The organism is Dysgonomonas sp. Marseille-P4361 (assembly GCF_900343125.1).
Classification (GTDB): domain Bacteria; phylum Bacteroidota; class Bacteroidia; order Bacteroidales; family Dysgonomonadaceae; genus Dysgonomonas.
In genome coordinates this window covers 1-115,343 of sequence record NZ_OPYL01000007.1, presented here as the reverse complement: position 1 = coordinate 115,343, position 115,343 = coordinate 1, and the positions used below count along the sequence as shown (strand labels likewise).

93 protein-coding genes (1 of these 93 running past the window's edge) are annotated in these 115,343 nt (G+C 35.5%); 51 read left to right on the top strand and 42 right to left on the bottom strand.

The window, feature by feature from the left end:
• The 14 genes from DHU68_RS12460 to DHU68_RS12395 all read left to right on the top strand — a co-directional run.
• On the top strand, positions 1-122 hold the final stretch of the coding sequence (locus tag DHU68_RS12460; RefSeq protein WP_185117515.1) for a DUF349 domain-containing protein. The gene continues 1,828 nt to the left of window position 1, outside the view; only the last 122 of its 1,950 coding nucleotides appear in the window; its start codon lies off the left edge, out of view; it ends in the stop codon at positions 120-122.
• A 129-nt stretch (positions 123-251) separates the two neighbouring features.
• Positions 252-1,046, top strand: a complete 795-nt coding sequence (kdsA, locus tag DHU68_RS12455) for a 3-deoxy-8-phosphooctulonate synthase (protein WP_108823330.1) — start codon at positions 252-254, stop codon at positions 1,044-1,046.
• Positions 1,047-1,049: 3 nt separating this feature from the next.
• The gene (locus DHU68_RS12450) at positions 1,050-1,763 is read left to right on the top strand and encodes a 2-phosphosulfolactate phosphatase (protein ID WP_108823329.1); all 714 of its coding nucleotides are present in this window, start codon (positions 1,050-1,052) and stop codon (positions 1,761-1,763) included.
• Positions 1,764-1,771: 8 nt separating this feature from the next.
• Complete coding sequence (locus DHU68_RS12445) at positions 1,772-2,137, top strand: YraN family protein (RefSeq protein ID WP_108823328.1); 366 nt, start codon at positions 1,772-1,774, stop codon at positions 2,135-2,137.
• 95 nt (positions 2,138-2,232) lie between these two features.
• Positions 2,233-2,601 (top strand): MmcQ/YjbR family DNA-binding protein, encoded by a 369-nt coding sequence (locus tag DHU68_RS12440; RefSeq protein WP_108823327.1) that lies wholly within the window; start codon positions 2,233-2,235, stop codon positions 2,599-2,601.
• A complete protein-coding gene (locus DHU68_RS12435) occupies positions 2,591-3,349 on the top strand; it encodes a biotin--[acetyl-CoA-carboxylase] ligase (protein ID WP_108823326.1) in 759 nt (252 codons plus the stop codon). The genes DHU68_RS12440 and DHU68_RS12435 overlap by 11 nt, the downstream gene beginning before the upstream one ends.
• Positions 3,350-3,463: 114 nt before the next feature.
• A complete protein-coding gene (gene argR / locus DHU68_RS12430) occupies positions 3,464-3,922 on the top strand; it encodes an arginine repressor (RefSeq protein ID WP_185117514.1) in 459 nt (152 codons plus the stop codon).
• Positions 3,923-3,933: 11 nt separating this feature from the next.
• Positions 3,934-4,572 (top strand): GNAT family N-acetyltransferase, encoded by a 639-nt coding sequence (locus DHU68_RS12425; protein ID WP_108823348.1) that lies wholly within the window; start codon positions 3,934-3,936, stop codon positions 4,570-4,572.
• Complete coding sequence (locus DHU68_RS12420) at positions 4,569-5,768, top strand: argininosuccinate synthase (protein WP_108823324.1); 1,200 nt, start codon at positions 4,569-4,571, stop codon at positions 5,766-5,768. The genes DHU68_RS12425 and DHU68_RS12420 overlap by 4 nt, the downstream gene beginning before the upstream one ends.
• 213 nt (positions 5,769-5,981) lie before the next feature.
• Positions 5,982-7,580 (top strand): CotH kinase family protein, encoded by a 1,599-nt coding sequence (locus DHU68_RS12415; protein WP_108823323.1) that lies wholly within the window; start codon positions 5,982-5,984, stop codon positions 7,578-7,580.
• 126 nt (positions 7,581-7,706) lie between these two features.
• Entirely contained in the window at positions 7,707-8,675 is a 969-nt protein-coding gene (gene argC, locus DHU68_RS12410) for an N-acetyl-gamma-glutamyl-phosphate reductase (protein WP_108823322.1), read from the top strand.
• Positions 8,676-8,686: 11 nt separating this feature from the next.
• On the top strand, positions 8,687-9,247 hold the full coding sequence (locus tag DHU68_RS12405; RefSeq protein ID WP_108823321.1) for a hypothetical protein: 561 nt from the start codon (positions 8,687-8,689) through the stop codon (positions 9,245-9,247).
• 65 nt (positions 9,248-9,312) lie between these two features.
• Entirely contained in the window at positions 9,313-10,662 is a 1,350-nt protein-coding gene (locus DHU68_RS12400; RefSeq protein WP_108823320.1) for a hypothetical protein, read from the top strand.
• 7 nt (positions 10,663-10,669) lie between these two features.
• The gene (locus DHU68_RS12395; RefSeq protein WP_108823319.1) at positions 10,670-11,791 is read left to right on the top strand and encodes an aspartate aminotransferase family protein; all 1,122 of its coding nucleotides are present in this window, start codon (positions 10,670-10,672) and stop codon (positions 11,789-11,791) included.
• A gap of 5 nt (positions 11,792-11,796) precedes the next feature.
• Here the strand turns inward: DHU68_RS12395 and DHU68_RS12390 are convergent, their stop codons facing one another.
• The 3 genes from DHU68_RS12390 to DHU68_RS12380 form a co-directional block, all read right to left on the bottom strand.
• Positions 11,797-12,132: a hypothetical protein gene (locus DHU68_RS12390; RefSeq protein ID WP_160111130.1), complete on the bottom strand. Its 336-nt coding sequence runs from the start codon at positions 12,130-12,132 to the stop codon at positions 11,797-11,799.
• Positions 12,133-12,196: 64 nt separating this feature from the next.
• Complete coding sequence (locus tag DHU68_RS12385; protein ID WP_108823317.1) at positions 12,197-12,604, bottom strand: DUF2752 domain-containing protein; 408 nt, start codon at positions 12,602-12,604, stop codon at positions 12,197-12,199.
• A 62-nt stretch (positions 12,605-12,666) separates the two neighbouring features.
• A complete protein-coding gene (locus tag DHU68_RS12380) occupies positions 12,667-13,044 on the bottom strand; it encodes a CD225/dispanin family protein (RefSeq protein ID WP_108823316.1) in 378 nt (125 codons plus the stop codon).
• Between the two features lie 113 nt (positions 13,045-13,157).
• Here DHU68_RS12380 and DHU68_RS12375 point away from each other — a divergent pair, with 113 nt between their 5' ends.
• The gene (locus DHU68_RS12375; RefSeq protein ID WP_108823315.1) at positions 13,158-13,895 is read left to right on the top strand and encodes a GH25 family lysozyme; all 738 of its coding nucleotides are present in this window, start codon (positions 13,158-13,160) and stop codon (positions 13,893-13,895) included.
• A 142-nt stretch (positions 13,896-14,037) separates the two neighbouring features.
• Here DHU68_RS12375 and DHU68_RS12370 read toward each other — a convergent pair whose 3' ends face one another.
• Together DHU68_RS12370 and DHU68_RS12365 are read right to left on the bottom strand one after the other, a co-directional pair.
• Entirely contained in the window at positions 14,038-15,135 is a 1,098-nt protein-coding gene (locus tag DHU68_RS12370) for a DUF6688 family protein (RefSeq protein WP_369831343.1), read from the bottom strand.
• A 12-nt stretch (positions 15,136-15,147) separates the two neighbouring features.
• Positions 15,148-16,551, bottom strand: a complete 1,404-nt coding sequence (locus DHU68_RS12365; RefSeq protein WP_108823313.1) for a radical SAM protein — start codon at positions 16,549-16,551, stop codon at positions 15,148-15,150.
• 379 nt (positions 16,552-16,930) lie between these two features.
• On the opposite strand from DHU68_RS12365, the gene DHU68_RS12360 reads away from it, so the two are divergent.
• Genes DHU68_RS12360 through DHU68_RS12340 form a run of 5 tightly spaced genes read left to right on the top strand, consistent with a single transcriptional unit; the run spans position 16,931 to position 21,493 of the window.
• The gene (locus DHU68_RS12360; protein WP_108823312.1) at positions 16,931-17,773 is read left to right on the top strand and encodes a prephenate dehydratase; all 843 of its coding nucleotides are present in this window, start codon (positions 16,931-16,933) and stop codon (positions 17,771-17,773) included.
• Positions 17,774-17,792: 19 nt separating this feature from the next.
• Positions 17,793-18,956: a pyridoxal phosphate-dependent aminotransferase gene (locus DHU68_RS12355; RefSeq protein WP_108823311.1), complete on the top strand. Its 1,164-nt coding sequence runs from the start codon at positions 17,793-17,795 to the stop codon at positions 18,954-18,956.
• 10 nt (positions 18,957-18,966) lie between these two features.
• Entirely contained in the window at positions 18,967-19,635 is a 669-nt protein-coding gene (locus DHU68_RS12350) for a DUF6882 domain-containing protein (protein ID WP_108823310.1), read from the top strand.
• Between the two features lie 11 nt (positions 19,636-19,646).
• Positions 19,647-20,708, top strand: coding sequence for a bifunctional 3-deoxy-7-phosphoheptulonate synthase/chorismate mutase type II (locus DHU68_RS12345; RefSeq protein WP_108823309.1), 1,062 nt, complete (start codon positions 19,647-19,649; stop codon positions 20,706-20,708).
• A 5-nt stretch (positions 20,709-20,713) separates the two neighbouring features.
• Positions 20,714-21,493, top strand: a complete 780-nt coding sequence (locus DHU68_RS12340) for a prephenate dehydrogenase/arogenate dehydrogenase family protein (protein WP_108823308.1) — start codon at positions 20,714-20,716, stop codon at positions 21,491-21,493.
• 40 nt (positions 21,494-21,533) lie between these two features.
• Here DHU68_RS12340 and DHU68_RS12335 read toward each other — a convergent pair whose 3' ends face one another.
• Complete coding sequence (locus tag DHU68_RS12335) at positions 21,534-22,874, bottom strand: glycosyltransferase family 39 protein (protein ID WP_255412499.1); 1,341 nt, start codon at positions 22,872-22,874, stop codon at positions 21,534-21,536.
• 131 nt (positions 22,875-23,005) lie between these two features.
• Here DHU68_RS12335 and DHU68_RS12330 point away from each other — a divergent pair, with 131 nt between their 5' ends.
• The 4 genes from DHU68_RS12330 to DHU68_RS12315 all read left to right on the top strand — a co-directional run bounded on the left by DHU68_RS12330 (position 23,006) and on the right by DHU68_RS12315 (position 30,456).
• Positions 23,006-24,529, top strand: a complete 1,524-nt coding sequence (locus DHU68_RS12330) for a helicase HerA-like domain-containing protein (protein ID WP_108823306.1) — start codon at positions 23,006-23,008, stop codon at positions 24,527-24,529.
• Positions 24,530-24,612: 83 nt separating this feature from the next.
• Positions 24,613-25,716 carry an acyltransferase family protein gene (locus tag DHU68_RS12325; RefSeq protein ID WP_108823305.1) on the top strand — a complete coding sequence of 368 codons (1,104 nt, stop codon included), beginning with the start codon at positions 24,613-24,615 and terminating at the stop codon, positions 25,714-25,716.
• A 125-nt stretch (positions 25,717-25,841) separates the two neighbouring features.
• Positions 25,842-28,517, top strand: a complete 2,676-nt coding sequence (locus DHU68_RS12320; protein ID WP_108823304.1) for an AsmA-like C-terminal region-containing protein — start codon at positions 25,842-25,844, stop codon at positions 28,515-28,517.
• A gap of 151 nt (positions 28,518-28,668) precedes the next feature.
• A complete protein-coding gene (locus DHU68_RS12315) occupies positions 28,669-30,456 on the top strand; it encodes a VWA domain-containing protein (protein WP_108823303.1) in 1,788 nt (595 codons plus the stop codon).
• A 92-nt stretch (positions 30,457-30,548) separates the two neighbouring features.
• Here DHU68_RS12315 and DHU68_RS12310 read toward each other — a convergent pair whose 3' ends face one another.
• Complete coding sequence (locus DHU68_RS12310) at positions 30,549-32,597, bottom strand: M13 family metallopeptidase (RefSeq protein WP_108823302.1); 2,049 nt, start codon at positions 32,595-32,597, stop codon at positions 30,549-30,551.
• 43 nt (positions 32,598-32,640) lie between these two features.
• A complete protein-coding gene (locus DHU68_RS12305) occupies positions 32,641-34,593 on the bottom strand; it encodes an ABC-F family ATP-binding cassette domain-containing protein (protein WP_108823301.1) in 1,953 nt (650 codons plus the stop codon).
• Positions 34,594-34,757: 164 nt separating this feature from the next.
• Between DHU68_RS12305 and DHU68_RS12300 the strand changes: the two genes are divergently transcribed.
• From DHU68_RS12300 to DHU68_RS12290, 3 genes are all read left to right on the top strand, one after another.
• Positions 34,758-35,048, top strand: coding sequence for a hypothetical protein (locus DHU68_RS12300; RefSeq protein ID WP_160111129.1), 291 nt, complete (start codon positions 34,758-34,760; stop codon positions 35,046-35,048).
• Positions 35,030-35,677 carry an ATP-binding cassette domain-containing protein gene (locus DHU68_RS12295; RefSeq protein WP_108823299.1) on the top strand — a complete coding sequence of 216 codons (648 nt, stop codon included), beginning with the start codon at positions 35,030-35,032 and terminating at the stop codon, positions 35,675-35,677. Before DHU68_RS12300 ends, DHU68_RS12295 begins: the two co-directional genes overlap by 19 nt.
• A gap of 84 nt (positions 35,678-35,761) precedes the next feature.
• Complete coding sequence (locus tag DHU68_RS12290) at positions 35,762-36,610, top strand: endonuclease/exonuclease/phosphatase family protein (RefSeq protein WP_108823298.1); 849 nt, start codon at positions 35,762-35,764, stop codon at positions 36,608-36,610.
• A 58-nt stretch (positions 36,611-36,668) separates the two neighbouring features.
• Here DHU68_RS12290 and DHU68_RS12285 read toward each other — a convergent pair whose 3' ends face one another.
• The 5 genes from DHU68_RS12285 to DHU68_RS12265 form a co-directional block, all read right to left on the bottom strand.
• Positions 36,669-37,850 (bottom strand): TolC family protein, encoded by a 1,182-nt coding sequence (locus tag DHU68_RS12285; RefSeq protein WP_108823297.1) that lies wholly within the window; start codon positions 37,848-37,850, stop codon positions 36,669-36,671.
• A gap of 22 nt (positions 37,851-37,872) precedes the next feature.
• Positions 37,873-40,971 (bottom strand): efflux RND transporter permease subunit, encoded by a 3,099-nt coding sequence (locus tag DHU68_RS12280; RefSeq protein ID WP_108823296.1) that lies wholly within the window; start codon positions 40,969-40,971, stop codon positions 37,873-37,875.
• 19 nt (positions 40,972-40,990) lie between these two features.
• A complete protein-coding gene (locus DHU68_RS12275) occupies positions 40,991-42,196 on the bottom strand; it encodes an efflux RND transporter periplasmic adaptor subunit (protein ID WP_108823295.1) in 1,206 nt (401 codons plus the stop codon).
• Positions 42,197-42,292: 96 nt separating this feature from the next.
• Positions 42,293-42,748: a DUF6769 family protein gene (locus DHU68_RS12270; RefSeq protein ID WP_108823294.1), complete on the bottom strand. Its 456-nt coding sequence runs from the start codon at positions 42,746-42,748 to the stop codon at positions 42,293-42,295.
• 77 nt (positions 42,749-42,825) lie between these two features.
• Positions 42,826-44,076 (bottom strand): PLP-dependent transferase, encoded by a 1,251-nt coding sequence (locus tag DHU68_RS12265; protein ID WP_108823293.1) that lies wholly within the window; start codon positions 44,074-44,076, stop codon positions 42,826-42,828.
• Between the two features lie 228 nt (positions 44,077-44,304).
• Here DHU68_RS12265 and clpB point away from each other — a divergent pair, with 228 nt between their 5' ends.
• Positions 44,305-46,893: an ATP-dependent chaperone ClpB gene (clpB, locus tag DHU68_RS12260; protein ID WP_108823292.1), complete on the top strand. Its 2,589-nt coding sequence runs from the start codon at positions 44,305-44,307 to the stop codon at positions 46,891-46,893.
• Positions 46,894-46,964: 71 nt separating this feature from the next.
• On the opposite strand, the gene DHU68_RS12255 is transcribed toward clpB, so the two are convergent.
• A complete protein-coding gene (locus tag DHU68_RS12255; protein ID WP_108823291.1) occupies positions 46,965-49,124 on the bottom strand; it encodes a translation factor GTPase family protein in 2,160 nt (719 codons plus the stop codon).
• A gap of 371 nt (positions 49,125-49,495) precedes the next feature.
• Here DHU68_RS12255 and DHU68_RS12250 point away from each other — a divergent pair, with 371 nt between their 5' ends.
• From DHU68_RS12250 to DHU68_RS12230, 5 genes are all read left to right on the top strand, one after another.
• The gene (locus DHU68_RS12250) at positions 49,496-53,002 is read left to right on the top strand and encodes a bifunctional proline dehydrogenase/L-glutamate gamma-semialdehyde dehydrogenase (RefSeq protein ID WP_108823290.1); all 3,507 of its coding nucleotides are present in this window, start codon (positions 49,496-49,498) and stop codon (positions 53,000-53,002) included.
• Between the two features lie 122 nt (positions 53,003-53,124).
• Positions 53,125-53,634 carry an RNA polymerase sigma factor gene (locus tag DHU68_RS12245; protein ID WP_108823289.1) on the top strand — a complete coding sequence of 170 codons (510 nt, stop codon included), beginning with the start codon at positions 53,125-53,127 and terminating at the stop codon, positions 53,632-53,634.
• Between the two features lie 5 nt (positions 53,635-53,639).
• The gene (locus tag DHU68_RS12240) at positions 53,640-54,086 is read left to right on the top strand and encodes a hypothetical protein (RefSeq protein ID WP_108823288.1); all 447 of its coding nucleotides are present in this window, start codon (positions 53,640-53,642) and stop codon (positions 54,084-54,086) included.
• A gap of 10 nt (positions 54,087-54,096) precedes the next feature.
• Complete coding sequence (locus tag DHU68_RS12235; RefSeq protein WP_108823287.1) at positions 54,097-54,582, top strand: hypothetical protein; 486 nt, start codon at positions 54,097-54,099, stop codon at positions 54,580-54,582.
• Positions 54,583-54,586: 4 nt separating this feature from the next.
• Positions 54,587-55,438 carry an outer membrane beta-barrel protein gene (locus tag DHU68_RS12230; protein ID WP_108823286.1) on the top strand — a complete coding sequence of 284 codons (852 nt, stop codon included), beginning with the start codon at positions 54,587-54,589 and terminating at the stop codon, positions 55,436-55,438.
• A gap of 86 nt (positions 55,439-55,524) precedes the next feature.
• Here the strand turns inward: DHU68_RS12230 and DHU68_RS12225 are convergent, their stop codons facing one another.
• The 6 genes from DHU68_RS12225 to DHU68_RS12200 form a co-directional block, all read right to left on the bottom strand.
• A complete protein-coding gene (locus DHU68_RS12225) occupies positions 55,525-56,865 on the bottom strand; it encodes a TolC family protein (protein ID WP_108823285.1) in 1,341 nt (446 codons plus the stop codon).
• Between the two features lie 11 nt (positions 56,866-56,876).
• Positions 56,877-58,013, bottom strand: coding sequence for an efflux RND transporter periplasmic adaptor subunit (locus DHU68_RS12220; RefSeq protein WP_108823284.1), 1,137 nt, complete (start codon positions 58,011-58,013; stop codon positions 56,877-56,879).
• A gap of 127 nt (positions 58,014-58,140) precedes the next feature.
• Positions 58,141-59,400, bottom strand: coding sequence for an ABC transporter permease (locus tag DHU68_RS12215; protein ID WP_108823283.1), 1,260 nt, complete (start codon positions 59,398-59,400; stop codon positions 58,141-58,143).
• Positions 59,401-59,412: 12 nt separating this feature from the next.
• The gene (locus DHU68_RS12210) at positions 59,413-60,675 is read right to left on the bottom strand and encodes an ABC transporter permease (RefSeq protein ID WP_108823282.1); all 1,263 of its coding nucleotides are present in this window, start codon (positions 60,673-60,675) and stop codon (positions 59,413-59,415) included.
• A gap of 13 nt (positions 60,676-60,688) precedes the next feature.
• Entirely contained in the window at positions 60,689-61,384 is a 696-nt protein-coding gene (locus DHU68_RS12205; RefSeq protein WP_108823281.1) for an ABC transporter ATP-binding protein, read from the bottom strand.
• A 253-nt stretch (positions 61,385-61,637) separates the two neighbouring features.
• Complete coding sequence (locus DHU68_RS12200; protein WP_108823280.1) at positions 61,638-62,186, bottom strand: glutathione peroxidase; 549 nt, start codon at positions 62,184-62,186, stop codon at positions 61,638-61,640.
• Between the two features lie 152 nt (positions 62,187-62,338).
• Here DHU68_RS12200 and DHU68_RS12195 point away from each other — a divergent pair, with 152 nt between their 5' ends.
• Genes DHU68_RS12195 through DHU68_RS12180 form a run of 4 tightly spaced genes read left to right on the top strand, consistent with a single transcriptional unit; the run spans position 62,339 to position 65,649 of the window.
• Positions 62,339-63,187: a sulfite exporter TauE/SafE family protein gene (locus tag DHU68_RS12195; RefSeq protein WP_108823279.1), complete on the top strand. Its 849-nt coding sequence runs from the start codon at positions 62,339-62,341 to the stop codon at positions 63,185-63,187.
• A gap of 4 nt (positions 63,188-63,191) precedes the next feature.
• Positions 63,192-63,605, top strand: a complete 414-nt coding sequence (locus tag DHU68_RS12190) for a DUF1634 domain-containing protein (protein ID WP_108823278.1) — start codon at positions 63,192-63,194, stop codon at positions 63,603-63,605.
• Positions 63,606-63,622: 17 nt separating this feature from the next.
• The gene (locus tag DHU68_RS12185) at positions 63,623-64,621 is read left to right on the top strand and encodes a M20/M25/M40 family metallo-hydrolase (RefSeq protein ID WP_108823277.1); all 999 of its coding nucleotides are present in this window, start codon (positions 63,623-63,625) and stop codon (positions 64,619-64,621) included.
• Positions 64,622-64,674: 53 nt separating this feature from the next.
• On the top strand, positions 64,675-65,649 hold the full coding sequence (locus tag DHU68_RS12180) for a M28 family metallopeptidase (protein ID WP_108823276.1): 975 nt from the start codon (positions 64,675-64,677) through the stop codon (positions 65,647-65,649).
• A 45-nt stretch (positions 65,650-65,694) separates the two neighbouring features.
• On the opposite strand, the gene DHU68_RS12175 is transcribed toward DHU68_RS12180, so the two are convergent.
• The 3 genes from DHU68_RS12175 to DHU68_RS12165 all read right to left on the bottom strand — a co-directional run bounded on the left by DHU68_RS12175 (position 65,695) and on the right by DHU68_RS12165 (position 68,768).
• A complete protein-coding gene (locus DHU68_RS12175) occupies positions 65,695-66,153 on the bottom strand; it encodes a DUF3592 domain-containing protein (protein ID WP_108823275.1) in 459 nt (152 codons plus the stop codon).
• Between the two features lie 188 nt (positions 66,154-66,341).
• Complete coding sequence (gene metG / locus DHU68_RS12170; RefSeq protein ID WP_108823274.1) at positions 66,342-68,384, bottom strand: methionine--tRNA ligase; 2,043 nt, start codon at positions 68,382-68,384, stop codon at positions 66,342-66,344.
• 171 nt (positions 68,385-68,555) lie between these two features.
• Positions 68,556-68,768 (bottom strand): hypothetical protein, encoded by a 213-nt coding sequence (locus DHU68_RS12165; RefSeq protein ID WP_108823273.1) that lies wholly within the window; start codon positions 68,766-68,768, stop codon positions 68,556-68,558.
• A gap of 363 nt (positions 68,769-69,131) precedes the next feature.
• On the opposite strand from DHU68_RS12165, the gene eco reads away from it, so the two are divergent.
• From eco to DHU68_RS12150, 3 genes are all read left to right on the top strand, one after another.
• A complete protein-coding gene (eco, locus tag DHU68_RS12160) occupies positions 69,132-69,629 on the top strand; it encodes a serine protease inhibitor ecotin (protein ID WP_108823272.1) in 498 nt (165 codons plus the stop codon).
• Between the two features lie 162 nt (positions 69,630-69,791).
• Positions 69,792-71,063 (top strand): serine--tRNA ligase, encoded by a 1,272-nt coding sequence (gene serS / locus DHU68_RS12155; protein ID WP_108823271.1) that lies wholly within the window; start codon positions 69,792-69,794, stop codon positions 71,061-71,063.
• Positions 71,064-71,161: 98 nt separating this feature from the next.
• A complete protein-coding gene (locus DHU68_RS12150) occupies positions 71,162-71,686 on the top strand; it encodes an SPOR domain-containing protein (protein ID WP_108823270.1) in 525 nt (174 codons plus the stop codon).
• Between the two features lie 108 nt (positions 71,687-71,794).
• Here DHU68_RS12150 and DHU68_RS12145 read toward each other — a convergent pair whose 3' ends face one another.
• Positions 71,795-73,081 (bottom strand): O-acetylhomoserine aminocarboxypropyltransferase/cysteine synthase family protein, encoded by a 1,287-nt coding sequence (locus tag DHU68_RS12145; protein ID WP_108823269.1) that lies wholly within the window; start codon positions 73,079-73,081, stop codon positions 71,795-71,797.
• 166 nt (positions 73,082-73,247) lie between these two features.
• Here DHU68_RS12145 and DHU68_RS12140 point away from each other — a divergent pair, with 166 nt between their 5' ends.
• Positions 73,248-73,709, top strand: a complete 462-nt coding sequence (locus DHU68_RS12140) for an Lrp/AsnC family transcriptional regulator (protein ID WP_108823268.1) — start codon at positions 73,248-73,250, stop codon at positions 73,707-73,709.
• 61 nt (positions 73,710-73,770) lie between these two features.
• Here the strand turns inward: DHU68_RS12140 and DHU68_RS12135 are convergent, their stop codons facing one another.
• The 3 genes from DHU68_RS12135 to DHU68_RS12125 all read right to left on the bottom strand — a co-directional run bounded on the left by DHU68_RS12135 (position 73,771) and on the right by DHU68_RS12125 (position 76,392).
• Positions 73,771-74,511 carry an alpha/beta hydrolase gene (locus tag DHU68_RS12135; protein ID WP_108823267.1) on the bottom strand — a complete coding sequence of 247 codons (741 nt, stop codon included), beginning with the start codon at positions 74,509-74,511 and terminating at the stop codon, positions 73,771-73,773.
• Between the two features lie 3 nt (positions 74,512-74,514).
• Positions 74,515-75,513 carry a malate dehydrogenase gene (locus tag DHU68_RS12130; RefSeq protein ID WP_108823266.1) on the bottom strand — a complete coding sequence of 333 codons (999 nt, stop codon included), beginning with the start codon at positions 75,511-75,513 and terminating at the stop codon, positions 74,515-74,517.
• A gap of 111 nt (positions 75,514-75,624) precedes the next feature.
• Positions 75,625-76,392 (bottom strand): GNAT family N-acetyltransferase, encoded by a 768-nt coding sequence (locus tag DHU68_RS12125; protein WP_108823347.1) that lies wholly within the window; start codon positions 76,390-76,392, stop codon positions 75,625-75,627.
• A 107-nt stretch (positions 76,393-76,499) separates the two neighbouring features.
• On the opposite strand from DHU68_RS12125, the gene trxA reads away from it, so the two are divergent.
• Positions 76,500-76,802, top strand: a complete 303-nt coding sequence (gene trxA / locus DHU68_RS12120) for a thioredoxin (protein ID WP_108823265.1) — start codon at positions 76,500-76,502, stop codon at positions 76,800-76,802.
• A gap of 130 nt (positions 76,803-76,932) precedes the next feature.
• A complete protein-coding gene (locus DHU68_RS12115) occupies positions 76,933-80,181 on the top strand; it encodes a S41 family peptidase (protein ID WP_108823264.1) in 3,249 nt (1,082 codons plus the stop codon).
• A gap of 89 nt (positions 80,182-80,270) precedes the next feature.
• Here the strand turns inward: DHU68_RS12115 and DHU68_RS12110 are convergent, their stop codons facing one another.
• The 5 genes from DHU68_RS12110 to DHU68_RS12090 form a co-directional block, all read right to left on the bottom strand.
• Positions 80,271-81,395 carry a glycoside hydrolase family 76 protein gene (locus DHU68_RS12110; protein ID WP_108823346.1) on the bottom strand — a complete coding sequence of 375 codons (1,125 nt, stop codon included), beginning with the start codon at positions 81,393-81,395 and terminating at the stop codon, positions 80,271-80,273.
• 58 nt (positions 81,396-81,453) lie between these two features.
• Positions 81,454-82,605 carry a SusE domain-containing protein gene (locus tag DHU68_RS12105; RefSeq protein WP_108823263.1) on the bottom strand — a complete coding sequence of 384 codons (1,152 nt, stop codon included), beginning with the start codon at positions 82,603-82,605 and terminating at the stop codon, positions 81,454-81,456.
• 35 nt (positions 82,606-82,640) lie between these two features.
• Positions 82,641-84,263, bottom strand: coding sequence for a RagB/SusD family nutrient uptake outer membrane protein (locus DHU68_RS12100; protein ID WP_108823262.1), 1,623 nt, complete (start codon positions 84,261-84,263; stop codon positions 82,641-82,643).
• 15 nt (positions 84,264-84,278) lie between these two features.
• Positions 84,279-87,410 (bottom strand): TonB-dependent receptor, encoded by a 3,132-nt coding sequence (locus DHU68_RS12095; RefSeq protein WP_108823261.1) that lies wholly within the window; start codon positions 87,408-87,410, stop codon positions 84,279-84,281.
• A gap of 110 nt (positions 87,411-87,520) precedes the next feature.
• Positions 87,521-89,686, bottom strand: a complete 2,166-nt coding sequence (locus DHU68_RS12090) for a GH92 family glycosyl hydrolase (RefSeq protein WP_108823260.1) — start codon at positions 89,684-89,686, stop codon at positions 87,521-87,523.
• Positions 89,687-90,051: 365 nt separating this feature from the next.
• Between DHU68_RS12090 and DHU68_RS12085 the strand changes: the two genes are divergently transcribed.
• Both DHU68_RS12085 and DHU68_RS12080 read left to right on the top strand, forming a co-directional pair.
• Entirely contained in the window at positions 90,052-94,098 is a 4,047-nt protein-coding gene (locus tag DHU68_RS12085) for a two-component regulator propeller domain-containing protein (RefSeq protein ID WP_108823259.1), read from the top strand.
• Positions 94,099-94,180: 82 nt separating this feature from the next.
• On the top strand, positions 94,181-94,915 hold the full coding sequence (locus DHU68_RS12080) for a 1-acyl-sn-glycerol-3-phosphate acyltransferase (protein WP_108823258.1): 735 nt from the start codon (positions 94,181-94,183) through the stop codon (positions 94,913-94,915).
• Positions 94,916-94,962: 47 nt separating this feature from the next.
• Here DHU68_RS12080 and DHU68_RS14190 read toward each other — a convergent pair whose 3' ends face one another.
• From DHU68_RS14190 to DHU68_RS14385, 5 genes are all read right to left on the bottom strand, one after another.
• Positions 94,963-95,139, bottom strand: a complete 177-nt coding sequence (locus DHU68_RS14190; protein ID WP_160111128.1) for a hypothetical protein — start codon at positions 95,137-95,139, stop codon at positions 94,963-94,965.
• 114 nt (positions 95,140-95,253) lie between these two features.
• Positions 95,254-96,153: an NADP-dependent oxidoreductase gene (locus tag DHU68_RS12075; protein ID WP_108823257.1), complete on the bottom strand. Its 900-nt coding sequence runs from the start codon at positions 96,151-96,153 to the stop codon at positions 95,254-95,256.
• Positions 96,154-96,457: 304 nt separating this feature from the next.
• Entirely contained in the window at positions 96,458-97,915 is a 1,458-nt protein-coding gene (locus DHU68_RS12070) for a RagB/SusD family nutrient uptake outer membrane protein (RefSeq protein ID WP_108823256.1), read from the bottom strand.
• Between the two features lie 21 nt (positions 97,916-97,936).
• On the bottom strand, positions 97,937-101,059 hold the full coding sequence (locus DHU68_RS12065) for a TonB-dependent receptor (protein ID WP_108823255.1): 3,123 nt from the start codon (positions 101,057-101,059) through the stop codon (positions 97,937-97,939).
• Positions 101,060-101,196: 137 nt separating this feature from the next.
• Entirely contained in the window at positions 101,197-101,331 is a 135-nt protein-coding gene (locus DHU68_RS14385; RefSeq protein WP_255412498.1) for a hypothetical protein, read from the bottom strand.
• Positions 101,332-101,684: 353 nt separating this feature from the next.
• On the opposite strand from DHU68_RS14385, the gene DHU68_RS12060 reads away from it, so the two are divergent.
• Genes DHU68_RS12060 through DHU68_RS12045 form a run of 4 tightly spaced genes read left to right on the top strand, consistent with a single transcriptional unit; the run spans position 101,685 to position 107,637 of the window.
• Positions 101,685-104,102, top strand: a complete 2,418-nt coding sequence (locus tag DHU68_RS12060; protein WP_108823254.1) for a TonB-dependent receptor — start codon at positions 101,685-101,687, stop codon at positions 104,100-104,102.
• A 47-nt stretch (positions 104,103-104,149) separates the two neighbouring features.
• Positions 104,150-105,559: a DUF4374 domain-containing protein gene (locus DHU68_RS12055; RefSeq protein ID WP_108823253.1), complete on the top strand. Its 1,410-nt coding sequence runs from the start codon at positions 104,150-104,152 to the stop codon at positions 105,557-105,559.
• 27 nt (positions 105,560-105,586) lie between these two features.
• A complete protein-coding gene (locus tag DHU68_RS12050; RefSeq protein ID WP_108823252.1) occupies positions 105,587-106,417 on the top strand; it encodes an alpha/beta hydrolase in 831 nt (276 codons plus the stop codon).
• On the top strand, positions 106,414-107,637 hold the full coding sequence (locus DHU68_RS12045; RefSeq protein WP_108823251.1) for a PepSY domain-containing protein: 1,224 nt from the start codon (positions 106,414-106,416) through the stop codon (positions 107,635-107,637). Before DHU68_RS12050 ends, DHU68_RS12045 begins: the two co-directional genes overlap by 4 nt.
• A 122-nt stretch (positions 107,638-107,759) precedes the next feature.
• Here the strand turns inward: DHU68_RS12045 and DHU68_RS12040 are convergent, their stop codons facing one another.
• From DHU68_RS12040 to DHU68_RS12020, 5 genes are read right to left on the bottom strand one after another with little or no spacing between them, the layout of a single operon-like run.
• The gene (locus DHU68_RS12040; protein ID WP_108823250.1) at positions 107,760-108,461 is read right to left on the bottom strand and encodes an NUDIX domain-containing protein; all 702 of its coding nucleotides are present in this window, start codon (positions 108,459-108,461) and stop codon (positions 107,760-107,762) included.
• Positions 108,462-108,467: 6 nt separating this feature from the next.
• Positions 108,468-109,382, bottom strand: a complete 915-nt coding sequence (locus tag DHU68_RS12035) for a hypothetical protein (protein WP_108823249.1) — start codon at positions 109,380-109,382, stop codon at positions 108,468-108,470.
• A gap of 22 nt (positions 109,383-109,404) precedes the next feature.
• Positions 109,405-110,187: an NAD(+) synthase gene (gene nadE / locus DHU68_RS12030; protein ID WP_108823248.1), complete on the bottom strand. Its 783-nt coding sequence runs from the start codon at positions 110,185-110,187 to the stop codon at positions 109,405-109,407.
• Positions 110,177-111,685 (bottom strand): nicotinate phosphoribosyltransferase, encoded by a 1,509-nt coding sequence (locus DHU68_RS12025; RefSeq protein WP_108823247.1) that lies wholly within the window; start codon positions 111,683-111,685, stop codon positions 110,177-110,179. The genes nadE and DHU68_RS12025 overlap by 11 nt, the downstream gene beginning before the upstream one ends.
• Entirely contained in the window at positions 111,678-112,487 is an 810-nt protein-coding gene (locus tag DHU68_RS12020; protein ID WP_108823246.1) for a ribose-phosphate pyrophosphokinase, read from the bottom strand. Before DHU68_RS12020 ends, DHU68_RS12025 begins: the two co-directional genes overlap by 8 nt.
• Before the next feature lie 166 nt (positions 112,488-112,653).
• On the opposite strand from DHU68_RS12020, the gene DHU68_RS12015 reads away from it, so the two are divergent.
• Together DHU68_RS12015 and DHU68_RS14295 are read left to right on the top strand one after the other, a co-directional pair.
• The gene (locus DHU68_RS12015; RefSeq protein ID WP_108823245.1) at positions 112,654-114,804 is read left to right on the top strand and encodes a class I SAM-dependent methyltransferase; all 2,151 of its coding nucleotides are present in this window, start codon (positions 112,654-112,656) and stop codon (positions 114,802-114,804) included.
• Between the two features lie 331 nt (positions 114,805-115,135).
• Positions 115,136-115,343: hypothetical protein (locus DHU68_RS14295; protein ID WP_221405562.1), on the top strand; the 208-nt coding region annotated here is incomplete at its 3' end.

Here is a 115,343-nt window from a genome sequence, read left to right as displayed (position 1 = left end):
CCAAAGGTGGCGGTGGTTTATTAAAAGACATTAATCACAAAATTGAATCGTTGAAAGAGGAATTAGATTTAATCGTTAAGAAAATTGAAACAATAGATGAAAATCTGAATGAGATAGAATAACTATTTTTTCTTATTCTAATATAGTATAAAAGAGATATGTAATAAAACATATCTCTTTTTTATTTATTGAGTCGGATATCATTAATGGCATTATCTTTGTACCTTTGATAAAAATAAAATACGAATAAAATGAATATAACGAATCTTAAAAACGATAATTTCTTCCTTCTTGCAGGTCCTTGCGTTATTGAAGGAGAAGATATGGCATTACGTATAGCCGATACAATAGTCAATATTACATCAAAACTAAATATACCTTATGTTTTCAAAGGATCATATCGCAAGGCCAATCGTTCCCGAGTAGATTCTTTCACTGGTATAGGTGACGAGAAAGCCTTAAAAATACTACGTAAAGTAAATGAAACATTTGGCATACCAACCGTAACAGACATACATGAAACGCATGAAGCTGCTATGGCTGCTGAATATGTTGATGTATTACAGATCCCTGCTTTCTTGTGTCGCCAGACAGAACTTCTGATAGCTGCTGCCGAAACAGGAAAAATAGTGAATATCAAAAAAGGGCAGTTCCTTGCTCCAGGCGCTATGCAGTTCGCTGCTCAGAAAGTGGTGGATTCGGGAAATAACAATGTTATTCTTACAGATAGGGGAAGTTCTTTCGGATACTCAGACCTTGTTGTTGACTTCCGTGGTATTCCGGAGATGAAAGAATTTGGTTTTCCTGTGGTTCTTGATGCCACACACTGCCTGCAAAAGCCTAACCAAGCTTCAGGAGTAACGGGAGGACAACCCAAATTGATAGAAACGATGTGCAAAGCTGGTATTGCAACTGGTGTTGACGGTTTATTTATCGAAACTCATTTCGATCCTGCTAATGCAAAATCTGATGGAGCAAATATGCTTCCACTCGATCAACTAGAAGGATTATTAACCAGACTTACTAGACTAAAAGCCGCATTATAAAATATGAAAGTTGAAGTTTGTTTTTCCCCCGCACTCTATCCTTTTTATTCTGAAACGAATGGCAAGATAGTTGTTGTTACAGACATATTCAGAGCAACAACCACTATATGTGCTGCTCTTAACAACGGAGCTAAAGCTATTATCCCTATTGCATCTATTGATGAAGCTCGAGAATATAAAACAAAGGGCTTTCTTGTTGGCGCTGAAAGAAATGTAAAGCGTTGCGACTTTGCTGATTTCGGTAATTCTCCTTTTGATTATACAAGAGAAAAAGTTCAAGATCAAGAGGTCGTTTTTACTACAACCAATGGAACACAAGCAATAGAGATGGCTTGCGAATCTGACATCTTAACTATTGGAGCTTTCTCTAATATTAATGTATTGGCTGAATTTTGCTATAAACAACAAAAGGATGTATTAGTTTTGTGTGCAGGTTGGAATAACAAATTCAATATAGAAGATACTCTATTTGGCGGCGCCTTAGCTCAAAAATTATTAGATAAAGGTTACTCTTCTTCATCTGATGCGATTGAAATAGCTATTTCTATGTGGAAAGAAGCTCAACCTGACATAAAACACTATATAGACAGAACCGAACATATCAAAAGATTAATAGCAAACAATCTGCAAGATTCCGTAGAATATTGTTTAACAGAAGACACTGTAACTATAGTGCCAATATATAACAAAGACACAAAAAGGATTACAGTCCTTTAACTACTGTCATGGCTAGCCATAACGAACTAGGAAAAAAGGGTGAAGATGCTGCTGTCTATTTTCTTCAACAAAAGGGCTACAAAATTATAGAACGTAATTGGCAATATCAAAAATATGAGATTGATATTATAGCTGAGAGTGCTGAATTTATTGTTTTTGTAGAAGTAAAAACGCGCAGTTCAAACAGATGGGGAAATCCCGAAGAGGCTGTATCGCAAGCAAAGATCAAAAGAATAGTTGAAGCTGCTGATTTTTATTTAAGAGATAAAGACATTTCACTTCCAGCTCGTTTTGATATTATTGCCGCTATATGGACCGGAAAAGGTTTTGACATAGATCATATTGATGATGCTTTTCTTCCTCCCGTAAATTAATTTATCTATATACTAAGAGGGCTAACCTATTGAAAATATAACTTTAGCTACACTTTCAAATCTGTTACTTTTGTCACTTTTTAGTTAAAATAGAAATGAATATAGAAGATTTTAGAGATTATTGCCTGTCTATAAGAGGTGCAACAGAATCCTTCCCTTTCGGAGAAGATGTTCTTGTCTTCAAAGTGATGAACAAAATGTTTGCATATGGTTCCTTAGCTCCTAAAAATGGCGAATTCCGTTTTAGTATGAAATGCGATCCTGAAAGAAGTGTAGAGCTAAGAGAACGATATTCAGGTGTTATCAGAGGTGAACATACCGCCTCTAATCTGTGGAATGCTGTTTATCTTGCCAGTGACGTTCCTGATAATCTTATAAAAGAACTTGTACAACACTCCGTTGATGAAGTTATCAAAAAACTACCTAAAATAAAACAGGCTGAATACAATAAAGATGCAAAATGACAAGATCATACATATTTCAACGATAGATTCTACAAATATTGGCCTAGCTCAACTAAACATAAAAAAAGTAGTTAAAGAAGGCATAGGATTACTTGAAGGCACTATATTATGGGCCGACTTTCAGTCTTCGGGTAGAGGGCAAAGAGGGAACAGCTGGGAATCGGAGAAAAGCAAAAATCTAACATTCAGTATTATTTTTCATCCTTCAACAATAAAGCCAAACCAACAATTTCTTATTTCGCAAGTAGTAGCTTTGGGTGTAGCTAAGTTTCTCAGTAAATACACAGATGATATTTCGATAAAATGGCCTAACGATATTTATTGGAGAGAGAAGAAAATCTGTGGTATCCTGATCGAAAATCAATTGGGCGATGATACAATCATTCACTCCATTGCCGGTATAGGAATCAACATTAATCAAACCGAATTTACCAGTGATGCACCTAACCCTGTTTCCTTAAAATCAATTACCGGAAATGATTATTCGCTTACCACATTGATAGAAGAAGTGCAACTATCTATTTTAAGCTATTACAAAAAATTACAAGATGGCGAAATCGATTTTATACGCAATAACTACAAAAATAATTTATTCAGAAAAGAAGGGTTTCATCCATACAATGATGGCATAACGAATTTTTATGCAGAAATTCAAGACATTTTAGATTCCGGAATACTTATCTTAAAAGATAAAAATGGCTTAGAGAGAAGCTTTGCTTTTAAAGAGGTAAAACACATCTTAGAATAAGCTCCATCAACATTTTAGCATCATCATGTACTTTTATTCATTTTTATGTATAAATATTTTTTTTATACATAAATAGTGTATATTTTTGCACAAACATTGTATATTTATACTGGTATGACAAAAAAATATCGTCACAAAATAATAAAAGACATCTTACGGACTAATGAGATAAACAGTCAAGAGATGCTTCTTAATTTACTTACTGAAAAGGGGTTTGAATTGACACAAGCAACGCTTTCCAGAGATATAAAAGAACTAAAAATAATAAAAGTCCCCACTTCCAAAGGAAGTTACGTTTATCAGTTTTCTGATGTAATATCCGGAAAGCAAGAAGACTCTCCACCTTTAGCATCCTTCGGTTATATCAGCCTTGAGTTCTCAGGTCAGTTAGCTGTAATGAAAACTCGCCCTGGATATGCAATGGCTATTGCCGGAGAAATAGATTACAAAGCATCACAGTACATTCTAGGAACTGTAGCAGGAGATGATACAATCCTTCTTATTCCTAGAGAAAACTATACCAGAGAAGAAATAATTAATTCACTTTCGGAGCTAATCCCAAATATTGGATAATGATTATTACAATGAATAATATAAACGAACTTGCTGTAGAAGAAAAAATAAGCCAAGAGCAAGAAATAACAATCGAAATAGCGAATGAGGGGCACCTACCCTATGTTCAAACTATACTTGAAACAATAGAAGCCGCCGCTAAGGTGCGTGGCACTGGTATTGCTAAGCGTAGCCCTGAGTACTTAGAACTAAAAATAAAAGAGGGCAAATCTATCATCGCTCTTTGTAACAATGAATTTGCAGGATTCTGTTATATTGAATCATGGGGTAACAAACAATTTGTAGCCAACTCGGGGTTGATTGTTGTTGACAAATTTAGACAACACGGACTTGCGAAGAAAATCAAGCGACATGCTTTTTCTTTAGCTAGAGTAATGTTCCCCGAAGCAAAAGTATTTGGTCTAACATCAGGTGCAGCTGTCATGAAAATTAATACAGAACTTGGATATGTTCCAGTCTCATTTGCTCAGTTAACTGACGATGAAGCTTTTTGGAGAGGATGCCAAGGTTGTGTCAATTACGATGTCTTACAACGTACGGAACAAAAATACTGTATTTGTACGGCAATGCTATTCGATCCTGAAAAACATAAAGACAACAAAGAAGTAAAAGCGGTAATTAAAGAAATAAAAAAGAAAATAAAGAAATGAAAAAGAAAGTCGTTTTAGCATTCAGCGGAGGTCTAGACACATCTTTTTGTGCAATGTATCTTTCAAAAGATCTAGGCTATGAAGTATATACAGCAATAGCCAATACTGGAGGTTTTACCCCTGAGGAACTAAAAATTATTGAAGAGAAAGCGTACAAATTAGGTGCTGCTAAACATATTAGTTTAGACATTACACAAGAATATTACGAAAAGAGTATCAAATATATGATTTTCGGTAATGTGCTGCGTAATGGGACTTATCCTATTTCTGTAAGCTCTGAACGAATTTTTCAAGCAATAGCAATTATTAATTACGCAAAAGAGATTGGGGCTGATGCCGTCGCGCATGGTAGCACCGGAGCAGGGAACGATCAGGTTCGTTTCGACTTAACGTTTGACGTACTTGCCCCTGGTATAGAAATTATCACACCTACCCGCGATATGATCCTTACCCGCGACTACGAAATTAACTATCTTAAAGAACATGGCTATGAAGCCGATTTCACCAAGATGGAATATTCTATTAATAAAGGCTTGTGGGGAACTAGTATCGGAGGAAAAGAAACACTAAAATCTGAGCAAACCTTACCTGAGGAAGCTTATCCTTCGCAACTAAAAAAACAAGGGTCGGAAACATTGACTATCGATTTCGAACAAGGAGAAATTGCCGCTATCAATGGTGAAAAATATACAGACAAAGTAAAAGCTATTCAAAAAATAGAAGAAATTACTTCCGCCTACGCTATCGGTCGTGATATGCACATTGGCGATACAATTATAGGAATTAAAGGACGTGTTGGCTTTGAAGCTGCAGCTCCACTTGTCATCATCAATGCTCACAAGATGCTAGAAAAGCATACACTTACCAAATGGCAACAATATTGGAAAGATCAAGTTGCTAATTGGTATGGAATGTTCTTGCACGAAGCACAATACCTAGAACCAGTAATGAGAGATATAGAAGCGATGCTCACGAGTTCTCAACAAAACGTTACAGGAAAGGTTATTATCGAATTAAATCCTTATCGCTATACTTTGGTTGGTGTAGAAAGTGATTTCGACCTGATGAAAGCCGACTTTGGTGAATACGGTGAAATAAATAAAGCTTGGAGTGCAGATGATGCTAAAGGATTTACCAAAATATATGGAATCCCTACTAAGATATTCCATAACGTACAAGAAAAGAATGGTAAATAATCAATAGAGCTTGTTAAACAAAAACTATAAGACAAACCCATAATTCAATAAAATAAGCTACCTTGGAGAATTATTATGTTTTAGGGGGCATAAAGAGAAAACTTACCCAATCATAATAATTCACCAAGAGCGATTCTGAATATTTACCCCAATAATAAAGAGGATATGCTTCATTTGGTTTGTATAAAATACAAATAATTAAACATTCAAAACATGAAAAAAAATTTCTTCTATCCTCTGTTATTATTTACATTTTCAATAAGTTTACTACTTCCAATAGCATCATCTTGTTCTGACGACAAAGAGGATGCTTTTACAAGTCCCAAACTAAAAACACTTACTTTCGAACCTGAACATAATAAAGAATTAGAAGAGAGAGTTATAGCTGTATTTAGCGGTAAAAACGCAGAAATTACAATCCCTTATCATATATCCACCGAAGCCTTAATTGCGACATTCACTTACCAAGGAGAATTAGTCAAAATTGGAGAAATAGAACAAATTAGCGGTGAGACAAGAAACAACTTTACTGATCCATTGACCTATAAAGTTTTTTCAGGCAAAGAAGTAGTAGAGTATACTGTTACTGTTAAGCGAAAAGCCCCTAGAATTCCAATTATTCGTATAAAAACAGAGAATCAGGCTGCTATAGAAGGCAAAGAGAAGTATGTGAATGCTACAATCCAAATTGATGATCCTGACAAATTATATACAGATGGAAGCACGTTCTCTTCAGCTACGGGAATAAAAGGCAGAGGTAATTCTACTTGGGGAATGCCTAAAAAGCCATATCGTCTAAAATTAGACCAAAAAGCTTCTTTATTAGGTATGAGCACCGATAAAGACTGGGCTTTACTAGCCAATTATTCTGACAAAACATTATTAAGAAACCTTACGGCTTTTGAAATATCTCGCATAGTAGGCATGCAATGGACTCCCTCTTCTCTAAGTGTAGAATTATACCTTAACAATGAATATAAAGGGGTGTATGCTCTGACCGAACATGTAAAAGTTTCGGAAGAAAGGGTTGATCTGGATCTTGTAACTCCATCCAGCAATTCGGGAGAAGCTCTTACTGGAGATTACTTCCTTGAGCTTGATTTCCATGCAGATGAAGAGAATCTTTTCAAAACGAGTATCAAAGAGCTCCCTATAATGTTCAAAGACCCTGAAAATCCTACCACAGAACAATTTAAGTATGTAGAAGACTTTTTCAACACTGCTGAAAGCAGTTTATATTCAACCAATTTTGCCGATCCATTACTAGGTTACAGCAAATATATAGATATCGAATCCTTTATTAATTACTATATTATCCAAGAGCTTACAAAAAATGTGGATGGTAATATGAGAGGGAGTTGTTATCTAACTCTTCGTCGTAACGGAAAAATAGAACAACCTCTAGTCTGGGATTTTGACATAGCCTTTGGCAATGCCAATCATATAGTGACAGAGCAGGGAGCATCCTCCGTTGGATGGGATGGATGGTATATCAAAACATGTTCTCCATGGTTCGATCAATTGTTTAAAGATCCTGTTTTTGTTCAAAGACTAAAAGAAAGATGGAATGAAGTGAAACCTCAGTTAGATCAAATTCCGAACTATATAAGAGAACATGCAGAAGGTCTAAAAGATGCTCAGCAAAGAAATTTCAGTAATAAAATGATCGGTGGTGCAGGTTGGGATATACATGAAAAAATATGGCCTAATTTCGTAGACAGAGGATCTTATAGTGAAGAAATTATCTATTTAACCACATTTGTAAAAAAGAGGTTAGAATGGTTAGATACAAACATTAATAATTTACAATAACAGAATAAAATTGAGATTGCAGAAATTATATGCCCTTAAATACGATATTTCATATTTCAAATGTGATGAAGAAAAAAACTTATGACATTAAAGATTTAGAAGAATTAAAACTAGAGAAAAAAGAAAATGATTAGAGTAGGTATTATAGGCGGTGCAGGATATACAGCAGGAGAACTTATCAGAATATTGCTAAATCACCCGAAAGTAGAACTGACCTTTGTAAATAGTACAAGTAACGCTGGCAATAAATTAACAGATGTGCATGGTGGATTGCTAGGTGAAACAGAAATGAGATTTACCAACCAACTACCATACGAAAAGATAGACGTACTCTTCTTTTGTACTGCACATGGCGATACTAAGAAGTTTTTAGAAGCAAACCAAGTTCCTTCACACTTGAAGATTATTGACCTGTCGACAGACTACCGCCACAAAGCAGAAGGAAATGATTTCACTTACGGATTACCCGAATTAAATAAGAATGAGATAAAAAAAGCAAATCATATAGCCAATCCCGGATGTTTTGCGACAGCAATACAATTAGGATTGCTTCCTCTTGCTGCAAAAGGATTATTAAATTCAGAAATTCACATTAATGCGATAACCGGATCAACCGGAGCCGGAGTGAAGCCTTCTGCTACATCGCATTTTAGCTGGAGAGAAAATAATATCTCGGTATATAAAGCTTTCGAGCATCAACATTTGACAGAAATCAAACAATCTTTGGTACAATTGCAAGATAATTTCGATAAAGAGATTAACTTTATACCTGTACGGGGAAATTTTACTAGGGGGATCTTTGTTTCCACATATCTCAACTACAGTGGAACAATAGAAGATGCAGAGAAGATCTACCAAGAGTATTACAAAGACAGCCCTTTTGTTATTCTTTCGGACAAAAACATTGATTTAAAACAAGTTGTCAACACGAATAAATGTGCCTTACATCTTGAAAAACATGGCAATAAGCTTTTAATACTTTCTTGTATAGACAATCTTATAAAAGGGGCTTCGGGACAAGCTGTTCATAATATGAATCTTCTTTTGGGGTTAGAAGAAACCGAGGGATTAAAATTAAAAGCAAGTGCCTTCTAAAAGAACAGAAAATGGAACTCGATCTTTACGATAAAATATTTATTGACTCAAAACAAAACAAAAGGCTACTTCATATAGAGAAGTATAGCGGAAATATAGCTTTCTGTGGATACGTTCTAAGCTATAATTCTAAAGCAGTACAAATTCAACATTTTACCAGATACGGGAAAGATGATGGAGTAGTTACAATACAATATTCAGATATTAAGTACATAATAGTAGAAAATGAGTATCTGCAATCGATGAAATACTTAATTGATAATAACAGCTTTGCAGACAACAATAATAACTCAGTATTACCTCTGGAGAATTCCGGAGACTGGATCATACAAGTCTTAACTGAATATAAAGGAGACAGATCTGTAGTCCTTGGGATAATGATAGATGGAGATTGGTATTTAGGTTTTGTCAACGACCTTGATGAATCGTTTTTCTCTTTCTCTGAATTGGACAGAAATGGGACATTAATAGATACATGCATTTATAAAATAAATGATATATCCTCTATCCATATAAATGAGCTAGAAGGTAAAAAAAGACTAATGCTATACAATTGGAGAAAAAAATCATAAGGTTTGTGGAAACATGAGATATTTTACATCTAATGAATATATAAACCTTATAAAAACGATACCCTATGAAATTTGAAGTTGATAAACAAACACTAAAAGACCTTGAAATTTTTGATGTAGTAAGAGAGAGAAAATCGATCTTCGGTCTATTCAACTTTACAAGAAGCATGGGAGGCAGACGCCAGTTGTATAACTATCTCATATCTCCGCTTGCAGACTTAGACGAAATTATAGAAAGAAGAGATGCAATAGCTTTTTTCCAAAAATATATTCCACAGGGGATGAATGTTGACAAAAATGCCCTTGATTTTTCTGAATATTATCTAAAACATGGCAATTATGCGACAAGACCACCATCTAAGTTCGCCGCTATAGAGAGAAAAATCATGAGTTACCTGAATCAAAGTAATGAATATTACCTTGTGGAAAAAGGAGTTAGTTCGACTGTTGATTTACTAAAAGAGATATATAAGTTTTCTCTTTCCCTTATGGAGAAACTAAGCTTGAATGAGGATGACACATCCACTCTTTTAGCTAGAAATACAAAAGAAGCCTTAAGGATATTCGACCAACCAGAGTATAACGAAATACTCAATATAAAGAGAATTAAAGCCTATGATACAGAAAGATTTGATCATATATTTCGCTATACCCACCGAAAAGACATCAAATTCTTTCACAGTATGGTGTATGAATATGATGCCTATTATGCGATAACAAAAGGTGCTATAGAACATCAGCTGTCCTATACTGAAATGCTACCGCAGGAAGAGAATTGTCTTGACATAGATGGATTATTTCATCCTTTTGTAGAAAATGCTATTTCTAATGATGTCTCTTTTAAGAAGGATTCGAATCTATTGTTCATATCGGGACCTAATATGGCAGGAAAGTCGACATTCTTAAAAGCTCTTGGAGTCGCTGTATATTTAGCGCATGTAGGTTTTCCTGTACCTGCTACAAGAATGAGACTTAGTGTTTTATCTGGACTGTGTACAACGATCAATATATCTGATAATCTGAGTTCTGGGTACAGCCATTTTTATGCCGAGGTTATGCGAATTAAAAATGTTGCGGAAAACCTGAAATCAAACAAGAGTATGCTTGTTCTCTTTGACGAGCTTTTTAGAGGAACAAATGTGAAAGATGCTTATGACGGCACATTGGCTATTGTTTCTGCATTTTCTCATATACAAAGTTCTTTTTTTGTTATTTCAACTCACATCGTAGAAGTAGCTGAAGAATTACAAGACAATAAAAACATCCAATTTGCTTACTTCGAAGTTCAAAATAAAGATGGGCATCCGGCTTATACATACAAATTGCACGAAGGTGTCTCCGATGTCAGACTCGGAATGTACATTATAAACAAAGAACGAATTATTGAATTAATAAACGATATAAATAAAAATTAAGATATAAATGAAACTATTTGATGTATTCCCTTTATTCGATATAAATATAGTAAAAGGAGAAGGATGTTACGTTTATGATGACAAAGGCAATAAGTACCTTGATCTATATGGAGGACATGCTGTAATATCTGTAGGACATTGCCACCCATATTATGTAGCGAAAGTGACTGATCAACTGAATAAGCTTGGATTCTATTCCAATTCTGTAATAAACACACTACAACAAGAGCTTGCTCAAAAGCTTGGAGAGCAATGTGGCTACGATGACTATTTCTTATTCTTGGTAAATTCAGGTGCCGAAGCTAATGAAAATGCTATAAAATTGGCATCTTTCCACAATGGACGAAAAAAGGTTCTTGCATTCCGAAAAGCCTTTCACGGTCGTACATCTGCCACTGTAGCAGCGACTGACAGTCCTAACTATCTTGCTCCTGTAAATGAAAACCCGAATTTTGTTTTTGCTCCTTTTAATGATATCAATTTTGTGAAAGAAGCTCTATCAACAAAAGAGTTTTCTTCTGTAATAATTGAAGGGATACAAGGTGTAGCAGGAATACAAATACCAGATGATAAGTTTTTGAAAGAACTCCGTGACATATGTACAGAAACAGGAACAATATTGATTCTTGACGAAATACAATCAGGATACGGACGTAGCGGAAAATTCTTTGCACATCAGTATGCCGATGTAAAAGCAGACTTGATTACTGTAGCAAAAGGAATAGCTAACGGTTTTCCTATGTCTGCCGTATTAATCAATTCTATGTTTAAGGCTGTTTATGGTCAATTAGGCACGACCTTCGGAGGAAATCACTTGGCTTGTGCTGCAGCGATTGCTGTACTCGATATTATGAAAAATGAAAAATTGGTAGAAAATGCATACAACATTGGGAATTATCTGATCGAAGAATTAAAGAAGCTTCCTAACATTAAAGATATCAGAGGACGAGGCTTGATGATAGGAATAGAATTTGATCAACCCATCAAAGAAAAACGGACAAAGCTTCTTTTCGAAGAAAAAGTATTTACGGGTGCAACCGGAACAAATGTATTCCGACTACTACCACCACTTTGCTTAACCAAAGAGCAAGCTGATATCTTTTTAGAAAGATTTAAGAAAGTTCTATAGCGAATCTAATATACTTTGTATGTCAATTCTAGAGCATTAGGTAATTCTCCTATTAGAGAATAATCTTTCTGAAGTCTGCCATGAGCTTCTATTGATACCTTATCGTGTATATATTCAATAGAAGTTTCAGGCATTCCCGAATTATATCTGACATATATTTCGACTTTCACTTCTTCTTCATTATTGTTTGTAATAAGAACAGTTAAGTTTCTATCGTTGTAGGTATGATTTACTGTAACATTCTCACGCTTCTCTTCATCTTCTTTTTCATCATCACATGCAATAAAAAGAAATGATGATAGTAGCATGAGGTTAAATAGGAGTAGTTTAGTTCTTATCATTTTGTGTCTTTTTTAATTTTATCATTGAGTAAAACAGTTTGATCTCTTTTTTGTTCACACTATATTATGCTGGCGGGGCTAAATAAAGAAAAGGAGAAACAGGAATATTCCTTAAAATAAAGAAGAGAACCACCACGATTAAAAGACCAAAACCAAACCAAGAAGTAAAAACAAAGCTTTTTAGATATTTTTCTTGCTTCAAAACATAAACCAAAATAAACATCACATAAAAATAAGCAAGAAAGGGCAATGCTATTACAAAGAATGCATTATATCGCAAGGCTTCTAAAACTTCACCATGCAATAAAAAATGTACACTGCGTTGTCCTCCACATCCGGGACATTCCAAACCTGTAAGAGCTTTGAAAGAACATAATGCATTATCTCCTTGCATATCGTATATAGCGTAATACACGAAAGCGACAGCAATAGGAAATAAGATTGCCAATATAAGAAGTAAGTATTTCTTCATAAAGAATGAGAGGTAATCTTTAAATTACCTCTCTATACTAAATTAGATATTTATATTATATATTAAGCTCCGTATTGATCCATCATATCTTGATAACGCTCCATAAATCCAGAGATACCTCCCTGCATAACAATGGATACAATAATCATAATGATAGACAATACGATAGTACCTATAGCTATCAATGAAAGTATTTTTGCATTTTTAGCAGCTCTTTCTGCACCATCATAGTCTCCCGCAAAATACTTCGAATCTACTTGAGTAGAGAAAACAATAGCAATAATCCCCAAAATAACTCCAATACAGCTCACCCAGCCGCAGCAAGTAATTAAACTTACTACTGTAGCTACAATAGATAGTGCCAGATTATTGTTAGGTCTAATGGGTTGTTCAACATTCTGAGTCTGCCCAGAAAACCCCTGATTATTCATTTCATTCATAATTGTTAGTTTTGATTTTAGTATTTATTAATCCTTTTCCAAATATATACAAAAAAAGACTATCTCAAAAAGAAAAATAATTTTAACTTCGCCATTCCTTGAAAGAAATATTCATGAGAAAAAAAATAATCATTTTCTTACTAGTAGGCATCTCTATTTTAATAGCCGCTGTATCGGTTTGTTTATACTACGCATATAATCAAGGCTATATTCGTATGAACTACCCAACCCTTAAGGATTACCCTGTACAAGGGATAGATGTTTCTCACCATCAGAGCAAAATTAACTGGCACGAGATAGACAAAAATGTTGTTCAATTTGCCTTTATCAAAGCGACAGAAGGAGGAAATCATAAGGACTCTACATTTCAAGAAAATTGGCGAGAAGCAATAGCTAATGATATTCCAGTGGCAGCATATCATTTCTTCACTTTTTGTAAAGGAGGAGAGGAACAAGCGCGCAACTACATCCACTATGTTCCAAAAGACAGCATAGATTTACCTCCTATTATTGATTTAGAGTATGGTGGCAATTGCCAACGTTCAAACTGGAATAATGACATCATTGCAGAGATAACAAAGTATCTGGAAATCATAGAAAATCACTATCAAAAGAAAGTAATTATATATACTACGAATGAATTTTATAAGAATTTTCTGAAGGATCAATTTCCCGATAATCCAATATGGATAAGAGATATACTTTCTTCGCCAAAGCTTCCTGATGGCAGAGATTGGTTATTTTGGCAATATACAAACAGAGGAAGCGTGAAAGGCATAAATACTTTAGTCGATTTAAATGCTTTTAATGGAAGTAGGGACGATTTTGAAAAATTATTGATAAAAGAGTAATTATTCCATTTTTTCGAAATAATCAAACTTACTGTATTTTAAATAAAGTCAAATTTCTTACGATCGATCCATAACATTATCGTTCTAATGGTCGAAAAAACATATTAAGATCATCTCCCTTATTCCAAAACTTTGAGTCTTTTCATTTGAATCCCATTTTCTCAATAACATATCTATCTTCTCTCTTTAGGTATTGCTTTGCTATCCTATTCTCGGGATTACATTCAAAAGTATAGAGCGTAATCCAAAAGACTAATTCTAAAGGTTTCATCAGTATATAAATAAAGTCAGCCACAAATTTACCATCAAACACATAATAATATTTATGTACTATATCTCCCACTCTATTATATCTGGTTCTTATGTCGTTATGTACTTTGGGAGACTTTCTCCACAATAGCTCTTCAAAAGCATTCGCTACTAATAATTGCCTATTACAAATAATAATACCACCCAAGCGTTCCCCATAACGTACAGGCTTCACCACGTCTTTATGCCCGTTCGCAGCAACTGAGCAAAGAAAATGTCCTCCACACTCAACATTATCACACTCATAATCTAACTGAGAGAATGTATGCTTATAAGTATCAGTAAATACTCTGATAACAGAATCTGGCTTCTGCCCAAATAGGATGAGAATAATAATTATCAAGAAAAGAATAGGAAAACAAAGGATAAATAGATACAAGAATTTATTATCAGAGTTCAATACTCGCCATGCGAATTGTTCGTATTTATTATTGGGTTGAAAATCAGTTTCTTCTACATATTCCAGCAAAATTTTATGATTCGTCCTCAATGCCATAAGGAACAAGCATGTTATAGGGAATGTAAAAACAACAGACAATACGAACAATGCTTCCCAAGTATGAATAGCTATTAGTATACTCAGTATGAATCCTATAATTAATAAGGAATTTAGAATGACCTCTGGTATCGGAGGAAAAATTATTTTCCGATAAGATGATACGAAATAAGCAATTACACTTAACCCAATCAAAGCATATATAGTCAATTTATGTTCAGGAGAAAAGCCCGCCGAATCGGAACAACAATTATTTATCGGCTGATCAACAGCTAACAAATAGAATAGAGGAAAAATCACGATAAAGATAATTCGATACAGAAAGCTAAAGACTTCTTTAAATGTATTTTGAGTAATATTATCTGCAGTAGTATAGCTGTAATAAAAAAACGACATAACCACCACTATTAATAAAAAGATAAACAAATGAAACATAAATATCCTCTTTTAATTTATTACACTTCCTAAAACATCAACTCTCACATCTTCTTTCTTATCCACCTTGGTCAATATTGTTTCTAGCAAAGGCAACATATTATTCAATCCTCCTGCTTTGATAATAAAGTTCCACAATGGCTCAAACTTTTTCCATCCCCCAGTATAAAACAAATGCTTCAACTTATGTTTTGCCGAATCGTGCCTTAAGGAAGCATCAATAACATTAGACCAACTGTAAAACTCCTTATATGCCCAGTTGTAGCCTTCTTCCAATTCTTCCGGCGACAAGCTTTGCGTTTTATAAACAACATGACGTGTATCATACAGTTCCCAATCGCGAGATACAATACGCCCATCAGCCTCCATATTCTGATATAAGCGTGTTCCCGGATATGGCGTTAAAATATGATACGTTGATGTTGTTATGGCATTCTTCACGCCCCATTCTACCGTTCTGCTAAAGACATCCTTATCGTCACTATCCAGTCCAAACACAAAACTTCCATTTATCATAATACCTAGAGAATGAAGACGTTTCACTGCTTCTTCGTAACTTCTCGCCATATTCTGCTTTTTGTTACTCTGTCTCAGATTTTCGGGCGAGAAGGTTTCAAAACCAACAAATACACTCCGTAGTCCAGCTTCTGCTGCTTTTTCTATCAAGTCGCCATTCAAGATAGAATCGATTGTAGCTGCTCCCTGAAAAAGCCGCCCCATGCCTTTCATTCCTTCAAACAATTCGCTTGCAAATCGTGGGCTGCCAAGTAAATGATCGTCTAAGAAATACAAATGCTTCCCAGGCAGACGATCAATTTCAGCTAAAGCATCATCAACCATTTGCGTATAAAATGATTTCCCTCCTAAGAAAAAAGCATCCTTATAACAAAAGTCACAATGATATGGACAGCCTCGTGTAACTACTAAAGAGTTAGGCACAAGGTATTTATTCCTCTTTATCAGATCTCTTCTTGCAGGAGGTAGATTCTGCAATGTACGTACAAAAGAGCGATAGACTTTCTGAGGTCTCTTATTCTTAAAGTCTTCAAGAAAACGAGGAAAAGATTCCTCTGTCGGTCCTAGAAAAATAGTATCGGCATGTACAGCAGCCTCCTCAGGCAAGGATGTTACATGCAATCCACCTAATAATACATAGGCTCCTTTACTTTTGTAGTGATCTGCAATTTTATAAGCTCGATAAGCATTTGTTATATAAACCTGAATAATTACCAGATCTGGTTCATCATCCAGATTCAATTTCTCTACATGCTGATCCTGTAGGTCTATTTCATCATCAGGAGACAAATAAGCAGCTAATGTTGCTAAACCCAATGGAGGAAATAACGAATATTTAATAGGACGCCAAAAAGGGCTTTCGGCTTCAGCTAAAGCTGGAAGAATCATTTTTACTTTCATAATTCAATAAATTAAAAGAACTTTGAATTGCAAAGTTATATTTTTTTATTAAAAACAAAATTATTTAAGGATAAAAATGACATTTCTTTTTAGACAACCTTGGTTAGCTTTTTAATCACATGAAAAATATTTTTTCACCCCCTCACAAATAAATTAGGCAAAATGCTTGTTTATATCAAAAAAGTATTACTTTTGTATCCATAAGATTTTAAGAACACAAGATGAAGAATTTCTCTTTTACATACTTTTTCTATTTTTATTTTTACTTTAAAGGTAAGACAGGATTTTGTATGTAAATAGTTGAGTAGATAATTAAACGAAAAAATATATAGAATCCTGTCAGAAATGACGGGATTTTTTTTTGACATAACACGTATATATGAAAAAAGTAGCTATACAAGGTGGATTAGGTGCATATCATGGAATTGCAGCAGAAAATTTCTTCGGGGAAGAAGTCGAAATTGTGCCATGCACTACTTTCAGAGATATTTTCACTACAATAAAGAAAGAGCCAAATACGATTGGTATCATGGCTATAGAAAACACTATTGCAGGCAGTTTATTAGCGAACTACAATCTACTGAAAGAAAGTAAATTGCCTATAGCTGGTGAATACAAGCAACGAATTTCACATTGCCTAGCTGCACTTCCCGGAAAAACTATCCACGATATCAAGGATATTGAGTCGCACCCGATTGCATTAATGCAATGTGGAGACTTTCTTGATACACTACCCGGAGTACGTGTTATTGAGCATGAAGATACAGCGCTTGCGGCAAGAGATATTGCTGAAAAATGTTTAGAATCAACGGCTGCTATATGTAGTGTTAGAGCTGCTGAAATATACGGGCTGAATATATTAGCGAGAGGGATTGAGACAAATAAGCACAATTTTACTCGCTTTCTTATTTTTGGAAACCAATGGATTGTTGACGAAATTCAAAAAAACGACGTAATCAATAAATCATCCATTGTATTTACTGTACCTCATAGCGAAGGAAGTCTTTCTCATGTATTATCTGTATTCTCGTTTTACAGCATAAACTTAACGAAAATACAATCGCTACCTATTATTGGACGTGAATGGGAATATCAGTTTTATGTAGATCTAAAATTTACGAATGTAGAACGATATAGACAATCTTTAGATGCAATACGTCCTTTGATTAGCGAGCTAAAAGTATTAGGGGAATATCCAGAGGGAAGACAAAGCGAAATTTAATACGAACAATATATCAGATATGAAAACAATTATACCGGCAGACCGACTCAACACTGTAGAAGAGTACTACTTCTCTAGAAAATTGAAAGAAGTAGCTGAAATGAATGCTACAGGGAAAAACGTGATTAGCTTAGGAATAGGCAGTCCTGATCTACCTCCTTCTGAAGAAACTATTCTAGCGTTGAATGAATCGGCAAAAGAAAGTAATGCTCATGGATATCAAACACATGTAGGAATTCCTAACCTTAGAAACACTTTTGCTGACTGGTATAAAAGATGGTATAATGTAACATTAGATCCGAACAAAGAAATTCAGCCACTCATTGGTTCAAAAGAAGGAATCTTACATATATCACTCGCATTTCTTAATCCGGGAGATGGCGTATTGGTTCCTAACCCAGGCTACCCAACCTATACATCTGTCAGTAAAATGATAGGAGCCAATATTCATTCATACAATCTGGATGAGAATAATAATTGGCAACCAGACTTTGATGCTTTAGAGAAAATGGATTTATCTAAAGTAAAACTAATGTGGGTTAACTATCCCAATATGCCTACCGGAGCAAATGGTAGTTTAGATTTATTCCAAAAGCTTGTTGATTTTGGTAAAAAGCATGGAATAGTCATTGCTCACGATAACCCATATAGCCTAATATTGAATGAGAAACCCCTCAGCATCTTACAAATTGAAGGAGCAAAAGATATTTGCATAGAATTGAATTCGATGAGTAAATCTCATAATATGCCGGGCTGGCGTGTTGGCTTTGTTTCCTCCAATGCTCAGTTTATTCAATGGGTATTGAAAGTATTAAGCAACATCGAAAGTGGAATATTCAAATCGATGCAGCTAGCTACTGTTGCGGCATTAAAGAACAGCGACGAATGGCATAGAAAAAATAACATCGAACTATACGCTAGTCGCCGTCAATATGCAGAAGCTATTATGGAGGAACTAGGCTGTACGTATGATAAAAATCAAGTAGGAATGTTTCTCTGGGGTAAAATACCAACCAATTACTCTGGTAGCGAAGAGCTAGCAGACAAAGTTCTATACAATGCAAATGTATTTATCACTCCTGGATTTATTTTTGGAGATAAAGGAAACAGATACATCCGACTCTCTCTTTGTTGCAATGAAGAAATGCTGAAAGAAGCTTTGGAAAGAATAAAAAGAATATAATCGGTCTATTATGGAGATCATTAATTACGACACACTATTAGAGAAATATGCAGGCATTGCTTTTGAAAAGCAATATAATCTGGCAGAAATAGTGGGCGACATGAATTGGATGGTAGATATGAACAAAAAGACACTTTCTTTTGGTGAAGATCTCCATTTTCCTATGCAGGTCTTAGGTTCTTATGCCTTCGATTCGGGAACATGGCTATGGGGTTGGGCAAATGAGGTCTCAAATATCCCTGCCAACCTGCTAGAAGAAGTCAATGCTCTGAAACAATTCGGGGAAGAGCACAACATTGAATTCCTCACTATGGCTGAATACAAAATAGAACCAACTGATGTACATGCTTTAGGCTTAATTGCATCAGGTAAGTTTGGCACTAGTGCCTATTATGCAGGAAATTATGGGAATGGTATACTATTAGTTACAATTAAAGATTCTGCTGTAGAAAATATCAAATACAACGAACATGCGAGAATATTAAGTGTTATCCCTGAGTTGACGGGTATTTTTGCAGTAAACCATAAAAGGACTATAGAAAACTATTTAATAGCTAAAGGGTACTCATTAAATAAGGAAGAGAATAAATTATCTGCTCAAAAAGGCGAAAATACTTTAATAGCCGAATTTGACGAACACGATAGACTTTTAAAAATAAACGGAGAAATAAAACAATAAAATATATAACGATGAAATTAGATTCTATTTTATTACCAGGTGTTGACGCTAAGCGTCCGATGGTTATAGCAGGCCCTTGTAGCGCCGAAACTGAAGAACAAGTGATGAATGCAGCAAAATTACTTTCTGCTGATGGTATTAAAATTATGCGTGCAGGCATTTGGAAACCTCGTACAAAACCGGGTGGGTTCGAAGGTGTAGGAAGCGAAGGGCTTATCTGGCTGAAAAATGTAAAGAAAGAAACAGGAATGTATGTCTCTACCGAAGTTGCTACGCAAAAGCATGTTTACGAAGCACTTAAACATGGCATAGACTTACTTTGGATTGGAGCAAGAACAACAGCTAATCCTTTTGCTGTACAAGAAATAGCTGAAGCACTTCAAGGGGTTGATATTCCCGTATTAGTAAAAAATCCGGTAAATCCAGATCTTGAGTTATGGATTGGTGCTTTAGAAAGATTAAGCAATGTTGGTTTAACAAGATTAGGGGCTATCCATCGCGGCTTTAGTTCATATGACAAAAAGATCTACCGTAATCTTCCTCAATGGCATATTCCAATTGAACTAAAACGTCGTTATCCAGATCTTCCTATCTTATGCGACCCTAGCCATATCGGTGGAACTCGTGACCTTATTCAGCCCCTTTCGCAACAAGCGATGGACTTAAACTACGATGGTTTGATTATAGAATCGCACTGTAACCCTGACGAAGCATGGAGTGATGCTGCACAACAGGTAACACCATCTCGACTAAAGGAAATATTAAGCAGTCTTGTAATCAGAGAAGAAGGACAAAGTACAGAAGATCTTTCTATCCTTCGCAGACAAATAGACGAATTAGACAACCAGTTATTAGAACTCCTTGCTAAACGTATGCGTGTTTCTCGTGAAATCGGTACATTCAAGAAAGAACACAATATGACAGTTGTTCAAACTGACCGTTACGATGAAATCTTGAACAAACGCATTCCGCAAGCAAAAGGTTTGGATGTTGATCCTGAATTTATGCGTACCATTCTAGAAGCAATACACGAAGAATCGGTGAGACAACAAGTAGTTATTTTGAATAAATAATCACAATGAAGATATTAATTCTTGGAGCCGGAAAAATGGGCTCCTTCTTCGCTGATGTCCTAAGTTTCGATCACGAAGTCGCTGTCTTTGATATAGACCCTAAAAGATTACGTTTTGTATACAATGTGGTACGCATGAGTAATCCAGAGGAAATTAAAGATTTCGTTCCAGAGATCGTAATCAATGCTGCAACTGTGAAGTATACTATCGATGCATTCGACATGGTATTACCATACTTAGACGATCAATGTATTATCTCGGACATAGCTTCAGTTAAAACAGGACTGAAAGAATACTACCAAAAGGTAGGACGTCCGTTTGCTTCATCTCACCCTATGTTTGGTCCTACATTTGCAAATTTGAATGATTTGAGTACACAAAATGCAATCATTATTTCTGAATCCAATCACTGGGGTAAAATATTCTTCAAAGATTTGTATAACAAGTTAAAACTAAACGTTTTTGACTATACATTCGAAGAACATGATGAGACTATAGCTTACTCTCTCTCCATTCCTTTTGCATCAACACTTGTTTTTGCTTCCGTCATGAAACATCAGGAAGCTCCGGGAACTACATTCAAACGTCATATGGATATAGCGAAAGGATTGTTATCGGAAGATGATTATTTACTTACCGAGATACTCTTTAATCCTTACACACCAAGCCAGGTAGAAGGAATCAGAGAGGAATTAAAGTCTCTGTTAGAAATTATAGAGAAGAAAGATAGCAAGTCTATGCTGGATTTCTTGACAAAAGTAAGGGGAAATATAGCAGACAAATAAACAGAGTCCTATTAAAAAAAACCGCATTTAGAGGAGTTCTTCATGCGGTTTTCTTTTTCTTATAAGTCAAATATTGCTGATAGTTTAGAACTACAGAAATCACAATTAATATTTCGAAAGGAAAACTATAGCGCGAGTTTGTACCATAAGTAGCGAAAGCTTGAAGAAGTGAAGCTGTTAATACTACCAATGAAATAATCAGCTGCGACGTTAAATGTCGTTTTCTTATCGAGAAATAGATATTTACAGGAATTAGTATTACGAACAGTATTTTTATCAATTGCAAGACAATTCGTTCCAGATAGCAGATATACAGAAACACATTACTGGCTTCAGAAACACCAAAACTTTGCGGTTCCCAATACAAAGAGGTCTTCCAAAAATCACTCCATGATATAATGACCTGCTTTAAATAAAGGAAAGGATTTTCTTTTATCGTAGCAATACTGTAATTGTATAGTTTATTAGATAAGTCGGGAAAAGACAAGCCGGTTTTAACTTCCAATTCAGTTTGAGCGTCCCATATAGTCATGGCTATTTCCTTGTCCGAAATTCTATCATCTCGATACTTCACATATATATTTCCTATATCTTCATATTCGGGAGTCGTTCTTTCAGCAAAGGACACGCAGTTTTGAGCCAGATTAAAGCCATAAAATGTAGAAGAAACGAAGTAGTTTGTGTTCACTTTATTCACATACGACCAGCCTAAAAACACAGATAAAGGGATACACAGAAATAAAATAGTCTTTGACCAAGTAATGCCTTTTAATCCCTTTTTCATCAATGCCAAAAACAAAAGAACAAAAGGAAAGAATATATAGAAAGGCTTTATCAATATTAAAAAACCACATAAGAGAGAAAGACTTACTATATTTTTCCAACACCAGTCATTTCGCTGAATCGCTCTAAAGTAAAGATAAAAGATTAGGCTTATAATGAATAAGGTAACCGTCTCTGTCAATACAGCCAGCTCAAAAAATACGATTGGTAAATAACAAGCTAAAAACAGACACGTAACTAATGACATTTTTCTATTAACACGCAGCAATAGCATTGTTCGATATGCTACAACAAGAGTGTAAACCCCTATCAGAGATTGTATAACCACCAACAGAACATCAGAAAAACCTGTCAATAAAATAAGAAGTGGATAGCCTGGAGAGCGCTGTCCTTCATAGCCTGATAAATCAAGGTCGAATAGACGATTAGCCAAATGCAAGTAATCGCCACTATCGGGATACCATGTTATATGCTGATACAGTACAGCAACTATCAGCCGCACTAATATGGCAACAATAACAATCGCTTTTACAGGATTATCATGTATCCAGTTCCCTATCCGATTTTTCTGATTCAATCTTTTGTTTATTTTTGTCAAAGATAAACTTTATATGTAGCTTGTTTGTAATTTTATTATTCAAAAAATCATATTTAGTAGACTTTACACGAACTATTTTGTTTAATTTTCATTCTAATATAATAGACAATACAATCTAAAAATACAACTCTATGTTTGATAACGAGAAAAGAGCTTTTGTAGCCAAATCTAACGATGCTGAAATATCCATTGCGCCCAAAATGGCAAATAGACATGGACTGATAACGGGAGCTACCGGAACCGGCAAGACCGTAACTCTACAAACCCTTGCGGAAACTTTTAGTAGCATGGGAGTACCCGTTTTTGCTTCCGATGTCAAAGGAGACTTATCTGGTGTAGCTGCAATAGGAGGCAATAAAGAAAGTGTGACCAAGCGTGTAGAAACATTTGGCTTAGCCGAAAAAGGATTTAAATTTCAAGGATTTCCGGTGCAGTTTTGGGACGTATTCGGAGAACAAGGAGTCCCTGTACGAACAACTATTTCTGAAATGGGTCCTCTACTACTCAGTAGACTTCTATCGTTGAATGATACTCAATCTGCTGTACTTACAATCATTTTCAAGATAGCTAAAGACGAAAATCTGGAATTGATAGACCTTAAAGACCTACAGAAACTATTGGAATATGTTGGCAATAATTCCAGCAAATTCACTACAGCATACGGAAATATATCAACAGCAAGTATTGGAGCTATCCAACGTGGCTTAATCACCTTAGAACATGACGGAGCAGAACTTTTCTTTGGAGAACCAAATCTTAATATTGACGATCTGATTCAAACCTTAGGAGATAAAGGCGTAATAAATATTCTTGCTTCTGATAAATTGATGAATTCGCCGAAAGTGTACACAACATTCTTGATGTGGCTGATGACAAAATTGTTTGAAGTAATGCCAGAGGTTGGAGACCCTGATAAACCTAAAATGGTATTCTTCTTCGACGAAGCACATCTTCTGTTCAACGATGCACCAAAAGCATTGCTAGAAAAAATAGAACAAGTTGTCCGTTTGATTCGCTCCAAAGGAATAGGAATATACTTCATAACTCAAACACCTTCGGATATACCTGATTCTGTATTAGGACAGTTAGGAAACAGAGTTCAACATGCTCTGCGCGCCTATACTCCTAAAGACTTGAAAGCACTGAAAGCTGCTGCACAAACCTTTAGAGCAAATCCTAAATTTGATACAGAAGCGGCAATATCTGAGCTGGGTACAGGGGAAGCTTTAGTCTCTTTCCTTGATGAAAAAGGCAGACCAAACCCTGTTGAAAGAGCATATATACTCCCTCCTGAAGCACAGATAGGACCTCTTGATGCAGATACTCGTAAACAAATGACCGAAAGCTCAATGTTATACCGTTTCTATTCAAAAGCCGAAGATAGGGAAACCGCTTACGAGAAGCTTACCGATCATATGGAAAATACCTTGAGCGAAAAAGAGCAAGCAGCACTAGCCAAAGAAGAGGCTAAGGCAAAAAAAGAGGAAGAAAAGAGACAAAGAGAAGAAGAGAGAGCAAGAAAAGCTCAAGAGAAGCTAGAACAAAAAAAGGCCACAGAAAACAAACGCTTTTGGAGTAAAATGACTACATCTGTTTTTGCACCTATTGCCAAGCAACTTGTCAATGCATTTCTTAAGGGAGGAAAGAAACGATAATATATCTTTTATATAGTTAGTAGCCGAGTTTAAAATAATTCGGCTATTTTTGTGCAAATTCTTACTTTTTCAACAGACAAAACATGAACATTTCTCTTTATAGTTTATCTAAACAGCAAACAACCATACTTAAGGGATTAGCTATAATTATGATTGTTTTACACAACATCATACATAAAACAAATCATATATCAGAGAATGAATTTGATTTTGACCCTGAAAGAATACTCAGACTCTTCGTTTCATTTAAACACAGCTTATGGTTCTTAATAAATGGGACTTTAACCTTATGGGGATTCTTCGGAATTCAACTATTTATTTTTATCAGTGGGTTTGGATTGGTTAAACAATTTATGAATAAAAAGCCAACTTCTTATTGGAAATACCTACTTCCTAAAGTCATTAAAATATATAGTCTAATTCTAATAGGTTTAGTTTTCTATGCATTGCTTTTATTCCCTATAGGAGAAACAACTCTCCTCAATTATATACATACTATCAAGTCTTATTTACTCCTATCCAAGAATTTCTCTACTCACACTCTATTTATAACCCCACATGCGGGGCCTTGGTGGTATTTTAGTTTTATTATACAACTATATATTATATTCCCTGTGTTATATTATTTTTTAAATAAATATAAAGAAAAAGGCTTTATGGGAATGCTGATAATTAGCTATATTTTAATATACACTCTAACCCCAATCGCCAAACAGCACGATTTCCCGATATATGCAAATTTCATAGGTCACTTACCTGATTTTATCATAGGTATGGTAATTGCTTTCTTTAAAGAATTCAGAATAAATTATAAAGTCATTATTCCTACATTAATTATATTTATTCTATCTAACTTTTATGAGTTTGCGTTCCCTCTATCTTTTGCATCAGCGACAATACTTTTATTAGTTATATTTTATCCCTTCTACAAAGAAACGAAAACGATAACAGCGCCCCATAAAGCGTTATTATTTATAGGACAGATCAGTATGTTTATGTTCGTCATAAATGGTCCTTTAAGACCTTATTTTGATGATTATATTTATGGAGTTAGCCAGTTCAGAATTTTATTAGTCGCTTTAATCCACCTTGGACTTACTATATTACTTTCCTATATAACATCTATTATATATGAGAAATTCCTTACTAAACCTTTAAATAAATTAATAAAATTCGTTTCCTCTTAATTTATTTTCAGGACTGTTAAAAACACCTTATCTTTACCTTGTATTTCTTAACACTAAACATTAAACAAAAGACACAAACGAAACGTTAAAAGTGGAGAGATAAAAGAACTAAACAATAAAACATTATGAAGAAAGGATTAACCATTGTTGGGGTTATTCTGGCAATTATTATCATTGCCATGATAGCAATCCCAACCCTATTTAAAGGTAAAATTAAAGACACTGTATTAAACATTGCAAACGAGCAGCTAAATGCAAAAGTTGATATTGAAGATTTTGGTTTGAATTTATTTTCAAACTTTCCTAATGCGACACTATCACTAAACAATGCTACTGTTATTGGAGTAGACGATTTTGCTCAAGACACTCTCTTGCAAGCAGAGTCGGCTAGTGTTACGATTGATTTATTTAGTCTGTTTGGCGATAATTACAATATTTCTAAAATAAATCTATATAAAGCCTCTGTCTTTGCTAAAATATTATCCGATGGACGCGCCAACTGGGATATAATGAAAGTAGATTCTACTGACGTTACTGCTGATGATGCAGAAAGTACCCCTTTCAATCTTAGCCTAAAAAAGATTTCGGTAAATGATTGTAATATCATCTATCAAGATGATTCTACAAATATGAAAGCCATTATAAAGAAATGGAATGGAAATATATCCGGAGATTTTTCGGCTAGTGAAACTACATTAGATATAAAGTCTACTATAGATGAACTATCCTTTATCATGGATGGCATTCCATATCTAAGTAAAGTCAGAGCTAAAGCTGATGCTGCTATCAATGCAGATCTTGATAATATGAAGTTTACTTTCACCGAAAGCAATCTACAAATCAATGATTTGAAAGCTGCTATTGATGGTTCATTTGCTATGGTAGGTAAAGATGGTGAAGACATGGACTTCGACCTGAAATTGAATGCTCCAAATGTTGATTTCAAAGAGATTCTTTCTTTAGTTCCTGCTATGTATACAGCAGACTTTAAAGATGTAAAAACCTCCGGTACAGCTTCAATGGATGCTTATATCAAGGGCTTGATGCAAGGTGAAAATTATCCGGCATTTGATGTAAAAATATTGGTAAACAATGCAATGTTCCAATATCCATCTCTTCCAAAATCGGTAAATGATATCAATGTAGACTTAGCTATCAACAGCAAAGGAGGATCTTTGGATAATACAGTGATTAACATCAGCAAATTTGGTTTCAACTTAGGAGGAAATCCTTTTTCGGGGAATTTAAATATCACTACACCAATAAGTGATATGAACGTAAAAATGCATGCTAACGGAACTATTGACTTAGGCATGATAAAAGAGGTTTATCCTTTAGAAGCAGGAACAGACCTTAATGGTAAACTGATTGCAGATCTTAGTCTAGCTACAAGAATGTCGGCTATCGAAAAAGAACAATACGAAAATGTTTCTGCATCAGGTCATCTTAAAGTAAACGATATGGTTTACAAAGCAACCGATATGCCGGAAGTATTGATCAACAATGCTGCACTGGAATTTACTCCACGCTATGTAAATCTTCCTGCACTTGATGTAAAAATAGGAAAGAATGATATCTCAGCAAACGGACGTTTAGAAAACTTCATAGCTTATGCTCTCAAAGACCAGACGCTGAAAGGACAATTAAATATTAAATCTAATTACCTGAATGCAAATGATTTCATTAGTGACGATACAGAAACCGTAGCTGATACAACAGCTACATCTAGCGAGGATATCATTATCCCTAAAAACATAGATTTTGCGCTTAATGCAGCGTTAAACCAAGTTATATACAGCAAGATTAACATCACAAATATGATGGGTAATATGTCTGTTAAAAATGGAATTCTAACTCTTCATAATGTAGGAGCTAATGCTTTAGGAGGTTCTTGTAAAGTAAATGGTTCATATGATACATCTGACCCTCTGAAACCAAAAGTAAACTTCGACCTTGCTCTTACAAAGGTATCTTTTGCTGAAACATTCAAATCTGTTGAATCGATTCAAAAATTTGCTCCTATCTTCGAAAGTCTGATAGGTACATATTCTATGAATCTTAAATTCAACACATCCTTGGGTGAATCTATCTTACAAACTTTAGCCGCTCTTACAGGTAGTGGAGCAATACAAACAAGTGATGTGAAAGTGGAAGGAGTAGCTGCATTGACAGCTCTATCTTCTGCACTGAAAACTGATGCTCTAAAATCAATATCTACAAAAGATATAAATCTTCCATTCTCTATCGATAACGGACAGATTGTAACCAAACCTTTTAATGTAAATATAGGAAATGGTGGTGTATTGAAACTAGAAGGATCTACAGGTTTAGATCAAAGTATCAATTATTCAGGTAATGTTACACTTCCTAAATCTTTATCTAATAACATTATAAATAATGTTCCTATCACTATAGGTGGTACATTTACTAATCCTAAAATTGGCGTAGACACAAAAGCCTTAGTTACTGATGCAGCCTCTTCTGCAATCAATAAGTTGCTAGGAGGTAAAGAAGGAGAAACCACAGATGTTTCTGCTAAGTTATCGGAAGAAAAAGCTAAACAAATAGAAAAATTACGCAGTGAAGCTGCCAGTGCCGGAGATAAACTAGTAGCCGAAGCTGAAAAACAAGCTAAGAATCTAGAAGAAAAAGCAGGAAAGAATGCAATTGCTAAGGCAGCAGCAAAAGCAGCTGGTAAAAAGCTAGTAGATGAAGCTAAAAAACAATCTGACAACTTAAAAAATAAAGCTGAAGAGCAAATCAAAAAACTAGAAGGTGGAGAAGACGTAAAGTCTGAATAATTCACTAGATTAGAACAACTAAAAGCCTCGAATTAATTTTCGAGGCTTTTTTATTTTCACTTATTCCCTTTTTTATTTATGGAATCTTCAGACTTAATATATCTATCTAGTAAAAGCAACAATAATTTTACTAACCTAATACAGATAGATCATGAAAAGTTACAAGGCTATATTCATACTGTCATTCATATTTTTATTGGCATGTGGAAACAAGAAACAACAAACAGGAGATAATAATTCTTCAGATACTGAACTTGCAACAATAGTGGAGAACTCTATTATTGAAGAGTCTGAACCAGAACAGGCACCTCCTCCCCCACCTCTTACATCGACACCGAAATTAGTACCTCCTGTTATAGCAGAAGATGAAAAAGTTCAAATTTCTATTACTACTGTAGAAGGAACAGATGAGATGTATGCTGTAGATATTGCTGAATTGCAAGAACATAAAGCGATTGTAGAAGAAGCTCCACGTGAACTGGCTTATATACGCGTTCCTCAAGAAAGACCAAATAATGAAGAATACAGCCAGTTTGCGGAGAACAAATTCCGTTTAGCAACAGAAGAGCCTCTTTCTACGTTCTCGGTAGATGTAGATGCAGCATCGTACAGTAATCTTCGCCGTTATATTAACAGAGGAGAACTACCGAACAAGGATGCTATCCGTATAGAAGAATTGATTAATTATTTCAGCTACAATTATCCTGAACCTTCAGGGAGTGAACCGGTTAGAATAACAACCGAAGTGGGCAATTGTCCATGGAATGACCAACATAGATTAGTTAGAATAGGATTGAAAGCCAAGAGTATTGCTGATGATAAATTGCCTGCGTCAAACTTTGTATTCCTCATCGATGTTTCCGGTTCTATGTATGGAGCTACCCGTTTAGATTTGGTAAAATCGTCATTAAAACTTCTGGTAAATAATCTTAGAGAAAAAGACCGTGTAGCCATCGTTGTCTATTCCGGGGCTGCCGGAGAGGTCTTGCCTTCTACTTCAGGAGCCGATAAACAAAAGATAAAAGAATCGTTGGATAATCTGACTGCAGGAGGCTCTACTGCAGGAGGAGCAGGTATAAAACTAGCTTATCAGATAGCACGCAAAAACTTCATTAAAGATGGTAACAATAGAGTTATCCTTTGTACAGATGGAGATTTCAATGTAGGCGTATCAAGTAATTCAGGACTGGAAAGTTTGATAGAAGAGGAAAGAAAAAGTGGAGTATTCTTATCTATTCTCGGTTATGGTATGGGCAACTACAAAGACAGTAAAATGCAAACCCTTGCACAAGCAGGAAACGGAAACCATGCTTACATAGACAATCTGCAAGAAGCTAACAAGGTATTGGTTAACGAATTTGGATCAACAATGTATACTGTAGCCAAAGATGTAAAACTGCAAATCGAATTTAACCCGACAAAGGTACAAGCATACCGACTTGTGGGATACGAAACCCGGCTATTGAACAAAGAAGATTTCAACGACGACACCAAAGATGCAGGTGAAATGGGAGCCGGACATACAGTAACAGCTTTCTATGAAGTGATACCAATGGGAGTAAAAAGTAATTTCACAGGAAGTGTGGATCCTCTGAAATACCAAGATAATGATAAGAAACCAATTGTAGACCAAGTAAAAACGACAGGTCTTCCTGATTTATTAACAGTAAAACTAAGATACAAACAACCAAATAGTGATACAAGCAAAAAAATAGAAGTTCCATTGATTGACGATAAGACAAATAATGTTTCTAACGACTTCAGATTTGCTGCATCTGTAGCTATGTTTGGGCAAGTACTTAAAAATTCTCAATACAAAGGAGAAGGAACTTTTGACAAAGCAATCTCTCTTGCTAAATTGGGATTTGGAGAAGATCAACAAGGATATAGACGCGAGTTTGTTCGCCTAATGGAAGCTTCTAAAGGATTGGCAAATTAAGATTACCCCCTTGTAATTATATTGATGTGAAAAGAGGATACTTGGATTTTATACCAAGATATCCTCTTTTCTTATATCCTTAAAATAGTATCTTACCAAATATCAGCACGTTTTTCTTTTGGAATAAACAGAGAGTTACTTTCTGTTATATCAAATGCATCGTACCAAGCATCGATGTGCGGAAGCGTTCCGTTTACACGCCATTTACCCAATGAGTGTGGATCTGTTTTAGTGCGTCTCAAAATTTCTTCATCGCGAATGTGTCCTGCCCAAACTCCGGAATAAGAAAGGAAGAAACGTTGTTCGGGTGTAAATCCTTCTACTTTTGCTCCTTCTTTTGCTTGTGCTGTCTTCTCAAAAGCATTGAATGCAATTTGCAACCCACCAAAGTCTCCTATATTTTCACCTAAAGTAAATACTCCGTTTGCAAAAACATTCGGAAGCACTTCTATTTTGTTGAAATGATCAACAAGTACTTGTGCTCTGTCTGTAAACTTCTTAGAGTCATCTTCAGTCCACCAGTTAGCCATATTTCCGTCTTTATCATACTTACTACCCTGATCATCAAACCCATGAGACATCTCATGTCCTATTACGACACCAATAGCTCCATAATTAACTGCATCGTCAGCATCTAAGAAGAAGAATGGAGGTTGTAGAATACCTGCTGGGAAACAGATTTCATTCGTTGTAGGATTGTAATATGCATTTACCATTTGAGGAGGCATATGCCATTCCGATCTATCAACAGGTTTGTTGATTTTACCGATCATTTCATTGTACGAAAACTCGCTTGCACGAACAATATTCGCCCAATAGCTATCTTCTTTTTTAATCTCTAATGAGGAATAATCTTTCCATTTGTCAGGATAGCCAATTTTCACATTGAAAGAATTCAGTTTTTCTTGTGCTTTCACTTTTGTGTCATCGCTCATCCATGTTAGATTGTTGATACGCTCACCTAAGGTTACTTGTAAATTCTTCACCAATTCAACCATTCTTTCTTTAGCCTCAGCTGGGAAATATTTTTCTACATATATATGTCCAACAGCTTCACTCAAAGCATCGTCAACTGTAGAAACTGTACGTTTCCATCTTGGCTGAAGCACCTTACGTCCACTTAATTGCTTACCATAGAAATCAAAATTCGCATTTACGAAATTATCGCTCAAATAAGATGCAGCTGCATTGATTACACACCACGACAAATAAGCTTTAGACTCTTCAATTGGTAAAGCATGGATAAGTTCAGTCGCAACTTTTACAGGTTCTATCTGAGATACATTTACTTCTTTAATATCTTTTGCACCTACTGCTTCGAAGAAAAGATTCCATTCAAAATCACTTACTAATTTATTTAAATCTGCAACTTGAATCTTATTGTAGTTCAGTTCGGAGATTCTTGTTTTCTCTTTTGTGAAGTGAGCCTGAGCCAAAGATGTTTCAATTTTAAGAATTACATCTGCAGCTTTTGTAGCATCAGCTTCAGCATATCCGGCATTTGCAAATTGAGTTTTAATTAGATTCTTATAACCTTCTCTCAATGCTTGAGAAGTCTCATCTGTCTCTAAGTAGTACTCTCTTTCACCCAAACCTAATCCACTTTGATAAAGAACAGGAATATTCATTGTGCTGTTTTTCTCATCAGCACCAACATAGAATCCAAAAAATGGAGTATTTGCATATTTACGTATTTCCCCAGCCATCTGCACAACATCTGCAACTGTCGAAATATTATTTATAGCATCTAATTGACTTTTGATTGGAGCACAGCCTTCGTTATTCAGTCTAACGCTATCCATTCCCAAAGCATACAAGTCTCCTATTTTTTGACCATCAGAACCTTGCTCATGCTTTGTTTTACCCAACTCTTCGATGATTCCTTTTACCTGTTCTTGATTATTCTGCGCCAACTGATCGAAAGAACCATAACGGGCATATTCGTCTGTTATCGGGTTGGCTTTACTCCATCCTCCGGTAGCATACATATAAAAATCATTGCCGGGAACATAAGTCGTGTCTAGATTGGCAATATCAAAATTCCTTTTCATATCTCCCCCTTCCTTTGCTCCAGTCTTGTCCTTGCAACTAAATGAAGCAAAGGCAAGAACGGCTAACGGTAAATAATAAATTGTTTTCATCCTAATAACCTAACCTTTTAAATTTATATCTATTAATTTTCTTTTATTGATTGTTAGCTAACTCTTCAAGTTCCATTGTCAACTCTTCCCAACGATTCATGCTCTCTTCTATCTCTTTGATAATTTGAGCATGACGTTCGAAAAGTGACGTATCCATTCCTCCGTCAGGTGTAGCTAGCTTTTCTTCTATTTCTGTTTTTTCTGTTTCCTTATTCTCTATTTCTTTCTCAGTCTCCTCTATTTGTTTTTCCACTCGTTTTATTTGCTTATTCAGTTCTTTTCGTTCTTCATAAGAAAGTTTGTTCGCAACATCTTGGATTTCTTCTTTCTTAACTTCTTCTGATTTCGAGTTAGCTGTTGATGAACCTTTTTCTAATTCGGTAAGACTATCCATCTTTTTCTTTTCCAAGAAAGCATATATTCCGCCAAGATGCTCTTTTACTTGCTGGTTTCCAAACTCATAAACCTTATCAACCAATCCGTTCAAGAAATCGCGATCGTGAGAAACTACTATAACTGTTCCATCAAAGTCCTGAATTGCTTTTTTAAGTACATCTTTCGAACGCATATCCAAGTGATTGGTAGGCTCGTCGAGAATAAGTAGATTTACAGGTTCGAGTAATAAACGAATCATAGCTAAACGGCTTCTTTCTCCACCAGATAATACTTTCACTTTCTTATCCGAAGCTTCACCTCCAAACATAAATGCTCCGAGTATATCTCTTATCTTAGTGCGGATATCACCTACTGCTACATAGTCTATAGTCTCGAATACTGTTCGTTCGCCATCGAGTAACTGAGCTTGATTTTGAGCAAAATAGCCTATCTTTACATTATGGCCGAGTTCCAATTTTCCTTTGAAATCGATCTCGTCCATTATACATTTTACCAATGTAGATTTACCCTCGCCGTTTTTACCTACAAAGGCGACTTTATCTCCTCTGTGAATAGTTAGAGTAACGTCTTTAAAGATTAGATGATCTCCATAGCTTTTTTCTACATTCTCGGCAATTACAGGATACGAACCAGATCGAGGTGCAGGAGGGAACTTAAGACTTAGCATAGCACTGTCTTCTTCATCTACCTCTAATCGTTCGAGCCTGTCTAACTGCTTTATACGAGATTGTACTTGTACTGCTTTGGTTGCCTTATATCGGAAACGTTCTATAAATTCTTCAGTTTTTTGAATCTGTTTTTGCTGATTTTCGAAAGCTCGCATTTGCTGCTCACGATACTCTTTACGGAGTTCTACATACTTAGTGTAAGGTACTTTGTAGTCGTAAATCCGTCCCAAAGATATTTCGATAGTCCGTTGAGTAACAGCATCAAGGAATGCTCTATCGTGTGACACCAATACAACAGCATTGGCACGAGTAGAGAGAAAAGATTCGAACCACTGTATAGACTCTATATCCAAGTGGTTGGTAGGCTCATCGAGTAATAATACATCCGGACGTTGCAATAGGAGTTTTGCCAATTCGATACGCATACGCCATCCACCACTGAATTCGCTTGTAGGGCGAGTAAAGTCTGTACGCTTAAAACCTAGCCCCATCAATGTTTTTTCAATCTCTGCCTGAAAGTTATTACCTCCCGACATCAAGAACTCTTCGTTCAGATAAGTAGACCTTTCGATCAGATTACTATATGCTTCTGACTCATAATCTGTCCTTTCTGCTAGTTGTTTATTTACATATTCAAGCTCTGATTCAATCTTCTGGATGTGAGCGAAAGCAAGAGATGCTTCTTCAAAGACAGTATTGCCATCATTCAGCGTCATATGTTGGGGAAGATAACCTATAGTTATCTCTTTAGGGTAAGATACATTGCCACGCGTAGGAGGCTGTATACCTGCTAGAATCTTCAACATTGTCGATTTACCGGCACCATTTTTACCGACTAAAGCTATTCTTTCTTTTTTGTTTACAACAAAGGATATGTCATCAAAGAGGGTAAAACCTCCAAACTCTACCGTCAGTCCTTCTATTGATACCACTTTTTAGATCTATTTTAAATTCACACAAAAGTAGACATTTTTAGAGGAACAAAAGAGCTTTTATTTTATTATTTGTATCTTGTTCAACCTTATAACTAAATCTGATAATGGAATTAAAAGTAAAACTCAAATTTTATTTCACCTTTCTTAAAAGTACATTACTAATGAGTATTGGTATTGGATTAGCTCTATCTTTTATATCTACTACTTCACACGAATCTCTATCAACAGTACCTTTTCTCAGACTATTAATTTCCTTCTTAAGAAGCTGGTGTTTGTTTGGATTACCTTTTACTCTTTTATACAAAGAATTAGCTCGAAAAAACGAATATTATTTTTATCAAAACGCAGGCATTTCTAAAGTTAACCTCATCGCTTTCACTTTTATGCTGTATATATTATTCTCTGTTTTAATTTACATTCTTAGCTACATTGCATGGAACATCATATTTTAGAAGCCGATAATATAACCAAAGCTTTTGGAGATAGAGATATACTTTCTAGCATCTACCTAAAAGTACAAACAGGAGATATTTCTGCTCTCTTTGGTCGGAATGGAGCTGGAAAAAGTACTTTATTGAAAATATTATTCGGCTCTCTTAATGCTGACAACAAGTTTATACGAATAGACGACCAATATTCAAAAACACCCTACAAAGAGTCTGCAAAGATCTCTTACTTGCCCGAAAGTCCTTTTACACCTAATAATCTGAAGGTAAGACAAATATTTGACATGTACGAGATATCAAAAATGAGAGTAGGTCAACAGATTACTCAATTTTGGGACTGTCAGATAGCCGATTTATCCTCAGGAGAGCGAAGGTATATAGAAAACAATCTGATCTTGCTCAAAGATGCTCATTTTGTATTATTAGACGAACCTTTCAAGTTTTTGTCTCCTTTAATGATTCAAGAAGTAAGGAAGCTAATTATTTCCGAATCAGACAGAAAAGGCATTATCATAACAGATCATAATTATCGAAATGTATTGGACACTGTTAACAGGATTTTCTTAATACGGGACGGGGAATTATACAATATTGAGAACGAGAAAGGTTTAGCCGCAAAAGGCTATATATACTAATTACTAACTTTAATTAAATCACTTACAACAATATATCTAATTATATTGTCATTATTTTACCTTATAAACCAAATCAATACGAATATGAAAAAAATATTTTACTTATCTTTATTAGTCTTTTGCTTTACAGCGTGTAACAAACCTGTTGATTTAAAAGTTTTAAGTTTTAATATACGACTTGATGCTGCTGTTGACAGTTTAAATAATTGGCAATACAGAAAAGATGTTGCTGCTAAGATTGTCGTAAATGAAAATGCTGACATATTTGGGACTCAAGAAGTTCTTATGAATCAGCTAAAGGACTTGAAAGAAAGATTACCTGAATACAGTGCCATAGGTGTTGGACGAACGGATGGTAAAGAAAAAGGTGAATACTGTGCTGTCTTCTACAAGAAGAATCGTTTTAAAGAAGTAGAGTCCGGTAATTTTTGGTTAAGCGAGACTCCTGATGTACCAGGAGTTAAAGGATGGGATGCAGCTTGCGAACGCGTAGCTACTTGGGCTATATTAGAAGACATCGATAGTAAAAAACAGCTCTTCTTTATCAATACTCATCTTGACCATATGGGGCAAGTAGCACGTCAAGAAGGCGTTACCTTATTACTAGAAAAGGCAGCTACATACAGTAAAGGATTACCTGTTATAATGACCGGAGATTTTAATGCAGAGCCTGAATCAGATGTGATTAAACATGTTTTGGACACTTCAAATCCAAATTATTTAGTTCATACTAAAGATATAGCAGAGACAAAATCAGGGGAAAAAGGCACATTCCACAATTATGGAAGAATACCTGTAGAAAAAAGAGTTTTTATTGATTACATTTTCGTAAGTCCATCAATAAAAGTAAAAAGCCATTCTGTAGTTCCGGAAAAACTAGATGACGTCTATATTTCCGATCACGCTATCGTTAGTGCTGAAATTAGCTTTTAGTGCCTCTATTTAGACATGAAATAAAAGAAGGCTCTGACGATAGAGCCTTCTTTGTTTATTATAATTCCCATTGCATAAGTTCAACAATAGCGAGCTGATAATCCCGTTCTGTTTCCAAGTATCTATATATTGTTTCGTAGTAAATACCTAATTCCAATAAATAGTCTATAAGCGATACTTGCTTTTGGTCTAATGCTTTCTTTAAAATATCCCGATTATTGGTCAGTCTCAATGCCTCTTCATATTCTTTCAATAAGACAGTCAGTTTAGATGCCTTTTCAAATTGTAGTTTCAATGTATTCTGAAATTGTAATTTCGTATCTTCGTGCTGCATCTTCAGAGCCGCTGTCTGTGCCTTTTGATGCTTCACTGTATTTTTCCCTTCCCACAGTGGTATAGAAACACCGACTGTTACTCCCTGAAAAGTTACCCCGCCGACACTTTCGTTTCTATATCCTGCTGAAATTTTAGGGAGGTTAAGAGCCTTTGTCAATTGTTCTTGCTTACGGCTTAACTCTATTTGTTTCTCTGCTATCTGCAAGGACGGATTATTAGACTGCACCCGAATAAACCACTCATTAAAAGCAGAAGGAAGTACGTATTCCGGATAAGTTTCAAATTCGACTAAGAAAGATTTACCTCCATTCAATCGAATTAATTCTGCTTTCTTTAGATCAATTTCGACTTCATTCATTTGCAAAGCTTTCTCATTGTTCAATAGGTCTAACTTGGTCTTATTCCGTTCCAGAACGCTTATATTCCCCTGGCTAAAACTTTTTTCATATGCATCAGACAGTTCACGCGCATGTTGGACTCTTTCTACAAGTTGCTTATTCAGCTTTGTTAAGAAAACAAGTTCAATATAATAAGAGCTAGCTTCCTGCAAAATATTTCGACGTTCTTGGTCATAGAGCAGATCCTCCTGTTTATTCTTTCCTCTTGCTAACTGAGATTTATAACGATAGGCAGTCGGGAAGTCAAAAGTTTGCTTCACGGTCAACTCCTTTTGTTTTCCTTCTGTTGTTGGGCTTCCCCATAAATAGCCGAATTCGACTTCAGGGTTTTCCATATTTATCCCAGTCTTATTTGCTATTTTATTCGCTCCGGTCTGCTCTTTATAAGCCTGCAATGTGGTATTATTTTCCTCAATGCTCTTTAGTACAATATCATAAGAGGATTGAGCCTTCAAACTCACATTCAGAAGCAAAAAAGGGAGCGTAATATATATAATTCTTTTCATATTTCTTCTTCTTAAAAAACTATTAAACAGTTTCTTCTACAACCTTATTTCGTTTTTTCAACATTCGGTAAATAATCGGGATTACATACATATTCAATAATGTTGATGTTAATAATCCACCCAATATCACTTTTGCCATCGGACTTTGAATTTCATTACCCGGTAGTCCTCCTTGTACAGCCAAAGGAATCAGTGCCAAGCCTGATGACAAAGCTGTCATTAATATTGGATTTAGACGATCTAATGAGCCTTTCACAATACTATTCTCCAGTGAATAGCCATGATCTCCAAGATCATTGTAATGAGCCATCAACAGAATACCATTTCTTGTAGCAATACCAAACAAAGAGATGAAACCAATAATAGCCGGAATACTTATTTCTCCGGATGTCAATAATATTGCATATACTCCTCCTATCAGAGCCAAAGGGAGATTCAATAAGATGATAGCAGATTGAACAGCACTTCGAAATTGATTAAATAGCAGCAAGAATATAATTAAGATGGCAAAAACAGAAGCTATAAGAAGCGTACGAGATGCAGCCTGCTCACTCTCGAACTGACCTCCATATTCTATATGATATCCTTCGGGCAATTGTATTGTTTCGTCAATTTGCTCTCTAATGTCATTCACCACACTCCGCAAATCACGACCTGCCACATTAGCCGATACCACAATCTTACGCTGAGCATTTTCTCGGTTGATTGTATTTGGTCCTGTTGCAGAAACTACATCAGCCACATATTCGAACGGGATCTTTTTATCTCCCGCATCAATCATCAGATTTCTTATTTTATCTGCCTGATCTTTATTCGAATCTGCAACTTTCAGTGTCAGATCAAAGTTTTTGTTGCTCTCATATACCTGAGATACCACTTCTCCGGATAGCATTGTACTTACAAATTCCGAAAATTCGGGTAATGAGATTCCATAACGAGCCAACATTTCCCGTTTAGGGACAATTTTTAGTTGCGGACGTTCTACCTGTTGTTCAACATTCAAGTCTGCAACACCCTCTATGGTTTCTATCGATGATTTAATATCATTTCCCAGCGAGTACATTTTATTCAGATCTGCACCGAAAAGCTTGATAGCAATATTTGCTTTTGTACCGGATAACATATGATCTATTCGGTGAGATATAGGTTGTCCTATTTCTACACTAATACCAGGTATTGCATTTAGCTTCTCTCTCAATTCGGCAATCATTTCTTCTTGCGGACGATCCATTAAAGCAAAAGGAGCTTCTATCTCAGAAGTATTCACTCCAAAGGAATGTTCATCCAGTTCGGCACGCCCCGTTTTTCTTCCTACTGTTTGAATTTCAGGAATACTCAACATAGCCTCTTCGGCTAAATGCCCGATTTTATCAGACTCTTCCAACGATATACCCGGCAAAGTATTTATGGTTATTGTAAAAGAGCCTTCATTGAAAGGAGGAAGAAAATTTCGTCCAAAAGTAAAGAAAATCACTATTGCTGACACCAGTAGAGCGGCCGTCACTCCTAATACAATCTTCTGCTTATCAAGTGCCCAATGCAAGCTCTTTTCATAAATTGTTTTCAGTTTTACGACTACAAACGATTCTTTATCCTCTTTTCCATCCTTTCCCTTACCCAACAGATAACTACATAATACAGGCGTTACCGTTAATGCAACTACTGTAGATGCGAACAAGGCTACAATAAAGGAAATACCCAGAGGAACAAGCATACGTCCTTCCATTCCGCTCAAGAAGAAAAGAGGAATAAAACTCGTCACAATAATAAGTGTAGAGTTAAGAATAGGCATACGCACTTCCTTTGATGCTTCGAATACAACTACTAAAAGACTTTGTTGCTCCTCTTTTGGTTTCAATCGATTCTCTCGAAGCCGTTTGAAGACATTTTCCACATCAATAATAGCATCATCTACTAACGACCCGATTGCAATAGCCATTCCTCCAAGACTCATTGTATTTATAGTCAAACCCATAGCTTTCAATGCCAAAATTGAAGTTAAAAGAGACAGAGGCAATGCCAAAAGCGAAATAAAAGTAGTTCGTCCATTCATCAAGAATAAGAAAAGTATGATCACTACAAAGATTGACCCTTCGTACAATGATTTCTGAACATTGTTTATTGAGTTATGAATAAATCTTTCTTGTCGGAAAATATCTGTAGATACCTTTACATCGGCAGGCAAAGTCTTTTGCAAATCGGCAATTGACTCATCTAGTTTCTCGGTCAGATCTATTGTATTTGTGTTAGGTTGTTTTGTTACTGTTACCAAGACTGCAGGCTTAACCTTTTCCGAAGCTACTCCTAGTTTCGGAGTTTTAGCACCTATTTTAACTTCAGCAACATCGCTAATCAGAATAGGACTCTCTCCTACTTTCTTTATCACAGCCTTACCTATCTCATCTACATTTGTACTCTGCAAAACACCTCTTACGATATATTCACTTCCATGTTCGTACAGAATACCTCCGGAAGAATTTTCATTCATGTTACGGGTAACCGATAACACTTCATCCAGAGTAACTCCATAGTGCTTCATCCTACCCGGATCTAATAAGATTTGATATTCTTTAATATCGCCTCCGATAACCGTAACCTGAGCAACCCCTCCTGTAGAAAGCAAGCGTGGGCGAATTGTCCAGTCTGCTAATGTCCGAAGATCTAGTAGAGATGTTGAATCGGCAGTAAGACCGATAATCATAACTTCTCCTAAAATAGATGACTGAGGTCCAAGCGTTGGCTGTCCTACATTTTCGGGGAGTTGATCACCCAAAGAAGCTAATTTTTCAGTTACTATTTGTCGAGCCTTGTAGATGTCAGTACCCCAATCAAATTCAACCCATACGACCGAAAAACCTGTAGTAGATGATGATCTCACACGACGCACATCAGTAGCACCATTAACAGCGGTTTCGATCGGAAAAGAGACCAATCGTTCCACCTCTTCCGGAGCCATACCATTTGCTTCGGTCATAATAACAACAGTAGGAGCATTCAGGTCGGGAAAAACATCTATTTCCATATTTTTGGCAGTATATAGACCACCAATCAACAATAACACAGCCCCGATTAGTACAACCAGACGGTTATTGAGCGAATATTGTATAATCTTATTCAGCATATTCTATTCCTCCTCCCATTTAGTGTTCGTGAGCATGTGGAATTGCCGAAGATGCCGAAGCTAATTTTACATGATATGCACCTTTAGTCACTACAACATCGCCGCTTTTAAGTCCGGATAAGATTTCGACTCTTTCTCCGTCATTCGTACCTATAGTCACTTCTTGCTTTTTATAAGCATCCGGATGCACTTGCAGATAGACAAAGTATATCCCTTGTTCTTCTGTCAATGACGAGACTGATATAGTTATTACATTATCGCGAGATTTACCCAATAAGAAAACCTCTACATACGAACCTGCTATTACCTGACCTATATTATTAAATTCGAAATTAACAGGCACGTAGTATTCTTCGCTACTTACATTTCGACCATAAGAAGTAAGACGTCCCCCCATTTCGGACAATTGATAAATAGTATTGTCGTAAGGTGATTTAAAATTAGCAGAAGTTATATTTCCAAGGTCTTTATAATACCTCTCAGAGATATCTGCTCTCAGATGCAGTTTTCTATTTTGAGTTATAGTCATCAGGACTTGACCTACTTCAACAAATTCCCCCTCATTTACAAGTTTCGCTTTTACAAAGCCGCTTATTGGAGTGGTCACGCCAATTCCTTTAGCTGTTGTTTGTTTTCCGATAGCCTCATAAACTATTCGTGCATTTTCATATGCCAGTTTCAATTCATTGTATTCTTTTTCTGATATAATCTGATCTTTTATCAAAGCTTCTGCTCTATTAAAGTCTCGTTCAGCTATTTCAAAAGCCGCTTTTGCTTTCAGAACAGGATCTCCATCAACTAGTTTTTTAGAAGAGATACTAAAAAGAGTCTCTCCTCCCTTAACTGCTAATCCTTCGTTTAAAGAAGCTTTATTAAAAGAGACTATACCGCTAGAAGTTGCTGAAATAGTAACCTCATCACCTTGAGCTGATAAGATTTGTCCACTTGTTTTAATTACCTGATGAAAAACAGATGGTTTCACCGTTTCTATCTCCAGTCCGATTAATTCAGCTTGTTCTGGAGAAAAAATAATTTCATCTGTATGAGCTTCTCCTCCTTCACTTCCATGGCTATGATCGTGATCGTGGTCATGATCATATTCTTCCCCTTCTGCATAATTATGTGAATGCTCTTCATGACTATGTGAATGTTCTGTTTTATGAGAGGGGTTACATCCCCAAGTTATCGCTAACAGACAAGCGAAATATATTAAGTATTTTTTCATTTATTCTTATTTTTCAGATTTAGAAATTAGTTATTTATGAGAATTATTTATCCTCATAAACACAATTAACTATCATCCTAAAAGGCTATTTGATAGTTAACCTAAAAAATAAGATACAGGAGGGGCTCGTAGCCCAATTGTTGAACCTACATATGGAGATATATAGGAAATAAGGTAAGGTTTATAAGCAAGTCGTTCCTCATATTCCGGTGCAACCAGAAACAACTCATTTAATGAATAAATATCGTATAGTAGAGAAAGACATGCTTCACATGGAATAATTTCTTCATGGTTCGTATCCTGACGAATAATAACATCTCTCAGGTCACAATCTTCTGAGTTATGATGATGGTGGCTGGATTGGGCTGTCTCATGCCCATCACAGCAATCAGATATATCTTTAAGCTTTGCACATGAGTGTTGATCTTTTATATCTTCTAAAGAAAAACAAACAACACCATCGTGATGAGTATGAGGTAAAACAGCATGAGCCAATAATACCATATTAGCTAATAGCAATATAATTAATGTTATATGTCGTTTTACACCCATTGTTACAAAGATAATTTTTTTATTACGAATATAAAATCTATTGTAATAATTTATCTTCAGCTAGTTTTATATACTTCTTATCTTAAAGCTTGCAAGAGGTCTTTTTTAAGATCTTCTACTGCCTCCAAACCTACAGATAAACGAAGAAGATTGCTCTCGATCCCCATTACATCTTTCATTTCTTGAGAAAAAGTTCCATAAATGGTAGAATCGGGATGTATAATTAATGATTTACTATCAAACAGGTTAGTTGCCCTTCTGATTATTTGCAGCTTATCCATAAACCTAAAACAAGCCTCTTTATCTTCGAGAGAAAAAGTAAGCATAGCACCTGGGTTCCCTGTAAATAATTTATCTGAGATCTTCTTATAGGAAGAACTTTCCAGTTTAGGGTATCCAACTTTTACAACTTCTTTCTGGTCCGATAAGAATAAAGCAAGCTCATAGGCAGAAGATGACATTCTATCATATCTAAGTTCTAAAGACTCCATTCCTAATGTTTGCATATATGCTGCATCTGGATCTATAGCCGCACCTATGTTTCTTGCTACTTCACGCTTTAATTTAAACGTGAATTGAGACATTGCTTTAGTTGTAACTATATTCTTCAATCGTTTATTATGCTTCCAATCAAAAGTACCATAGTCTAGAATAGCTCCTCCTATAGTAGTAGCACCTCCGGATATATATTTTGTTGTTGATACAATCTCAATATCCACACCTGCCTTACGCGCATCAAAGCCACACCAAGGGACAATTGTAGTATCTACAATCATTGGTACATTTCTTGCTTTCAACAGTTTTGATATTTCAGGTAAATCGGCTATTTCCAAATGCGGATTTGTTATCAACTCACAAAAGAAAGCACATGTATTTTCATCAATAGCTGCTGCTATTTCTTCAATATTATCCGTATCGACAAAACGTACCTCAACTCCAAAATCAGCCAAAGTGAACTTGAATAGAGAAAAAGTATTTCCAAATAAATGCGGAGATGTTACAATATTACTCCCAGCATATGCAATGGTTAAAAATGTATTCGATATAGCAGCCATTCCTGAAGCCACCATATGCACATTGTCTGCACCGGATGCAATCTTTACTTTCTTTTCTAAATTCTCAACCGTAGGATTAGTTATTCTTGTATAAGTATGCGAAGCGACATCCTCCTTATTTTGAAATGCAGCAGCAATTTGTTCCGATGTAGAGAACTCAAAAGCTGCATTACGATAAATAGGCATAGCTATAGCTCCATGTGCATCCTGTTTTGTAAATTTCTCGCTTATTATGCGAGTGGAAAATTCTTTATTAAATTCTTTACGAGACATCTTCTCTATTTTTAGTGCGACTCAAAATTAGCAAGAATCTTTTATTTACTGATCCAATAAAAAAAGAATAACACCTGATATCCTTAATTTAACAAATGAATAAAATATGTAGAACGGGCAAACTCTACAACTGCCATTTTGGCAATTATATCACTTTGGCAAATATTTTGAACGAATGTTAACAACTAACTGTTTAATTAATAAGAATAACACAAAACATACATACATATGAATTTCAATAATTTTACCATCAAATCTCAAGAAGCTATACAAAAGGCTGTTGAGATTACAAAAGGAAAAGGACAGCAGTCTATTGAGCCTGCACATATCCTTTTAGCTGTGATTATGACCGGTGAGAATGTTGTTAATTTCCTTTTTCAGAAATTAGGAGCAAACCCATCTCATGTAACAACAGTCATAAATAATGAAATAGAATCCTACCCTAAAGTTTCGGGAGGTGAACCTTATCTTAGCAGAGAGAGTAATACTGATCTGCAAAAGGCTACTGACTATGCTAAAGAAATGGGCGATCAGTTTGTCTCCATCGAACATCTTTTACTTGGTATCTTGTCAGGAAAAAGTTCTGCTGCACGAATACTGAAAGACGCTGGTATATCTGAAAAAGAATTACAAGCTGCAATCAAAGAATTGCGTAAGGGGAACAATGTGACCAGCCAATCGGCAGAAGATACTTATCAGTCTTTAGAGAAGTATGCAATCAATTTGACTCAACGTGCGCGTGAAGGCAAGCTAGACCCTGTTATTGGGCGTGACGAAGAAATACGTCGTGTATTACAGATATTGAGCCGTAGAACGAAGAATAACCCTATCCTTATAGGTGAACCGGGTACAGGTAAAACTGCCATAGCAGAAGGCTTAGCACATCGTATCGTACGTGGTGACGTTCCGGAAAACCTAAAGAATAAACAAATTTACTCTTTAGATATGGGTGCTCTGATAGCCGGGGCGAAGTATAAAGGTGAATTTGAAGAACGATTAAAAGCGGTTGTCAATGAGGTAACGAAATCCGAAGGTGACATCATTTTGTTCATCGACGAAATACACACTCTGGTAGGTGCAGGCAAGAGTGAAGGAGCAATGGATGCTGCCAATATATTAAAACCTGCCCTTGCTAGGGGAGAACTACGCTCTATCGGAGCAACTACACTTGACGAATATCAGAAATATTTCGAAAAAGATAAAGCCCTTGAGCGTCGTTTCCAAGTAGTGATGGTGGATGAGCCTAGCGAAATGGATGCGATCTCAATACTTCGTGGTCTGAAAGAAAAGTACGAAAACCATCATAAGGTTCGAATCAAAGACGAAGCTATTATTGCTGCTGTTCAGCTTTCGAGCCGTTACATTACTGATCGTTTCTTACCCGATAAAGCTATCGACCTGATGGACGAAGCTGCTGCTAAATTACGCATGGAAGTAGATTCTGTTCCTGAAGAACTGGATGAAAAAAGCCGCCGTATCAAACAGCTTGAAATTGAGCGTGAAGCTATCAGAAGAGAAAATGATAAGCCAAAAGAAGAAGAACTGTCTAAACAGATCAGCGCTCTGAAAGAAGAAGAAACGGAACTGAAAGCTAAATGGCAATCGGAGAAAGAAGTCATCAACAAAATTCAGCAAAATAAAATAGAAATCGAAAATGTAAAATTCGAAGCTGACAAGGCTGAACGAGAAGGTGATTATGGAAAGGTTGCAGAGTTGCGTTATGGTAAACTCAAAGAGCTGGAAGATGACATCAATAAGCTTCAGACACAGTTGCACGAAATGCAAGGTAGTCAGGCCATGATAAAAGAAGAAGTTGATTCATTCGATATTGCCGATGTAGTTTCTCGTTGGACTGGTATCCCTGTAAACAAGATGCTTCAAAGCGAAAAAGACAAACTCCTGAATTTGGAAACTGAACTGCACAAACGTGTTGTTGGACAGGATGAAGCTATTTCGGCCGTTGCTAATGCTATCCGTCGTAGCCGTGCCGGATTGCAAGATCCTAAGCGTCCTATTGGTTCATTTATATTCTTGGGAACAACCGGCGTTGGTAAGACTGAGTTGGCAAAAGCTCTTGCAGAATTCTTATTCGACGACGAAAATATGATGACCCGTATCGATATGAGTGAATATCAAGAGAAATTCAGTGCAACCCGACTAATAGGTGCACCTCCGGGATATGTAGGATACGATGAAGGAGGTCAGTTGACAGAGGCCATACGTCGAAAACCATACTCAGTTGTCTTATTTGACGAAATTGAAAAAGCTCACCCGGATGTGTTCAATATCTTATTGCAGGTTCTGGATGATGGTCGATTGACTGATAATAAAGGTCGTGTTGTAAACTTCAAAAATACGATTATCATTATGACTTCAAACATGGGTTCTAGTCTAATTCGTCAAAACTTTATGGGAATAACTCCTTTGAACAGAGATGAAGTGATAGAGAAAACTAAGAATGAAGTTCTGGATATGTTGAAATCTACTATCCGTCCCGAATTTTTGAACCGTATAGATGAGATTGTAATGTTTGAGCCTCTCGACATGAAGCAGATCGAACAGGTTGTACGTATTCAACTTAATGGTGTTGTAAAAATGTTAGAGAACAATGGTATTAAACTTGAATTTACAGATGATGCTATTGGTTGGATTGCTCAAATAGGATTTGATCCCGAGTTTGGAGCTCGTCCAGTAAAAAGAGCTATTCAACGAATGGTTTTGGACCCGCTATCGAAACAGATATTGGCAGGCTCTGTCAATAGAGAGAATCCTATTATAGTAGATATGAAAGATGGCGAACTGGACTTCAAAAATTAATACAATTCATTATAATAAAAAAGAGTCTCGATGTATTCGAGACTCTTTTTTTATTGGATACAAGTAGAGAATCAATCCTCTTCTTTTTGAGTTGCTTCGTATTCCTTCAACAATTTATCTTGAACATCGGAAGGGACAAGTTCGTAACTGGCAAACTTCATAGAGAATGAAGCACGACCTCCAGTCAGTGAGCTTAGTGAAATAGAATAATTAGACATTTCCTTCAACGGAACTTTAGCCTTCAATATTTCAATTCCTTTATCACTTTCCATTCCCATAATCATGGCACGGCGCCCTTGTAAGTCACCCATTACATCTCCCATTTTGTCGGAAGGGACAGCAACTGTTACATCATAAATTGGTTCTAGAATTTTTGGACCCGCATTTTTAAATGCTTCACTAAAAGCATTACGTCCTGCTAACATAAAGGAGATTTCATTTGAATCGACCGGGTGCATCTTTCCATCGTACACTATCACACGAACATCACGTGCATACGATCCTGTAAGAGGACCTTGCTCTAGACGAGACATAATACCTTTTACAATAGCTGGCAAGAAACGTGTATCAATAGATCCACCTACAATACTGCTAACAAACACCAGCTTGCCTCCCCACTCTAAATTGTACTCTTGCGTATCGCGAGCCTGTATTTTATACTCTTGTCCATTAAATTTATAAGAGCTAGGCATTGGCATACCCTCTGTATATGGCTCTACAATCATGTGAACTTCACCAAACTGTCCGGCTCCACCCGACTGCTTTTTGTGACGATAGTCTGCACGAGCTGCTTTAGTTATCGTCTCACGATAAGGTATTTTTGGCTCAGAGTATACAATTGATATTTTATCATTATTCTCTATTCTCCATTTAAGAGTCTTCAAGTGAAATTCTCCCTGACCAGAAACAATCATTTGTTTAAGCTCTTTAGAGTTTTCAATTACCCATGTAGGATCTTCCTCATGCATACGTTGAAGAGCTTCACTCATTTTTTCTGTATCTTTTTCGCTTTCTGCCTTTATAGCGCGACGGTATTTAGGATCCGGATATTTAATGAAGTCGAATTTATTTTCTGCACCTTTAGCATTAAGGGTATTTCCGGTACGTACATCTTTCAGTTTCACGGCTGCACCAATATCACCCGCTACAAGCTCTTCTATCTTTGTACGTTGCTGTCCTGCTGGAGTAAACAATTGTCCCATACGCTCTTTACTGCCTCTGTCAGCATTTACAAGATCGTCTCCTTCATGCACCTTACCACTCATCACTTTAAAGTAGGAAACTTCTCCCACATGTGGTTCTACAGTTGTCTTAAAGAAGAATAAACTAGTTGGGCCATTCGAATCAGGCTTAATCTCTTCCCCTTCTGTATTTATAGGAGCAGGTAAGTCACGTACGTAAGGAACAACATTTCCGAGGAACTCCATTGTACGACGCACACACATATCTTTCTCTGCAGACACGCAGAATATTGGATATAAGTCACGATGAACAAGTCCCCAACGAATTCCCATACGCATTTCATCTTCGGTAAGTGTACCTTGATCGAAGAACTTTTCCATCAATGATTCTTCGTTTTCGGCTGCCGCTTCTACTAGTTTTTGTTGCAATTCTGTAGCTTTTTCTAATTCTTCGGCAGGTATATCGAGTACCTCAGGAACTCCACCTTCGGGTTTCCATCGGAACATTTTAAATTTCAAAACATCAATTACCGCATTGAAACCCTCTCCTACTGTAACCGGATACTGGATCAACACAGCTTTTTCGCCATAATCGGCTTTTAGTTGAGAAACTACATTATCAAAATCAGCTTTCGGATGATCGAGCTGATTTACGATAAAAATAACTGGTTTTTGTAGTCTCTGTGTATATCTCAATTGATTGATAGTACCTACTTCGATACCATATTGAGCATTCAGCACCATCAGTGCTGTATCTGTTACATTTAATGAAGTAACCACATTTCCAATAAAATCATCTGACCCCGGACAATCTATAAAATTCAGTTTTCGATTCATCCATTCCACAGAGAAAATGCTGGAAAAAACGGAATAACCGTATTCTTTTTCCACCGGAAAATAGTCCGAGACTGTATTTCCGTCTTTAACACTTCCTCTGCGTTTTATGACACCCGCTTCATAGAGCATGGCCTCAGCGAGAGTGGTTTTGCCAGCTCCCGAACTACCAAGAATAGCAATATTCTTGATTTCTTGTGTTTGGTAAGTTTTCATGGCCTAAATGTTTTTAATAGGTTAATAATTTAAAGCTTTCATGATAAAACGCCCCAAATTTTGAGGCGATTTTCCCAAATTTAATGAAATGTTTTCTGGATATAGCAAGAAACAATGCTTTTTATTTCGATATATGTTTTATAATATATTCTTTTATCTCGGTTTTTGATTCGAAGAATAAAAGTATATCTCCATTTATGCGTATTTATAGCTAAAACAATAGTTTAAGGTATAACATGATTTCATTAAGAACAGAAAAAGATATAAATTAAAACTATTTACATATTGCTGAGAGTAAACTAAATATTTTTCATATTTTTTTATATCTTGGACTGAAAATCGTTCATTGCTAACTTTATATATTAATATATATGGAAAAGATTACAACTACAGAAATCATAGAATGGGCTAAAGAGTTTCTAAATAAAGCTGAGAACGAACTAACGTCAGCTGAAATTAAAGAGCAAAAAAAGTTTGCCTCATTAGTACAAACCCCTGCAAATAAGACTCTGTTATCCAAAATGCTAGATGAATCATCACAAATAAGAGATGATAAAAAGTTAGCAAAGCGAATGAAATTACTCATCGAAGAATATGGTGTACCAGACTTCTTTAACTCTTTCGACCAGATACAGTTGCAACTTTTCACCAATATAGGATATCTATTTGAGGGTATATCCATTCCTCTCTTCAAACAAAGATTGAGAAAAGAAACAGACAAGATAATCATAGCCGAAGAACGCCCGGCACTGACAAAACATCTTGCAAGTCGTTGGAAGTCTAAAATTGGACAAAATGTCAATCTACTGGGAGAAGTGGTTTTAGGTGATAATGAGGCTGAGAATCGTTATTTACATTATCTCGAAGCTCTCAAAGAACCTGATATTAATTACATTTCTATAAAGTTATCCGGTATATATGCTCAGATACATCCTCTAAGCTACGAAGAAAATAAGAAAGAACTATGTGAACTTGTTGCATCAATATATCGTCAAGCGATTAAATATCCATATACAGATCATCAGGGGAATAGCAAACCTAAGTTCGTAAATTTGGATATGGAAGAGTACAAAGATATACATCTGACACTTGATGTGTTTAAAACAGTACTTAGCATGCCTGAATTCAAAAACTATACTGCAGGTATTGTAATACAAGCATATCTCCCTGATGCTGGTCTTCTACATAAAGAACTCCTTGATTTTGCTAAACAACGTTATACTGATGGCGGTGCTCATTTAAAAATGCGTCTGGTAAAAGGAGCCAACTTGCAGATGGAAAGCATAATATCTTCTTTACGAGGTTGGGATAATCCTGTTTTACCATCCAAGGTAAAAGTAGATGCAAACTATCTACACATATTGGACACTGCCCTACTGCCCGAAAATGCCGAAGCACTGCATGTGGGAGTTGCTTCTCACAACTTCTTCACTATTGCATATGCATATCTGTTGAGTGAAAAGCTTGGTTCAAGCAACTATGTAACTTTTGAGATGCTCGAAGGAATGGCTAATCACCTACCTCGTGTTATGAGAAAGCTAGAGAAACAAATTATTCTCTATACTCCTGTTGTAAAGAAAGAACATTTCTTAAATGCTGTTTCTTACCTTGTTCGCCGTTTGGACGAGAATACGGGAAAAGATAACTTCTTAAGCTATTCATTTAACTTGAAACTGGAAAGTCCTCAGTGGAGTTTCCTCGAAAGTCAATTTATAGAAGCTTATAACTTAAAGGACTCTATGATAGCTGCCCCTAACAGGAAACAAGACAGGAACAATCCTCCGATACCAGTTAAAGATATTTCTAATTTCAAGAATGAACCTGACACCGATCTTGATCTACCTCAAAACAGAACATGGGCACTTAATATTCTTCGCAAATGGGGAACGACTGTCAATGAAAAGAACTTTATTGTTCCTGTGCAAATTGGAGAGCAAGAATTAATCACAGAGCATAAAAAAAGATATTATGATCGCAGTCGCAATGACGAAGTCTGTTTCTGTGAAGCAAATCTTTCTACACTCAAACAAGTTGAAGAAATTATTGCGATTGCCGAAGCTGATAAATCAGAATGGGGTAAAACATCGATAGACCAACGAAATGAAATCTTACATAAAGTTGCTGATAATATTAGTGCAAAACGTGGCGACCTAATAGGATGTATGGCAGCCATTACCAGTAAAACTTTTATGGAAGGAGATGTAGAGGTATCTGAAGCTATTGATTTCTGTCGCTTCTATCCTATCTCAATGAAACAGTTCGATCAGCTAGAAACAATTTCCATTGCTCCCAAAGGTGTAATTCTTGTTATTCCACCATGGAACTTCCCGTTGGCTATCCCTGTAGGAGGAGTTGTCTCTGCTTTAGCCGGAGGCAATACAGTTATTCTAAAACCGGCAACTGTAGCACTTCCTATTGCGTGGGAGTTTGCTAAATGCTTTTGGGATGCTGGAGTACCTAAAGAGGCATTACAAGTAGTTTGCCCATCCGACAGATCTTCTCTCAACAGCCTGACAGCTCACCCTGCAATCAAACACATTATCTTGACGGGAGGAACTGACACTGCATTCAGACTATTGGAGAATAGTCCAAGAACCCCTCTATCTGCAGAGACCGGGGGTAAAAATGCGATTATATTAACGGGCTATGGAGATCAGGATCATGCCATCCTCAACATTGTAGCCTCTGCCTTTGGCAATGCCGGACAAAAATGTTCTGCATGTTCGTTATTGTTGCTGGATAAGAAAATATACAACGACGAGACATTCAAACTGAAACTAAAAGATGCTGTAACAAGCATGCGTACCGGTAGTGTTTGGGATACGATGAATATGGTGGGTCCTATGATAACGAATGAAAATGACAAGTTACTTCATGCTATCAACAACTTGGAAGAAGGGGAATCATGGCTTGTTGCGCCGGAATTTGTTGATGAGAAAAAGTACATCTTAAAGCCTACCGTAAAATGGGGTGTTAAACCTGAAAGCTTTATTTTCAAGAATGAATTATTCGCTCCTCTATTATCAGTTGTATGCATTGACGATTTAGAACAAGGTATCAAATATGCTAATTCATCAGAATATGGACTTACAGCAGGACTACAAAGCTTGAATGAAGAGGAAATACAAATATGGAAAAATAAGATCGAAGCTGGTAATTTATATATAAACAGAGGAATAACTGGTGCAATAGTTAACAGACAACCGTTTGGAGGAATGAAACGATCTGCCTTTGGTGGCGGAATAAAAGCCGGTGGCCCGAACTATGTGACTTGCTTCGTTGAAATAACTGAAAAAGGATCAATTCCAGCTTCATCATCAAAATCTCCTCTAACCGATTTCATTTCCGATGAAAAGGAGAAAGCTCGTCTAGATTACGCTTTTGAAAATTATAAGACAGCCTGGGGTGTTGAGTTTTCAGAAGAGAGAGATGTCAATCGTCTTTACGGAGAAGAAAACTTATTCCGCTATTTACCTCTAAAAAATATCGTTTTACGGGTTGAAAATGATGAGTTATCCGACGTCCTTCTTGTTATATTAGCCGCTCATATAGCCAAAACACCTATTACTGTAAGTATATCTGGCGATGACAAGAAACTCCCATTTATAGAGCAGGCTACAGCGACAATATTAGGTGCTAACATAGTTGTTCAAGATGAAGAAACATTCATTAAGGACATGGATAAATACGAAAGGATACGAACATGCTCTACAGATATCTCTGATTCGATATATAATCATGCGGCAAAACTAGGCAAGCATATTGCTTCAGAAAAGCCTCTTGTCGAAGGTCGAATAGAATTACTGCATTATCTGAAAGAGCAAAGTATTGCACATGAGTACCATCGCTATGGTAGTATCTTCGGCGAAGAGAGATAAAAGATAAAATAAATAATTATTTCTAAAGAGTTATAAGCTGGTTATCCATCACTTATAACTCTTTTTTCAAAAAAGTACATTTTTAATGTTACATTTTAGTTCTTATCTCGTTATCATTATAAATGGAGTTAGAAAAGTTTAAAATAGTAGTCATTCCTCTTCGTGAAAAACTGCAAAGTTTTGCCCGAAATATATTAAAGGATGAAACTGAAGCTGAAGATGCTGTCCAAGAGACTTATCTTAAGCTTTGGAGAATCAAGGATCAGCTTGATAATCATCCGAATGTAGGAGGTTATGCTATGCAAACTTTAAAAAACATATGTATTGATAAGTTAAGGGTAGAGAAACACAATATCCCTCTGGATAATATAAGTATTGCAGAAGGTACGCTAACTCCATACATGTATACCGAACAACAAGATAATGCTTCTATTATCAGAAATATTATCGAATCTCTACCCAATACACAAAAACGGATTATAAAAATGCGTGATATAGAAGGATTTGAACTCGCTGAAATAGCTCATATCATGGGGAGTGAAGAAAGTGCTGTAAGGGTAAACTTATCACGCGCAAGGAAAATGGTTAGAGACTCTTTCTTAAAGGTCAGCAATAGTTACAATAACAAATAGTAGGCATGAAAGATATAGATAAAATATTAGAAAGATATTTCGACGGAGAATCTACTCTCGAAGAAGAGCAGATACTTCGAAATTATTTTGGTCAGCCTGAAATTGAAGAACGCCATAAAATATATGCCCCAATATTCCAATTCTTCATTACAGAGTTATCTAAAAACTCAGAATCTGACACAAAAGAAACTATTGGAAAAAAGAAAAAATTCAACATAAAGCCTTGGATAAGCATTGCTGCCAGTATAGCTATCATAGTTGGTCTTTTTATGATTTTCACTCTTCGGATCGATAACAGCGCCAATAAGTCAATTGTATATATCAATGGAAATAAGACAACCGACATAGATATTATAAACGATGAAGCTCTAAACTCCATTAAAAATGTCACTGATATGGATGAATCTATAGTTGAATCACAAATCGATATTTTGGATCTTTTCACAGAATAAAATACGACCTATGAAATATAAGTTATTAATACTATTATGTATCTCTCAAGTATTTAGCATATCAGTTTTTGCACAAGATCATTTGAGGATAAAAGATATATTCGACAAATACGGAAAACGCGAGGGATCTATACTCGTACAACTTTCGACTGATGTGCTTTCACCCAAAAGTAATATCTCTTTCTATAAAAGCCTTATTATTAACTATAGCCCTATCGTAGAATCGGAGATTACGACCGCAGTAAAAGCGGATATTGACAATAAACTCATTATATCAGAGGCTAAAAAGAATGGAAAGATAGAATCCGGTTCATATTTTCTAGGAAAGAACAAATCTAAAGAAGAAAATGAATTCATCCTATATAGAATAAAAGATGGTAAGATCACCCTCGTTTTCTTAAGAGGAGATTTCTCTTCTAAGAAACTAGATCATGAACTGAAGAAACTAAAGGATTTATTTATATACATAAACAATAAACGTTTAAAATTACAATAGCACTATGAAAAGAATAATAACTCTACCCTTATCAATTCTATGCTTTTTATCAATTTATGCTGAAGAGATCATACTACCTCAGGATACAATTATAAAAACAACCTCTACCATCATAACAACAGATTCGATAACCGGGCATACTGTCACTACAATTACGGAAACTGAGAAAATAGTAGAATCGAAAAATGACACAGAATCAAGTAGCATTTTGTATAACGGTTCTTCCTATAATATCAATTTCTTTTGGGGGAGTAAGAAAGGTAAGAAAAATTTAAGTCCAAGCTGGACTGGAGTCGGTATGGGTTTTATGAATTATAATAGTGACGATAGCCCACTCAGTACTCTAAAAATGAGTACTTCTCATAATTTCACGTTCAATCTATTCACTGTCGACAAGCAACTAGGGAACCATTGGCTACTATTAAGCGGACTAGGAACAGAATGGTCTCGCTATCATTTCGATACGAATGCTGCATTAACAAAAAAGGATGGAATAGCCTTTTTTGAGCCCGCTCCCCAAGGCATAACTTATAAGTCAACCAAGCTTCTCTCCTATTACTTGACAGTACCTCTACTGCTAGAGTATCAAACTGGAAACTTTCATATATCAGGAGGCGCTGTAGCTTTCTTTAAGTTCTATTCCAAGTCACAGGTCAAATATTATATAGAAGATGAAAAACATGTAGAAGACAAAGGTAAAGATCTGAATATGCGTCCAATTGATTTACGATTAAGAATGCAAGTTGGCTTCAACGGATTTGCTGTTTATGGCTATTATTCTCCATTCTCACTCTTTAAGACCAATAAGGGACCTGAACTAAATACTTACACAATAGGTCTAATGATAGGGATTTAATTATACACAAAATACATCTCTGAAAGAAAGCACCTGTGAAAATTACTCTTCACAGGTGCTCTCATAATATAAAGAGGTCACTAAACTTATCTTATATCAATTTCTTTTCCTTGGTAAAAATCAAGAATTTTTGATCTGAATATATAATCGTATTTTGCTTGTATCTGATCCGACTTGCTGGTCAGTAGCTTTGTCTGAGCCTCATTGTACTCAAACACAGTCGATTTCCCGACTTCATAGCGTTCTCTTGCATACTTAAAGGCTTCATCCGCTGCTTCTAAGGATTTTTCAGTAGAAATAAATTTTGCCTGAGCAGATGTTGCACTCTGATAAGCTTGTTGAATTTCTTTGTAAAGAGCTAATCGGATATTATCTAAAGCTAATGTTTGGTTCTCAATATTCAGTTTCGCTGCCCTTACTTGATTACGCACTCTAAAACGATTAAAAATAGGGATACTCAGACTTATCCCAATAGCTTTACGAGAGTTGTTTTTTAGCTGATCAGAAACACTTGCATTCACTACTTCGTCATTATAGATATGGTTAAATCCATTACTGTATGACAATCCTAATCCTACTGTTGGCCAATATTCTGACTGTGCCACTTTTAGATTCTTTTTACTGCTTTCCAAATTATATTCTGCTTCCTTGATATGCGGTTTGATACCCAGCGCTACCTGATATACATGATCAGGAGGTAACAGACTCGACATATTAGCACCTATAACATCTTCACTGATTACAGGCTCCTCAATATCAAAACTATCAGATTTAGGTAGATTTAGTGCTTGCGACAGATTCAACAAAGACAAAGCAAGATCATTCTCAGCCATTGTAACATTCAAGTCATCACGTGCTTGTTGTGCTTTCATATCAAACAGTTGAGACTTTGCTACTTTATCTGCATTCACAAGCGCTTCTGTACGTTCTACTTGTTGCGCCGAAAGAGTAGCTTGTTCCTGATAAGCTTTTAATATTTCTTTTTTGAACAAAATATCCAAAAACAAAGACACAACCTGCAACTCTAGATTCTCTTTTGCTTTGTTCAATCCCTCTGTTGCAGCCAGTAAGTTAAACTCACTTGCCTTAATCTGATTTGGAATACGAAAACCTGTGAAAATTGGGATAGAAGACGATATAGAGAAATTGGTACCCGACGCATTATTCGATGTATATGTATTCGTCTTATAATCCAAACTTTGTCCAAAATTGAAAGACTGATTTGCATTTGCATTCAGGTCTGGCAAACGGCTATTCTTATTCGTGCTAAGTTCTATCTCTGCGTTTTGTACATTCAGAGATTGTTGTTTCAGATCAATATTATTTTCTATCGCATAGTCAACACATTGTCTTAACGACCATCTTTCCTGAGCTTGCATGCAGGTAGAACCAACAGCTATAGCAAACAATATTATATATTTCTTCATATACTCTCAATTTAATTTAGTTGATGTTCTGCTGTCATCACCTTTGGTTTATCAGCTACAACATTACCTCGAACTTTATCACTGCTACTTAATCCGGATTTCACTTCCACTTTGATTCCGTCAGACAATCCTATTTTTATATTTTTCTTATCAAACTGCTGTTTATGGTTTGTCGTATCTTTTAGCACATATACATAAGCCGAATCGTTACTGAAAGAAATTGTACTTTCTGGTATTGTCAATACATTTTCTGCTTTGGCTAATACTATTTCAGCATTTGCACTATATCCTGCACGCACTGTTACTGTATCAGGAATTACAGCAGCTGCCTTTATTTCGAAAAGGATTGCCCCATTTTCTTCTACTCCTTTTGGTGAAATATATTCTAATATCGCATCAAATTTCTTATTCTCAATTGCTCCTATTGACAGTTTTATAGGCATACCTGTATGCACACGTCCTACTTCAGTTTCGTCAATTTTTCCGATAAAAATCATATCATTCATATTGGCTACCGTAGCGATAGTTGTTCCATCGTTGAAAGTATTCGCTTGAATAACAGAGTTACCCGCTTTTACAGGAACGTCAAGAATCATACCTGTTATAGTAGAACGAATCTGAGTATTACTATATTGAGCTGTTTTTTTAGAAATACCCGTTTTTACAATATCCAGATTGTCTTTCGAATTCTCTAATTCTTCCTGAGCTTTCTTATAATCAGCTTCTGACTTATCCATTTCTTCTTTAGCGATAATTCCTTTTCCATAGAGTTCTTTCTGACGCTCATATTCAGCTTTTATCTGATTTAAGTTAATCTGAGCTATGCTAACTCTCGATTCTGCCGAGTTTAATTGAGAAACATCCGGAACGACTTTTACAGTAGCAATAATATCTCCAACCTTAACAAAGTCACCAGCTTCTTTAAGTACCTCTGATACAATCCCCGATATTTGAGGTTTGATTAAAATCTCGTCGCGAGGAGATACAGAGCCTGTAGCAACTGAAGTATTTTCTACATTTCCGGTTTGAGGAGATACAACTTCATAAATAATCTCTTTGGGCTGCGATTTTTTCCAAAGGAAAAAAAATGTACCTAGAACAATAAATCCCAGGATAAGAAGCAGAGCAATTTTGAGAACCTTTTTCATATGCTTATTTTATTTTATAATTTCCTATTTTAACTAAAAAGTAACAAAAGTGACAAATTCTGAACTGTTCCTACTACCCGTTACCTTTCTATTATTTTCATTTAATATCAATCTATTATAGATAATTTTATTCTTCTCTGATGGCATCTATGGCTTTAATCTTCAATGCCCGCATTGCAGGCATCAATCCGGCCAAAATACCCGATACGGTTAATATACCAAGGGCAATCATTCCTGTAGAGAAAGACATAAAAGGAGGTATCACAACATTTCCACCTGCTCCCATCATCATCGTTATCACCTTACCGATTATTTCCAACAGTCCTACTCCGATCAACAATCCCGACATGCCGGCAATCGCGGTCAACACAAAGCTTTCGCTCATTATCTGAATCATTATAGAAATCGGCTTTGCACCTATGGCACGACGAACCCCGATCTCTCTTGTTCGTTCACGCACAGTAACAAGCATAATATTACTGATACCTATAATACCTGATAATAAAGCACCAATACCGACTACCCATATTAGTATATCTATTCCTTTAAACAGATTCTCAAACATCATAAATTGCTTCTCAACATTGAAACTACCCATTGCCTTCTCATCTGTTGGAGCTATATCATGCGCTTCTTTCACGATAGCCTTCACCTCTTGCTCTACCATCGAAGCCGGGTATCCGGGCTTAGCTGTACAAGCCATAAAATATATATTTTGTCCCTGATTGAAAGTCCGTTGAGTTGTGGAGAAAGGTAAGAAAATAGACTCCTCCACATTACCTCCTATAGAAATCTTTGATTTAGGACGAATAACACCTATGACCTGAAAATAAATACCATTTACCCTTATAAACTGTCCATCAGCCACCTCTCCTGGTTGAAAAAGAGTTTCATAAACTTCTTTACCTATAACACAAACTTTACGACTCTGATCAATATCCAATTCATTAAACAAACGCCCCGAAAGGATGTGCATTCCTTCTATTTTGAAATGGTCTGGGTAAATACCTCTTACTCCATACGATCCTGATTTTTGTCCTCGCACAACATTTCTGTCTCCTCCACCAATAAACAATACGGGAGACATATATTCTACCGACTGTGCTTTTTGTCTGATTAGCTTTACATCTCTCACATTCATACTCCACCAACGACCTTTACGATAACCTTTGTAAGCCTCGCTAGTTCGTTCTGTAAAGAAGAAACAAGAATTGGAAGCAAAACCTTCGAAGTTTTGAGAAATACTACCCTGCAAAGAATTACCTATCCCTATCAAAAGAACAAGCATGAATATGCCCCAGAATACCCCGAAGCCGGTTAAAAAGCTTCGTAGTTTATTGCGGGTTATTGTTACCCATATTTCTTGCCAACTATCTAAATTAAACATCTTTCGTTTTTATTATTCGTTTCTCATTGCCTCAATTGGCTTAATACGGGTAGCTTTTAATGCAGGAATCAATCCGGCTACAACTCCGGCAATAACTAGAATAAAAGTAGCCAATGCTACGACCCCCAGATCTACAGTCGGATCTTTAAATATAGTAGGATTGTCCATAGCAGCCTTCGTTGGCCCGGCATCCAATGATCTACTAAAAATTTCAGTTGCGACAACACCTATCAACAATCCAATATATCCGGCAGCTGTTGTTATAAGGATCGATTCAAAGATTATTAATCTCAGCACCGAAGCCGGAGTTGCACCTATAGCCTTACGAATTCCTATTTCTCTGGTTCGTTCTTTTACCGTGATGAGCATAATATTTCCAACCCCTACAATTCCAGCCATAAGAGATAGTATCCCTACTCCCATAAGAAACAGATTAATGAAATTGAAGATAAAGTTTGTCTCTGCTACTTCTTCTGCTGTATTACGGATATAAAGAGCCGATCGGTCTGAAGGATCAAACTTATGTAATTGAGACATTTGCCTTCTTACCTTATCGATAAAAACTTTATTTTCATTAATATCCGTTATACCTTTAACCGTAAATTCAATTTGACGAAATCCCCATCCCTTATTATATAGCATTTGTGCCGTAGTAAACGGAATATAAGCCGGAGGCGTATTCATAAACATATCCGAATCATCATAAACCCCAATCACCTGATAGGCGATTCCATTCGCTATTACATATTTACCTAAAGGGTCTTCTTTTTTAAACAAAAGTCGTTGCATTTCTGGACTAATCACAACAACTTTTCGTCTGTTATCAACATCCAGCTTATTAAGAAAACGTCCATTTCCAGCTAAGACTTTAATATTATTAATATGAGCTGCATCTTGTGATACTCCCTCCAAGCGCCATGCTCCATATTCTTCACCATATGAGATCGTTACACTTTGAGAAACCCGTACCGATACATACTCGACCTCTGGAATTCTATTCCTTATCAAATCATAATCTTTATGATCGAATCGTATGTTTCTATTTGAAGGTAATCCCTGATAAGGCATCGAAGTCCATCCCGGCCATAATGTCACTGAATTTTGAGCCCTATTTCTGAAGTTAGAGGTAACTCCGTTCTTTAGTCCATTACCGGCTGCCAGTAATACGATCAGCATGAGAATACCCCATGCTACGGCAAATCCGGTCAAGGCTGTCCGAAGCTTGTTTCTTTTTATTGTAGAGAATATTTCCCGTAAGGAGTCAAAATCAAACATATTATGTATCGAATTACATTACTATAACCGGATTTTCATTCACTTGAATAGATCCAATTATCCCGTCTTTGATATGGATAACTTTATTTGTAGCATCGGCAACAGCCTGCTCGTGCGTAACTATAATCATAGTTATACCATCATCTGCATTTATCTGTCGCAAGAGTTCCATCACTTCTCGTGAAGTTTTACTATCAAGTGCTCCGGTGGGTTCATCAGCCAAAATGATTTGAGGTTGAGAAATCAACGCTCTGGCAATCGCTACACGTTGCTTTTGCCCTCCCGAAAGTTCACTTGGCATGTGATCGGCATGACTTGCCAGCCCCATTTTATCAAGATACTCCATAGCCATTATGTTTCTCTTTTTTCGGCTAACTCCTTTATAATATAGGGGCAGAGCTACATTTTCCAATGCATTTTTAAATGAGATCAGGTTGAAAGATTGAAAGATAAAGCCAATCTTTTCATTTCTCAATTCTGCAGCTTTAGTCTCACTTTGATTTTTAATAAAAACATTGTCAAGATAATATTCCCCAGTATCATAACTGTCTAGAATACCCAGAATATTCAACAATGTAGATTTTCCTGAACCGGATGCCCCCATAATAGAGACTAACTCTCCTCTATCTATATCCAGATTGATACCTTTCAATACATGCAATGGAGCTCCGTTGAAGTAGGTTTTATTTAAGTTTTTTATTCTTATCACTCTCTTTTTATATTAATGGGTTTATCTATAATATGTCTTATACCAAACGACCAATATTACATACTTTTATTATATGTCGTAAAAAATCAGAAAATGTTACACCTTTTTTCGATTTTAACATTTATTTCATCTTTTACTTTTAGAAAGGCTGTTGATTGTTTACATTAGCTAAAGGTAAGAAAATTATATATACCAAATAAAAAAGGTCACAGCTTCTTAAGCAATGACCTTTAGATTATATATTTTCCTGTTTTTATTTCTTTTTACCCTCAATCCAATCTACAATTTTAGCACAGAATGGATCTTGGCGAGGAGAAACCGAATCAATAAGTTTTCCTTCTTCATCAATCATAAATTTCTGAAAGTTCCATTGCACTTCAGCATCCATTTTTCCGTTTTCCGTTTTTTCCGTCAGCCACTTATATATAGGAGCTTTATTTTCTCCGACCACATCTATTTTTGACATCATAGGGAAAGTTACATCATAAGTAAGTCTACAGAATGTTTTTATTTCTTCATTTGTTCCCGGTTCCTGACCATTAAAATTGTTTGCAGGAAACCCTATAACAACAAAGTTCTTATCCTTATATGTTTCATACAATTGTTGAAGCTTTTCATACTGTGGAGTAAGACCACATTTGGAAGCTACATTTACTATCAACACTTTTTTACCTCTCAATGAAGACATTTTGAATATATCACCATTAATATCTTTCACTTTAAAATCGTATAGGCTTTTGTCCTCCTTGATCATTGATATACAAATAAGACTGAAGAATAAAGCTAGGGCAATTCGCTTCATAATAGTTCATTTTGGTCAGCACTGTGTTCATTTCTCTTAGATTAAAACAAACTTAACAATTTTTTGTTTATAAACACAATAAAATATATCAAAAGCATACTCTTGCGATCTCTTACCAAAAGCTTATATTTGTAATCTTTAAACAAAACACAATGGATTTAAGCATAGAAATCTTCTCCTTTATACTTCTATTAGGGGCTATTTTTGCAGGCTTGATAGGCTCGCTTACCGGACTGGGAGGTGGCGTTATCGTTATTCCTCTTCTCACTTTAGGCTTTGGTATTGACATGCGTTATGCTATTGGAGCCGCTTTGGTTACTTCTATTGCTACATCGTCGGGTGCAGCAGCAGCTTATATCAAAGAAGGAATTACGAATGTTCGCATAGGAATGTTTCTTGAAATAGCTACAACTACAGGAGCCGTTATTGGGGCAATTGTAGCCATGTACTTAGACAAGATGTATATTGCTATCATATTCGGGATAGTTCTCATTTTCTCTGCTGTAAGGTCAGTATATAAAAAGGACGAAAACATAGATTACTCTTTGCCCGGAGATAAACTAGGTGAAAGACTTAAACTGAATGGCTCTTACCCCACTAAAGAGGGTAAAATTGAGCAATACAATGTGCATAATGTTGCAGGAGGATACTCTTTAATGACATTAGCCGGAGTCTTATCCGGTCTTTTAGGTATTGGCTCCGGAGCTTTAAAAGTATTAGCAATGGATACAACTATGAGAATACCATTCAAAGTTTCTACTACAACAAGTAACTTTATGGTTGGAGTAACAGCGGCGGCTAGTGCTGTTGTATATTTGCAACGCGGTTACATCGACCCGGGACTGGCTATGCCTATAGTTGTAGGCGTTCTTATCGGGGCGTTTTTTGGCTCTAAGATTTTACCCAAAACGAATGTAAAAAAACTCCGTCTACTATTTAGCGTTGTTATTTTCTTCTTAGCTATTTCTATGATGTACAATGGCATAACCGGTAAACTATAAGAGCATGAGAATATTTACAAAAGAATTTTGGTCGGAACGTGACGTTGAACTATTGATCGGAAAACTTCTCCGTTATGGGGTAATGTTAGCATGCGGAATTACTTTGTTTGGAGGAATTATCTATCTTTTCCAAAATCATGGAGCTACGATTGAACATTATAAACCAATTCCTGACGAGCTGCCGTTTCCTGGGGCAGAGCAATATTTACGAGAATTATCAACCATGCTGCCTCGCGTATTATCGTTTGACGGTGCTGCAATTATACAACTGGGAGTTTGCGTACTCATAGCAACTCCAATTATACGTGTTGCTTTTTCAGCTGTAGCTTTCCTTATAGAGAAAGACTATCTATATGTAGTTATCACACTCATTGTTTTAGCTATTATTATAGCAAATATGCTCTTAGGTTTACATTAGAAATAAATTAAATCGTTATGAAAACTATATTACTCCCTTTGATTCTGCTTATCACCTTAGGTACTTCTGCTCAGTCGGCTAAAGAAATAGGGTTAAATACCATAAACAGAAAAAGTGCCGAAGTTCATATTGAATTTCTGGCGAGTGATGCCCTCGAAGGAAGAGAAGCTGGTAAAAATGGCAGCAAGATAGCATCTGAATATATTAAGGCAATGCTGCAAGAGATAGGGATAAAACCATTAAACAATTCTTATTTCCAAGAATTTGAAGCTTATAGCAAGGAAAGGCAAAAAAGAGTCCGATTTTCAGTTCACCCCGACTCTATTGCAAAATACAAAAAAGAGGCTGCACACCGAAAGCTTGAAATGCGTAATGTATTGGGTTATATCGAAGGTGAAAACAAAGATGAATTTGCAATTATCGGAGCCCATTTCGACCACTTGGGAATAGACGAAGCCTTAGTTAATGATAAAATATATAACGGAGCTGATGATAATGCTTCCGGCGTATCCGCCGTCTTGCAAATAGCAAAAGCGTTTGTCAAAAGTGGAAAAAAACCTAAACGCTCCATTATCTTCGCTTTTTGGGATGGTGAAGAATTGGGCTTGCTAGGCTCTGAGTTTTTCATGCTTAACTTTCCTAACTCATCACAAATAAAGAGTTACCTCAATTTTGACATGATAGGAAGAAACAATGATGAATCAAAGCCGAATCATGTTGTCTATTTTTATACCGAAGCCAATAAAGCTTTTGGAGAGTGGTTAAAAAACGATATCAAAAAGTATAATCTAGATTTAGCACCTGATTACCGTCCATGGGATAAACCTATAGGAGGAAGTGATAATAGTTCTTTTGCAAAGAGAGAAGTTCCTATCATTTGGTATCATACCGATGGACATCCCGACTACCACCAACCGAGCGATCACGCAGATAAAATAAATTGGTCAAAACTTGTCAATATTACTAAAGCTGCGTACCTTAACCTCTGGAATATGGCTAATATTGATGATTACTAAGAAGAATAGTTAATCCTCAAACCGACAAAAAGTAACAACTTAATAGAACTACCATGAATAAGAAAGCACTTATAGTCACCTTCATACTATTTATATCTACTACATGTACCTTTTCTCAAAACTCAGTTGACAAGGGATTAGATTCCATTACTAAAGAAAAAGCGATGGAATATATAGGTATCCTAGCTCACGATAGTTTGCAAGGACGCGAAGCCGGAAAAGAAGGCGGATTGAAAGCGGCAAATTACTTAAAATCAGAACTGGAAAACATAGGGATTAAACCATGGAGAGGAAAATATTTTCAACCTTTCTCGGGTTCCAGATACGGAGGTACTAGCAATAAAAACCCTAATATGCAAAACATACTAGGATATATACAAGGCAAAAAATCTGATGAAATTGTAATTATTGGAGCACATTACGATCATGTAGGAATACGTCCGAACAATACGAATGATAGTATATACAATGGAGCTGATGACAATGCATCGGGGACTTCAGCTGTGCTGCAAGTAGCGAAAGCTTTTGTTGAGTCGGGAGAAAAACCTGAGCGCACTATTATTTTTGCGTTATGGGATGGAGAAGAAAAAGGACTGTTAGGTTCTTTCTTTTTCGTGGAAGATCATTTCTCTTATATACCTATCCCTATGATAGATGCAATCCCGATAAAAGGATATATCAACCTGGATATGATAGGGCGAAACAAAAACGAAGATGCAACAACGCATGTTATAGCCTATACGACAAAAAACAGACCAATCTTAAATGAATGGATAAAAGGGGATATAGAAACATATAATCTGGATTTAACACCTGATTTCCAACCGTCGGATCAATTACCAGGAGGTAGTGACCATATGCCTTTCGATCAAAAAGGTGTGCCTTTTATTTTCTATTTCACCGATATGCACCCTGACTATCATAAAGCAAGTGACCATGCTGACAAAATAAATTATGATAAGGTTACTGCTATATCTAAAATTGCCTTCCTCAATCTTTGGAAGATGGCAAACGAAGCTGAGTATTAAATAACAATATTCAATAAAAGACTGATTATTAATAATCAGTCTTTTTTATGCTATAAAGAAAATCAATACACTTAACACAATTAAGAAAACACCTATAATTAATATTTCATAAACAATAGATTGTACACCTTTTTTGATTACAGACCCTTTAGGTTTATCTGGATTACAAAAAACTATGATTTCTTCTCCCGCTCCATAACTTTGTGCTAATTTCTTAATTTTATCAGAAAATGATATGCCGATGAAATCTCCATAAAAAAACCTCTTGGAGTCATAAACAACGTTCTCATATTTATAGGTATATAATACTTTTATGCGATACAAATAACTTCCAGGCTCATCTTTATTCACCTTAAACTTATACAGCTTTATTTCTTTTATTTTTGCTGATATTGGGGTCCATTTAAGAGTTTCATTTGAATAAAGATAGAGTAATAAAGAGCCTATAATAAAGCCCAGTCCTAAAAGAGCACAAAAATAAATAGCGAATAAAGAGTCATCCATATATTCATAAATTTTATTTTAAACTAGTCAAACTATAAAAAGAAAGGTTGTAATAAGATATATAATATTCAATAATCGGTGAACTTATAACACGACTTTGAATATAGCTGTTTTTCGTGGAATAAATTATAAAAAAATAGCGTATTAGTCATCATAAACTAATACGCTATCATTATATATAAATTCGTTTACCCTATCTGACAGCCGGGCTCAACCTCTTTTGATGGCTGAATAAGGGAAAGATTCCCCTCAGTATCTTCAACCGAAAGAATCATACCTTGCGATTCTATTCCTCTTAATTTTCGAGGTTCTAGATTAGCTATAAAGCACACTTGTTTTCCTACCAAGTCTTCAGGTTTATACCATGCTGCTATTCCTGATATAATCGTACGTTTACCCATACCATCATCAATAAGAAACTGAAGAAGTTTGTCTGCCTTAGGAACTTTAGTACACTCTAGTACTTTACCCACACGAAGATCTAGTTTAGCAAAATCATCAAATGTTACATTCGGCTTTTGTGGTGCAACCTTTATCTCTACACTTGCTTCGTTTGCTTTTTTAGTATCTAACAATTTCTGAACTTGCTTCTCTATCGTTTCATCTTCTATCTTGGCAAACAAAAGCTCAGATGAGTTCAATTGATGTCCTACTGGCAGTAAGTCCACCCTTCCCAGTTGATTCCACGAAAGATTATCCATATTTACAAATGTACGAATCTTTGCCGCACTAAATGGTAAGAATGGTTCGAAAGCAATAGCAAGATTAGCTGTAATCTGTAAAGCAATATTCAAAATTGTCTCTACTCTTGGCATATCTGTTTTAGCCACCTTCCAAGGTTCTGTATCAGCCAGATATTTATTTCCGATACGAGCCAGATTCATTGCTTCTTTTAGGGCATCACGGAAACGATATGCATCCAGATATGACTCAACAACAGCTTTAACATCCGTAAATTCCTTCAACGTTTCCTTATCATAATCTGTCAACTCATGAATTTGAGGAACTTTATTATCAAAGTATTTTTGAGTAAGGACCAATGCACGATTGATAAAGTTACCTAGTATAGCAACCAGTTCATTATTATTACGAGCCTGAAAATCTCTCCATGTAAAGTCATTATCTTTTGTCTCGGGAGCATTTGCAGTCAATACATAACGCAATACATCCTGCTGACCCGGAAAATCTACCAAATATTCATGCAACCAGACTGCCCAATTACGAGAAGTCGATATTTTATCTCCCTCTAAGTTAAGAAATTCATTGGCTGGCACATTCTCCGGAATAATAAATGATCCTTCTGCTTTAAGCATTGCAGGGAACACAATACAGTGGAATACAATATTATCTTTCCCTATGAAGTGAACTAATTTTGTATCTTCAGACTTCCACCATTTTTCCCATGTATCCGGTAATAACTCTTTCGTATTTGAAATGTAACCAATAGGAGCATCAAACCAAACATAAAGCACTTTTCCTTTTGCTTCTGGCAGCGGAACTGGTACACCCCAATCAAGATCGCGACTTACAGCACGAGGATGTAAGCCCATATCGAGCCACGACTTACACTGACCATAGACATTAGTCTTCCATTCTTTATGATCTTCTAGTATCCACTGACGAAGCCACCCTTCATGTTTATCTAAAGGAAGATACCAATGCTTCGTTTCTTTCATTATAGGGGTAGCTCCTGAAATAGTAGAACGAGGATTCTTCAAATCAGTTGGGTTCAGCGATGTCCCACACGATTCGCATTGGTCTCCGTAAGCATTCGGATTGCCACAATGAGGGCATTCTCCCATGATATAGCGATCGGCAAGAAACATTTGAGCTTCCTCATCATAATATTGCTCGCTGGTCTGCTCTTCAAACTCTCCTTTATTATAAAGATCTAGAAAGAAATCTGATGCCGTTTTCTTATGAATTTCTGAACTCGTACGAGAATAAATATCAAAGGTAATACCAAATTCTTCGAATGATTTCTTTATCAGGCTATGATATTTATCTACAATATCTTGAGGGGTTACTCCTTCTTTTTTTGCACGGATTGTAATTGGCACACCATGCTCGTCAGAGCCTCCGATATGTATAACATCTTCTCCTTTTAGTCTAAGATAGCGCACATATATATCTGCAGGCACATAAACACCTGCTAGGTGTCCTATATGAACAGGCCCATTAGCATAAGGAAGGGCAGATGTTACAAGGGTTCTATTAAACTTTTTGGTCATATGGTTAGTTTATTAGTTTTTTCGTGGCACAAAGATAGGAACTTAAGCTAGATTTATAAACAAGATAAATTATTTAGTTTTAATAAAATTAAACTCAAACGACAAAGAACAAGAATGGATGGTAATATTACCATCCATTCTTATTTTATTTAAGCTTTTCTATTCCCGTCATCAACCAACCGGCTCTGTTGCAACAATTTCAGCTGCAGAAGTATAATCTATTGCAAAATAAGCTGCAAGCAGAGTAAATATAACAAACACTACAATAGCAATGATGTAAGCATTCTTTTTCTTCTTAAGCCAGAAGAGAATAACTCCCAGTAACGATACAAAGGCTATTAATCCACATAGCCAAATAAGCAAATAAACTAGTGATGGTAACATAGCAATTAAATTTTTAAAGGTTCATACTGGACACTTTTCATATATAACAAATATAAACAAAAAAAGACTTAAAACAAAGCTATTTTTACATTTATATTACCTATTATCAATAGTTTAATTAGTAGATAACAGGCATTCTTATTTTATTCAGTCCTGAAGCAAACCTATACGTATAAACAGAATCAGCCTAGTGCTACTGAAGATCAATTCACATTTATCGAATTGTATCAAATCAGCAATTAATGTTAAAAAAACTTATTGCCATGTACTTTTTGCAGCCAATTTTCATCTAATAGATGTGTGATAATTCTAAAACACATGTTTATAGATAAAATATTAGTATAAATTATAAATAAAAAGACTATGAAACTTATTACAAAAACAACACTGGCTTTATTCATCATGAGTACATTATTTTCATTTGCTGCAGTAACAGCAAGTGCACAAAATAATAATAACCCTGAAAACGAATTAAAAGCGTTTCCTGCGGCAAAAGAAGGAATGGTTAGACATGTGATAATGCTAAAAAAACAAAAAGATGAATCTCTTTATCAAGTTGAAATTATTCCCGGAAAGGTAATGAATGTTGATTGTAACAATCACTCATTGATTAGTACTCTTGACCAAAAAGATCTTGAAGGATGGGGTTACAACTATTATGAATTCAACACTAAAGGTTTGACCAGGTCTACAATGATGATGTGCAACAAACCTAACACAGACAGATTTATCACAGGCGAAACTAAAATTATCAGATACAATAGTAAATTACCTATCGTAGTTTACGCTCCGGAAGGATATGAAATTAAATATCGCATATGGAAAGCTGATAAAAAAATGAAATCTGCAGACCAAAGATAACTAAAGCCACATATAAAAGTAAAGGCGGTTCGGTATATACCGAACTGCCTTATTTTTTGCTCTATTATTCAAACAACTGAGTCTGTGAGACAAAAAAATGAATATGTCTGAGTAGATTCTTGAAATATTCTTAACTTTGCGTTATAAATAAAAATCAGATTTATGTTGACGCTAAAAACAATTAGTGATAATCCGGAATTAGTAATAAAAAAACTAGCGAAAAAACATTTCGACGGAAAAGAAATTATTGAGAAAGTTTTAGAAATAGACCAACTCAGAAAAAAGACTCAAACAACACTCGATGCCAGCCTGGCTGAATCAAATACCTTATCAAAACATATTGGTCAATTGATGAAAGAGGGCAAAAAAGTTGAAGCTGAAGCCGCTAAAAGCAGAGTGGCTGAAATGAAGGGTGAAAATAAAATATTAGAAGATGCTTTACGTCAGGCTGAACAAGATTTGCAAGACCTTTTGGTTTTGATACCAAATCTACCGGCTGATGAAGTACCAGAAGGAAGAGTAGCTGAAGATAATGTTGTAGAAAAAACAGGAGGAATCACGCCTCAACTACCAGAAGATGCGCTTCCTCATTGGGATTTGGCTAAAAAATATGACCTGATTGACTTTGAATTAGGAGTTAAAATTTCCGGAGCAGGTTTTCCTGTTTATAAAGGAAAAGGAGCTCGTCTACAACGCGCTCTTATAAACTATTTTTTGGACAAGGCTCGTGATGCCGGATACTTAGAGGTACAACCCCCATATGTAGTTAATGCTGCGTCCGGATATGGAACAGGACAATTACCAGACAAAGAAGGCCAGATGTATCATGCTACTTTGGATGATCTTTATTTGATCCCAACAGCTGAAGTTCCTGTTACAAATATCTATAGAGATGTAATACTTGAAGAGAAAGAGCTTCCAATTAAAAACACTGCGTATTCTGCATGTTTCCGTAGAGAAGCCGGCTCTTATGGTAAAGATGTACGAGGATTGAACAGACTTCATCAATTTGACAAAGTAGAAATTGTAAGAATAGACAAGCCTGAACATTCTTATGAATCTTTAAAGGAAATGGTTGCTCATGTTCAATCTCTTGTTGACGAATTAGAGCTTCCATGGCGTATTCTCAGACTGTGTGGTGGCGATATGAGCTTCACTTCCGCCCTGACTTTCGACTTTGAAGTATTTTCTGCTGCTCAAAAAAGATGGCTTGAAGTAAGTTCTGTTTCTAACTTCGAAAGCTATCAGGCAAATCGTTTGAAATGTCGTTATAGAGACGAGAACAAAAAAATTCAGTTGGCTCACACATTGAATGGCAGTGCATTAGCTCTTCCTCGTATAGTGGCAGCTTTATTAGAAAACAATCAAACGCCGGAAGGAATACGAATACCTAAAGTTCTTATTCCATATACAGGATTCGAAATCATTAATTAAAGTGAAAAAAGACTATTTGAGAAAAAAATAGGCTTCGATATATTGCTAATATATTATTTTTGTGATAATTGTTCAAACTAGATAATTAGATAAAGATTATGAATAGAAAATTAATGGGAATCGGGTTAGCACTTGCCGCTATTATCGCTTTTGGTTCTTGTAAACCAAAACAAAGTGCATACAAATCGGTGTATGAATCAGCTAAAGAAAGAGAAATGGAAGAAACTGCTGATGTAACAACTTCAGTTTCTAAGCCTGCTACTACTCCGACTTATACAGCTAGTACATCTGAATCTGTAAGAAAAGAAAGAATTACTCCTGTATACGAAAGTGATGCTTCAGGACTAAAAGCTTACAGTGTTGTTGTTGCAGCTATGGCAATGAAACCAGGTGCAGAATCTTTGAAACAACGCTTTAACAATGATGGTCACAATGTAATTCTTGCTCGTAACGAACAAGGAATGTACCGCGTTATCATCGCCAGCTATGACTCTAAAGAACAAGCTGTAGCAAAGAAAAACGAGATTCTAGAAAATTACCTTTCAAACAGCGATGCTGCTACATTGAAAAGTAAATATGGAATTCCATTCAACGACTGGTGGATCCTACAAAGAGAATACTAATTTATATAATTCAGTATAAGTAAAAAGAGAGGATATATCCTCTCTTTTTTGTTTAGGGAGAAACAATCATTTTCCCTTTACCACCTATATAACTCAAATCAACTTTATTTATACTTTACTTAATGCCTGCTCTATATCGACCAATAAGTCATCTATATGTTCTGTTCCGATTGATAAACGCACTGTACTTTGTTTAATATCCTGCTCTGCTAATTGCTCTTCATTCAATTGGGAATGTGTTGTTGTAGCCGGATGAATCACTAACGATTTTACATCGGCAACATTTGCCAAAAGAGAGAATATCTGGAGACTATCTATAAAGCGATGAGCTTCTGCTTGTTCACCTTTTATTTCGAAGGTAAAGATAGATCCTGCTCCTTTAGGGAAGTATTTATCATACAGAGCATGTTCCGGATGATCAGACAAGACTGGGTGATTTACTTTCTCTACCTTTGGATGTTGTTGTAGATAATCTACAACTTTAAGAGCATTTTCTACATGTCTTTCAACTCTCAAAGAGAGAGTTTCCAATCCTTGCAACAGCAAGAAAGCATTGAATGGACTAATAGCGGCACCTGTATCACGAAGAAGAACAGCACGAATGCGTACTACATAAGCAGCTGGTCCGGCAGCATCTACAAAGCGAACACCATGATAGCTTGCTTCAGGCTCTGTCAATTGAGGAAATTTACCTGAGGCGACCCAGTCAAATTTACCAGAATCGACTATTACTCCTCCGAGTGAAGTCCCATGTCCTCCTATAAATTTCGTAGCAGAATGCACTACAATATCAGCACCATGTTCTATCGGACGAATCAGATAGGGTGTTCCAAATGTATTATCTATAATTAGAGGAATACGATGCTTATGAGCGATATCAGCTACAGCTTGTATATCTATTACATTCGAATTAGGATTACCTAAGGTCTCTATAAAAATAGCCTTCGTGTTACTCTGAATAGCAGCTTCAAAGTTTGCTAAATCAGATGGATCTACAAATGTAGTTGTTACACCATAAGCAGGCAATGTATTAGCTAATAGATTATATGTGCCTCCATAGATCGTTTTAGCCGAAACGATATGATCTCCTGCCCGTGTTATATTTTCAAATGCATATGTCAAAGCTGCTGCCCCGGATGCAACAGCCAATGCAGCTACTCCTCCTTCAAGAGCGGCAATTCTTTCTTCAAACACACCTTGCGTTTCATTAGTCAGACGTCCATAGATATTTCCGGCATCAGTTAAACCAAAACGAGCTGCCGCATGAGCCGAATCTCTAAATACATAAGATGACGTTTGATAGATAGGTACTGCTCTGGCACCAGTAGCCGGATCTGGCTGTTCTTGTCCTACATGAAGTTGTAATGTTTCGAAGTGTAATTTATTTCTATCCATGATTTCTTCCTTTTTAATACTATTTATTTTCCAACAAAATTAAGCATCAAAGAAATATCAAACAATAAATAAAATAAATACAGAAAATATTACTATTTTTACTCCAGTACATCATTAAGCATTCTAAGCGAAAGATAAAAATAACCCGTAAGCAGAATTTTATTCTATGGATACTTTAGACAAGATCGATTTGAAAATATTACGCATCATGCAAAACAACTCTAAACTAACTACAAAAGAGTTGGCTCAGCAAGTAAATCTATCCACAACTCCTGTCTTTGAACGATTGAAGCGGCTCGAATCGGAAGGATACATCAAGAAATATGTAGCCATATTGGATGCAGACAAGTTAAACTGTGGCTTCATTGTCTTTTGCAGTGTAAAACTCAAACGTGTAAACCGAGAGATTGCCAGCGATTTTATTCGTGTCATACAAGACATTCCTGAAGTATCGGAGTGCTATAACATCTCGGGAGAGTATGATTATTTACTTAAAATACATGCTCCTGACATGAAGTATTATCAAGCTTTTATACTGAATGTACTAGGAACTATCGATAGTCTGGGTTCACTTACCAGCACTTTTGTTATGGCCGAAGTTAAGCATAACTATGGCATTTCCATATAAACATAAAAAAGCGGAATTGTACACTAAGCAATTCCGCCTCACTAAATTATCTACCATAAGCTTATTCGTTAAGCCAAGCCTTGACTAAATCTAACATTTGAGAATGATAAGGGAAGTCCGGCTTCATTCCCCACCCATGTCCTCCAGAAGAAAAGATATGTAGAGAAGCAGAGATACCATATTTTTTTAATCCTTCATAATAAAAAACACTATTAAGCGGAGATACTACTTTATCATCATTACTTGCCATAATCAGTGCTTTAGGAGTAAATCTTGAAATATGATCAACAGACGAATAATACTCTACATCTTCTTGGTTGGGATTGTTTCCCAATAGTTTCTCACGAGAAGGCATATGTGTCAAATCATCGGACATGCTCACTACTGCATAGAAATACATAGTAAAATCCAATTTAGAGTCTGATTCCTCTCGAGTAGCCACTAAAGAAACAGCATGCCCTCCTATCGAAAAGCCTGCGGCTCCAATATTAGACTTATCAATATTCCATTCTCCCGATCTTGCTCTAACAGTTTTAACAGCCTCTCTTAAGTCTATTTCTGTAACTTCCTTTTCTCCATTTGGCAGTCGGTAATTCAACACAATACCAACGACACCTATCGAGTTAAGCCATTTAGCAAATTGATGTCCTTCATGTTCCAGATTGACATGATTAAATCCTCCACCACCTAAGATAATAACAGCCTTGGAAGAATGAAGCACATTATCACACAGATAAACGTACATTTCAGCCACCCGCCCCTCTACATCTTCATACAATGGAACTTTAATATAATCACTCATTTTTTATAAGTTTGAATTTATAGATTTCCACTCTGTGATAGGAGGAATTACAGCTAATTGAATCAGACTGTCTCGAAGGTCGCAAAGATGCTTATAACTCTGATCAAGTTCACGAGTTTCCTCTTCGGTACCTTTAACCTCCTTGTAAACAACACCATTTGTATCCAATGTTGTCTCCATTGCCATCATAACATGATCAAACTCTCCATTAGCGACATAACATCCTACAGGCCAATCGAATTTATCACCGCCCATTACGGCACGAATCATTTCTAAAGACAAATAAGCCGGACTTTGAAAAGAAGAACGCCCTCTTAATTCGATAATATGTTTACCTCCTTGAATCACGCGTTGTTTCAAAGCATTCCACTCTTCATGAGATAAAGCTTCTGTTCCAATCAAATCATTCAAAGGCTTTCCTTTTATTGTAGTGGTAGATGAAAATACTGCCATTTGTTCGCCATGCCCTCCATATGTTCTACAATTTACAACCTTATCCGGATGAATATCGAAATGTTTAGCAAGCTCATTTCTCAGCCTAGTGCTATCTAAAGCAGCAAGCGTAGTAACCTGAGTAGGTTTTAGACCTGAATACAATAATGTTAACAAACCTGTTATGTCGGCTGGATTGAAAATAACAACAACATGTTTTACATCCGGACAATAGTTCTTTATTTCTTTACCTAACTGAATTGCTATTTCGGCATTTCCCTTTAGTAGATCTTCACGAGTCATTCCTTCCTTACGGGCAGCTCCCCCTGAAGAGATAATATACTTACTTCCCGTTAAGGCTTCTTCAATATCGGATGTATAGGATATATTCAGCCCTGTAAATCCACACTGCAGAAGTTCTTCTGCTACCCCTTCCAATCCCTTAGCATAAGGATCGTAAAGACAAATATTGTCTGATAAATTCATTAAGATTGCAGACTGTGCCATGTTAGAACCAATCATCCCAGCAGCACCAATGATAGTTAGTTTTTCTGATGTAAGTTTTTGCATATTATGTGTATTTTATAGTCTTATAAATTTACAAAATATGTCATAGACCACACCGTTAAAAAACGTTATATTACGCTTTTAATTATAGATCAAGACAGACCTCATAATTCTTTAAACTTTTACTACCTTATCGAATCTATTATCTAAACAAACACTTACATCTGTAGTCACAAATTTGCCTTTATAAAACAAGCTAAATATAGTTGCTGGAGTTGGTGCATTCTGTGCAGCATTCATGGTTTCTAATTTTATTATTTTCAGTGGAATATTACGTGCTTTCGCAGTCTCCACTAAAGATTCTTGAACGCAGCCTTCTGTGAAAGGACAACGATTTGAGTAGTAAGCGACCAATCCTTCCTTTTCTTCACACTCACCACTTTTTACTGATTCCTTAAACTGAGGATTATGACTCTTCTCGTCAAACTTTAAGGCTAATAGACTAAAACCGTAAGGTAAAACATCTACACTTTTAAACCCTTGCCGAAGCAACCATTTAGTATCACTCATAAAATGGAATTTCTTTGTACCCACAACAGTTATCAGTCCTTTTTTATTCTGTTGTTTTGCATCATCTATAGCCGACTGAAGTAGAGCCTTTCCATAGCCTTTTCCTTTATATTGCCCCGATACCCAAAAACAGTTTATCACCAAATAATTATCAGCATCCACAGGAAGCCATGCTTTCTCAGCCTCTACATATTCTATAAACACTTTAGCTAGTGCATCAAGTCGTCGAAAGACATAGCCATTTTCAAACTCTTTCTTCAACCATTCTTTTTTCAACTCATATCCTGCTGCAGCATCCTTTGAGCTAAATGCACAGCAGATATGTTCGGTATCGATATTCGTTTTATCAAGTATTATAAACTGATTTTCCATAGTATCTTTTCTTTTGACCATTTATTATCTGATAAGTAAAAGTAACTTTTAAATATACCTTTTTAAATAATAATCCTTAAATTTATAAGTGGAATAAAATAGTAATTATGGAAACTTTTAATGAAATAATCAGTGGAGACAAACCTGTATTGGTTGACTTTTACGCAACATGGTGTGCTCCTTGCAAGGCAATGACTCCAATTATAGATAACATTGCAAGTGAGATAGATGGTAAGGCAAGAATATTAAAAATAGACATAGACAAAAATCAATCTGCAGCAGCAAACTACAAAGTACAAGCTGTACCTACTTTTATTATTTTCAATAAGGGAGAAATTGTATGGCGTCATGCCGGAGCAATAGATAAAGCTACTCTCTTACAACAATTAAGATATTTCATTAGCAAATGAATAGAAAAATACAGATTAAATATAGTTTAGTTCGCTCAAAAGCAGATAAAATACAAATGTTTATTTTTAAAGTCCCTTAATCCTCAGTTTCTCCTTATATTTGATCCTTCAATAACTTATTCACAATATCATGAGGAAATTATTAACATTTGCAATTTTATCTTTTCTGTCCATCGCCACTTTCGCACAAGAAAAGCCTTTATGGTTAAGATATCCGGTAATATCTCCCGATGGTTCAGAAATAGCTTTCTCCTATAAAGGGGATATTTTTAAGGTTCCAACAACAGGAGGAAAAGCAACACAACTAACATCGAATCCAGCTCACGACAGCTATCCTATATGGTCTCCCGATGGCAAAAGTATTGCTTTTGCTTCAAACCGGGAAGGTAGCTTTGATGTATATATTATACCTTCTAGCGGAGGAGCACCCAAAAGACTAACAACAAATTCGAGTGGTGAAATCCCGGTTGTTTTTAAAGATAATACTCATATCCTTTATTCTGCAAACATTATGCAGGATTATCTTGACAGCCAGTTCCCGTCAGGATTATTTCCTCAAGTATATGAAATAAATATAGAAGATGGACGCCCTACCCTATACTCATCTCTCACTATGGAAAACATATCAATAGATCGTAGTGGAAAAAAACTCTTATATCACGATAAAAAAGGATATGAAGATCCTTGGAGAAAACATCATCAATCGTCTATAACCAGAGACATCTGGCTATATGATACGACTGACAAGAATGATGGATATAAAAAACTGACTTCGTTTCGTGGAGAAGACAGAAATCCGGTATGGACTACAGACAACAAAGGTTTCTATTACTTAAGTGAAAAAGATGGATCGTTCAATGTTTATAAGAGAGATCTGGATATTGATAATAGTAAGCAACTGACCAACTTCAAAAATCATCCGGTACGTTTTCTCAGCAGTAGTAATAATGGCCTTTTATGTTTTTCGTATGATGGGGAAATTTATACTATGGCTAACGAAATTTCACCTAAAAAAGTCGATATAGAGATTATAGCAGACAATATTGAAGCCGAAAAGAAAAGAATAAACTTTACAAGTGGAGCTGGTGAGATGTCCGTTTCTAAAAATGGGAAAGATGTGGTATTTATTATTCGTGGCGATGTATTTGTTGCTTCAGTAGAATATGGAACCACCCGTAGAATAACAAACACTCCAGAACAAGAACGTAGTGTATCTTTCAGTCCCGATGGCAGAAGTATATTGTATACTTCGGAACGCAATGGTATATGGAATATATATCAAACTTCGCTAGTCAGAGAAGATGATAAATCTTTTATATACGCTCATGAGTTCAAAGAAGAACAATTGACAGACTCAAAAATCCCATCATTTCAACCTATATTTTCTCCTGATGGTAAAGAAGTCGCTTATTTAGAGGATAGAACTACGTTAAAAGTGTTAAACCTAAAAAGTAAGAACATACGTACTGTACTAGATGGTAAATTCAATTATTCTTATGCTGATGGTGATCAATGGTTTCAATGGTCTCCGGATAGTAAATGGCTAGTAACTAAATACATCGGAATAGGTGGTTGGAACAATGTCGACGTCGCTCTAATAAAAGCTGATGGTAGTGGAGAAGTAACAAATCTGACAGAGAGTGGTTACTCCGATTCTGGTGCTAGATTTGTACAAGACGGGAAAGCTATGTTATGGTTTTCGGACAGAGCTGGTTATCGCAGTCATGGAAGTTGGGGTTCATATTCAGATGCATATCTAATGTTTTTCGACCGTGAGGCTTATGATAAATTCAACATGAACAAAGAAGAAGCCGCTTTGTATGAAGAAATAGAGAAAGACAAAAAGAACAAAGAAGAAGACAAAAAGAAGGAAGAGGATAAAGAAAAAAAGGATAAGAAAGGTGACAAAAAAGACGATAAAAAAGAAATAGAGCCTCTTAAATTTGACTTAGAGAACAGAAAAGACCTGATTGTCCGCCTAACACCAAACTCATCTTCACTAGCTGATGCTTATTTAAATAAAAAAGGAGATAAGCTATATTATCTAACACGTTTCGAAAAAGGCTATGACCTTTGGTTATATGATATCAAAGAAAAATCTTCAAAGATATTAGCTAAAAATGCAGGTGCTAGTAGAATTCAGACTGATAGTTTAGAAAAAAACATTCTTCTATTAAGTGGTGGTCAAATTAAGAAAATCGATATGACTAGTGGAGCTGTGAAACCAATCAGCATTAAAGCTGAATTTGATTATCAGCCTGCAAAAGAGAGAGAATATATTTATGAACACGTATGGAAGCAAGTGAATGACAAATTCTATGTAACTGATCTACATGGTATAGACTGGGCTATGTATCACAGAGAATATGCTCGTTTTCTTCCTCATATAAACAACAACTTTGATTTTGTCGAAATGCTTTCAGAGCTATTAGGTGAACTAAATGGATCGCATACCGGAGCCAGATATGGCACTTCTGGATCTTCTACACCTACTGCCTATCTAGGAGCATTTTATGATGAATCTTATCAAGGAGATGGCCTGAAAATTAAAGAGATATTGAAACTAGGCCCTCTTACAACAGCAGGTTCTACAATCAAAGAGGGAAGTATTATTACAAAAATAGATGGAGAGAAGATAGAAAAAGGAAAAGATTATTTTCCTCTGTTAGCCGGAAAATCAAACAAAAAAGTATTGCTCACCTTTAAAGCATCAGAGTCTGCAAAAGAAGAAGAGTTATGGGTGAAAGCCATATCTATGGGACAGCAAAATGAACTATTATACAAACGCTGGGTAGAACAAAAACGAGCTTTGGTCGACAAACTATCGAATGGTCGTATAGGCTATGTACATGTAAGAGGAATGGACAGTAATAGCTTCCGTGAAGTATATGCTGAATTATTAGGTCGTTGCAGAAATAAAGATGCAGTTGTTGTAGATACCCGCCACAATGGAGGAGGTTGGTTACACGATGACCTGGCTACATTATTAAGCGGGAAAGAATACCAACGTTTTGAACCAAGAGGTCAATATATAGGAAGTGATCCTTACAATAAGTGGCTGAAACCATCAATAGTTCTCACCTGCGAAAACAACTACTCGAATGCACATGGCTTCCCTTGGTTATACAAAGAATTAGGAATTGGGAAGCTGGTAGGGACACCCGTTCCCGGTACTATGACTGCTGTATGGTGGGAGTCTCAGATAGATCCTAGTATTGTATTTGGAATTCCTCAGGTTGCAGTAAAAGATATGAGAGGAAACTATCTAGAAAATCAAGAATTATTCCCTGATATAGAAATATACAACACCCCTAAATCTATGTTGGAAGGAAAAGACTTGCAATTGGAAAAAGCTGTCGAGGTTTTGATGAAGAAATAAAATAATCAAAAGAAGAGGTCTACTAAAGTAAAATAGAGGTATCTTACACAGACACCTCTATTTCTTCAAACAATCTTTATTTATACCTATTACTTAAGGTATTCTGCTAATGCAGCTCTTGCTTCGATCAACATACATGCACTTGCCTGCGCTGTTAATTGAGACTCGCCTACCGGAATTTCATTCCATGCTGGACCAAACAGATAAACTTCAGTGAAGCATCCTTTTGTCCATACAGAAGTTGCATTATTTTTCAAGAAAGAGATAAACTTAGTCTTATATGCTTCGTTTAAGTTTTCCTCTTGTATTAATTTATAGAAATATCTGATAAATATACCTTTGAAAAGGGCATTATCTCCTGTTCCTTCATTACGTAGAATATTGTTGCTAGTATCTATCAATTTAGATATAGTAAAATTACTAGCTTTTTGAGCATCATTTAGATAAGCCTCATCACCAGTTATTTTGTACAACTCTACTGCAGCTCCTACAAATGTACCTTGATTATAAGTAAGATTAACATCATTTATCGCATCCGTACGTCCATCTATATTATCATAGATAGCACCAGTACCTCTTTCAAACAACATATTCTTTTCCCACTCATAAATTTTCAAAGCCCACTCTTTATAAGCTTCATCTTTTGTTATATTATAAAGTCTTGCTGCCATAATACTAGCCGGTCCGTTCGAACATGCATTTTTGCTATATGGCTCACTCTTTCTCCAGGCAACACCACCACCAGCATATTCCTCATTCCAACCTTTAGCAATATCAGCCCATACTTCTTTTGCTGCTGTCAGATATTTTTCGTCATTTGTTGCATTATAGAGACGTAAGAAAGTTAAGCCATTCCATTCCATATCGTCATAGAACTCATTAAAATAGCTTCCTCCATTTTTCACTTTGATACCGGCAAACCACTTGTCAAAATAGGCACTATATTTACTGTCTTTTGTACGTTCAAAAGCATCAACCAATACATCCATAGCATGCGCATTTGGCCAGTATTGGAATCCTTCATCATAACCATTGCTGCCATAGTTAAAGTATCCGGCTTCATTCCAAAAATCTTTTATAAGAGCATCTGTTGCAAGGTTGGCTGCTTCATCCCAGTTTGTTTCTTGTCCTTCATCGTATATATATACATCTTCGTAATTGTCACAAGAGAAGAGACATATACTCAATATAGTTAATAATAATATTTTTCTCATAAAACTATAGTTTATTGCAGCTATCCAGATATTCAAATATCTGAATAGCTGCATTTAATTAAAATTTAACTTCGTGACGATATTGGCTATTTCCTTGTAGATAGATTGTAATAGTAGTTTCTTTACCATCTACCTCAGCCACAAATTTCCATTTATTATCCCATTGTGATACAGTAGGAGCTAATTTCATAAAGAAGTAGTCTTCTGTTCCTGTAGGACGGCTGTCCAAGCCCGAAATTGTTGGACCCCATTGCACTGTTTGAGCTTTTCCTGAGCCATCGATAGTTTCCATTTGGAATTTGTAACGTTCGTCTCTACCCCAGCTTTCTTGTTTAAAGGTTACTTTACCTTTACCTTCCCAAACACCTTTACCTTTATAAGATAGATCCCATAAAACTTTATTGTCTGGGCTGAAGAATAATCCCATAGAAGTGATCTCTGTACAAGAGATAGTTGCCACATTAAAGTCTAAGTTAACTCTATAAACGCCTGTTTTCTTAGGAGTAATAGCACCTTCTGTTCCAGCTTCTGCTTCAAGTAATCTAACTCCATTTTCGGAATAGAATATTCTTGCATTATCAGCTTTTCTATCAATAAAATAGTATGTTTTTCCTGCTTCTAATTTTGTATATACTTCAAACTCTCCTGCTGCTGCTAACTTAAGAGGTAGAGCTTCGCCCAAGTTAGTTCCTGTTTCTGTAGCTTCTCCTGTAATGAATACTTCATCCGGAATTTCAGCAAAACCTTCTAGCGTAGTAACTGTTAATGAACGTTTTTCTTCAGCCATCATTTGATTAAGACCTCTTGAAGAGACAACTGTCCAAATCAATTCTCCAGTTTCACCTATTCCTATTCCTGCTTTTGTAGCAATAGAATTTAATGTTTTATGCGAAATAGTTGCAGCATTTACATAACCTCCATTATCTGCCACTACTCTGTATACCGGATTAGAAAAATCGCCTCCAGCTTTATCAAAAATCACTTCATAAAGAGCAGAACCACTATCTTCTACTTTCACTGCTTCCCATTCGAAATAGAGAGAAGCTGTTGCAGAACTAATAAGTTTTACACTTCTGTTATCTGATGGCTCATATAATTTTTTTACTGCTGTTACTTGAGCATCCGAATAGTTCATATCGTCAGTTCCACACGAAACCAAACTCAATGAAACAATAAGAATAAGGCTTAAAAATTTATATATTGTTTTCATAATTCATTTACTTGTTTTTATTAGTATAAAATATATTAGTTAGCGTAACCCGGATTGTTTGGCTTCAAATTCGGATTTAAGTCAATTTGAGATTGAGGAACAGCCCACAGGTAGTCTCTGTCATTAAACTGTCTCTTATCAAGACGTATGTGAGATGTATTATTATTAGCAAACTTAGCCCCATAAACATATCCGTCTAGGTACTCTTTTCCTGCTTTCCAACGAACTATATCATAATATCTCAATCCTTCCAAAGCTAGTTCGCTTCTTCTTTCGTTACGAATCAATTTCCTCATTGCATCTGGAGAAAGTGTTGGATATTGCAATGCTTTAGAAGCTGTAAATCCGGCTCTTTCTCTGATAGGTTTAATTGTTTGATCCCAAACTGTTTTATTAAACTCTCCTTTTTCAAACTTAGCCTCTGCATACATTAATAGGATGTCTGCATAACGGAACATTATTATATTCAATCCTGCTCCAAAAGTAGAGGTAGCATCCATATCATAGTATTTTTTACAATAGTATCCTGTCGATGTAGAGTTAGAGCTTGCACTTACATACTCATCTACATTAGTTTCGCCCTCAGGAGTAGATTTCGGTTGAATATATACGACCTTGTCTTTACCATCAAAATGAGTCCATGTACCTCCGTGATATACAACTGTTGCTGCCATACGAGGATCACGATCTTTGTAAGGACTTTGAACTGAAGCAGGATTGTAAGTTGAGCCGTCTAACATTATATAATTATCGATAAGACTTTGAAGTGGAGCAAGGGCATTTAAACGTGCACCTGCTGACAGTGGAGCCATGTCGTAAAATTTACTCCATGTTTTTAAGGATGGTACATATCCATAATCCAGAATCACTTCTTTATTATATTCATTCTTAGCTAAAAATAATCCAGCATAGTCTTCAAACAATCCATAAGATCCAAACTCAGATGAATTGTTCATGATATTTTCACAATAAGTGATAACCTTATCCCAATTTCCTTCATATAAATAAGCTCTGGCTTGTAATGCGGAAGCCGCCGCTTTAGTTATACGCCCATTATCATCAGCTGAAAGCTTCGATTTATTAGGAAGGATGTTCATGATTTCATCTAATTCTGCATGAATGAATGATAAAATCTCAGCCTTAGGCGTTCTAGAGATTGTTTTAGACTCTTCTAATGTTATATCCTTTGTAAAGAATGGAACATCGCCATAGAAATTCACCAATCGGAAATATAAGAAAGCCCTGATAAAACGAATCTCGGCTTTTCTTTGCTCTCTTAAGCTTTCATCCATGTCAGGAACAAGATCTACAAATTCTAAAAAGATATGACTAGTCTTAATTCCTTCATAAGCCCATTTCCATTCGCTTGCAAATATACCTAAAGAAGGTTCTGCTGTACCATTTCGTATAGTTCTCTGAGCTGTATTAGATCTTCCTTCGAATACATTGTCACTCAGAGCTTCGTCGTTCCACATTTTATCTGCCGAATACATTTGGTTATAAGCCATGTTTACAATTTGCTCGGCATTGCTTACAGATTGCCAGAATGTAGCATCTGTATATTCATTTGTTGGTACTGGATCCATATCATTACAGCTATGCAATAATAAGGATGCTACACAACATAATAGAATACTCTTTATATTTATTTTTTTCATATTAACTACTTTCTTTTAGAATTGAATTTCAAGTCCTAAACCATAATATTTTAACATTGGATAATTTCTTGCACTGTTGGCATTACCCGACATATTAGAGTTAAACTCAGAGCTTTCCGGATCAACAAAAGAGTTTTTACTTAATGTGAATAGATTTTCTGCATTTACATAAAAATGAACTCTTTCCATACCTACTTTTTTGGTTATAGTAGATGGCAATGTATAACCTACTTGAATATTTCTCAAACGAAGATATTTCCCATCGAACAGGTATAGATCAGAACTCTTTTGATAATTATTCTGAGTAGAGGTAGCTCCAGCAGCTGTTAATCTTGGCCAAGTTGAGTTGGTGTTGGTAGGAGTCCAATAGTCTAATTGATGTTTATAGATTACATAAGAATAATTTTCGTGAAAAGGTTCAACTAATTCTCCTCGAATCATCATATCTCTCTTCCCTACACCTTGCCAAAACATTCCGAAAGTGAAACCTTTATATTCTACATCATAGTTGAATGCAAAAGTGTACCTAGGGAAAGCATTTCCTAACACATAACGGTCCTTTGAATCAATTACTCCATCTCCATTTCTATCAATATATTTAATGTCTCCTGGTTTTAAATCAGATGCAGATGTACCTACTGGCAGAGCCGATGTTTCAATTTCTTCTACACTTTGGAAATATCCTTCTTTTTTAAAACCATAATATACATTAAGAGGTAAACCTACTCTAATTATTTTACTAATATTATCACTTGTAGAAATCTGTTCATTTCCAATAAACTTAGTTACTTTGTTCCAACTATCTCCAACATTCAGCATAAAATTATGTTTGAAAGCTCCTGTCTTGAGATAATAATTAGCTGTAATTTCCCAACCTTGATTTCTCATTTCTACTGCATTAGCATCACTCAATTCTGTTCCAAATGCAGTTGGCGTTTCCGGTTTAATAAGGATATCTTTTGTTGTTTTATAGAAATAATCTAAATTAACAGTTAATGCATTCTTTAAAAATGCAGCATCTAGACCAATATTTAGCACATGAGATGATTCCCATTTCAAGTCTTTATTTCCATAAGTAAATCCTGCTCCAGAAACACCTTTATTATTAAATCCGTAGGCATTAGTCGCAACAGAATATCTTGTCAGATATTGATACGGTGCAATCCCCTGATTTCCAAGAACGCCATAAGATCCTCTGACTTTCAAGTCTCCAATATTATTCCTGTATTTTTCCATAAAAGATTCTTCTGACATACGCCAACCTAATGATGCAGAAGGATAGAAAGCCCATCTATTCTCTTTAGGAAACACTGAAGATCCATCATATCTGAAACTAAACTCAGCATAATACTTATCTGCAAAATCATAACCTGCACGTCCGAGAATCGAAGTCAAACTTCTTTCTTCTGTTCCTTGAGGCGACACTCTGCTTCCATTTTCATCAATTTCTGTATCTGTAGTAGGAGTGCCTAAAATAGGATCTGTATATTTAAGTTTAATTTCATTATTTCTACTAGTCTTTGACTCATTTGTTGCGCCTATTAATCCATATACTCGATGATTACCAAAGCTTTTATTATAATCCAATAATAACTGATAATTTAGTAGGTATGCCTTATAATTATAGTCTTCTGTATTTCTTTCTGCATTTACATAAACTAAAGGTTTTATAGCATCTGCATTTGCATATAAAGGGACTTGTTTTCTTCTAATAAAACGATGATCCGAATAAATATCAGCCCCAACGACTCCACGTAATGTCAAGCCATCAAGTATTTTAAAGTCTACATTTAAATTAACATTAACATAGTCATTATCGTGCTTGGTATAACCTCCATCTCTCAACTCTCCTAATGGATTTTGATCTGTAATAACATCATTAACTAGATATTTTCCATTATCAGCCTGCATCTTATAATAATAGTAAGGAGGAATACGAGTAGAGTTAATAATAGCACTTCCTGCAGTGCTTGAAGTATTATTATTTCTCGTATATGCTAAAATAGAAGAAAATTTAAATCTACCGTACTCTGTAGTAATATTAGATCTCAAGTTGTATCTTGTTATTCCATAATTTCCAACAAAGTTACTTTCTTGATCAAAAAATGCTCCAGAAAACATATAAGTAGTATTATTACTACCTCCAGATACATTGATATTATAATTTTGTTGAACTGCTGTTTCTAATATTTGATGTATATGCCATGATTCTTCGCTTCTATGATTGTATAAGTCCCTAATTTGTTCTGGTGTAAACTGAGGGTTAGAGCCTACATTCGTTAAAGCTAGATTCTTCAAGGTTGCATTTTGATATCCATCAACAGCCTCAAAAAGGACATTCGGGTCTTGAAGTCCAACTTGCGTATTTACACGAACAGTTGGTCCTTGATTTTTCTGTCCTTTCTTTGTAGTAACAAGAATTACCCCATTAGCTGACCTTGATCCATAAATTGCAGCAGTACCTGCATCTTTCAATACTGATACATTTTCTATATCAGAAGGATTGAGTTTATTTAAACTACTAAACTCAGTAACTAATCCATCAATAACTAAAAGAGGCTCATTTTTGTTCATTGTAGAGATTCCTCGAATATTGACATTTATATCATTTGAGTTTGGATCCATGCTACGTTGTTGTATCATTAAACTAGGAGATGCACCTTGCAAAGCCTGAGACACATTAGCTACAGGACGTTTTTCTATCGCCTGAGATCTAATTTGGTCTACTGCACCAACTGCTTTTTTACGAGTTGTTGTACCATAACCAATCACAATAACTTCATCCAGTAACTCTGTTTTTTCATTTAGAATTACATTGATTTCTGTCGACGCTCCAACCTGAACTTCATATTTTTCAAATCCAATATAAGTAATTTCTAGAACATCACTTGGCGAACAAGATATAGTAAACTTTCCGTCTATATCCGTCATTGTTCTGTTAGTGGAACCTTTTACTGCCACACTTACTCCTATTAATGGTTCTCCGCTAGGATCAGTCACTACACCTGTGACTTCTTTATTAACAGGGGCTTGATGGAGATTCCCAAGATTTCTTTCTGCTTTTGCAGTTGCCAGATTTGCACCTCCTAATAGAAGGAAGCATAATATCAAGCTGGCAAAAACTGTCTTGTGCTTTTCTCTAATCATACCATAAATTAATTTTAATGTTATTTGTTTTATTAAATGTTTCTTATAGCCTATTTATGAGACTAATTCGGTTTAATGATTTTTACATGGTTTTTCTTTTTATCTGATATTCATTCTTTTGTTATAACTTCTATATTTTCACCTTTTAATATTTGATCGTGAGAAATGAAGAAACCATTTAAAGGTTTCCCGTCATAAAGTATCTTATCTAACTTTCTACTATTATTAGTTTTAACTACTCTAAACTCTTTATCATTAAGCCTTAGAGTAACAGTGTCAAATAGAGGGACACTTACTAAATATTCAGGATCAGCCGGAGAGAATGTATATAGACCTATAGCATTGAGTACATACCATGATGACATTTCGCCTGCGTCATCCATTCCACATAAAGCCAAGTCATATTTACCCATTCCATAAAAATGATTCATACAACTATCTAGCATTACCTGTGATTTCTCTGGTTTATCTATAAAATAATAAAGGTGTGGAAAGTTATGATCTGGTTGATTTCCATGGCAATATTGACCTATAAAGCCTGACATATTATGAGCTTCATATCCCCTCCAAGGAATAGTAAAAAGAGAATCTAATTTCGATTCAAAATTTTCTTTTGACCCAAAGAGTTCTATCAAACCTTGAGGATCATGAGGAGCAAAGAATGTAGATTGCCAAGCATTAGCCTCACGATACATATATTCGTAAAATGGAACTTGTGGGTCAAAGTCTTTTATCCATTCGCCATTCTCTAATTTTCCTCTCATATGTCCAGTCGAAGGGTCAAATACATTTTTATAATTTGATGTTCGTTTCATCAACTTCTCATAATTTGTATTATCTCCCAATTCTTTTGCGAGAAGAGCTACAGCATAATCATCGTAGGCATACTCTTGAGTCTTAGTTACTGCAGCATTTGCAACTGTTTCTAATTTAGGATTTTTCAGATCTTGCTCAGGTACATAGCCAAGTTCAATATATTTAAGAATATGAGGTCTGCTTGGATTTTCCTCCATTGCATTTTTCAAGATCAATTTATAGGCTTTTTGTACATCAAAATCACGTAATCCTCTTAAATAAGATCCAGTAATGAAAGTTGAAGCATGATCGCCGTGGAAGAAAGTAGGCATAAATCCTTTTTTCTCTCCTTTATCTACCAATGAGTTGATAACATCAGTAGCTACCTTTGGAGACAACATTCCTAGTAGAATCAATTTGTTACGATAGTCATCCCAAAACGAAGGATTTGTATAATAATGAAACCCGTTGTTTACATTCTTACCATTAATATCAGTGTATTCTTGATCTACATCGCTTCGCAAAGCCGGCCATAAGAAAGAACGATAAAGAGAAGAATAGAAAATCTTTTGTTGTTTTTCGGTCCCTCCTGATATTTTTATTTTACTAAGCAAAGCCTCCCATGTATCACTAGCATCTTGTCTTACTTGATCAAATGATTTTTCAGAAATCTCTTTTTCATAGTTTTCTTTCGCCTTATCAACACTTACAAAAGAGAAACCTATCTTCAATTCTAAAGGCGTATTATTCTGATTTTCAAAAGAGAGTTCAGACAACACTTTCTCCCCATTATTGATAGAATCCAGTTTTGAAATCTTATGATTTGAAGTTGCATAAAAATATAATTTCTCGCTATTCTGTTGATAACCGGCAAAAGTATTGTCATCTATTTTATCAATTTTATAATCTATAACTCTTTCGTTCGAAGAGCTAATATCAACAAGTAATTTCTTTGCGTTAGATTCTCCATCATATGTATATCTATGGAAAGCACATCTTAATGTAGATGTTAATTCTGCATTTATAGCATATTTTTCTAAATAGACTTGATAGTAACCAGGAGAAGCAGACTCATTACTATGATTGAATGGAGAATAGTACTCTTTGTGATTAATCTTACCAGACACTGGAAGTATAGGTAAATGGCACAGATTCCAATGTCCTTTATTAGTATGAGAAAAGCCATATATAATTGAATCTTCATATTGATAACCAGCTCCACTTCTAAACTCAGTCATTGGACTCACCTGCACCATAGCGTTAGGTAATGATGTTCCGGGGAAAACTTCAGCACCCCAAGTACGACGAGTAGGTGTATAGCCCAGATCGACACTATCCCATAAAGTGGCTGTCCCTAAAAATGGATTAACATAATCAACTAATCTTCCCGCAATAGCATCCGAATTATCGGTTGTAGATACAGAACAACTAGAGATTAGCATTATAGAGGCTAGAATTCCCCATAGAATGTTTCTTTTCATGATCGTATGTTTTTTAGATTTAATGATTAAATTTTAGTTATAATCTTTTGTCATGTATATCTCCCACATAATATAACTGTCTCCCCAAAAATCCTTACAGATTAATACTTCTTATAAAATAAGATTCTAAACAATAAAAGTTAGACTTCTTTTTTATCACAAAACAACTCCCTTTTATGAAGAGCTAGCAAATGTATCATTCTAAGAAATATGATACCACAGCCAACAAATAGTTGTTATCACAGTGGCGGGAATATTTAATTCTTTGGCACATTTATTAACCAGAACAATAGCTACGAGCCCCCTGCATTAAGAACTAATATTCATTATCTTTGTCATGGAAAATCAATAAATAAATAATCAATATGACAAGATTATTAAAATTCGTTCTAATACTCTCCTCTTTTATTTGCCTTACTCCTGTGCCTGTAAAAGCTTATAACATTAGACAATTATCCAATAAAGATGGATTATCGAACAGCGCCATACTTTCTATATCTCAAGACCGAGATGGATTAATTTGGATTGGTTCATGTGATGGATTAAATTTTTATGATGGCTCAAAAATTAAGGTATTTGGAAACAATTCATATCAAGAGGGTTTATCCGGCAACTTTATAGAAGGAATATTTGAAGGAGAAAAAGATGAATTTTGGATTTATACTAATTATGGGTTAGATAAGATAAATAAAAGAACAAATAAGGTCTCTCACTTCAGAGAATTTAAAGGGAATTACCTAGTGAAAATGTCAACGAATAAAGACATTTTTGTTTTTAGAGAGGATAATAAAATAGCATTTTATAATAAAAAGACTTCTCAGTTTGAGAACATACATATAGATAATCTATCCTTCAGCGAAACTCTGAACTATACAATTGATAAGAATGAAAATATCTGGCTATTTCTGAAAGACCAAAAACCGCGTGTCTATAAACTAAATAAAGACTCGAACGGGAAAATATATGTAGTATCAAAAGGAGAAATAAGTTTTCCAGCTAAAGTTTCACATTGTTCTTTTGTTGGTAACAAAGCTTATATCGTAGATGAAGATTGGACTTTGTGGGAGTATGATTTAGAAACAAGAAATAGTAAGAAAATAAAATCAAACAACATCAAAGAACAGCTTAAAAATAGAGGAGACATATCCTCTATTATAAAATTTAAGGATGATTATTTCGTAGCATTTAAATCAAATGGACTAATACGTATTGATAAGGGGCTGAATATCCACGATCTTGACATAAAAGTGGGTGTATTCTGTCTCACTCTAGATCGTTTCCAAGATATACTATGGATAGGAACGGACGGACAGGGCGTTTATATATATACAGAAGACTCATATTCTATAAAAAATACTCTTTTCGACGAACTTAACTTTGACGTAAACAAGCCTGTTAGAGCCATTTATCTAGATAAAGAAAAAAACCTATGGGTGGGAACGAAAGGAGATGGTATATTAAAGTTCAATGATTATTCTTTCAATAAAAAAAACACTAAAAACACATTCCTATATACTTCTGACAATAGTGAACTGATCAACAATTCTGTTTATTGCTTTGGAAAAAGCCATAAAGGTATTTTATGGATTGGTACCGAAGAAGGTCTTAATTATTATTCATTCAGAGAAAATAAGATTAAGAAATTCAAACAACCCCACAATATTAATTCAATAAAGTACATCCATAGTATTGAACAAACCACAGATTCTACCTTATGGTTATCATCTGTTGGTTTAGGTTTCTTCGAAGTTAAAATAAAGTGGGTAGGAGATGAGCCCATTCTTTCTAAGATAAAAGATTTTTCTTTTCATAATGGTAATTTTTCCTCCAATTACTTTTTCTCTTCTTTTAACGAATCAGATTCAATTATTTGGTTCGGAAATAGAGGATTTGGTGCTTACAAAGTGAATAAAACTGATTATTCTATTAATAATATAGAATTCAGTCAAAAAGGCCAAAATCAAATGCTAAATGATATTTTTGCTATTAATAAAGACAAAAAGAACAATATTTGGTTAGGGACTAGCGATGGTCTCATTAAACTTTTCCCTGATAATAATCATATTATTTATAATAAATCGAACATGGAAATGCCCAGCTCTGCTATACATTCTATTTTGGGAGGAGCTTTACCTGACGAGAATGTTTTGTGGATAAGTACTAATAATGGCATTATAAGATTTGATGTGGAAAATGAAACACTAAGAAGTTTTAATAGTTTCAACGGACTGAATATTACAGAATTTAGTGATGGAGCTGCATATAAAGATCAAGAAACTGGTGAGCTTATTTTTGGAGGGGTCAATGGCTTTGTCTCTATACTGGAAACAAATATCAACAATAAGGAATTTTACCCTACTATACAGTTTGAAAGTTTATCTATATTCGGAAAGGAATATAATATTTATAATTATTTGACAGAAGGGTCTAATGATTCAAGCACTCCTACTTTGACATTAGATTATACCCAGAATTTTTTCTCTTTGTCATTCGTTGCCCACGACTACATAGATGCAAACAATTATGACTTCTATTATCAAATAGTTGAATCTGGAGACCAATGGGTTGAAATAGGAAATACCCGTACCATATCTTTCACCAATATGACTCCCAAAACATATACTCTATCGATAAAATACAAAAATAGAGTAACGAATATAGAGAGTCCGATACAACAGATTACCATTATTATAACTCCTCCTTGGTATATGACGACTGTAGCTTATATCTTTTATTTGGCTATTTTATTATTATGTCTCATTTACGGACTAAGACTCTATGATTCAAAATTAGAAAGAAAGAGAAAAATAGCCTTAGAGAAAATAGAACAAGAACATAAAGAAGATATATATGAATCTAAGCTCAGTTTCTTTACGAATGTCACCTATGAATTAAGTACTCCTTTAACGCTTATTTACGGATCAAGTAAAAGACTTCTATCCTATTCAGGGACTGACAAGTTTATAAAAAAATATACTCAGTTGATACAACACAATGCAGAGCAACTAAACAACCTCATTCTAGAATTAATAGAACTAAGAAAAATAGAATCTGGAAATAGGTTACCCATTATTAAACCTCTTGATATAAGTAATGCATGCTCAACGATAGCTGATTCATTCAATGAGTTAGCTGAAACTAAATCAATTCTATTTACAAAGAATATCCAAGAATCGATAGAATGGAATACAGATAAAAGATTTTTAGCTACAATTACGAGTAACCTTCTGTCTAATGCATTTGAATATGTAGAAGAGCATGGGGAAGTTGATTTATTCATTTTTACTCATCAAAACGCTTTGATTATAAAAGTTTCAAATACAGGAGAAGGTATTAATCAAGGAACTTTAAGTCGAGTTTTGAATAAATACGAGATTCTCGAAAACATAGATAAAAGAGATCCTAGTATTAAATTTTCTAAAACAGGATTAGGATTAGCCATTTCTCGTAATATGGCAGAATTGCTTCAAGGAGATATTTCTGTTGAAAGTCACTCCAGCGATCGAATTGACTTTATTGTATCACTCCCTATTTTAGAGCCTTCTGAAGAAAGTATTACTACAGATTTATCCGAAGAAAATAAGATAAAACCTTCAAATAACTATCAGATGGAAACTCCAAGGTTCCCAATTATTAAATCGCGTCAGACTATTTTTGTAGTCATTTCTGACCTTCAATTACTATGGTTCATCTGCGATCTTTTTTCAGATAGCTTCAATGTGATACCGATTAATAAGATATCAAATCTAAAAGATCAGCTTTCAGAAAATCATCCGGATGTGATTATTTTTGATACAATTGCAGACTCTTCAATAGTCCTTCAAAATACTAGAGAGATCAAAGCAGATGTGCAGACATCTCATATTCCAGTTGTCATATTATCATCAAATCATGACTCAGAGAAGCAGGTAGAGGCCATAGAAGCAGGTGCTGAGATCTACTTGACTAAGCCATTTAATATTGATTACCTGAAAGCTTCTATAAATCGTCTACTTAACAAAAAGGAGGAATTGAAAGAATATTATTCTTCATCTTATAGTTCTTATGAGTTAAGTGAAGGAAAATTGATACATAAAGAACAGAAGAAATTGATAAGTGAAGTGCTTAACATTATCAATAAGAACCTAACCAATAAAGATCTCACTGCTGCTTTTATTGCAAAACAAATGAACATGAGTTCTCGAACACTATACAGAAAACTGAATGAAATAGAAAATATAAGTTTAGCTGACATGATTCGAGATTGTAGGGTATTTCAGGCAGAACAGTTACTATTAAAATCTAAAATGACCATAGAAGAAATAATATATAAGTCTGGTTTTTCTAACACTGTTAGTTTTTATAATGCATTCAAGGGTAAACATGGATGCACTCCAAAAGAATTTAGACAAAAGAATGATCCTAATTTATAGTCTATAAACTGAAGCTTATTGCTCTGTTTCAACTAAAACTGTTATATTTGCAACATATCAATTTCCACTTTTTATAGACTCGATGCAGAAAATAATATCATACCCCCTTTCGGCAATTTATTACATCCTTCTAGGAAGTACATTAGCCATCTTCCACCCTATTCAGTGGATATGCCTTAATTTATTTGGATACACCGCACATAAAAAAAGTGTCGATGTCCTATGCTTTTTCTTAACATTAAACACTTATGTTTTAGGTACAAGATATAAGGTTCGCAACCTTGATAAATTACCAGAAAACGTCCCTTTGATTATTGCTGCAAATCATCAGAGTTTCTATGATATTACTGCAATTTCTTGGTTTTTGAGAAAAGTACATATCAAATTTATAAGTAAGATTGAATTAGGTAAAGGAATTCCAAGCATATCTTACAATCTAAACCATGGAGGTTCTGTTCTTATCAATAGAAAAGACCCTAAGCAGTCTCTTACTGAGATCAGAAAAATAGCCGAATATATTGAAAAGAATAAACGCACCGCAGTTATCTTTCCGGAAGGAACAAGAAGCAAAGATGGAGCACCAAAGCCTTTTGCTGAAAGCGGCTTAAAAATTTTATGTAAATATGCTCCTTCTGCATATATGGTACCTGTGACTATAAACAATTCGTGGAAAATGACAAGATGGGGTTCTTTTCCTCTTGGAATAGGTAATAAGATAGAACTGATAGTTCATGATCCTATTGTAGTAAAAGACACTTCATTTCCGGATCTATTCAAACAAACAGAACAAGCTGTAGTAAATCATATAAAGTATTAAAGCAAAAAGGTGCAGATTTTTCTGCACCTTTCAATTATAATCAAATTTCATATTTCCTCATCATCTTCCTCATAATAGTCCTCCTCGTTGTTGGTATAAACATTCCTATCCTCATCGAATAGTGTTCCACACTTCGGACACTTATAATACCATTCTCCATCATCAATATATTGAAGAGAAGCTTTAAATTGGTTTTTGCAAACAGAACAAATTAAATCTTTCATATCACTATATTTTAAGATTAGACTATAAACAAATATAGTAAATATAGATCAAAAAACATCCTATTTTAGCAAACTTATCAAAGATTAATTCATTTGTGAAAAATGTGTTTGTTATCAAAAGATTAAAACACTCTTACCTCTGGTGTGGCCTTTTAATATGTTTTCATAGGCTTCTGCTGCTCTATCAAAAGAGTAAACATCATCAATTTCCCATTTGAAACGACCATCTGCAACTCGATCTACTACATATTTCAAATTATTTACATTCCTTTTTACCCACATAGCCTGAACACGTGGAGACGAGACCTTTTTACCCGCAATTGTACCAATAATTCCATCTGGTTTTACGGATGCTAAAGCTGCTTGTGTAGCATCTTCTGTTCCTGACATATCAATAGATGCATCAAAAGGTTTAGGATGTACTTCTTTCAATCGGTCAATTAATCCTTGACCATAAACAACAGGAATCGCTCCTAAACTTTTCAGATAGTCTTGATTTCGAGCCGAAGCTGTAGCCACAACCTCTATTCCTCTTTCTTTTGCCAATTGTACTGCGATAGAACCAACACCGCCAGAAGCCCCTTGAATCAGCAAAGAGTTTACGTCCCCTATCTCATCTAAGATAGTCATTGCAGTCTGAGACGCTCCTGCTAATGACCCTGCTACTTCCCAAGCTAAATTCTGAGGTTTTGCGACAAGGTTTTCAACAGGTACATCTATTATTGTTGCATGTGTAAAACTGGCTCCTGATCCTAAAACTTCGTCCCCTACCGACCATTTGCCTGAATCTTCAGCAATTTCAGCTATAACTCCAGCAAACTCAGTCCCAAATGCCTGAGGAAGCGGAGCATGGCGAAATTCTCCAGTCATACGTCTGGCATCAATAGGATTAATACCAGATACTTTTACTTCAATACGAGCCATTCCTTTTGCTAATGGAGGCAATTCTTGTGTTAAGTACTCTAATACATCAGCTTGTCCGTAAGACTGTGCTATTAAAATTGTAGTTTTCATATTAATCTATTTTGTAGTTTCTATTTACTATTATACTAAAAAGCATCAAGCTCTCTTTGAAAGCCTATACTTATTATTTCATTTGTTAAAATTACAAAGAAAACAGACTCGAATCATACAAATAACCTCAGTGAAACTAGTTACCTCAAAGTAAGTATAAGCATAGGCTACTGTAAATGGAACAATGATCCAAACAAACTGTTTTAAAGGTTAACTAGAATTAAGAATAACATCATCTAATAAAAAATAGGACTATAAGTATATCTTATAGTCCTACTTCACAAAATAACTTTACAATCCGTTATTACAGATTTGGATTATTCGTAATCTCAGAATCAGGAATTGCAAACAGGTAATAATTGCTATTTGCTGAAAACTCTGTTTTATCTGTAAATTTAAACACGGTATGTCCTCTTTTCTGAATTTTTGTATCAGGGACAAAATTCCCTTCTTTCACTTCCTTACGGCTTACAGCTTTTTGTCTACGCTTTAGATCATATAAACCAAACCCTTCTCCAAATAATTCTTTCCGGCGCTCTTTCAAAATTTCTTCTACAAGGTCTTTTTTATTCAAACTAGAAAGGTCTGGAGTTTTTGCATCTCTTGCTGTTCTCAATTCATCAAGCTTTTCAATTGCAGAAGACTTTTTTTCCAATTCGGCATATGCTTCAGCTTCTATCAAAACCATTTCTGCTTTACGAAGTAGAACAATGTCTCCCGTATTATCAGGTCTGAATTTAAATTTCTTATACATCAAGCCTCCCTTATACCGTAGGGTATCCCAAGCGAATAGTTCTGTTCGGACGTCTCCTTCTTCAAAAAAATCTTGAAAATAAGGATCTACCATGAAACTATAATAATAAGATGATGATGATGAGACATCCTGAAAATGGAAACTATAACTAGCTACTGATTGATCCGATTGTTGTCCATGTCCCCATATCCATTCATTATTTGCTCTATCATTAAAGCCATTTAAGTATTCATTTTTTGACATCCATGAATACCCTTCATGAGCTATTGCTGCATACTTTTGGGCATTTCCCCACTCTTCTTTTTGCAGATACAAACGAGCTAAAAGACCTGCTACAACATTCTTATCAAATTTATGCTTAGCTGCCCCCCTTTTATAGTCTCCAATAGAATTATAAGCTTCCAGCAAATCTTCTTCTGCTCTTTTATATACAGCTTCTACTGTTTCTTTTGTATTCCCTGCTGTTTCAACAGCAGATGGTTCAGTATAAATAGGAACAGAAAGTGCTTGTGGATCATATTTATAAGCATGCGAATAAAACGTTACAAGATTTAGATACAAATACCCTCTTAATGCATAAGCCTGAGCTTTTATATTCGTTTTTAAATCTTGATCACCTGGTACATCATCTATCTTCGTGATCAAGTGGTTTGCATTATCAATTCCTTTATAAGCAAGCGTCCAGATTGCACGCCCTGTAGTTGACTTAGAATCATTTATATTAGAAAATGAATAATGGGTGATATATCCATACTTTCCGGGCTGAAGGGCGACATCATTCGCCATAGCATCACTCGTCAACAGAAGGCTTTTCCACCCCGGGTTTTGATATGTAAAGTAAGTATCCATCAAATACGACCAAGTCCCATTAAGCACCTTCTCTGCATTTTTGGCATTCTCAAATACGATATAATCAGGAACGGCATCAACAGGCTCAGTATTTAAGTCACATGAATTTAAGAGTATCAGGAGAGTTACACTAGCTAATATATATTTTAATGTTTTCATATTTGTAAATTTTGTCGTTTTTTAGAATGATAAATTCAAGCCAAATGAAATCGTTTTCATCGCCGGATATCTAAAATAAGTTGAACCTCCAATAGTCTGCTCAGGATCAATACCTTCTTCATCAAACAATGTCCAGAGATTCTCCGCCTGAGCATATACTTTCAGACTGTTTATCTGAAGTTTATTTGTAATACTATTAGGCAGAGTATAACCCAATGTTATATTTTTAAGACGCAGATAGTCTGCATCAATCAAAAAGCGCGTAGAACTACTTGTCCATGCATTTGCATTTATAGTTTGCAAACGTGGAATATTTGCATTTGGGGTTTCAGGGGTCCATCTATCCAACATATCAATTGACATTGCTCTACCCGCCGAACTTCCATTATGAAGAATAGAGATTTTATCTCCATTATAGATTTTACCTCCTATCTGATAAGCGAACAGAACTGATAATTCGAAACGTTTGAACTGCAAATTAGAGCCAAAACCTCCGGATAGCGTAGGTAATGCTGAACCAGCATTTATACGATGTTCAGGTTTACCTGCTTCTTTATTTGTTTCTTTATATACCTGAGTTAATACTCTGTTCCCATTTTCATCTGTTTTATACCATTGAGGAAGACCCGATTCAGCATCTACCCCACCCCATTCTACCAAAAAGAAATCATATATCGAGTTTCCTACTTTCAGTAATTTATCTCCTGAGATAATTTCTTCCTGTGGTAATTCTGTTATTACATTTTTATAGTGTGTTCCGTTCAAATTTACAGACCACTGCCAGTCTTGTGTTTTTATAGGAGTGAATGATAGATTAAATTCAAAACCCCTATTTCGTAAAGCACCGATGTTTGCCCAGTAACTTGAATATCCTGTAGAAAGAGGCTTAGGCATAGCGAATAATAAATCTTTAGATTGGCGATTGAAGAACTCGAACGAACCGGATACTCGATTATCATAGAAACCAAAATCAAGACCAACATTTAGATTAAGATTTGTCTCCCATTTCAGTTTTTTTGTTTCTAATGTTGAAGATACAAAACCTGATTCTCCTAAATTATTCTTCACATTGAACAGTGCCTTATAAGCATAGTACGATCCTATATTATCGTTTCCTTGTCCTCCGTAACTAGCTCTCAATGTTAGCTTAGATACTTCACGCACATCTCTCAAGAAGTTTTCCTCATTTATTCTCCAAGAAGCTCCTACAGACCAGAATGTACCCCAACGAGCCTCTGGTGAAAATCGGGAAGAACCATCACGACGAATCGAAGCCGAACCATAATATTTATGGTTGTAATTATACTCAGCATTACCAAAGAAGCTCAATAACTTATATTGATCAGAAGATCCTGAGAAATCAACTAAAGTGCTTGCTGCAATAGGATCATAAAAGCCCAACAAAGGGAAACCTTCGCGAGAGCCATAAATATTGCTTGTATTATACTCATTATACTCTTGACCAATTAGCAATTTCACATTATGATCTTCATTAAGAACCGTCTTATAGGTTAATAAATTATTTCCTGTAAAGTTTATTGTTTTATAATTGTACTTGCTTACACTCCCTGGGTTATCGTCATAAGATCCACTTCCATATACTGGATTTGTGTAATTATGATTATTTCTATTTGTATAATCAATATTTGCTGAAGCCTTATAAGTAAGGTTCTTTGTAAGATCAGCTTCTACAGAAAACCTAATAGAAGCTATTTCTTGTAATACTCTAGAAAAATCGAATTGCGATGAACCTAAGTGATTGTAACGAGGATTAGCTGCTGATGGTCTGTAATTACCATAGTCTATAATTCGATCTCCGGATATAGGATCTGCCTTAAATGAGCCATCGCCATTTCTTTCCCATATAGGGTAAAAGTTAGGAATCATACGAGCAAAGTTCAATGAGTTAGCCAGATTACTATCCTGTCCTTGAGGAGCATCCTGCTTTGAGTGACTAAGAGCTACCCCCGTAGATACTCTTAGCCAGGGTTTAATATCCGTATTAAAATTAATCCTTCCATTATAACGTTTAAAACCTGAAGCAATGGCAATACCTTCATCGTTTAAATATCCCAAAGAAATATAGTAATTACTTTTATCTCCTCCACCGGAAAGACTTATTTGTGCTTCTGTACGACTAGCGTCTTGCGTATATTCATCAGTCCAGTTATCATCCCACAGAGGAGTAGCCCCAGAGACAATGTTTCCATCAAGACCTACCGGAATAGGATATGCCGATCCGTAAGGATTTATACCCAATAAAGGAATGATATTATTAGAAGCATAAGCTGCTGCAGCTTCAGGAGTCCTTCCGTTTGTATATAATTCTTGATTACGAAGCGCCTCCCAATACAATTTAAAATAATCATCTGTAGATACTTTTTGGTAATCGCCAACTGCTCTGGAAGAAACTCCATATCTGAAAGAAGCATCTATTGCTACTTTTTTATTTTTACTCCCCTGCTTTGTTGTTACAACTATTAGTCCATTACCGGCACGTGATCCATATATTGACGTAGATGCAGCATCCTTTAATACGCTTATTGACTCAATATCTGCTGGATTTATAGAGTTAAGATTCCCCTCGAAAGGAACTCCATCAACAATATACAAAGGCGTACTTGAAGCATTGATAGATCCTACCCCTCTGATATATATTGAGGCATCAGATCCCGGCTGCCCCGAAGATGCAATAGATTGTATACCAGAAGCTGCACCTTGCAATAGACGGGATACGCTACTAACCTGCGATTGTGAAATCTTATCTTTATTTACACTCGACGCAGAACCTGTATAACCAGCCTTAGATGCCGTACCGTAAGCGACAACAATCACTTCGTCCAATTCACTATCTTTTGAGGACAATTCGATTGAAATATCTGCTTTATCTACAGTTACATCCTTTGTTTCAAAACCTAAATATGAAACAGTTATTACAGAATTCAACGGAATATTAGGAAGGGAGAAATTTCCATCGTAATCGGTTATTGTTTTAACATTTGACTCTTTATGAACTACTATAGCTCCTATTATAGTTTCTCCATTATCATCAAGTACTTTACCCGATAAATTTACAACTTGAGCCTGAAGTGTAAATACACTAATAGCCCAGAGAATGGAGAATAAAAATACTTTTTTTCCCATTTTATAATATCATATTAGTATTCCACTAATTTAAATTATAGTGGAACAATTGTTATTAAATAATTTATTTGATTGTTTGGAACAATTCTCGGTTTGGTGAGGTTAGTAAAAGAATTGCTCTTTCTGATAATATATACTTATTGCTTACAACAGCAACACATTCGGAAAGAAGAAGAAACAGTAGAGATGGTTGTTGATAAAATTGAATAATTGGTTACTAACTGAGCCGATGGTGGCTGATTTACCTGCTGCTGTTTAAAATCTCTTTTCATCTTGATTCTTTTTTAATATGATTTAAACACCTTTTTAGTGTATTTTGCAAATCTATATATTTTTTTATGTTTTACAACACATGATAAATAAAAATGATAAGACCAATATTTTTTTTATCAGATAAATTAGGCAGAATATATTTTGAAATATAAAAGAGCTCATCTAAAAGTTTGTCCTCTAGAAAAACAGATAGACTCATTCTCTCTTATAATCTTTTATACAAAAGAGAATTATATAGAGAAAAATAATAAGATATAGGTATTTTTCATGATCATTATACCTCGAAATAGGTATTGCAATCGAATGCCTTTCTTTCGAAATTTGCAAACCTAATTTAACTATTATTTGATAAATGAAATTTACCAAAATTCTTTCGCTTAGATTATCTGTTTATTTTATTCTATTAATCCCATCTATTGTACCTCTATATTCCCAACACAGTACAAATATTATTGTTTCGGGAAAAATATCCTCTACAGAGCAGGGAGTTATCGATTATGCTACAGTATACCTAAAAGGAACTAACCATGGTTCTTCTACTAATCAAAGTGGACAATATAAATTCAATGCACCTACCGGACAGTATACACTTGTTGTAAGTGCTATAGGATATCAAACGGTTGAACGAAATATTCAGCTATCTCAACAAAACGAAAATATTCAACTTGATATAAAGTTATCTCCCCAGGTAGAAGCTCTTAGTGAAGTCACTGTAGAATCGAACGGTATAAGTAGGCTAAATCGCTCGGCTTATAATGCAGTAGGTATAGATACCAAAGCTCTCCAAAATTCAACACAAAGTCTGAGTGATGCACTAACCCGCGCTCCAGGTCTAAAGGTGAGAGAATCAGGCGGAGTGGGTTCAGATATGCACCTTATGATGGATGGCTTCAGCGGAAAACATATTAAGATCTTCATCGATGGTGTTCCTCAAGAGGGTGTTGGTAGTTCTTTCGGATTAAACAATATTCCTGCAAATTATGCAGAACGCATCGAAGTTTATAGAGGAGTTGTTCCTGTAGGATTTGGTACCGATGCCATAGGAGGTGTAATAAATGTAGTAACAAAGAAGATCCCTCAAAAAAAGTTTATTGATGCATCTTATTCTTACGGTTCATTCAACACTCATAAGTCTTATGTAAACTTCGGACAAACATTCGAAAATGGATTAACTTATGAAGTAAATGCATTTCAAAATTATTCGGACAATAATTATTATATAAATACTCCTGTCGAAATTTTCAATGAGGACGGTAAAACAAGTGTAATAAACGAAAAAAAGATAGAACGTGTTAAACGTTTTCACGACAACTTCCATAACGAAGCAATCTCCGGTAAGATAGGGATTGTAGGAAAAAAATGGGCAGATCGGTTAATGTTTGGGTTTACATATTCTCAGATGTACAAAGAGATTCAAAATGGAGTAAAACAAGAAATTGTTTATGGTGGTAAATATAGGAAAGGTCATTCTATCATGCCGTCACTGGAATATAATAAGCGAAACCTACTAAAAGGATTGGATATTTTATTAACAGCTAATTATAATAAGAATATTTCAAACAATGTAGATACGACTCTCCTACAGTACAATTGGTATGGAGAAAGTCGTCCACGTCCGAATAAAATGCCCGGAGAACAAAAATATCAAGACATACGATCCGACAACAATAATTGGAACGGTACTTTTACGGCGAATTATCATATAGGAGAATCTCATACATTTACACTTAATCATGTTACCAATTCTTTCTCTAGAACCAATGAAGATCTACTAGGTGGTGGAGCAGGTAAAAATCCGATAAAGAAAGAAACTAAAAAAAATATAAGTGGTTTATCATACCGTTTAATGCCTACCGAGGATTGGAATATCTCTGTTTTTGGAAAATATTACAATCAGTTCATTGCTGGTCCTATAGCTGTTAATAGCAACCAAACTGAGTTTGTTCGTACAACCAATTCTGTAAGCTCAACCGGATATGGAGTAGCCGGAACTTATTATATCCTTAAGTCTCTTCAGACTAAATTGTCTTACGAAAAAACATATCGCCTTCCTACCAACGATGAAATGTTTGGAGATGAGGATCTAGAGACCGGCAATATATCTATAAAACCCGAAAACAGTAATAATTTCAATTTCAACCTGAGTTATAACAATACGATGGGAGAACATTCGATATATTTAGAAGGAGGAATAGTATACCGAGATACTAAAGACTTCATACAGCGTAAGCTACAAGGTTTGAGTGGAGGAAAAATGAGTGCAGGTTATGAAAATCATGCAAAAGTGGAAACTAAAGGATTCAACCTTTCTGTTCGTTATGGTTTCTCAAAATGGATAAGCCTTGGAGGTAGTTTCTCTCAAGTAAATGCTCGAAGTAACGTTAAAACAACTAGTAGCACAAGCAATCAAGAAAATGTAAGATATGGAGCAAGAATGCCTAATACGCCTTATCAATTTGCTAATTCAGATGTCTCTTTTTATTGGCCTAAACTTGGAAGAAAAGACAATATGCTAACTGTCACTTATGACAATCTATATCTGCATAGCTTTCCTCTTTATGCCGAAAACATAGGATCAAAAGATTCTAAGCAAGAAGTACCATCTCAGTTTTCTCACAACATCACTATTTCTTACGGAATCCAAAAAGGTCGCTATAATTTATCTTTCGAATGTAAAAACTTTACAGACGAAAAAACATATGACAATTTTAGTTTACAGAAAGCAGGAAGAGCTTTTTATGGGAAAGTACGTGTTTATTTCGGAAAATAATTATCCCTTTTTTATACAAAATATTAACTAAACATAAAACAAACATTATGAAAAAAAACTTCGTAAAAGCATTTGCCGCATTTTTCTTAGCTGCATTCGCTTTAACTTCATGTAGTGACAATGAACCTATTGATCCGAACGGTAATGGAGAAGAAACAGAAGTTGCAGCAAGCTATATTGTAGCAGCCGGAGTTGGTGAAGCCAACTATCTATTAACAACCAATAGCCTAAGTGAAGGAGCTCTGACAACAGTCGGTAATGGACTAGAAACAGAAAGTGTTTATCAGTGGATATTCTATCAAGATAAATACCTATATCGCTTTGTATACAATCAAGGAGAAGCAGGATTGTCTTCTTCATACATATTAAATTCGAACGGAAAAGTTGAAAAAAGAGATTATACTTACAAGATTCCTCGTTTCACATCATATGGCATCTACAAAAATTATATTATCTCTACATCTTCTGGTGACCTTAGTGCAGATCTTGCTGACGAAAACGGATACTTACCTAAAGGCTTTTTAGTTTCTTATCTTGATGCTGCAACAGATAAATTCAGTATAAATGACAATGTGATCAGTGCTGAAAACTACTTAGGAAATGGAGAATATGTCACTCTTGCAGGTATCTTAGAGTCTAACGGAAAGATTTTTACCGCTCCTATCCCAATGGGATTAAGCCAATACGGAGTAAAAGCTGAAAGGGAAGAAGGTAAAGAATATGGTAAATACGTAAAATACCCTGAGCTTGTAAAAAAAGAAGCCGGAGGAAGCAATAGTAGTTCTTACAAAAAGGACGAACTGCAATGGACTCAATATCCTGACGAGGCTTATATAGCAATATATAAAGATGAAAAATTGGAAAACCCAAAACTGATAAAAACTGATAAAATCAGCTACGCTTGTGGACGTTTCAAATCTCAATATTATCAAACAATCTGGACTGCTGACAACGGAGACATCTATGTATTCTCTCCGAGCTATGCTAAATCGATGACCGCTGATGTACAAAAAACAACAAAACCTGCCGGTGTTGTTCGTATCAAAGCAGGTACAGAAGAGTTTGATCCAAACTACTATTGCAATCTAGAAGAACAAACAGGAGGAAAATCGTTCCTTCGCTGCTGGCATATAGGAAATGACAATTTCCTACTAATTATGTACGACAGACCTCTAACAGAAAAAGGCTTTGTAGGAAACCAATTAGCGATCTATAATGGTGAGAGCAAAAAACTTACTTATGTAACAGGTATGCCTGCCGGCGAAAGCATTGAAGGTTTCGGGAATGTTCCTTATGCAGAAAATGGCTTGGCTTATATTGCTGTGTCAGTCAAAGACCAAGACCCTGCAATTTACAAAATAGACATCAAGACTGCTGTTGCAACAAAAGGCATAACAGTTAAGGCTGATCAAATAAGCGGTGTTGGAAAGTTAGCCGCAATCACAGCGTCTAAGTAAGGAAACACTTTTAGTTCTTCAATATAAATGACTAAGAAGTACCTCTTTTTAATATTCCTCCTACTCCCACTAACCCTGTGGAGTCAGGAGGATATTTCAATCGGTAAAAAGTATTCTATATATTCTAACATTCTACAAGAAGAGCGAGACTTTTGGGTACATTTACCCGATAATTATAATCCTGCTGATACGCTCTCCTATCCTGTAATCTATTTACTTGATGGAGAGTTGTTTTTTCATTCTTTAGTAGGAATCAGCAAAACTATTTCGTCAAGCAAGAATAAATATCTACCAGAGTCTATCATTGTAGGAGTTATCAGTAAAGACCGGACAAAGGATATGACACCAGTAGCATCTACAATAGGAAGAAACGGAAAGCCCGGATTTTTCGAAACACCTCAAGGTGGAGGTAGCGAAAGATTCAATCAATTTTTGACGGAAGAATTACGAGATAAAATCCAATCAGAATATAAGACTAATGGAAAGAACACCTTAGTTGGGCATTCCTATGCAGGACTCTTCACCCTTAATACTTTTCTTAAACATACTGTTGATTTTGATAAATATATCATCATCGATCCCAGTTTATGGTGGAATGGCGGCTCATTTATGGAAGAAGCTAAATCAATCTTTTCTCAAAAAAGTTTTGAAGGGAAGGATCTATATATAGCTATTGCTTCGAAAGAACGCAAAGAGAGGAATGATGTTCATGTCGAAAATGCAAAACTATTTTTCAATACAATATTACCTAAAGCAAAGAACCTATTTTTCGTAACGAAATTATTTCCTGAAGAGAATCACGGGACTATTGGTATCCCGGGAATCTATGATGGGCTCAAGCAATTATATAACAAATGAAAAAATTATTTGCAAAAATTCATTTATGGCTATCCATACCCTTTGGTATCATTATAGCAATAGCTTGTTTAAGTGGAGCTATTTTAGTATTCGAAAATGAAATACTTGAATTATCTTATCCTTCTCATTATTTTGTCGAAGAGGTTAAAGACAAACCTCTTCCAATAGAGGATCTGATGAAGCTCGGAAGAGAACAACTACCTGACTCAGTCAAAATTAACGGGATTAGAGTTACTGATGACCCTGAAAGAACTTACCAATTGGTTTTACCTGGAAAGAAATCAGCTGCATTCATTGACCCATACACAGGTAAAGTTACAGGTATAAGTAATGGTCAAGGCTTCTTTATGCAAACAATGCGCCTACATAGATGGCTTCTTGATACTAATAAGCGAGATGGAAGTTTGTTTTTAGGCAAAGAACTAATGGGGTATGCAACTCTGTTTTTTGTATTTATACTTATCAGTGGTCTTATCATATGGACTCCACGTTCTATGAAAGGCTTAAAACACAGACTAAAAATTAAAACAAACGCTGGATGGCGTCGCTTCTTTTATGATCTGCATGTAGTTGGAGGTTTTTATTCGGCTTTACTCCTACTTGTTTTATCATTAACAGGACTGACTTGGTCTTTTAACTGGTATAGAGACGCCTTCTATACAGTATTTGGGGTAGAGACATCTAAAAGTGCAGCTGTTTCAGGAAGTGAATCTTCAGAAAAGCAAAAAGGAGATCAAAATAAGAATAACTCCCCAGAAAAACTTTTAGCCGAAGAACAAAAAAAGAATCAAGAAGATACAGAAAAGTCTGAAGTCAAGAAACAAGGGGGGAAAGGTGAAAGAGGTAAAAAAGGATTAAATACAGTTCATTGGGATGAAGTTCTTTCTTCCTTACAAAATCGCTATGCAGAGTTTAATTCCATAACAATTCAAGATGGTTCAGCTACAGTTTCCACAGCCAAATATGGCAATACAAGAGGGAGTGATCGTTTCTCTTTCGACTCAGGATCAGGCAAGATTACCGGAGAACAACTTTATAAAGATTTACCTAAATCTGGTAAAATAAGAGGTTGGATATATTCTGTGCATGTAGGAACCTGGGGTGGAATAACTACTCGGATTCTATCTTGTCTAGTGTCTGTACTAGGAGCTGTTTTTGTTATCACCGGTTACTATTTCTGGATCAAAAAAATATTTAAGAAACGCTCGAAAAGAAAATAAAAACATTTACGTATTGCAAAATATTTGAGAAGTATATAGAACAAATAGGCCTGACTAAAGTCAGGCCTATTTTTAATTATCTCATAACACACTCCACATAGATAGTCATTTATCAATCCATGTTATACTTCAAAATAAAAACCAGATTTTGTCAGGTTCTCATATCTCTCTCTGTCAAAGCTATAAATTTTAGCTCCCCTGGATGGTCTATTTTCCTGTTCATCACTATGGTCTATCAACAAATCCATACTCAATATTTTCTTTCTAAAATTCCCTCTATCTATATCTCTTTGCAATATTGTTTCGTATAGGCGATGTAAATCAGGCAAAGTAAACTTTTCTGGTAGCAATTCAAATCCGATGGGCTGGTACCTGATTTTTCCTTTTAAACGTTCTATTGCAATATCTAATATTTTATTATGATCAAAAGCCAGATCTTCTATTTCTTGTAAAGAAAACCATTGTACATCTTCTATATTCAAACCCGCGTCCAATATATAATCTGTTGATCTGACCAACGCATAATAAGCTATGCTAATAACACGATAACGAGGATCTCTATTCAAATCGGAAAACGTATATAATTGCTCCATAAAGATGTCTTGTAGCCCTGCCTCTTCTAGCAATTTACGACGGGCACAGTCATCTGCAGTTTCATCTATATTGATGAAGCCTCCGGGAAATGCCCATTTACCAAGATACGGTTCTATAGCACGCTTAGTCAATAATACCTTTAGTTCATTCTTGTCAAAACCGAATATAATACAATCGACTGTTATTGCTGGGCGTGGATAATCGTATGTGTACTTTTTAATTTCTTTCATAATAAATTATAAAACAACGTCTGTAGATTTTCGAACCTGAATTCCATATCTAGTTTTCAATACTTCGAATTGTTTCAAAGTTGATTCTTCAAATCCAGCTATTGGAGACATACAATCTTCCAATAATGTAATACGAGAAGTTAATTCTTTATTTTCGGAGAAATATTCAAGAATCTGCTCCAAAGAAGCTAAAACACAATGACTGGAAGCTTCTCCGGCGATATATATATCATCAAACTGCTCAATGGTATCTAATACTGTTTGGTTGATATAACTTTCTGAATCGTATTCAGCCTTTATAATACCATACATTTCAGTAAATGGATTTTGCCCTTTTGCAACAAACATCGGTGTAGAACTACGCGCTGCTGAATGAAAGTATAACATTTTTGTAAATTCACTTTCCAACTCAGCCCCTTTAGTTCCTTCTAAACAGTGATAAGGCCATATACAAAGTTGTTTTTTCCCCTTCTTCTCCAGATTTTCGAGGTATACCAGCGATCGATCGTTCTCTCCATTAGCGGCTTCCCATTTTCCCTCTTTCACATCAGAGTAGGTAATAATAGTAAAGGGCGCTGGATTATTTCCATTCTTATCAATCCACCAATCGGCATGAAATATCTGCGTGATAGAATGAGTATCGAGACTACACATTACTTGAGTTAGCCCTTCAAGATTGTTGTATATCCAACGAGTCAGATGTTCGACATCTTTTTTAGAACCAGTAACGGGCAAGGTTCCTATCCCTTCCATAAAATCATTCTGAACATCGATTGCCAGAAGTAATGTACGTTTCTTATCTTCCGAAGCTGGAGATATTAGCTCAGCTTTAGCTAAAGAAATCAGTTGAGGTATATTCTCTTTGCTATTAAGAGATGCAATATCTGCGATATTGATTATTTGTTCATATGTTGTTCTCATCTTTTACTCGTTTTTTTCGTTTTTATCCTTTAAAGATTGGAATAGCTGCAAATTTATGAGCAGACATTGCAATACGTTTTTCTATGAGTTTATCTATACTTTCATCACCTGATGTTCCGTCCAATATATAAGCATCAATCTGAGCATAAGTCATTCCTAATTCATCTTCATCGGTTTGTCCTTCCCACAATCCTGCTGATGGCTTTTTGTCAATTATGCTATCCGGTATTTCTAAATATCGGGCTAAAGTATACACTTCTTGTTTTGTCAGCATCACCATTGGATTGAAATCACAAGCACCGTCACCCCATTTGGTAAAATAGCCAACTGTACGTTCAGCCATATTACCTGTTCCTGCAACAAACAAACTCCCCATTTGAGCCAATTGATACAAATAAGTCATGCGCACTCGGGGACGTAAATTAGCTAAACTTAACTCCTTATTTGCAGCTGTTGTTGCTGAGAGAAAATCCATATTTTTCGTAACCAAAGCATCTACCGCTGGCTGGATATCATATATATGATATTTTAAACCAAACTTATCTATTAACAACATCGCATCTGAATGACTCTTACTATTCGCCATATCATCACCATAAGGCATCATTACCAAATGAATATTGACTTTAGCTAATTGGCATAAACGTGCTACTACACTGCAATCTATTCCACCGCTCATCCCCAGCACAACTCCTTTTCGATCTGCTGCATGAGCCAGATCATGTATCCATAATGCAATTTTATTGGCATAGTATGCTACATTATCTTCATTTATAACAAATGGTTTAACTGTTTTATTTTCCATATACTCTTTTTGATTCTTGGGCTAATCTTTCTCTTATTTCTTCAAATGTATGTGTACGAATAAATTTGCCATTCACAAATGTCTCTTTTAATAAATTCACTCCCTTCAGTTCTTTTTCTGTCTCAGGGTTAAGATCATCAATAAGGCGATATTCATCCCCATCAAAAATGACAGCAACAATCCCCTTTTGAGATTTCTTAAAGTTACCCGTATCAGTTGCCGGACGTTTTTGTATTGCTTTAAATTTGGCATCTACTTTCTCTGCAGTTCCTTTTAATGCAAAACCAAATGTATCTCGTGTTACATACTGATATGTATAAGAACCTATGCCTAGGGTAGTATTTATAGAGGTAAATCCTTTTCTCATTAAGCCATCACATATACGCTGAGCTCTGTCAGGAGTAATTGAATCGCCATATACGACTCCTATATGAGAATCTAATTCTTTATACCCTTTGTCGTTTACTGTACCTCCAAATATTTCAAATAAACGTTCTACTATTCCTTTTCGAACCGTTTCATTATCAGATGTTATATCACCACAAATAATATTTACCGGATCACCACTATCAGGACGAATAACAACCTTCCCATCTCTATTCATTATTATATCTTTCAACTGAGGAAGAACATGATCCACTACATTCCACAAATCATAAGTATCTGACACAATAGATATATTTCCACTCGGATAAACCCGTGTTATCAAATGCTTAAAAGCTTCTACCTCTTCTTCACCATACGAACACATCACACTATGTTCTGTAGAGGGGGTATAAGTCAACACATCATCCTTTGCATCATAGAAAGTCTTTAAATATTCTCTTACTGAAACTGTAGCCGAGACTCCAAAACTTAGAAGATGTCCTCCGGCTGTACGATATGCAGTTTCGGGTGATCCCATTCCCCGCATAGAAAAGTCTCCTGCTTGCGTGAACACTTTACTTACATCACCAGTCTTTTCGGCATATTCTATCAATATCCGTTTATATAAATTTGCAATAGTAGCAGCAGTCATCGGAGACCATATGTACGAAGAAAGTTGTGTTTCTAAATAGCCTGGAAGCCAATAAAAGTCAGGATGTGTATTCTCAATTGTAAACATAGGCACACCTATCGGAACGAGGCTCCCTTCATTCAATGCTTTCACCTTGATAGGCAAATATCCAAGACGATGTAAAGCTCTTATATGAGTCGAACTATGAGTCTTAGCAAAATGTAAGTTCGTCTTAGAGAATATATTTACGATCGCATCTTCATAATCTTTTACAACCTCATCTTCTGGCTTAGCAAAGAAATATTCATTAAAGGAGTGTACTACTTCTCCCAATGCTCCTTGTAAGCCCCAAAAGACAACATGTGTAACTCCTTCTAACCTTGACATTCTAGGAGTCCATGTCTCATATACCCAACTTGTTTTAGCGGGATATTGATCCTTGTGACATAACTTATAACCATCTGTCCAAAGGATAGGATTTTTATTCATTGATTCAAACATAGTTCTCAATATTTAAAGTTATGTAATTAAGTTTAGGATGTGTCTCATTCATCATGGATGTAGTTGTATAAACCCTATCAACCGGAGAATCTTCATCAAGCAGTTTTCCAGAGAAAACACGCGGCTCACAATGTGTGACCAACAGACTAATATCACTAGCTCCCATTTCTTTCAAGATACTGCTCGCCCATAAGAATGTACCTCCTGCCGAACATAAATCATCAATAATAATGCACTTTGCACCTTTAGGTAAAACACCTTCTTTTAAGACCATGTTTTCGATATTTCCTGTTACTGCATTTCTTGTTTTTTCGAAAATACAAACATCTTTATATCCACTATCTTTATACCTTGCTGCAGCTCCTTTGTCAGGAAAGACGATTCTATCATTTTCATTAAAGTTCAAATCTTTCATTATGCGAGGCAACCAATCCAATGCAGGATAGATAGCTACACTATTTTGTAGGAGTTCTATAGTTTTCTGCGAATGCGGTTCTACAATGAATATTTTTTCAAATCCTAATCCATTGATAAACTCGCATATATACTTCAAAGTAAACAGATCTCCTTCTATTTTACGATCCATACGGCTATATGGCATATAGCTAATTATCAACTTGCAATTCTGTCCTAATTCTTCAAGCCTCTTCTTTACAAACATCAGACGAATCAAATCTCCATCTTCCTCGTATGTAAAATGAGCAAGATTATCTTTTGCAATCAAATCTTCAAAATCTTTAATTTTAGACTCCTTATTAGGGAATTGTTCTATCTTTATTTTTTGCTTATTTAAAAGAATCATAATGCTAAGTATTTTTTACTCAACAAAGATGAAAGGAATTTTCCATATAAACAAACTTTATTGAGTATTTTTTACTCAACTGAACAAATAAACACATAATAAATTATAAATAAGCATATTAAAAAATACAAAAGAAAAATCAAGTACATTCGCAAAAAATAAAGAGATGAACACTAACTATACTACACAAGACAGAGGCAGCAATAAAGAGTATCTACAATACTTAGAAGCGATGGATGCTATAGCAATAGAGAAAGTAGCCTCGGCAAGCGTTTTTTTCGAACCATTGAAAGATAACACTATTGTTGATGTAGGCATGGCATCGGGGACAAGCACAGCTATCTTGGCCAAGTTGTTTCCAGAAATGCAAATCATCGGTATTGATATCAATCCTAAGATGATACAAATAGCGCAAGAGACATACGACTATCCAAACCTCTCTTTTCGCCAAGATGATGGAGAGCTATTAAATACATTCACGACAAACTCGGTCAATGGATTTTTCAACTGTTCGGCTATCCACCATATAACTTCATATAATGGATACAATAGTAACAGGGCGCTGAATACATTACAAAGACAAGCTGAGCTATTGAAAGAAAAGGGTGTTCTTGTTGTCCGCGATTTTGTAAAACCTGAAGAAAAAGAGATCATCATCGAATTATCTACAATAAATAAAGGAACTGCTCCATCTGATGCCGATTTATTTATATTATTCTCAAAGACGGCACGTTCTTTATCTCCACAAGCAGAAAGAGGTTTTCCCATACAAGAAATTGAATCAAGAAGAGAGGATACTCGATGTTTTAAAGCATTCTACACAGATGTGACTGAATTTATCAGACGAAAAGATTATTATAGTAATTGGGAGATGGAACTTCAGGAAGAATATGGCTATTTTACACAAAAAGAGTTTGAGGAGACTTTCCGTGAATTAGGATTACGGATAATCATTTCTTCTCCAATCTATAATCAATGGATTATCAACAACAGATATAAAAAACAGTTTACTATATATGACTTAGATGGAAAAGAAATAGGGTTTCCTCCAACTAACTATTTAATTGCCGGAGAAAAAGTTTCTTCAGGAAAGCAAATACAACTCACCAGACATTTACCTATAAAGGAAAATCCTTTCTTACAATATACTTCTTATCTGCATACTAAAGACAATAAAATATGGGATGTGGTACATCGTCCAAATAATGTTTTGGATGTAGTGCCATACTATAGAAGAACAGATGGATTTACAATCTTGGCAAAACATGGATATCCACGTCCTTTATCGAGTATAAAAACAGATAGTGCAATAATAGATGGAAAGTTATATAGTGGCTACGTTCCTGAAGGGATATCAATTGGTTATGCTGAAGATCTGGAAACAGTTTTAGAAAGACGATTTGGAATTTTTAAAGACAGCTATTCCAATATTACAGAATCTTTAAACTACTATACTTCGCCAGGTGGAATAGATGAAAGAGTATCATCCAAACTCATAGAGTTACACAGACCTATTCAGGTAAACAAGAAGCTAACAGATCGTTTTTCTGGATTTAAAGAGTCTGGATATACTCATGAGTATGATGCTGCACAATTACTAAATACAGCTCAAACAGGAGCTTTAGTTGAAGCACGGCTAGAGTTAAATATCTATAATCTTTTCTTTCAAGAGAACATGCCTTTACCAAAATGGCTTGGAGAAAAAATTAAAGTAAAGACTGAAACAAATTTAAGATCAACATCCTTAATCGAACTATTAACGATACGCACAAATGACTATGTAAGATGTAATAAATCTGCAAACTTTCTGACTACCCATAGAGCCTTATTTTCCGAAGTCGGTGTTGACAATAGTAATACTGTCCTTGAGTATGTATATCCATCATCACTTAGCCCCAACACTTTAGTTACATTACCTATATTCCTAAATGATGGGCAAATCTATATCGGTTTGGAAGTACGAAGCTTACCTGTTCCTCAACTTCATTCAAACAATAGCACTATTATAACAGTTCCTGCTCAACGCTTACCTAAGACTATTCAAAGCATTTATGATTTAGAACAACATATAGCAAATATACTAATAGGAGACAGCAAGATTGAGCAATATACCAAATTAGGAGAAAAATATTTTCCTAGCATTGGTGTTACTCCGGAGCAAGTATATCCCTATGTCGTTTGTCTTAGCAAAGCTGACAAGAGTCTCAAATGGGTTAGCCTCAACGAACTTTACCAAAACATTAATAAACTTGAAGATTCTCACCTTTTAATTTGCCTAAGCAGGCTAATACATATGATAGGCTTTACGCAAAGATGAAACTAACAAAATAAGTTCTTTCCCTATATTGATACAGTTGGCTTTCCTATGCAAAATCATCATTTGTATTATAAGAGCTTAGGTCACAGGAAACTTTAGATAGAAAGACTATGATCTTCAACTTTACTTTTAAAAACAGTATGAATAATCAGTAAAGAGAGCATTATTTTTATTCTATTTTTGTTTCTTATTTTTTTAACCTAAAAAAACCATACCTATGAGTATACGTATAGTATTTCGGCCATCAAAAAGAAATAAGGAAGAAGGTTTTCTCAGTCTCCGAATTTATCATAAACGTTAGACGCGTCAGGTTGCCACCGGGCTAAAATTAATGCAGGAAGAATGGGATGATGAAAATTCACGCATAGTTTTGAGAAACTTTTCCCTGGAAAGAAAAAACTACCTATATCAACTCAATGCTATATTAAAGAATAAGATTTTATACCTGAAAAAAATACTTAATGAGCATCGACGAAAAGAGATGAATAATATTGATCAGTTAATAGCTGATTTTAAACACAATGCTTTTACCAGTAGCT

Excerpts from the sequence above, each read along its gene's own strand:
- kdsA (WP_108823330.1), top strand. The coding sequence starts at position 252 with ATGAATATAACGAATCTTAAAAACGATAATTTCTTCCTTCTTGCAGGT.
- DHU68_RS12450 (WP_108823329.1), top strand. The coding sequence starts at position 1,050 with ATGAAAGTTGAAGTTTGTTTTTCCCCCGCACTCTATCCTTTTTATTCT.
- DHU68_RS12445 (WP_108823328.1), top strand. The coding sequence starts at position 1,772 with ATGGCTAGCCATAACGAACTAGGAAAAAAGGGTGAAGATGCTGCTGTC.
- DHU68_RS12440 (WP_108823327.1), top strand. The coding sequence starts at position 2,233 with ATGAATATAGAAGATTTTAGAGATTATTGCCTGTCTATAAGAGGTGCA.
- DHU68_RS12435 (WP_108823326.1), top strand. The coding sequence starts at position 2,591 with ATGCAAAATGACAAGATCATACATATTTCAACGATAGATTCTACAAAT.
- argR (WP_185117514.1), top strand. The coding sequence starts at position 3,464 with ATGACAAAAAAATATCGTCACAAAATAATAAAAGACATCTTACGGACT.
- DHU68_RS12425 (WP_108823348.1), top strand. The coding sequence starts at position 3,934 with ATGAATAATATAAACGAACTTGCTGTAGAAGAAAAAATAAGCCAAGAG.
- DHU68_RS12420 (WP_108823324.1), top strand. The coding sequence starts at position 4,569 with ATGAAAAAGAAAGTCGTTTTAGCATTCAGCGGAGGTCTAGACACATCT.
- DHU68_RS12415 (WP_108823323.1), top strand. The coding sequence starts at position 5,982 with ATGAAAAAAAATTTCTTCTATCCTCTGTTATTATTTACATTTTCAATA.
- argC (WP_108823322.1), top strand. The coding sequence starts at position 7,707 with ATGATTAGAGTAGGTATTATAGGCGGTGCAGGATATACAGCAGGAGAA.
- DHU68_RS12405 (WP_108823321.1), top strand. The coding sequence starts at position 8,687 with ATGGAACTCGATCTTTACGATAAAATATTTATTGACTCAAAACAAAAC.
- DHU68_RS12400 (WP_108823320.1), top strand. The coding sequence starts at position 9,313 with ATGAAATTTGAAGTTGATAAACAAACACTAAAAGACCTTGAAATTTTT.
- DHU68_RS12395 (WP_108823319.1), top strand. The coding sequence starts at position 10,670 with ATGAAACTATTTGATGTATTCCCTTTATTCGATATAAATATAGTAAAA.
- DHU68_RS12390 (WP_160111130.1), bottom strand. The coding sequence starts at position 12,132 with ATGATAAGAACTAAACTACTCCTATTTAACCTCATGCTACTATCATCA.
- DHU68_RS12385 (WP_108823317.1), bottom strand. The coding sequence starts at position 12,604 with ATGAAGAAATACTTACTTCTTATATTGGCAATCTTATTTCCTATTGCT.
- DHU68_RS12380 (WP_108823316.1), bottom strand. The coding sequence starts at position 13,044 with ATGAATGAAATGAATAATCAGGGGTTTTCTGGGCAGACTCAGAATGTT.
- DHU68_RS12375 (WP_108823315.1), top strand. The coding sequence starts at position 13,158 with ATGAGAAAAAAAATAATCATTTTCTTACTAGTAGGCATCTCTATTTTA.
- DHU68_RS12370 (WP_369831343.1), bottom strand. The coding sequence starts at position 15,135 with ATGTTTCATTTGTTTATCTTTTTATTAATAGTGGTGGTTATGTCGTTT.
- DHU68_RS12365 (WP_108823313.1), bottom strand. The coding sequence starts at position 16,551 with ATGAAAGTAAAAATGATTCTTCCAGCTTTAGCTGAAGCCGAAAGCCCT.
- DHU68_RS12360 (WP_108823312.1), top strand. The coding sequence starts at position 16,931 with ATGAAAAAAGTAGCTATACAAGGTGGATTAGGTGCATATCATGGAATT.
- DHU68_RS12355 (WP_108823311.1), top strand. The coding sequence starts at position 17,793 with ATGAAAACAATTATACCGGCAGACCGACTCAACACTGTAGAAGAGTAC.
- DHU68_RS12350 (WP_108823310.1), top strand. The coding sequence starts at position 18,967 with ATGGAGATCATTAATTACGACACACTATTAGAGAAATATGCAGGCATT.
- DHU68_RS12345 (WP_108823309.1), top strand. The coding sequence starts at position 19,647 with ATGAAATTAGATTCTATTTTATTACCAGGTGTTGACGCTAAGCGTCCG.
- DHU68_RS12340 (WP_108823308.1), top strand. The coding sequence starts at position 20,714 with ATGAAGATATTAATTCTTGGAGCCGGAAAAATGGGCTCCTTCTTCGCT.
- DHU68_RS12330 (WP_108823306.1), top strand. The coding sequence starts at position 23,006 with ATGTTTGATAACGAGAAAAGAGCTTTTGTAGCCAAATCTAACGATGCT.
- DHU68_RS12325 (WP_108823305.1), top strand. The coding sequence starts at position 24,613 with ATGAACATTTCTCTTTATAGTTTATCTAAACAGCAAACAACCATACTT.
- DHU68_RS12320 (WP_108823304.1), top strand. The coding sequence starts at position 25,842 with ATGAAGAAAGGATTAACCATTGTTGGGGTTATTCTGGCAATTATTATC.
- DHU68_RS12315 (WP_108823303.1), top strand. The coding sequence starts at position 28,669 with ATGAAAAGTTACAAGGCTATATTCATACTGTCATTCATATTTTTATTG.
- DHU68_RS12310 (WP_108823302.1), bottom strand. The coding sequence starts at position 32,597 with ATGAAAACAATTTATTATTTACCGTTAGCCGTTCTTGCCTTTGCTTCA.
- DHU68_RS12300 (WP_160111129.1), top strand. The coding sequence starts at position 34,758 with ATGAGTATTGGTATTGGATTAGCTCTATCTTTTATATCTACTACTTCA.
- DHU68_RS12295 (WP_108823299.1), top strand. The coding sequence starts at position 35,030 with ATGGAACATCATATTTTAGAAGCCGATAATATAACCAAAGCTTTTGGA.
- DHU68_RS12290 (WP_108823298.1), top strand. The coding sequence starts at position 35,762 with ATGAAAAAAATATTTTACTTATCTTTATTAGTCTTTTGCTTTACAGCG.
- DHU68_RS12285 (WP_108823297.1), bottom strand. The coding sequence starts at position 37,850 with ATGAAAAGAATTATATATATTACGCTCCCTTTTTTGCTTCTGAATGTG.
- DHU68_RS12280 (WP_108823296.1), bottom strand. The coding sequence starts at position 40,971 with ATGCTGAATAAGATTATACAATATTCGCTCAATAACCGTCTGGTTGTA.
- DHU68_RS12275 (WP_108823295.1), bottom strand. The coding sequence starts at position 42,196 with ATGAAAAAATACTTAATATATTTCGCTTGTCTGTTAGCGATAACTTGG.
- DHU68_RS12270 (WP_108823294.1), bottom strand. The coding sequence starts at position 42,748 with ATGGGTGTAAAACGACATATAACATTAATTATATTGCTATTAGCTAAT.
- DHU68_RS12265 (WP_108823293.1), bottom strand. The coding sequence starts at position 44,076 with ATGTCTCGTAAAGAATTTAATAAAGAATTTTCCACTCGCATAATAAGC.
- clpB (WP_108823292.1), top strand. The coding sequence starts at position 44,305 with ATGAATTTCAATAATTTTACCATCAAATCTCAAGAAGCTATACAAAAG.
- DHU68_RS12255 (WP_108823291.1), bottom strand. The coding sequence starts at position 49,124 with ATGAAAACTTACCAAACACAAGAAATCAAGAATATTGCTATTCTTGGT.
- DHU68_RS12250 (WP_108823290.1), top strand. The coding sequence starts at position 49,496 with ATGGAAAAGATTACAACTACAGAAATCATAGAATGGGCTAAAGAGTTT.
- DHU68_RS12245 (WP_108823289.1), top strand. The coding sequence starts at position 53,125 with ATGGAGTTAGAAAAGTTTAAAATAGTAGTCATTCCTCTTCGTGAAAAA.
- DHU68_RS12240 (WP_108823288.1), top strand. The coding sequence starts at position 53,640 with ATGAAAGATATAGATAAAATATTAGAAAGATATTTCGACGGAGAATCT.
- DHU68_RS12235 (WP_108823287.1), top strand. The coding sequence starts at position 54,097 with ATGAAATATAAGTTATTAATACTATTATGTATCTCTCAAGTATTTAGC.
- DHU68_RS12230 (WP_108823286.1), top strand. The coding sequence starts at position 54,587 with ATGAAAAGAATAATAACTCTACCCTTATCAATTCTATGCTTTTTATCA.
- DHU68_RS12225 (WP_108823285.1), bottom strand. The coding sequence starts at position 56,865 with ATGAAGAAATATATAATATTGTTTGCTATAGCTGTTGGTTCTACCTGC.
- DHU68_RS12220 (WP_108823284.1), bottom strand. The coding sequence starts at position 58,013 with ATGAAAAAGGTTCTCAAAATTGCTCTGCTTCTTATCCTGGGATTTATT.
- DHU68_RS12215 (WP_108823283.1), bottom strand. The coding sequence starts at position 59,400 with ATGTTTAATTTAGATAGTTGGCAAGAAATATGGGTAACAATAACCCGC.
- DHU68_RS12210 (WP_108823282.1), bottom strand. The coding sequence starts at position 60,675 with ATGTTTGATTTTGACTCCTTACGGGAAATATTCTCTACAATAAAAAGA.
- DHU68_RS12200 (WP_108823280.1), bottom strand. The coding sequence starts at position 62,186 with ATGAAGCGAATTGCCCTAGCTTTATTCTTCAGTCTTATTTGTATATCA.
- DHU68_RS12195 (WP_108823279.1), top strand. The coding sequence starts at position 62,339 with ATGGATTTAAGCATAGAAATCTTCTCCTTTATACTTCTATTAGGGGCT.
- DHU68_RS12190 (WP_108823278.1), top strand. The coding sequence starts at position 63,192 with ATGAGAATATTTACAAAAGAATTTTGGTCGGAACGTGACGTTGAACTA.
- DHU68_RS12185 (WP_108823277.1), top strand. The coding sequence starts at position 63,623 with ATGAAAACTATATTACTCCCTTTGATTCTGCTTATCACCTTAGGTACT.
- DHU68_RS12180 (WP_108823276.1), top strand. The coding sequence starts at position 64,675 with ATGAATAAGAAAGCACTTATAGTCACCTTCATACTATTTATATCTACT.
- DHU68_RS12175 (WP_108823275.1), bottom strand. The coding sequence starts at position 66,153 with ATGGATGACTCTTTATTCGCTATTTATTTTTGTGCTCTTTTAGGACTG.
- metG (WP_108823274.1), bottom strand. The coding sequence starts at position 68,384 with ATGACCAAAAAGTTTAATAGAACCCTTGTAACATCTGCCCTTCCTTAT.
- DHU68_RS12165 (WP_108823273.1), bottom strand. The coding sequence starts at position 68,768 with ATGTTACCATCACTAGTTTATTTGCTTATTTGGCTATGTGGATTAATA.
- eco (WP_108823272.1), top strand. The coding sequence starts at position 69,132 with ATGAAACTTATTACAAAAACAACACTGGCTTTATTCATCATGAGTACA.
- serS (WP_108823271.1), top strand. The coding sequence starts at position 69,792 with ATGTTGACGCTAAAAACAATTAGTGATAATCCGGAATTAGTAATAAAA.
- DHU68_RS12150 (WP_108823270.1), top strand. The coding sequence starts at position 71,162 with ATGAATAGAAAATTAATGGGAATCGGGTTAGCACTTGCCGCTATTATC.
- DHU68_RS12145 (WP_108823269.1), bottom strand. The coding sequence starts at position 73,081 with ATGGATAGAAATAAATTACACTTCGAAACATTACAACTTCATGTAGGA.
- DHU68_RS12140 (WP_108823268.1), top strand. The coding sequence starts at position 73,248 with ATGGATACTTTAGACAAGATCGATTTGAAAATATTACGCATCATGCAA.
- DHU68_RS12135 (WP_108823267.1), bottom strand. The coding sequence starts at position 74,511 with ATGAGTGATTATATTAAAGTTCCATTGTATGAAGATGTAGAGGGGCGG.
- DHU68_RS12130 (WP_108823266.1), bottom strand. The coding sequence starts at position 75,513 with ATGCAAAAACTTACATCAGAAAAACTAACTATCATTGGTGCTGCTGGG.
- DHU68_RS12125 (WP_108823347.1), bottom strand. The coding sequence starts at position 76,392 with ATGGAAAATCAGTTTATAATACTTGATAAAACGAATATCGATACCGAA.
- trxA (WP_108823265.1), top strand. The coding sequence starts at position 76,500 with ATGGAAACTTTTAATGAAATAATCAGTGGAGACAAACCTGTATTGGTT.
- DHU68_RS12115 (WP_108823264.1), top strand. The coding sequence starts at position 76,933 with ATGAGGAAATTATTAACATTTGCAATTTTATCTTTTCTGTCCATCGCC.
- DHU68_RS12110 (WP_108823346.1), bottom strand. The coding sequence starts at position 81,395 with ATGAGAAAAATATTATTATTAACTATATTGAGTATATGTCTCTTCTCT.
- DHU68_RS12105 (WP_108823263.1), bottom strand. The coding sequence starts at position 82,605 with ATGAAAACAATATATAAATTTTTAAGCCTTATTCTTATTGTTTCATTG.
- DHU68_RS12100 (WP_108823262.1), bottom strand. The coding sequence starts at position 84,263 with ATGAAAAAAATAAATATAAAGAGTATTCTATTATGTTGTGTAGCATCC.
- DHU68_RS12095 (WP_108823261.1), bottom strand. The coding sequence starts at position 87,410 with ATGATTAGAGAAAAGCACAAGACAGTTTTTGCCAGCTTGATATTATGC.
- DHU68_RS12090 (WP_108823260.1), bottom strand. The coding sequence starts at position 89,686 with ATGAAAAGAAACATTCTATGGGGAATTCTAGCCTCTATAATGCTAATC.
- DHU68_RS12085 (WP_108823259.1), top strand. The coding sequence starts at position 90,052 with ATGACAAGATTATTAAAATTCGTTCTAATACTCTCCTCTTTTATTTGC.
- DHU68_RS12080 (WP_108823258.1), top strand. The coding sequence starts at position 94,181 with ATGCAGAAAATAATATCATACCCCCTTTCGGCAATTTATTACATCCTT.
- DHU68_RS14190 (WP_160111128.1), bottom strand. The coding sequence starts at position 95,139 with ATGAAAGATTTAATTTGTTCTGTTTGCAAAAACCAATTTAAAGCTTCT.
- DHU68_RS12075 (WP_108823257.1), bottom strand. The coding sequence starts at position 96,153 with ATGAAAACTACAATTTTAATAGCACAGTCTTACGGACAAGCTGATGTA.
- DHU68_RS12070 (WP_108823256.1), bottom strand. The coding sequence starts at position 97,915 with ATGAAAACATTAAAATATATATTAGCTAGTGTAACTCTCCTGATACTC.
- DHU68_RS12065 (WP_108823255.1), bottom strand. The coding sequence starts at position 101,059 with ATGGGAAAAAAAGTATTTTTATTCTCCATTCTCTGGGCTATTAGTGTA.
- DHU68_RS14385 (WP_255412498.1), bottom strand. The coding sequence starts at position 101,331 with ATGAAAAGAGATTTTAAACAGCAGCAGGTAAATCAGCCACCATCGGCT.
- DHU68_RS12060 (WP_108823254.1), top strand. The coding sequence starts at position 101,685 with ATGAAATTTACCAAAATTCTTTCGCTTAGATTATCTGTTTATTTTATT.
- DHU68_RS12055 (WP_108823253.1), top strand. The coding sequence starts at position 104,150 with ATGAAAAAAAACTTCGTAAAAGCATTTGCCGCATTTTTCTTAGCTGCA.
- DHU68_RS12050 (WP_108823252.1), top strand. The coding sequence starts at position 105,587 with ATGACTAAGAAGTACCTCTTTTTAATATTCCTCCTACTCCCACTAACC.
- DHU68_RS12045 (WP_108823251.1), top strand. The coding sequence starts at position 106,414 with ATGAAAAAATTATTTGCAAAAATTCATTTATGGCTATCCATACCCTTT.
- DHU68_RS12040 (WP_108823250.1), bottom strand. The coding sequence starts at position 108,461 with ATGAAAGAAATTAAAAAGTACACATACGATTATCCACGCCCAGCAATA.
- DHU68_RS12035 (WP_108823249.1), bottom strand. The coding sequence starts at position 109,382 with ATGAGAACAACATATGAACAAATAATCAATATCGCAGATATTGCATCT.
- nadE (WP_108823248.1), bottom strand. The coding sequence starts at position 110,187 with ATGGAAAATAAAACAGTTAAACCATTTGTTATAAATGAAGATAATGTA.
- DHU68_RS12025 (WP_108823247.1), bottom strand. The coding sequence starts at position 111,685 with ATGTTTGAATCAATGAATAAAAATCCTATCCTTTGGACAGATGGTTAT.
- DHU68_RS12020 (WP_108823246.1), bottom strand. The coding sequence starts at position 112,487 with ATGATTCTTTTAAATAAGCAAAAAATAAAGATAGAACAATTCCCTAAT.
- DHU68_RS12015 (WP_108823245.1), top strand. The coding sequence starts at position 112,654 with ATGAACACTAACTATACTACACAAGACAGAGGCAGCAATAAAGAGTAT.